Raw genomic sequence first — 113,884 nt, 5'->3', positions numbered from 1 at the left:
GCGCGCACGCCCAAGGTGGCGATCTTCCTGATCTACCAGCCGCGCGGCATGGCCGGTTCGGTGCTCGCCACCTGCCAGCATCTGGCGCGCCACGGCTACGCGGTGATGCTGGTAGCGAACTCGCCGGTCTCCGCGCAGGACCAGCAAACCCTGGGTCCCTACGTCTGGCGGTTCGTCGAACGGCCCAACTTCGGTTACGACTTCGGCGGCTACCGCGACGGCATCCGGCTGCTGTGGCACTGGTCGGTATCACCGGAGCAACTCATCATCCTCAACGACAGCGTGTGGTTTCCGCTGGCGCAGAACGAGTCCATGATCGACGCCATGGAGGCTTCCAGCGCCGGCTTCCTCGGTGCGCTGCGCTACGTCGAGCCTGGGCAGCCCGAGGGCGAGCATGCGGGCATTTTTCTCTCCTACTTCTTCCTGCTCAAGCGGCCTGTTCTGACCGCCGACGTCTTTCTGGACTACTGGAACCGCTACGTCTCGACCAGCAACAAGTACCTCACCGTGCGCCGTGGTGAGCGGGGTTTTTCACGGACCTTGTTTGCGGCGCAGGTGCCTTCCGAAGGCATTTATTCGCGCGAGCGCATGCTGGCGCTGCTGGCCACGCAGGGCGACGACGCGCTTGCCAAGACGCTGGACTACGGTGCCTACACCGATGGCAACCTGCAGCGCGAGAGCGAGGAACTGCTGCGCGCCTCACCGCGCGACGCGGCCTGGCGCGAGCGGGTGATGGCTCACATCGGTGCGGCCAGCGCCCGGCGCAACTTCCACTCCACCTTCTGCTACGCCACCATCGGCCTGATGGGCGTACCCCTGCTCAAGAAGAACCGAGGTGAGCTGCAGGTCCGCATGCGGCGGCAGTACGTGCGCGCCGTGCTGGCCGGTGACCTGCCCCGACCAGACGAGGCGACCTTCGCCGAAATCCGTGCCAGTGTCGATTAGGGTGCCAGCAGGGCGTTGACCGGCCGCAGGTCTTCGGGCAGCAGCTTGCCGCTGGCCTGGCGCAGGCGCAGGCTGCTGAGCAGCACGTTGTAGCGCGCCTGGGCCAGGTCGCGCTTGGTCTGGAAGAGCTGACTTTGCGCGTTCAGCACGTCGATGTTGATGCGCACGCCCACCTGGTAGCCCAGGCGGTTCGCATCCAGCGCGCTCTGGCTGGAGGCTTCGGCAGCTTCCAGCGCCTTGACCTGGCTCTGGCCCGACACCACGCCCAGGAAGGCGCTGCGGGTATTGAGGTCCACGCCGCGGCGCGCCGCCTCCAGGTCGGTGCGGGCCTTCTCTTCGAGCGAGAGGGTTTCCTTCACACGGTTCTGGATGGCGAAGCCCGCGAACAGCGGCATGTTGAGCTGCACACCCACGCTGGCGTTGTTGGTGCGCACATTGCCCGGTATGGTGGCCACCGAAGACGGGGCGCGGCTGATGTTGTATTGAGCGACCAGATCGACCGTGGGCTTGTGCCCTGCTTCGGCCTTGCTGGTTTCCAGCCGGGCGATCTCCAGCGCGCGCTGTGCCTGCAGGATGGTGGGGTGGGTCTCATCGGCCAGGTTGACCCAGGACTGCGGATCGGCAGGCACCAGATCGGGCAACGCAACCGGCGCGGCCAAGGGGCGCGGCGTCACGCCGCTGCGCCCCACCAACTGGTCCAGCGCCAGCTTCTTCACGCGCAGGTTGTTCTCCGCCGCGATCTCCTGTGCCAGCACCAGGTCGTACTGGGCCTGTGCCTCGCGCGAGTCGGTCACGGTGGCGGTGCCCACCTCGAAGTTGCGCTTGGCGGCGGCGAGCTGCTCGGCCACGGCGGCCTTCTGCGCCTGCACGAAGGTGAGGGTGTCCTGCGCGGCAAGCACGTCAAAGTACGCCTGCGAGGTGCGCACGATCAGGTCCTGCTCGGCCTGGGTGAGCTGGGCGCGGGCCACGTCGATGGAGAGCTGGGCCTGTTCATCGGCCAGTTTGTTGGCTGGGCGGTACAGCGGCTGGCTGGCCGAGATGCCGGTGCTCTGCGTATCGGTGGTGGCGTCCAGTGCGTTGTTGCTGCTGTCGCGGCGAGCCCAACTGGCCGCGGCGGCCAGCCCCACCTGGGGCAGCAGGCCGGCGCGGGCCTGGGCCGCACGTGCCAGATCGGCGTCGTACTTGGAGAGCGCCGACAGGTAGGTGGCATCGAACCCGCGCGCGGCCTCGTACAGCTCCACCAGGCTCTGCGCCTGCGCACCACCGGCGGCGCCCAGGGCGATCAGCGCAGCCAGTGCCGAGCGCCGCAGCGCCGGCCATCTGCCGTGGCGGGTGGGGGTGAGCGGGGCAATCGGGGCGGTCATGAGAGGTCCTTTGAAACGGGCGATGCAAAACGGGCGGCGTGGTGGCTCAGTACACGGGAATGCCGGGGTCGACCTGATGCGACCAGGCATGAATGCCGCCTTCGATGTTGACCACGGTGGTGAAGCCGTTCTGCAGCAGAAACTGCGCCACCTGGGCGCTGCGGCCGCCGTGGTGGCACAGGCAGGCGATGGGGCGTTGCCGGTCCAGTTCCGGGTAGCGCGCGGGCACGCTGCGCATGGGCATGGCCAGCAGTTCGAAGCCGTCGGGCTTGACCGAGGCGGTCTGCAGTTCCCAGGGTTCGCGTACGTCGAGCACCACCGGCGGTTCGCCGGCGGCGTTCTGGCGCAGCCAGTCCTGGAGTTGGGCGGGGGTGATGTGTTGCATGGGGCAATGGGCCTGTCAGAAACGGAAACCCGAAGGCTCGGGAAAGTTCCGAAGGCGCGGAGCCACGGTGTCCCAGGGTTGGGCGGTCTGGAACGAGGCCTCGCCCGTGCGGGTGACGATGGTGGCGCGCATCATGGGCTCACTGCCCACGATGGCCGCGAGCCGTCCGCCCGGTGCCAGCAGGCTGAGCAGGACCGGCGGGATCTCGGCAACCGAGCCACTGAGCACGATGGCGTTGAACGGGCCCAGCGCCGTGCAGGCGGCGAAGCCGTTGGCGGCCGCGTCGGCCTCGCGCACATCCACGTTGTGGATGCCGGCGGCCTGCAGGTTCTGGCGCGCCCGCAGGGCCAGCGCCGGGTCGATTTCCAGCGTCACCACGCTGTGGGCGAGGCTGGCCAGCAGCGCGGCCATGTAGCCGCTGCCTGCGCCGACCTCCAGCACCTTGTCCGATGCCTGCAGCGCCAGATCCTGCAGCAGCCGCGCCTCCACCTTGGGGGCCAGCATCACCTGGCCTTCCACCGCTGGCTGCGTCAGCGGCAGTTCCATGTCGGCGAAGGCCAACGAGCGGTGGGCGGCTGGCACGAAGGCTTCGCGCCGCACCTGGCCCAGCAGTTCGAGCACTCGGCCGTCGAGCACCTCCCAGGGGCGGATCTGCTGCTCGATCATGTTGAAGCGTGCGTGGTCCAGACGGGCCTGTTCAGGGGTGTTGGTAGAGGTCATTTTTATACTCCTTGGGGTATGTTAGCCGAAGTTGCCCGATTTTACCGAGCGGCCTCTGCCGCCTCCGGCTGCGAGGGGGGGAGACCGAGAAGGCGCCGCACCCAGGCAGCGAAATCGTCCATGTAGCAATAGACCACGGGCACCACCACCAGCGTGAGCAGGGACGAGGTGATGACACCGCCAATGACGGCCTGGCCCATGGGCGCGCGTTGCTCGGAGCCTTCGGTCAGTGCGAAGGCCAGCGGCACCATCCCGAACACCATGGCCAGGGTGGTCATGAGAATGGGGCGCAGCCGCACCCGTGCCGCCATCAGCAGGGCCGACTCGCGGTCCATGGGCGGTGCGCCGGCCCGGCCTTCGCGGGCGCGGATGGCGAAGTCCACCAGCAGGATGGCGTTCTTGGTGACCAAGCCCATGAGCAGCACGATGCCAATGACCGAGAACATGCTCATGGTCGAGCCGAACATCAGCAGCGTCAGCACCACGCCGATCAAGGTGAGCGGCAGCGATGTCATGAGCGTGAGCGGTTGCAGGAAACTCTGGAACTGGCTGGCCAGGATCATGTAGATGAAGATGATGGCCAGCGCAAGCGCGGAGAGCGCGTAGCCGAACGACTCCTGCATGTTCTTCGTCGATCCGCTGAATTCGTAGCGGTAGCCAGGCGGCAGGGCGATCCCGTCGAGAACCTGCCGGATCTCGGCCGACACCTCGCCCGCCGAACGGCCATAGACGTTGGCACTGATGGAGACCTCGCGGTTGAGATTGCGGCGGTTGATCTGGTTGGGCCCGGTTGCGCTGACGACGTCGGCCACCTGGCCCAGGCGCACGACGCGCGCGGTACCGTCGGCAGCACTGCCGACCATGAAGGGCAGGCGTTCCAGGTCGCTGGCGCGCTCGCGCCGTTCGGGTGCCAGGCGCACATTCACGTCGTAGCTCTGGCCGTCCGCCGCGCGCCAGTTGCCCACCGTGGTGCCGGCCACCAGTGTGCGCAGGCTGGCTCCCACCGAGGCCACGTTCAGGCCAGCGTCGGACGCCAGGTCGCGCTTGAGCTTCACATCCACCGTGGGCTTGTTGGGCTTGACGCTGGCGTCCAGGTCCACCAGCCCGACGATCGGGCGGACGCGCTCCATCACCGTTTGCGTGAGGCGTTCGAGCTCCGCCAGGTCGTCACCCTGCAGCGAGAACTCCACCTGCTTGTTGCCTCCTACGGCGTCCAGCAGGCCGGCATGGGTCACGGTGATGCCGGGCACGCTGCGCAGGCGGTCGCGCAGCACCGCGGACATGGCGTCGGCGCTGAGCGTGCGGTCCTTGCGGTCCACCAGGCGCACATAGATGCTGGCGTACATGCTGCCCTGCGCGTTGCCGGTGTTGATGGTGGAGAGCGTGTAGCTCACTTCGGGGAACTCGCGCAGGATGGCCTCTACCTGCCGCGTCTTGGCCTCGGTGGCCTGAATGGACGAACCCACCGGCGTGTAGAAACTCAGCGAGGTCTCGGAAAAATCAGCCTTGGGCACGAACTCAGTGCCCAGCACCGGCACGATGAACAGGCTGCCCACGAAAGTGGCCAGCGCCAGGCCCAGCGTGGCCAGTTTGTGCTTCAGGGACCAGCGCAGCGTGTTCTGGTAGGTCTCAGCCAGGTCGTCCTGGACACGGTCGAACCAGCCGGTCACACGGCCTATGGTTTTGTCGTAGAGCGTCCTGGGCGCGGCGTGCTGTCCGTGCTTCTCGATTTCCGGGTCATGCCAGACCGACGACAGCATGGGGTCCAGCGTGAAGCTCACGAACATGGAAATCAGCACGGCCGCGACCATGGTGATACCGAACTCGTGGAAGAACTTGCCGATGATGCCGCCCATGAAGCCGATGGGCAGGAACACCGCGACGATCGACAGCGTGGTGGCGAGCACCGCCAGCCCGATTTCCTGGGTGCCGTCCATGGCGGCGTTGAACGGTGTCTTGCCCATCTGCACATGGCGCACGATGTTTTCTCGCACCACGATGGCGTCGTCGATCAGCAGACCCACCGACAGCGTGAGCGCCATCAGGGTGATCATGTTGATGGTGAAGCCGAACAGGTTCATGAAGAAGAAGGTGCCGATCAGGGCGATCGGCAGGGTCAGCCCGGTGATGACGGTGGAGCGCCAGGAGTTCAGGAACAGGAAGACGATGAGCACGGTGAGCGCCGCGCCCTCGATCAGCGTGCGGCGCACGTTGTCCACAGAAACGCGGATCGGCCGCGAACCATCGGCGATCTGTTCCAGGCGAACGCCGGGTGGCAGTTCCGGGGCGATTGCGGCGATGGCGGCCTTGAGGCCGTCGGTCACGGCAATGGTGTTCTCATCCTGCGCCTTTTGCACCTGCAGCAGCAGCGTGCGTTGGCCGTTGTAGAGCGCCAGGCTTTCCACTTCCTGGGTGCCGTCGCTCACCTTGGCCACCTGGCCCAGGCGTACTGGCTGGCCGCCACGGCGCGCGACGATGATGCTTTCGAAGTCGGCCGGGTTGCGCAGGCGCGAGAGGACTTGCACCACGCGTTCGGCTTCGCCGGTCTTGAGCGTGCCCACCGGCAGGTCCTGGTTCTCGCTGCGCACGGCCGCATTGACCTGCTCCGTCGTCACGCCCAGCGCTTCCATGGCCGAAGGATCGAGGTCGATGTTGATGGTGCGCTGCGTGCCTCCCACCAGAGTGACCGAACCCACGCCACGCACATTCTCCAGCCGCTTCTTGAGCACCTGATCGGCCCAGGTGGTGAGCTCGACCGCGCTGGGCGCCTTGCCGTCCACGGCCTGGGGAATCACGGCGACCGACCAGATCGAGCGGCTGGCCGGGTCGAAGCGCAGCACGCGCGGCTCCTCCACCTCGTCACGGAACGCCGGGCGCAGGATGGCGATCTTCTCGCGCACGTCCTCGGCCGCCTTGCGGCCGTCCACCGTGAGCTGGAACTCGATGATCACCACCGACTGGCCTTCGTAGCTGCGCGAGGTCAGTGCGTTGACACCCGCGATCGCGTTGACCGATTCCTCCACCTTCTTGGTGACTTCCGATTCCACGATTTCCGGCGAGGCGCCGGGGTAGGCCGTGGTGACCACGACGACAGGGAAGTCGATGTTGGGGAACTGATCGACCTGCAGGCGCTGGAACGAGAACACGCCGAGCACGACGAAAGCCAGCATCACCATGGTCGCGAAGACCGGGTTGCGCAGCGATACCTGGGTGAACCACATGGTGCGTTCCGCCGCTCGCTGTTCAGTTCGTGGCCAGCCGAACGGCCGTGCCCTCGCGGATCATGCCGGCCTGTGCGCTGAGCACCTGCGTACCTTCGGCCAGCCCGGGAACCTCGCGCATGGGTTCGCCGTTGCGCAGGCCGCTGGCACCGCCGTTGATGGTGAGGTGAGCGACGGTGCCGTCGCGGACCACTTGCACATAGGGTTGCGGCTTGTCGTTGCGAACAGCCGAGGCAGGCACCGCGGTCGCGCGCGCCGTGCCGGTCATGAGTTGGCCTTGCGCAAAAAGGCCTTGGCGCATACCCGCTGCAGCCGGCACGCGCAGGTACACCAGCACGCTGCGGCTACCCGCCTGCACGCTGGGGTTGATGCGCGAGACGCTCGCCTGCACGGGCTCCGCCAGACCTTCCACGCGCAGCGTGGCCGGTTGACCGACACGCACCGCCACCGCATCGGCGGGCGCAATGGCGGCTTCCATCTCGAAAGCGGACAGGTCCACCACGTCGAACACGCGCGTGTCCACGCCCACCCGTTCGCCGTTCTGCACCAGCCGGGCCGAGATGTGTCCGCTCAGCGGCGCACGCAGCGTGGTATCCGCCAGGCCCTTCTGCGCGATGTCCAGCGCGGCCAGCGCGGCGCGGTGGTTGGCTTGCGCGGCAGCAAGGTTGTTGCTCGACGTCTCCAGCGCGGTGGCGGAGATGAAGCCCTGGCGCACCAGCGCCTGGTTGTTGTCCAGCGTGCGCTGCGCGATGCTCACCTGGGCCAGAGCGGATTCGGCTTGCTGGGCAGCCTGGCGGACCCGTGCCTGTGCTTCGGTGCTGTCGATGCGGGCGAGCACCTCGCCGGCCGCCACCGGGTCGCCCTCGCGCTTGTGCAGGCCCTGGATCTCGCCTGCCACGCGGGCCTTCACCGCCGCGGTCTGCAGCGCTTCGACGGAGCCTGAGATGGCCACCGCCTGTTGCAGTTCCAGGGCTTCGGCCCGCACCACGTCACCCGCTCCCAGGGTGTAGACCGGTGCTTTCTGCATGGACTCGGCCGCCGCACGCGCCGCGGTGGCCTGCGCCTTGCGCTTGTCCAGTGCGCGCACCAGGCCGATCGCGATGCCCAGTACCAGCAGCGCCAGCAGAAGCCATTTGATCCAGGTGGGACGCGGGCGGTTGGGGCTCATGGGAAGGGCGGTTGAAGATCTGGGTTGTCAGGGGGTCTGTCCGGGCACGAGCATGCCGTCCAGCAGCAGGTCGACCTGGCTGTCGATGAAACCGATGGGGTCGATCTGCTGGGAGGCCGGGGCGCAGGGCGCCATGGAGTGTTTCCACATCAGCAGAAAGATCATGGGCGCGATCAGGCTGTAGACCGCGTAGTCGAGCTGCATGGGGCGGAACTCGCCTCGGTCGATGCCGCGCTGAAGAATGCGGCGCAGCAGGTCGTGGCCGGGGGCGATCACCTCCTGCTGGTAGAAGGCTGCGATCTCGGGGAACATGCCGGCCTCGCTCATCACCAGCTTGGTGATGCCGGAGGCGGCGGTCATGCCGATGCGTTCCCACCAGACGTGCAGGCTGTAGCGCACCAGTTCGGCGCTGTTGCCGCTGAAGCCTTGCAGTTCCAGATTCCATTCCGCAAAGCGACCAGCGATGTTCTCGCGCACCACGGCCTTGAACAGCTCTTCCTTGCTGGGGAAGTACAGGAACAGCGTGCCCTTGGAAACGCCGGCGCGCGCCGCTACCTCTTCGACGCGGGTGGAGGCGAAACCCTTCTCGACAAAAAGCGCCAGCGCAGCGTCCAGCAGTTCGCCCGGACGGGCCTCCTTGCGGCGCGTGCGGCGCTGGCGCGGCTCGGCGCCGTTGTCGGGCGCCGTGAGAGGCGTGACGGGGGTGGGTGGGGCAGACATGGGGTTTAATGACCGACGGGTTATTAATATAACCCATACCCCTGGCTGCTTCGTGTCGCCCCGGTAAAGACAAGGCAAACGGTGGCGCGGCCCAGGCCGCGCACCGGGCTCAGTTGCCGAACGCCGCGATGCCGGTGATGGCGCGCCCGAGGATGAGGGCGTGGATGTCGTGCGTGCCCTCGTAGGTGTTGACCACTTCCAGGTTCACCAGGTGGCGCGCCACGCCGAATTCGTCGGAGATGCCGTTGCCGCCCATCATGTCGCGTGCCACGCGTGCGATGTCCAGCGCCTTGCCACAGCTGTTGCGCTTGAGGATGGAGGTGATTTCCACGGCGGCGGTGCCCTCGTCCTTCATGCGGCCCAGGCGCAGGCAGCCTTGCAGGCCCAGGCTGATCTCCGTGAGCATGTCGGCCAGCTTTTTCTGCACCAGTTGGTTGGCCGCCAGCGGCCGGCCGAACTGCTGGCGGTCCAGCACGTACTGGCGGGCGCGGAAATAGCAGTCCTCGGCGGCGCCCAGCGCACCCCAGGCGATGCCGTAGCGTGCGCTGTTGAGGCAGGTGAAGGGCCCTTTGAGGCCACGCACCTCGGGGAAGGCGTTCTCTTCCGGCACGAAGACCTCGTCCATCACGATTTCGCCGGTGATCGAGGCGCGCAAGCCCACCTTGCCGTGCACGGCGGGGGCCGAGAGGCCTTTCCAGCCCTTTTCCAGGATGAAGCCGCGAATCTGTCCGCCGTCGTCCTTGGCCCAGACCACGAACACATCGGCGATCGGGCTGTTCGTGATCCACATCTTGGCGCCAGACAGCTTGTAGCCACCGTCCACCGCCTTGGCGCGTGTGACCATGCTGCCGGGGTCGGACCCGTGGTTGGGTTCCGTGAGCCCGAAGCAGCCGATCCATTCGCCGGTGGCCAGTTTCGGCAGGTACTTCTGCTTCTGCGCCTCGGTGCCGAATTCGTTGATCGGCACCATGACCAGCGAACTCTGCACGCTCATCATCGAGCGGTAGCCGGAGTCGACGCGTTCCACTTCGCGCGCCACCAGGCCGTAGCAGACATAGTTCAGGCCGGCGCCGCCATAGGCCTCAGGAATGGTGGGGCCCAGCAGGCCGAGCTCCCCCATCTCGCGGAAGATGCTGGCATCGGTCTTCTCGTGCCGGAAGGCCTCCTGCACACGGGGCAGCAGGCGCTCATGGCAGTAGGCCCGTGCGGCGTCCATCACCTGGCGCTCGTCTTCGCCGAGCTGGGCAGAAAGGTGGAAGGGGTCTTCCCAGCTGAAGCTGGCTTTGGCCTTTTGGGGGGAAAGCATGGCGGTTGTCTCCGAGATGAAAGGACGGGGGATCGGGCGATTGTCGGCGGCCCATGAATACTTGTCTAATATTGACAATGTATTCATCAATCCAAAATACATATCTATGGAGTTCCGTCACCTGCGTTATTTCCTGATGCTGGCCGAGGAACTGCATTTCGGCCGCGCCGCGCAGCGCCTGGCCATCACGCAGCCGCCCCTGTCGCTCAACATCCAGCAACTGGAGGCCTCGGTGGGCGCGCAACTGTTCGTGCGCAACAGCCGGGGCGTGCAGCTCACCGCGGCCGGCCAGGCCTTCGTGCCGGCCGCGCGTGCCCTGCTCGAGCAGGCCGGTGAGGCCGCCCGCGAGGCGCGCGAGGTGGCTCAGGGCGTTCTGGGCAGTCTGCAGATTGGATTCGCCGGGACGGTGCTCTACAGCGGGCTGCCGCAGATGCTCAAGGGTTTTGCCCAGCAGCATCCCCGCCTGAGGCTGACGCTGCGCGAACTCAGTTCCAGCGACCAGCTCATCGACCTGATGCACGAGCGGCTGGACGTGGGCTTCGTGCACACCACGCGCGTACCCGCCGGGTTCTCCCAGATCCTGGTCTCGCGCCAGCCCTTCGTGGCCTGCCTGCCGGCCGCTCATGCGCTGGCCCGGCGCAAACGGCTGGTGCTGACGGCCTTGCAGGGTGAACCGTTCGCCATGATTTCGCGCACCGTTTCCCCGGACTACCACGAGCGCATCCTCGGGCTGTGCGCGGATGCGGGTTTTTCGCCTGAGATCCGGTTCGACCTGCGCCATTGGCTCAGCGTGGTCTCCATGGTCTCTCAGGGTCTGGCGGTCGCTCTGGTGCCCGCTGCCTTGCGGCAGGCTGGCCTGCCAGGCGCGGTGTTCGTGCCATTGGAGGCGCAGACCTCGTCCTACGAGACGCACTGCCTGTGGAAGACCGACAGGGACCAGGCGGCACTGGCTGCATTCCTCGGTGTCGTGCGGGCCTTTGCATTGCCGCTAGAGTGAGTGTTTTCCCGAGAGAGGATGCCAACATGGGCGACAAACAGGTGCTGGTCCTCGGTGGCGGCTGCTTCTGGTGCACCGAGGCGGTGTACAAGGAAGTGCGTGGCGTGACCGACGTCGAGTCGGGCTACAGCAACGGCCAGCCGAAGCAACCCAGCTACGAGATGGTGTGCACGGGCACGACCGGGCACAACGAGGTGGTGCGGCTGGAGTACGACCCTGCGCAGATCAGCACGCGCGAGATTCTGGAGATCTTTTTCGTGGTGCACGACCCGACCACGCTCAACCGCCAGGGCAACGACGTAGGCACGCAGTACCGCAGCGGCATCTACTTCACCACGCCGGAACAGGCGCAGGTGGCCAGGGAGCTGGTGGAAGAACTCAACCGGGACGGTGTCTACGGCCGGCCGGTCGTGACCGAGGTACTGCCCCTGGACAACTACTGGCCCGCCGAGGCCTACCACCAGGACTTCTTCGAGCGCAATCCGTTCCAGGGCTATTGCATGGCGGTGGCGGCACCCAAGGTGGCCAAGTTCCGCAAGACCTTTGCGCGGTTGTCCAAAGGCTAGGAGCCTGGGCGGACTGCGGCGCTTCGGCGTTGCAGCAGGGGCCAGCAGACGATGATGGCCAGGCCGCCGAGCACCAGCGCAGCGGCACCCAGCTTCCAGGCGGGCAGAGCCTCCCCCAGCGTGATGGCCGATGTCCCGATGCCGAACACGGGCACCAGCAGAGCCCAGGGCGTCACGGTGGCCGCAGGGTGGCGCGAGAGCAGCCAGTTCCAGGCACCGTAGCCGAACAGGGTATTGCCCAGCGCCTGCCAGACCACGCTGGCCCAGACGCGGGCGTTGGCATGCTGCAGGCCGCTCAGCATGGCCTGCGGGCCTTCGACCCACAATGAAATCGCCAGCAACGGCGGCACCGCGAAGAGGCTGCTCCAGATGGTGAAGTGCAGCATGTTGACCGGCCCCAGGGATTTGACCACCAGATTGGCGCAGGCCCAGAAGAACGCGGCTGTGAGGACCAGCGCCATGCCCAGCAGCGTGACGGTGGCGTCCACGTTGGCGGCGATCAGGCCCAGGCCTGCCAAGGCCAGCAGCAGTCCGGCGACTTGGTAGCCGCGCACGCGCTCACCCATGAGCAGAAGGGATAGGCCGATGGTGAAAAACACCTGCGATTGCAGCACCAGGGAGGCCATGCCGGGCGAGATGTCGTGCCGCATGGCCAGGTAGAGCAGGCCGAACTGCCCGGCCCCGAGCAGGACGCCGAAAGCGGCCAGTTTGCGCCAGGGTGCCGTGGGGCGCGGCAGGAAGAGCGCCGGCAGGGCCGACAAGGCCATGCGCAGCGCGACCATGAGAAACGGCGGCAGCCCATCGAGACCCCAGCGGATCACCACGAAGTTCGTGCCCCAGACAAACACCACCGAGAAGGCGAGCAGGAGATGGGTGGTGGGCAATCGGGGCTCCGGGGACAGGGGCTGGCAGTATAGCCAGCCCTTTCCGCGGTCGCGCTCAGCGCGCCAGCACCGCGGCCGTCAGCGCGCGGGTGTTGAAGCGCATCATGTCGATGTAGGTCGATGCCTCGCCGCCGGGCGCGGACAGCGAATCCGAGTACAGGGCGCCCGAGGGCCTGGTGCCGGTCTCGCGCGCGATCTGCTCGATCAGCCGGGGGTCGGAAATGCTCTCCACGAACAAGGCACGGATCTGTTCTTGGCGGATCTGGCGCACCAGCTGCGCCACGCCCTTGGCCGAGGCTTCGCTCTCCGTGCTGACGCCCTGGGGGGCGAGGAAGCGCACGCCGTGGTCGCGGGCGTAGTAGCCAAAGGCATCGTGCGAGGTGATGACCTTGCGCTGTTCCGCCGGCACAGCGGACCAGGCGGCGCGGATCTCGCTGTCCAGCGCATCGAGCCGCGACAGGTAGGCCTGGGCGTTGCGGTCGTAGCTGTCGCAGCCGGCCGCGTCGGCGCGGCACAGGCCCTGGGCGATGTTTTTCACATACACCTTCACGTTGGCCACGCTCTGCCACGCGTGGGGGTCGGTCTCGCCGTGCGTGTGGCCATGGTCCTTCCTGCCGTGGTCACGGCCATGGTCTTCGTCGTGGGCTTCCTTCAGTGGCTGTATGCCTTTGCTGACCACCACTTGCTGGCCCTTGTAGGTGGCCGTCCGGAGCAGGCGATCCATCCACCCTTCGAAGCCCAGCCCATTGGCGAACACCACCCTGGCCTGCCCGACCACCCGGGCCTGGGCGGGCGTGGGTTGAAACACATGGGCATCGCTGCCCGGGCCGACCAGCACGTCGACCTGCACCCGGTCCCCACCGACCTGTTGCACGAGGTCACCCAGGATGCTGAAGCTGGCCACGGTCTTGATGGGCGTGCTTCCCTGGGCATGCAGCGGCGCTGCGATGGCGGCGACACCGAGTGCGAAGGCGGCCAGCAGATGGCGCCGGGCGCTTCGCGTGGGACGGATGCGGGTGGGTGTTTGGTTCATGGTGATGTCCTTTCGGTTCAGGCTTGGAGATGGGAGGAGGAGGGACGCTGATGGCGCAACAGGCCGTGCGGCGCCAGCCCCATGGAGAACAGGTAGAAGACGCCCAGGCTGAGCACGATGACCGGGCTGGTCGGCCAGTCCGCGTGGTAGGACAGCAGCAGCCCAGCGAAGCAGGCCAGCAGCGCCAGGCCTGTGGACAGGCCCAGCAGGGGCCGCAGTCCGCGGACCCACAGGCGCGCGGTGGCCGCGGGCAGCACCATCAACCCGACCGCCATCAGCGTGCCCAGGGCGTGGAAGCCGGCCACGAGGTTGATGACCAGCAGCGCGAGAAAGCCATAGTGGGCGACCGCGCTCCAGCGGCTGCGGCCGCGCAGGAAGCCCGGGTCCAGGCATTCGAGGACCAGAGGCCGGCGGATCACCGCCATCGCCACGCATGTGACCGCGGCGATGCCACCCAGCAGCGCGAGCGCGGCATCGTCCAGCGCGAGCACCGTGCCGAACAACACATGCAACAGGTCCACACTGTTGCCCCGCGTGGAAACGATCAACACGCCGAGGGCCAGAGACAGCAGGTAGAAGGCCGACAGGCTGGTGTCTTCCCGCAGCACCGTGTGGCGTGCGATGAGACCCGAGCCGATCGCCACCACCAGCCCGGCGGCGATGCCGCCCACCGTCATGGCTCCCAGTGAGAGGCCTGAGACGAGATAGCCGATGGCCGCACCGGGCAGGATGGCGTGGGCCATGGCGTCGCCCATCAGGCTCATGCGCCGCAGCATCAGGAACACGCCGACCGGGGCGGCGCTGACGCTGAGCAGAACGCAGCCCAGCAGGGCGTTGCGCATGAAACCAAATTCCATGAAGGGACCCAGCAGGGGCAACGACCATGCCCAGGTGGCGTCGCCGTTCATGGGGCGGCCTCTGCGGTACACGCCGCTGCCGCGGGCGGCTGGCACAACAGGGCATGGTCGTCGAAGGGCTCCTGCAGGCGCAGCGCGCGTTGCCAGTGCGCTTCGGTCAGTACCTCGGCCGTGGCACCCCAGGCCACGGGCTCGCGTGCCAGCAACAGGGTTTGCGGGAAATGGTCGCGCACCTGCCCCAGGTCGTGCAGCACCGCCACCACGGTGCGGCCCTGCGCATGCCAGCGGTGCAGCAGATGGAGCAGGTCCTGCGTGGTGCGAGCGTCGATGGCCGCGAACGGCTCGTCCAGCAGCATCACCGGGGTGTCTTGCAGGATCAGGCGTGCGAACAGCGCGCGCTGCATCTGCCCGCCGGACAGCGTGTCGATACCGCGCTTCTCGAACCCCGTCAGCCCGACGGCCGCCAACGCCTCCTGCACCGCTTGGCGGTGCGCATGCCCGATGCGGCCCAGGGCGCCTACCCGGTGCCACAGGCCCAGTGCCACCATGTCACGCACGGAGATGGGGAAACTGGAGTCCAGTTCCGATTGCTGGGGCAGCCAGGCCACCTGGTCCACGCGCGGCCCCCGCATCCAGCCTCCCAGCGGCCGGAGTCGGCCGGCCATGGCCTTGAGCAACGTGGACTTGCCAGCCCCATTGGGGCCGGTCACCGCCACCAGCGCGCCCGGCGCAATGGCCATGGACAGGTGGTGCACGGCGGGATGGCGTTCGTAGCCCAGAGTGAGGTCGTGCAGGACGATGGCCGTTGAGGCCGAGGACAGGTCTGGCGGGGTGGACACGGCAGAAGGCAGCTAATATATTGCAACCGAATTGCGATAGCGACGATATTAACGCAACTTTGTTGCAATAATGAGGGCCGCCATGTCCAAACATCCGTCTCGAGACCCTGCCACCGTTCCGCATGACATCCAGGTGCGCCTGGAGGCGGCCGGATTGCGCCGCACCTTGGCCACGCGCGCCGTGCTGGGACTGTTTCTGGCCAGGCCCGCAGGCGGCTTGTCGCATGCCCAAGCCATGACCGCGCTCACGGCACGCGGGCTGGACATCAACCGTGTCACGCTCTACCGCTTGCTGGACCGGCTGGCCGCCTGCGGCGTCTTGCGGCGAGAGGCCGATGCGCAGCGGACGTGGCGCTTTTCTTTGGCATCGACGCCCATGCAGGCGCGGCCGGCGGACGAGGCTGTGCCGCTGTTCGAGTGCGATGCCTGTCACCGACAGATACCCCTGACCGACGCCGGAGAAACCACGCGTACCGTGGCCCAAGACCTGTTTCGCTCCCTGGCCCAGATGGGGCACAGGGGTGTCCGTGTGGACCTGGCCATCCATGGCACTTGCGCCACTTGCGTGCCACCGGGCGATGCGGCCGGGCCAGCCGCATGATCGAATCGCTGGGGTTGGCGTATGCCTACGCCGGGGCTGCCCCGCTGCGGCTGCCCGATGTGGCGGTGCGCCAGGGAAGCACCTTGCTGCTGCGCGGGCACTCCGGCAGCGGTAAGTCGACCTGGCTGGCGCTTGCTGCGGGCTTGCTCACGCCGACGGCTGGTGACATCGCAGTGGCGGGGCAGGTGCCCGCACGACTGTCCGCCAGCGCGCGGGATGCCTGGCGCGCGCGCCACGTGGGTTTTTTGCCCCAGAGGCTGCACCTGAGCGAGGCGCTGACGGTGGCGGACAACCTGGGGCTGGTGTATTTCGCGGCGGGGCTGCCCAGAGACCGCGCCGCCGTGGCCCGCGCGCTGGATGCGCTCGGAGTCGGGCACCTGGCCACAGGCAAACCCTCTCAACTCTCGGTGGGGCAGGCCCAGCGCGTGGCACTGGCCCGCGCGGTGCTGCTTCGACCGCAGGTGATCCTGGCCGATGAACCCAGTGCCAGCCTGGACGACGAGGCCTGCGCACGCTCCATGCGCTTGCTCGTGCAGAGTGCCTCGGATCTGGATGCCACGCTGGTGATCGCCACGCACGACGCCCGCCTGCTGAACGCCTTGCCCCAGGCCAGGGTGCTCTCGCTCTCGGTGCCGCAGGAGCCGGTGCCATGAATGTGGCGTCCCTGTCCTGGCGCTACCTCTGGTCTCGGCCCCTGACCACTGCGCTCAATCTGCTGCTGCTGACCCTGGGGTTGGCGTCCATGGCGCTGGTACTGATCGCCCGCGACCAGGTAGAGCGGGCCTTCGAGCGAGATCTCGCGGGCATCGACGCGGTGGTCGGCGCCAAGGGCAGTCCGATGCAACTGATCCTGGCCGGGGTGTTTCACATCGACGTGCCGCCCGGCAACATCCCGCTGGCGCAGGCCGAGGCGTTGGCGCGCCACCCGCAGGTGGCGCAAATGATCCCCCTGAGCCTGGGAGACAACCTGGCCGGCTACCGCATCGTCGGCACCACGCTCGACTACCCCGCGCACTACGCCGCTGTGCTGGCGGGCGGGGCCTGGTGGCGGCAGCCGCTGGAGGCGGTGCTCGGCGCGCAGGTGGCCGCGCGGACCAGCCTGCAGGTGGGGCAGGCCTTCGAGGGTGCCCATGGACTGGTGGCCGGTGGTGCGGCGCATGGCCAGACACCCTACGCCGTCGTCGGCGTGCTCGCTCCCTGCGGCTGCGTGCTGGATCGCCTGGTCCTCACGGCCACCGAATCGGTCTGGCGCGTGCACGATGACATGCATGCAGCCGACGGTATGAATGAAGCCGAGCGCGCCGAACTCGATGCGGCGCTGCAGGACGAACGCGACATCACGCTGGCTCTGATCCGTTACCGCACACCCATGGCGGCGTTGAGCTTTCCCCGCTTCGTCAATGAAACCACCTCCATGCAGGCGGCTGCGCCGGCGCTGGAGATCACGCGCTTGCTGGGCATGGTGGGCGTGGGCACGCAGGTGCTGCAGGGTTTGACGGCGGTGTTGCTGGTGGTTGCGGGCTTGTCCGTCTTCATTGCCCTCTGGGGCGCCGTCCGCGAGCGCCGCAGCGACCTGGCCATGCTGCGCATGCTGGGCGCACCGCCAAGGCGTGTCGCCGCGCTGCTGTTGTGCGAGGCGCTCTGGCTGGCGCTGATGGCCTCTTTGCTGGGGCTGCTCGCCGCGCATGCGCTCGCAGCCCTGCTGGGCGACATGCTCATGGTCCGCCATTCGCTGGCCATTTCCGCCTGGCGCTGGGTACCCGCCGAAGGCTGGGTGCCCGTGCTCGCTCTGGGGGTGGCGACTGTCGCGGCCCTGCTGCCCACCTTCAGCGCCTACCGGTTCGATGTGACTTCTCTTCTCAACAATTCAAGGTGAACACCATGATTCCGAAAAACCTGCTCTTCATCGCTTGCGCAAGCCTGCTCGCCAGCGCCGCACTGGCGCAACACACCGACCAGGAGACGCGCGAAGACATTGCACGCCACCGCGCCATGGCCGCCGCCCACGAAGGCGCTGCCAAGTGCCTGGAGGCCGGCAAAGGCGAGAAGGTCTGCCTGCAGGAACTCCAGGCCGCTTGCAAGGGTCTTGCGTTGGGCAAATACTGCGGCATGCGCCATGCACATTGATACACCGCCCTTTCCCATGCGTTTCACATGACCACGCCCCATCCGCTTGTCCTGCTGCTCGGCCTGGCCTTCGTGGGTGGGGCGGCGGCGCAGCCGCTGAGTTCGCCTGTGCCGCCAGGAACAACGACCTCCCCTGGGACGGTGCATCCGCAAGGGCAGGGGGCGGGCGTGCACAGCCCTCTGAGTCCTTTCGCACCCCTGCCCAGGCGCGGCGACGTGGTGGCCTGGTCCACGCTCACCGATGTCACGACCCGGGTCGACAAGAAGCGCATCGTGCCGGTCTATCCCGATGCGGTGACCGCGCTGAACCAGAAGACGCTGCGCCTGCAGGGGTTCATGATGCCGCTGGAGCCAGGGGAAAACCAACGGCATTTCCTGCTCGCATCGGTGCCGCTGACCTGTTCTTTCTGCACGCCCGGTGGTCCGGAAAGCATGGTGGAAGTGCGCACGGCCAAGCCGGTGAAATACAAGCTGGAAGCCGTGGTGGTCGAAGGCACGTTCCATGTGCTGGAGAACGATCCTTACGGTCTCTACTACCGCATGACAGGCGCGGTGGGCGTACCCTGACTTGGGTACCATCGTTGGGTGAACCTCGCCACCCACCCCGTCGTTGCATCCCTCACGCCGGTCTTCCTGCTCATCGCTGCCGGCTTTCTCGCCGGGCGGCTGCAGTGGATCCGCGACGGCGCCATCAAGGACCTCTCCAACCTGGTTTTCCTGCTGCTGATCCCGGCACTCCTGTTTCGCACCATGAGCGCGGTGCACTTCGAGGAATTGGACCTGCGGCCGGTTGGCGCCTACTTTCTGGCCGCGCTCACGCTGCTCGGCGTGTCGATCGCCTGGCGGGGGTTCAACCGCAGCAGCGTGGTGCTGGCGCTGGCCGGAACCTTCTCCAACATGGTGATGATCGGCATCACGCTGGTGGAACTGGCCTATGGCAAGGCCGGGCTGGTGACCTTGCTCACCCTGGTCTCGGTGCATGCGCTCATCCTGCTGACCGTTGGCTCGGTGGTGCTCGAACTGGCCGTGGCCCGCGAAGTGCGCCAGGGTGGTCAGCGTTCGCCGCACGTGCTGGCCACCGCCTGGTCGGCTTTCAAGGGGGCTTTGCTGCACCCGATCCCCTTGCCCATTGTCAGCGGCCTGCTGTTCGCCCAGACCGGCTGGGCCCTGCCCGCCGTGGTGGACAGGCCGCTGCAATTGCTGGGCAGCGCGTTCGGTCCGATCGCGCTGGTGCTGGTGGGTGTGACACTGGCCCGCACCCCCATGGCGGGCCACCTGCGCCAGGCGCTGTGGGTCACCGTCTCCAAGAACGTGGCCCTGCCCGTGCTGGTGTGGGCCTGTGCCTGGGCCATGGGCATTTCCGGTCTGCCCCTGACGGTGATGGTGGTGGCAGCCGCGTTGCCGATCGGCGCCAACGTGTTTCTGTTTGCCCAGCGTTACGAAGTGGCGCAGGAGATCACCACCGCCAGCATGGGCCTCTCCACCCTGCTGGCTTTGCTCACGCTGAGCTTTTTCATGATGCTGCGGTGAGCCGCGCTCATTGGCTGATCTTGCGCGCTTCCTCGACCTGGTACTCGAAATAGCGCTGGAACCCGAAAGCCAGGCTGCCCATGAAGGCGATCGTGCCCAGGAGCAGGGCCGCAACCAGCGCGCCTATGGTCAGCCAGTTCGTGGCGCCCGCACGGGCATCGGCCGGGAGGCTGGGGTTGAACTGGCGGTTCCACTTCTCGCGGTCGGTCAGCGCGTAGACGATGCCGGTCAGGCAACTCGCCGCCACAGTCATGCCCAGCAGCGGTATCAGCACCCAGGAGAGCTTGTCGTCCTGGCCGTACAGCAGCACACGGTCCACCCCCCACCAGCCCAGTGCCGCCGGAATCGGGTGGAGCCAGCCCACCCAGTCGCCCAGACCGCGCAGGTAAAAGCGGTGAAGCCCGAGCATGCCGCCCAGCAGCGCCAGCCAGACCGCCAGCGTCTTGTTCCGGGTCCGGCCGCTCATGCCGCGGGATTCCGTTCGTCGGGCGGCAGCGTGTCGCCGGCGCCCAGGCTTTTCTGCATGAGCACGATGTCCAGCCAGCGGCCGAACTTCCAGCCACAGGACTGCACCACCCCCACCATCTCGAAGCCCAGCGCGCGGTGCACCCCGATGGAGCCGGCGTTGGCGCTGTCTCCAATCACCGCCATCACCTTGCGCGTGCCTGCGCGCTCCAGCGCCGCCAGCAACTCAGCCAGCAAAGCGCGGCCCAGGCCCTGGCGATGGGCCTCGGGATCGAGATAGATGGAGTCCTCCACCGAAAACCGGTAGGCCGGGCGCGGTTTGAACCAGTTGCCGTAGGCATAACCCAGGACCTTTCCATCCTCCTCCGCCACTAGCCAGGGCAGACCCTTGCCGAGAACGTCGGCACGGCGGGTCGCCATTTCGGTCACGGTGGGGGGCGAGGTTTCGAAAGTGCCCGTGCCATGCAGCACGTGGTGGCTGTAGATGCGGGCGATGGCGTCGAGATCTTCGTCTCGGCTGGGGCGGATCAGTGGCATGGTCTGAGGGGAAACGTTGTCAGAAGGCTTGAGTGGCACTGAACGGGCTATAATCGCGGGTTTCGTGGCGTTTCGCTGGCCGGGTGGTCAGTCGTGTGTCTCAAGCGCTGCGATTGAAGTGGGTTGAAAAACCCAGTGAAGTACCGTTGAACGGTACCTCTCCACCCGAAGGATAAATCATGGTCGTCATCCGACTCTCCCGCGGCGGTGCCAAAGCCCGTCCGTTCTACAACATCGTGGTTGCCGACAAGCGCAACCGCCGCGATGGCCGCTTCATCGAGCGCATCGGCTTCTACAACCCGCTGGCTCGCGGTGGCGAAGAAACCCTGCGCATCGCCACCGACCGCCTGACCTACTGGACCGGCGTGGGCGCGACCCCGTCCGATACCGTGGCCCGCCTGGTCAAGCAAAGCGCTGCCAAGGCCACCACGGCCTGAGCCTGTCGCCTCGACAGTGACCTCCCCCGCGTCCGGCGCCTTGCAGGCGTCGCTCCTGCCCGATGATGCTGTCGAGCTGGGGCGCATCCAGGACGCGTGGGGCATCAAGGGCTGGGTCCGCATCCTGCCCTACAGCGCCGACACCGAAGCGCTGTTCGTTTCCTCCCGTTGGTACCTGCAGCCGCCCGAAGGTCGCTTCGCGCGCGGTTTCTCCGCGTTCTCCGGCTGTGTCGAGGTGCAGATCGCCGAGATCAAGGCCCATGCCGACGGCCTCGTGGCCCGTTTTGACGGGGTGCCGGACCGCAATGCCGCCGAGGCGCTCAAGGGTGCCCGCATCAGCCTGCCGCGCAGCGCCTTTCCGGAAACCCCGGAAGGCGAGTACTACTGGGTCGATCTGATCGGCCTGGACGTGGTGAACCGCGAAGGTCTTCACCTCGGCGTGGTGCGCGACCTGATGCCAACCGGTCCGACCTCGGTGCTGGTGCTGGAATATGCCGAAACGGTGGAGGGCGCCGAGCGAACCGCCGAGCGCATGATCCCGTTTGTCGCGGCCTATGTGGACAATGTGGACCGGGCGGGACGCAAGATCCTGGTCGACTGGCAGCCCGACTACTGAGCGAACGCCGTCCGCACCGAGGACCCATTGTGCGCTTCGACGTCATCACCCTGTTCCCCGAACTCTTCGCGCCTTTCCTGACGCACGGCATCACTCGTCGAGCCTTCGAGTCCGGACTCGTGGACGTGCACCTGTGGAATCCGCGCGATTTCGCCGAGGGCAATTACCGGCGTGTGGACGACCGCCCGTTTGGCGGTGGTCCTGGCATGGTGATGATGGCCGAGCCCCTGTGGCAGTGCCTTCGGGCGGTGCGCGAGGCACGGGCCGAACCCGGTGCCGCCCGGGCACCGGTGGTGCTGTTCTCCCCGATGGGCCAGACGCTGGACCACGCCGGCGTGGAACGCTGGTCCGCCAGCCAGGGGGGCGTGCTGGTCTGCGGCCGCTACGAGGGCATTGACCAGCGCTTCATCGATGCCTGTGTCGATGTGCAGATCAGTCTGGGCGACTTCGTTCTCTCGGGTGGGGAAATTCCCGCCATGGCCCTGCTGGACGCGGTTGCCCGTCTGCAGCCTGGGGTGCTGAGCGATGAAGGCAGCCACCAGCAGGACAGCTTCAACCCGGCGCTGGACGGGCTGCTCGACAGTCCACACCACACGCGCCCCGAGGTCTGGCAGGGACCGCAGGGCCCGGTGCCTGTGCCAGAGGTGCTGCTGGGCGGACACCACGAGCGCATCGCGCGCTACCGGCGCGAACAGAGCCTACGGCTGACCGCCCAGCGTCGCCCCGAACTGCTGGCCCGGGCTCGGGAACAGGGTTGCCTGGGAGCCGCGGACCTGGCTTTCCTCCGTTCCCAGGGCTTGCTATAATCCAAGGCTTTTCGATCCTCTGACCGGCCGCCGCGACCGGGCCAGCCCCTGAGTTGTGCAGCCTGTCTGCGCAGATTCAGACAGGCGCCTTTGCCGGATTCGCGGCCTTTAGTGCAGCGCGGTCATGACCGAATGACAGGAAACCATGAACCTCATCCAGACCCTTGAGCAGGAAGAAATTGCTCGCCTTGGCAAAGTGATCCCGCCGTTCGCCCCTGGCGACACCGTGATCGTCAGCGTGAACGTGATCGAAGGTACGCGCAAGCGCGTGCAGGCCTATGAGGGCGTGGTCGTGGCCCGCCGCAACCGTGGCCTGAACTCCAGCTTCATCGTGCGCAAGATTTCCAGCGGTGAAGGTGTTGAGCGTACTTTCCCGCTGTACAGCCCGTTGATCGCCAAGATCGAAGTCAAGCGCCGTGGTGCGGTCCGTCGTGCCAAGCTGTACTACCTGCGTGAGCGCAGCGGCAAGTCCGCGCGCATCAAGGAAAAGCTGGGCTCCTGAGACCCGTGCGCCGTCGGAAAAGCCGCTCCATCGAGCGGCTTTTTTGCGTCTGGCCTATGCTTGCCGTCCCATGACCCAGCCGCTACCCCTTTTTGACCCTCGTCTTGTTCCTGTGGTCCCGGACGCCTCGGGCGAGGTACTGGCGCCGGCCCGTGCGCAACGCCTGACCCCTTCTGGCCTGCGCGAGTTGTTTGCGAATCCGCCGACGTGGAAGCCCGAACTGCACCGTGAGCGCAAGTTCGGCGACCGTGTACCGGCACACGCCGCCGTGCTGCTGCCCCTGGTGATGCGCGATGAACTCACGCTCATTCTCACGCAGCGCACCACGCGCCTGTCCACCCATTCGGGGCAGATCGCGCTGCCCGGAGGCAAGCTGGACCCCGAAGATGCCGATGCCACGGCGGCGGCGCTGCGCGAAGCGCATGAGGAAATCGGGCTGATGCCGGAGCGCGTGGAGGTGCTGGGCACGCTGCCGGAGTACGTGACGGGGACGGCGTTCATCGTCACGCCCGTGGTGGGGCTGGTACAGCCTGGCTTCGTGCTGGCGCCCAACCCGCACGAGGTGGACGATGTGTTCGAGGTGCCGTTGACTTACCTGATGGACCCAGCCCACCACCGCCGCCACGTGCTGGACATGGAAGGCGTGGTGAGGGAGTGGTACTCCATGCCCTACCTCGATGGGCATCACGAGCGGTACATCTGGGGTGCCACCGCAGGCATGCTGCGCAACTTCTACCGCCTGCTCATTGCCTGAGCGGGATTTCCCCGGACCGGAGGCCATGGGCGCGCCACTATGATGGCGCCATGAGCTTCTTCGCCATCCTCATCGCGTTGCTGCTGGAGCAGGCGCGCCCACTGGCCTACGACAACCCGGTGCATGCCGGCCTCAGGGCCTGGGCTCGGATGGTGCGGCGCAACCTGGACGCGGGGCAATCGTCCCATGGCTGGGTGGCCTGGCTGCTCGCGGTGGGGGTGCCGTCGCTGGTGGCCGGATTGGTCTACTGGGGGTTGTGGCAATTCAGCACAGTGCTGGCATTCGCCTGGGTCGTGGCGATTCTGTATGTCACTCTGGGGTTTCGGCAGTTCAGCCACCACTTCAGCGAAATCCGCCAGGCGCTGGAGGAGGGCAACGATCTGTTGGCCCGCGAAAAGCTCGCGCAATGGTTGCGTGTCGATGCCTCCACGCTGCCGCGCAGCGAACTGCTGCGCCAGGTGATCGAGCACTCGGTGCTGGCGGCGCACCGCCATGTCTTTGGGGTGCTGGTGTGTTTCGTGGTGTTCTGGGCCTTGGGTCTCGGGCCTTCAGGCGCCGTCTTCTACCGCCTGGCGGAGTACATCTCTCGCAATTGGCGCGCGCGTCCCGACGGCACGCCCAGCATCGCGCTGCAGGTGGCGGCGGAAAGGGCCTGGCGCTGGATCGATCATGTGCCGGCCCGCATCACCGCGCTGGGGTTTGCCATCGTCGGCAATTTCGAGGAAGCGGTGGCGAGCTGGCGCGGTGATGCACCGCGTTTTGCGCCCGGCAGCGATGGCGTGGTGCTGGCGGCTACGTCCGGCGCGATCAACGTGCGCCTGGCGGCACAGCCCGACGCCCAGGCATTGCCGGGAGAGGGTGATCCCGGACATAGGCCAGAGCCGCAATTGGCCCACCTGAGCAGCGTGGTGGGGCTGGTGTGGCGCGCCGTGGTGCTGTGGATGCTGTTGCTCGCGCTGCTGACGCTGGCCGGGCTGTAGGCCTCAGTAACGGCGCTTGTTGGAGAGCTCCTCGAACAGCTCGCGGTAGATGCGGTAGCGGTTGTCGCTGATGGTGCCGTTCATGCCAGGAGGGGATTGCACCTGCGCGATCACGCCGCAACCCGGCTCGTGCAGGTGGGTGCAATTGTAGAAGCGGCATTCGCCCAGGGCGGCTTGCAGATCCGGCATCAGGTGCGCCAGTTGCATGGGCTCGATGTGGTGGAGCCCGAATTCCTGGAACCCGGGGGAATCGATCAGTGCCGTCGCCCCGGCCTTGTCCACCCAGTACCAGGTGGTGCTGGTGGTGGTGTGCTTGCCCGAGTTGAGCGCGCGCGAGATCTCGCCGGTCTGTGCGCGGGCTTCGGGCACCAGGCGGTTGACCAGCGTGCTCTTGCCCACGCCGGATGGGCCGAGCACCAGGGTGGTCCTGCCGCGCAGCCGCGCTTGCAGTTCGACCAGGTCCGTAGGCACATCACCACCGTCCGCGGGCCTCAGGCACAGCGGCAGCACCTGGCAACCCATGCGCCGATAGGGCGCCAGACGTTCCCAAGCTCGGTCAAAGGCGGGTTTCAGATCGCTCTTGTTCAGCACAATGAGAGCGTCGATGTGTTCCGCCTGGGCCGCGATCAGCGCGCGGCTGAGTTGGCTTTCCGAGAATTCCGGGTCGGCCGCCACCAGCACGAGCACCTGATCCAGGTTGGCGGCGAAGGATTTGGTTCGCATTTCGTCCTGCCGGTAGAACAGGTTGCGCCTGGCCTCCACGCGTTCGATGCTGCCTTCGTCACCCGTGGTTTGCCATCCCACCCGGTCACCCACCACCACCGCGTTCTTCTTGCCGCGCGGATGGCACAGGCACCGTTCGCCATTCGGGCTTTCCACGAGGCAATGGCGACCGTGGGCGGCCACCACCAGTCCGGGCAGCAGATCGGTCATCAGGCCTTTTGCAGCGCGTCCACCGCAGCCGCGCAATGGAAGTCACTGACCGAAATGCCGCCGACGTCGTGGGTGTTGAAACGCACGGTGCATTGACCGTAGCTCACAGAGAGGTCAGGGTGGTGGTCTTCCCTGTGCGCGATCCAGGCCAGTGCGTTGACAAAGGCCATGGTCTCGTGGAAGTTGGGGAAACGGTAACTCTTTTCCAACGAGCCTTCGATGAGCTTCCAGCCCTGTGCGGCGTCCCCATTGAGTTGGGTGAGCTGGGTCACGATTTCGGTGGCGGAGAGGGCGCGGCGGTTCTGATGGATGGGGTTCATGGCGGAGCAGGGCGGTCGGCGTTTCAGGAGGTGCGCAGCCGTGAGAGGCGCTCGCTGGCAGGTGGGTGCGAATAGTAGAAGCGGGCGTAGACAGGGTCGGGTGTCAATGTGCTTGCATTGTCTTTGTAAAGCTTGAGCAGCGCACTGGCCAGATCGTCGCCGCTGGTCTGGGCAACGGCGAAGGCGTCCGCCTCGAACTCGTGCCGGCGCGACAACTGGGCCATCAGAGGGGAGAGGAAGTAGGTGAACAGCGGCACCACCATGAGGAAGAGCAGCAAAGCCAGCGCGTCGTTGGGCGTGTCCATGGACGGCGTGACCCCCAGCCCACTGAAGAACCAGGCCTGGCTGCTCACCCAGCCCAGCAGCGCAAAGCCTCCCAGGCTGAGCGCGAACAGCAGCACGATGCGTTGCAGGATGTGACGCCGCTTGTAGTGGCCCAGTTCGTGGGCCAGCACCGCGTCGATCTCCCCGGGGTTGAGTTGCTGCAGCAAGGTGTCGAAGAAGACCACACGCTTGGCCGCACCAAAGCCCGTGAAGTACGCATTGGCATGCGCGCTGCGCCGGCTGCCATCCATCACGAACAGGCCTTTGGCCGAGAAACCGCAGCGTTGCATGAGCGCGTTTACGCGTGCGCGCACGGTCTCGTCCGCCAGCGGCTCGAACTTGTTGAACAAGGGCGCGATCACGGTAGGGTAGAGCACCAGCGCGAGCAGGTTGAACATCATCCAGGCACCCCATGCCCAGAGCCACCAGGCGGGGCCTGCCGTGCCCATGAGCCAGAGCACCAAGGCCGCGATCGGCAGTCCGATGACCGCGCCCACCAGCGCGCCCTTGAGGAGGTCGCTCAGCCAGAGGGAGAGGGTCATTTTGTTGAATCCGAAGCGTTCTTCCAGGCGGAAAGTGGCGTACCAGCCCAACGGCAGGGAAATCAGGCTGCCCAGCAGTGCAAAGGCCGCCAGCAGGGCCAGTTGCTGGACCATGCCGGGGCCCAACGCTTCGAGCAAGGTCCGGTTGAGCCAGTCCAGGCCGCCCAGCAGCGTCCAGCCCAGCAGCACGGCGGCCTCGACAGCCATCTCCAACAGGCCCAGCCTCGATTTGGCGATGGTGTAGTCGGCGGCTTTCTGGTGTGCCGCGAGGGTGATGGTGTCGCTGAAGGCGGGCGGTACCTTCTCGCGGTGGCGTGCCACGTGCCGGATCTGCCGGCTGGTCAGTACCGTGCGCACGACCAGACCCAGTACCAGCAAGGCGCAGAAGACGAGGGTGAATGCAAAGGAGGCGTTGTCCATGCCCCGGAGTCTAGGGCCTGGTGGCGGATCGGCGAAAATCGCGGCCATGACTTCCGAAGCTTCCACCACCCCGGTGTCCGACGACGCCCTCCCCACCCTGACCAAGAGCGACCAGAACCTGGTCTGGATCGATTGCGAGATGAGCGGTCTCGACCCCGAGAAGGAGCGCCTGCTCGAGATTGCCGTCATCGTCACGGGCCCGCAACTGACGCCGCGTGTGGAGGGGCCCGTGCTGGTCGTCCATCAGAGCGACGCGGTGCTCGATGCCATGGACAACTGGAACAAGGGCACGCACGGCAGGAGCGGCCTGATCGACAAGGTCAAGGCCAGCACCGTGTCTGAAGCGCAGGCCGAGGCCACGCTGCTGGAGTTCATCAGCCGGTACGTCCCCCGGAACGCGTCCCCGATGTGCGGCAACACCATCAGCCAGGACCGCCGCTTCCTGGTGAAGTACATGCCCCGGCTGGAAGCCTACTTCCACTACCGGTGCCTGGACGTGAGTACGCTCAAGGAGCTGGCGCGGCGTTGGAGGCCCGAGGTCTTCGAGGCTTTCAAGAAGCACCAGAAGCACACGGCACTGGCCGATGTGCATGAGTCCATTGACGAACTCGAGCACTACCGCGCCCATTTCCTGCGCTGAAGGTGGCCTCCGGGCAAACATGCCGCATGTCAGAATCGTGACATTCATTCGCCATTCACATGACAAAAAAGTCCCGCTCCCGTTTCATCGCGCGTAACCAGGAAGTGCTGCAACTGGCGGCCGCGGTGCTTTTTCTGATCCTGGTGGGTGTCTATGCCTCGCTGACCGGTGCTTCCACGACCGGTCTGAACACCACGGCCGTGTGGTTGCTGATCGTGGCCGCCGCCGTGGGGGCCTATATGGCCATGAACATCGGCGCCAACGATGTGGCCAACAACATGGGGCCTGCCGTGGGTTCCGGGGCCATGACCATGGGCTGGGCCATTCTGGTGGCCGCTACGTTCGAGGCCCTGGGGGCCATCGTGGCCGGGGGAGATGTGGTGGGCACCATCAAGGGAAACATCATTGATTCCGCGCGCATCGCGGACCCCACGCAGTTCGCTTGGGTCATGTTCGCGGCGCTGCTGGCCGGTGCGCTTTGGCTGAACCTGGCCACGGCACTGGGTGCCCCGGTGTCCACCACGCATTCCATCATCGGCGCGGTGATGGGTGCAGGCATCGCGGCGGGTGGCTGGGGCCTGGTGAACTGGGAGACCATTGGTGCCATCGTGATCAGCTGGGTGATCTCGCCGCTGGCGGGTGGCGCCATGGCCGCAGCGTTTCTTTACCTGATCAAACGCAGCGTGACGTATCGCAGCGACAAGACGGAGGCCGCCAGCCGGGTGGTGCCCATCCTGATCGCCATGATGGTCTGGGCCTACACCGCCTACATGCTGCTCAAGGGGCTGGGCCAACTGGTGAAAGTGGGCCTGCCGGTAGCGGCACTCGTGGCCACGGTCGTCTCCGTGGTGGTATGGGTGCTCATCCGCAAGCCTATCGCGCGCATGGCCATGAGACAGGAAAACAGCAAGGACGGCGTGAACCGCCTGTTCACCTGGCCACTGGTCTGTTCTGCGGCGCTGCTGAGCTTCGCGCATGGCGCCAACGACGTGGCCAACGCCATTGGCCCGCTGGCGGCGATCTACGAGGCGGTCAAGGAGGGCGCGATCGCCACCAAGGCCGGAACGCCGCTGTGGATCATGGTGCTGGGCGCACTCGGGCTTTCCGTCGGCCTGGCCCTGTATGGCGCGCGGTTGATCCGCACGGTGGGCAAGGAGATCACCGAGCTGGACAACATGCGTGCGTACGCCATCGCCATGTCGGCCACGCTCACCGTGATCGTGGCCTCCCATTTTGGTATGCCGGTGTCTACCACCCACATTTCCATCGGCGCTGTCTTCGGCGTGGGCTTCCTTCGAGAATTGCTCAAGGTGAACTACGCCAAGATGGAGTCCGTGGTGCGGGCGGGCCACCAGGGAATGGACCGGGAGGAGGTCGAGGCTTATCTGCAGCGCTTTGAAGTGGCCGAGGTCAGCGAAAAGAAGCGCATGCTGGCCGATATGAAGCGGCGCGCCAAGCAGCGCGAAGCCGCCGAAGGCGCTGTCTTCGCCAAGAAGGAGCAGAAGGCCTTCAAGAAGGCCTACAAAAAGGAAATCGTCAAGCGTTCTGTCGTGATGCGCATCGTGGCGGCCTGGATCGTGACCGTGCCGGCCACCGCGCTGCTGGCGGCCATCCTGTTCCAGATCGTGGCTGCCGTTCTTCGTTGAGCTGCGCGACGCTAGGGTTTTCCCGAAAACTGTGCGACAATCGCTGGCTTCGCAGGCAACTGCGAAGTTTTGTGCATCTGCCTCACACACAAGGCCCCGCCGGATTCCCGTTCCAGCTTTTCTCAAGTTGGCCACGCCGGCAATCGAAAGGGCCATCGCTCCCGCAGTCACCGATCCCTCGGCTTGACTCAGGCGCGTCGTCCGTTGCGTGGTTGATGTTGTGTAACCACGAACGGATCAAGTACCCAGGAGTTGCCACCACCCCGTGGCCCAGGCTCCCGGTAACTTTTTTCGATCAAGACCTTTGATCTATGGCGCCCACAAGGCGCCCGCATAAACATGAGCGACTCTTTTGAAGACCGTGGCGCCTTCGCGCCCGAACTCCCGTCCATCGACATGGACACCAGCCCTTCCGCACCTGCCGAGCCCAATGGTTTTGAGCGCCTGGGACTGGCACGCGAACTGGTGCAGGCCTGCGCGGACTTGGGCTATGTGCAGCCCACCCCGGTGCAGGACAGAGTGGTGCCCAAAGCCATGTTGGCGACGGGCGAGCAGCGCTACGAGGACCTGATGGTCTCCAGTCAGACTGGCAGTGGCAAGACGGCTGCATTCCTTCTGCCCGTGTTGCACACCCTGTTGCAACAGCGTGCCGAATCCCAAGCCAAGGAACGCGAGCAGCGCGAGCGTGCGGCGGCCGAGGCTCTGGCGCGCGGCGAGGCCCCGCCCAAGCTGCCCAAGCGCAAGGATCCGACCAACCCGCGCAACTTCAAAGCAGCGACACCCGGCGCTCTCATCCTGTGCCCCACGCGAGAGCTCGCACAGCAGGTAGCGAATGACGCCATCGATCTGGTTCGCCACTGCCGCGGCTTGCGCATTGCCAACGTGGTCGGTGGCATGCCGTACCAATTGCAGATCGCGCGCCTGCAGAATGCCGATCTCGTGGTGGCTACGCCGGGCCGTCTGCTCGATCTGCAGCGCTCCCAGCAGCTCAAGCTCGATCAGGTGCAGTTCCTGGTGGTGGACGAGGCCGACCGCATGCTCGACCTGGGTTTCTCTGACGACTTGGCCGAAATCAATGCCCTGACCAGCCAGCGCGGCCAGACCATGATGTTCTCGGCCACCTTCGCGCCGCGCATCCAGCAACTCGGCATGCGCGTGATGCACGACGACGGCAAGCATGTGCAGAAGGTGCAGATCGATTCCCCGCAAGAGCAGCACGCCAATATCACACAGGTGCTGTTCTGGGCCGATCATGCCGACCACAAGCGCAAGCTGTTGGACCACTGGCTGCGCGACACCTCCATCAATCAGGCCGTGGTCTTCTGCAGCACGCAGATCGAATGCGATGGCCTGGCCAACGATCTGCAGCAGGCGGGCTTTGCCGCGGTTGCCCTGCACGGTGCGCTGAGCCAGGGCATGCGCAACCGCCGTCTGATGGCGCTGCGCAATGGCCAGGTGCAGATCCTCGTGGCCACCGACGTGGCCGCGCGTGGTATCGACGTGCCCACCATCACCCACGTGTTCAATTTCGGCCTGCCCATGAAGGCCGAGGACTACACGCACCGCATCGGCCGCACCGGTCGCGCGGGACGTGATGGCCTGGCCGTCACGTTCGCGGAATTCCGTGACCGCCGCCGCATCGCCGACATCGAGGGCTACACGCGCCAGCGCATTCGCGTCGATACCGTGCCGGGCCTGGAACCACGCCAGCGCCCGCCGCAGCCGGAGCACAGCTTTGGGCGCGGCCGTCCAGGCGGAGGCCGCGGTGGTGCCGACCGCTTCTCCGGTGATCGCCGCAATGCAGCCCCGCGTGGCGAATTCCGCCACGAGCCGCAGCGGCCCGGCGCGGCTGGCCGCGGTTTTGCTGAACGGAGCGCACCCGACCGTCGCGCACCCCGTGGTAACGCAGGCGGCTTCGCCAGCTTTGGCCGCAGCGACAAGGGCTTTGAGTCACGCGGTGGTGCTGCAAGGCCCGCCCAGGGCCGGCGCGGTCCGCGCTGATCTGTATCGCCAGAAAAAAGGCCCGCAGCTTGAACAGCTACGGGCCTTTTTGATTTGGCTGGTGGAGACGAGGAGGATCGAACTCCCGACCTTCGCATTGCGAACGCGACGCTCTCCCAGCTGAGCTACGTCCCCATGGGGCGCAATGGTAGCAAAGAATGCTTCAGGCCATGCCGTTGCGGCTGGCGAGTTCGACAAAAAGCGCGGAGTGATCGAGGTCGGCCAGGCCATGGTCGGCGGCTTGCGCGAAGAGACTCTCGAAGAGTTGCGTGACCGGGGCCTCAAAGCCGATTTCACCGGCGGTGGCCAGTGCGTTGCGCATGTCCTTGAGTTGCACCGAGACGGCACCGCGTTTGGTGAAATCGCGCTCGATCATGCGCTGGCCGTGCACCTGCAGGATGCGGCTGTCGGCGAAGCCGCCTGTGATCGCCTCCTTGACCCGGGCCATGTCCGCGCCGCCCTTCTCACACAACAGCAGCGCCTCGGCGACCGCGCCGATCGTAATACCCACGATCATCTGATTGGCCAGTTTGGCCAATTGACCGGCGCCGGTGGGCCCCACGTACGTGGGGCGGCCCAGCAATTCCAGCACCGGTCGCACACGCTCGAAATCGGCCTGCCTGCCGCCGACCATGATGGCCAGTTGTCCCTGTTCCGCACCCAGGGTGCCGCCCGACACCGGGGCGTCGAGGTGTTGCACGCCCAGCGCCGCGAGGCGGGCCGCGTGGTCACGTGCCTGGCGCGGCTGGATCGAGGACATGTCCACGACCAGCGCATGGGGCTGCAGGTGCTCGGCGGCACCTTGTCTAAAGAGCACGTCTTCCACCACTTCCCCGCTTTCCAGCAATGTGATCACGACCTCGGCCTGGGCGCATGCGTCGCCGGGGCTGTCCGCCACACGGGCTCCGAAGGGCTGCAAGCGCTCGGCCTTGATGCGGGACCGGTTCCAGGCGCTGACGTCGCAACCCGCTTCGCACAGCCGGCGGCCGATGGGCAGTCCCATCATGCCGACGCCGAGCACGGCGATGCGGATGGGGGTCGACAAGGGGTGATGGGCAGTGGGCGTGTTCACGTCGGCTTCCGTTGAAAGTCAAAAAATTGTAGAAGTCTGGCGGGTCTGGCGCCGGCCCGGGTGAAATAGGCCGTCTTCGCGCTGTGCCGATGGGGATGCCGCCGAGGGCACCCCATGACACAATGCCGCTCCATGAGCAAGTCTGAGCAATTTGACCCTGTCTGGCTGGACCGCGAATACAACAACCGCGCTCGTGTTCCTGCGCATGCCGTGCACCTGGAGCGCTGGGCGCGGGACTCGGCCCTCGCGCGTCAGCGCCTGCCGGCGCTGCTCGATGTCCGGTACGGTCATGGCCATGGGGAGTCGCTGGACATCTTTCCGGCAGTCCGTTCGCCCGGAGCGTCGCTGGCGCCCGTGCTGGTCTTCATCCATGGTGGCTGGTGGCGCAGCCTGGACAAGGCCGACCACTCCTTCGTCGCCCCGCCGTTCGTCGCGGCGGGTGCTTGCGTGGTGGTGCCGAACTACGCGCTGTGTCCAGCCGTGACCATTCCCGACATCACGCTGCAGATGGTGCATGCCCTGGCGTGGGTGCACCGGCACATCGCCGCGCATGGAGGCGATCCCGACCGCATCACCGTGGCCGGCCATTCGGCTGGCGGGCATCTCTCGGCCATGATGCTGGCGTGCGAATGGACCCGGGTCGGGGATGACCTGCCCCCGTCGCTGGTGAAGAACGCGATGTCGATCTCTGGTTTGCATGATCTGGAGCCGGTGCGGCACACGCCGTTCCTGCAGGACGCGTTGAGGCTCACCCCCGCCCAGGTGGGCATGGCCAGCCCCGCCTACCTGCCGCCACCCGCCATGCGGGAGGGTCGGGGCCGGCTGTATGCGCTGGCTGGTGGCCAGGAAAGCAGCGAGTTCCTGCGCCAGAACCAGCTTATCCAGGATGCCTGGGGTCCGCGCGTGGTGCCGGTGTGCGCGGCGCTGGACGGGCTGGACCATTTCAGCATCGTCGAGGCCTTCGCGCAGCCAGGGCATCGGCTCCACGCCATGGCGCGCGAACTGCTCGACGCCTGAGTTCGCAGCGCCGTCTGTCTTACATCAGCAGGTGCTCGCCGGCGTTGTCGCCGCCGAGGATCACGTAGTTCACCTTGCGGATGTCCATCAGCTTCGTTCCCCCGGCGTAGCTGATGGAGCTCTGAACGTCCTGTTCCATTTCCACCAGCGTGTTGGCCAGCGGGCCCTTGATGGGTTCCAGGATGCGCTTGCCTTCAACGTGCTTGTACTCGCCTTTGTTGAAGTCGCTGGCGGAGCCGTAGTACTCTTTGTAGAGTTCGCCATCGACTTCCACCGTCTTGCCCGGTGATTCCTCGTGGCCCGCAAACAGCGAGCCGATCATGACCATGGTGGCGCCGAAGCGGATGCTCTTGGCGATATCACCATGGCTGCGGATGCCACCGTCCGCGATGATGGGCTTGGTCGCCACGCGGGCGCACCACTTGAGCGCCGAGAGTTGCCAGCCACCGGTACCGAAGCCGGTCTTGAGCTTGGTGATGCACACCTTGCCTGGGCCGACGCCCACCTTGGTCGCATCGGCACCCCAGTTCTCCAGGTCGATCACGGCCTCTGGCGTGGCCACGTTGCCCGCGATCACAAAGGACGAGGGCAACTTTCGCTTGAGGTAGGCAATCATGTTCTTCACGCTGTCGGCATGGCCGTGGGCAATGTCGATGGTGATGTATTCCGGTACCAGGCCTTCGGCCGCCAATTGGTCGACTGTGGCGTAGTCTGGCGCCTTCACACCCAGGGAGATGGAGGCGTAGACACCGGCTGCGCGCATGTCGCGCACCAGCTTCACGTTGTCCAGGTCGAAGCGGTGCATGACATAGAAGTAACCGTTCTTTGCCAGCCAGATGCAGATGGACTCGTCCACCACCGTCTTCATGTTGGCCGGCACCACCGGCAGGCGGAAACGCCGTGCGCCCAGCTCAACGCCGGCGTCGCATTCGGACCGGCTGTCCACGCGGCACTTGCGCGGCAACAGCAGGACGTTGTCGTAGTCGAAAATTTCCATGGAAAACCAAGCTCCGAAAAACTGTTGTGGAACAGGTGAGCGCTTGGCTTGAGCCGGTCTTTGTGGTCCTTGGTATGTGGTGGCCACAAAAAACCGGGCGCAAGAATCTTGGGCCCGGTGCCTGATTCTACCCGTGGCCTTGTCCTTGGGGACATGGGCTGACCGATATGAAGGGCATACGGATCCTGGCATGTTCCCGTGCACCGCGGCGCAGTTTCTACAATCGGCCTCATGCCGTCAGAAGAATCCTCGCAAGCCGCCCTGTTCGGCTCCCCGCTGCTGGCGGGCCTCAATGCCGAACAGGCCGCCGCTGTCACGCTCCCAGCCGAACATGCGCTTATCCTCGCCGGAGCCGGTTCGGGCAAGACCCGTGTGCTGACCACACGCATTGCCTGGTTGCTGCAGACCGGGCAGGTGGGGCCTGGTGGCATCCTGGCCGTGACATTCACGAACAAGGCTGCCCGGGAGATGATGACCCGGCTTTCGGCGATGCTGCCTGTGAATGTGCGCGGCATGTGGATTGGCACTTTTCACGGCCTGTGCAACCGCTTTCTGCGCGCCCACCACAAGCTGGCCAACCTGCCGCAGACCTTTCAGATCCTGGACACGCAGGACCAGCTCTCCGCCATCAAGAGGCTGTGCCGACAGTTCAATGTGGACGATGAACGCTTCCCGCCCAAGCAACTGCAGTACTTCATCAGCGGTTGCAAGGAGGACGGCCAACGTCCTGCCGACGTGGTGGCCCGCGACGAAGAGACCCGCAGGAAAGTGGAGCTGTACGCCCTCTACGAGGAGCAATGCCAACGCGAAGGGGTGGTGGATTTCGGCGAGCTGATGCTGCGCAGCTACGAAGTCCTGCGCGACAACGATCCGGTGCGCGAGCACTACCAACGGCGTTTCCGCCATATCCTGATCGACGAGTTCCAGGACACCAATCGACTGCAGTACGCCTGGCTCAAGCTGTTCAGCGCTCCGCCGCTGGAAGGACTGCCAGGATCGGGCAACGCGGTCTTCGCCGTGGGGGACGACGACCAGAGCATCTATGCGTTCCGGGGTGCTCGCGTGGGCAACATGGCCGACTTCGTGCGTGAGTTCCAGGTGCGCCACCAGATCAAGCTCGAACAGAACTACCGCAGCGTGAGCAACATCCTGGAATCGGCCAACGAGCTCATCAGCCGCAACACGCGCCGCCTTGGCAAGAACCTGCGCACCGATGCGGGGGCAGGGGAACCTGTGCGGGTGTACGAAGCCACCAGCGACCTTGCCGAGGCGCAATGGGTGGTGGATGAGATGAAGCAGCTCGTGCGCGAGGACATGCCGCGCAGCGAAATGGCCATCCTCTACCGCAGCAACGCACAGAGCCGGGTGCTGGAGACCGCGCTGTTCAACGCGGGGCTGCCGTACCGCGTGTATGGCGGTCTGCGCTTCTTCGAGCGAGCGGAGATCAAGCATGCGCTGGCCTATCTGCGCTTGCTGGAGAACCCCAACGACGACACCAGTTTCCTGCGCGTGGTGAACTTCCCGCCGCGGGGCATCGGTGCCCGCAGCGTTGAACAGCTGCAGGACGTGGCGCGTGCGTCCGGCTGTTCACTGCACGATGCCGTGAGTGCCGTGACCGGGCGCGCAGGGGCTGCCATCGGCGCCTTTGTCGCGAAGCTGGACGTGATGCGCGAGCAGACCCAGGGCATGAGCCTGCGCGAAATCGTGGAGCTGGTGCTGGAGCACAGTGGGCTGGTCGAGCACTACCGTGCCGAGCGCGAGGGGCAGGACCGGGTGGAGAACCTGGAGGAACTGGTCAATGCGGCGGAGAGCTTCGTTTCGCTGGAAGGCTTTGGCCGCGAGGCCGTTGCGCTGACCCAGAGCCCGGCGAGCCAGGGCCTGGACCCCGCCGCGGAGCTGGAGCGTGTGGACGCCGATACCGGAGAGACACTCAGCCCGCTGGTGGCTTTTCTGACCCATGCCGCGCTGGAATCCGGCGACAACCAGGCGCAGGCCGGCCAGGACGCGGTGCAGCTCATGACCGTGCACGCGGCCAAGGGACTGGAGTTCGACTGCGTTTTCATTGCTGGCCTGGAAGAGGGGCTGTTTCCGCACGAGAACTCGATGAGCGACCGGGACGGGCTGGAGGAGGAACGCCGCCTGATGTACGTCGCCATCACCCGCGCGCGCAAGCGGCTCTACCTCAGCCACTCGCAGACGCGCATGCTGCATGGCCAGACACGCTACAACCTGCGCAGCCGCTTCTTCGACGAACTGCCCGCGGTCTGCCTGAAGTGGCTGACGCCGCAGCAACCGGCCTGGCAGGAAGGGCGGCGCGGTGTCGGTGCACCTGTGGCCGCGCTGCAGCCCGCGTGGTCGCCGGGCTTTCGCGAACGGACGGCCGGCCCGGCGCCCGAGCCCGACAGGGGCACCGACGTGCGCGCCGGCATGGCGGTTTTCCACAACAAGTTCGGCGAAGGCAAGGTACTCGCCGTCGAGGGAGCCGGTGCCGATGCGCGCGCGCAGGTCAGCTTCACGCGCCACGGCACCAAGTGGCTGGCGCTCAGCGTGGCCAAGCTCACGCCGATCTAGAGCGCTCGCGCCCTGCGCTGCCGGGCGGGCGCCTCGGGTACCCGGTTCATCAGGTGCCGATCAGGCCGCCATCGTCCTTGGTGATGACGATGGTGGCCGAGCGAGGCCGTTGGCCTGCGCCGTACCCCGCACTGGCAGGCCATTGGCTCTCGTACTTCGACGGGTCGCGCACATCCGCCATCTTGGTGTTTTCGCCCGCGTGCTGGATGTTGACGAACAGGGCGCGGCCATCGGGCGTTTCGGTGATGCCGGTGATCTCGGCGCCCTTCGGTCCGACCAGGAAGCGCTTGAGCGTGGCAGGTGTTTGCGTCCGGCCCACGTGCGTGGTTACCTGCCGGCTGCCATGCGTCAGCGTGCGGCTCTCGCCGTCGCCGCGTTGACCCGGCAGGGCCGCGAGCAGCATGCAGTTGGTCTTGTCGGTGTAGGCGCCGTCGTCGGTCTCTATCCAGCAGATGCCGGTGGCTTTGCTGAACACCAGGCCATCGGGAGAGGACAGGTCGTTCTCGTCGGTGAGGTTGGAGAGGTTCACGCTGGAGCGGTCCGCGTCCGCTTCGGCCGCAAAGAGGTAGATGTCCCAGCGGAAAGTGTCTGCGGCCGGCGTGGCCTCGGCCAGCCGCATGATGTGGCCGTGCACGTTGCCTTTTTGCTCCTTGCCGGCCTTGAGGTCGGTGTAGGCGCGCGGGTTGGCCGCGTCGGTGGTGGAGGGCGTGCGTGCGCTGTTGTTGGTGAGCGTGATGTAGACCTCGCCGTTGCGCGGATTGACGCCCGCCCATTCCGGCCTGTCCATGCGCGTGGCACCGACGGCATCGGCGGCCAGGCGGGTGAAGACGGCCACATCGGCTTCGTCCTTGAACTCGAAGTAGGAACTGCCCGCGATCACCGGGTTGTCCATGGAGAGCTTGAGCCATTCGCCGCTGCCGTCGTTCTTGAAGCGCGCCACGTAGAGGGTGCCTTTGTCGAGGTATTTGTCACCCGCGGCCAACCGGTTGGCTGGACGTGCATCGGCCGGATCCCATGGGGCGGCCGACACGAACTTGTAGATGTATTCGCCGCGCGCGTCATCGCCCATGTAGGCCACCACCGGCTCGCCGGCCCGCGGGCGCGCGAAGGTGGCGTTCTCGTGGCCCATGCGGCCCAGCGCCGTGCGCTTGCGCAGCACGCTGTTGCGGTCGTAGGGGTCGAGCTCGACGATGTAGCCGAACGTGTTCATCTCGTTGCGGTAGTCGTCGCGGGCGCCCGCGCCCTTGGCGCTGATGTTCCAGCGCGCGTAGGTGTCGGCGTCGCCACCGCTTTCCCAGCCATGGCGGCTGGGTGCGCCCGCCTTGCGGCCATAGCGGTTCAGGGCCTGGACCTGTTTGTCTTTCTTGCGGGTGTCGTCGTCACGGGCGTCGCGGAAGAAGTAGCCGAACCAGTTTTCCTCTCCCGAGACCAGGGTGCCCCACGGCGTGCGGCCCGTGCCGCAGTTGTTGAGGGTGCCACGGCTTTGTGTGCCGTCGGCGCTGAAACGGGTCACCAGGTGTTCGCTGCCGCGCGCCGGCCCATGGATGGCCGCTGGCGACTGGGTGGTGATGCGGCGGTTGAACGCGGAGCCGGGCTTGACGGCCCACTGGCGGCCATCGGTCTGCACCTCCACGACGGAAATGCCATGGATCATCAACTCCTTGTCGATCTCGGCTGCAGGGCGCGGCAGCGTGGCCGTGCCGCCGTCGGCATGCAGGAAGAAGGAACTGAGCTTCTCGTCGGTGGTGGCTTCGTGGTTCATGGCCAGCAGGCCACGCGAGGCGAACGTGTCTGAAGCCTGGCCGGCCGCGTCCAGGCCAAACCACTCGATGCCGTCGTGGTGGTCACCCGCACGGTTGGCGAAATCGGTGTCGCTGCCGTCGTTGCGAAACGCCGGCGTGGCCGCCGTGAGCGGATCGCCCAGGGCATAGAGCACGCGTGCGCTGTAGCCGGCGGGTACGGTAACGCGGTCGGCCATGCTTTTGGCCACGGGCGCGAATCCCAACCGATCGACCGGCGTGGACACACCCGCACTGGTGGCGCAGCCGCCGAGCGCGGCAGCGCCGGCAACGCCAACGCCGCCGCGCAGCAGGCCGCGGCGACTCAGGCGGGCCTGCAGCACTTCGTCGAAGTCGGGATGCGTGCTCGGGTTGGAATCCTCGTGATTGAAGAGGTCGCCGGGGCGGTTCGTGTGGGAGCTCATGAAATCCTCGTGGGGAATGGGGCGGACAGGGTTTGGCATGCATGGTGGGACACCTGCATGAAATTCATGTGACGTTTAAAAGTCCGTTTCGTGTCAGGAGAGCCTGGCCCATGCGCAGTCGCTGGCCCTCGGTGATGTCCGCGCAGATGTCGATCCCGGGCGGAGCGAACACCAGGATGGTCGATCCATGCTCGAACCAGCCCATCTCATCCCCTTTGCCATAGCGTGCCTCGCAGGCCAACTGGTTGGGGCCGCGGTACCGCAGGTTCAGCGCCACGTCCAACGCGCGAAGGCGCAGGCTGGCCACCAGAATGGCGGCCACGGGCACCAGCAGCAGAGGCATGCCATCGTCGAGCCGCAGGTGCAGCGCGGCGCGCTCGTTCTTGCAGAAAAGCCGTTCTATGCGCGCCAATGCGATGGGATTGACGTTCCAGGTGTCGCCGCTGAAGTAGGTGACGTGCTCCAGAATGAGTTCCGCCGGCGCATGGAAGCGGTGGTACATGGCCGAAGTCAGCCGCAGCGTGGCAAAGCTGCCACCGCGCAGGCGATCGACCGTGGCTCGCGCCCGTGCGTCGTCGCCGAGCAGGTCGGCCAGCGCGTAGGGGTAGCCTTTGGCCTGGAACACCATGGCGTCGGGGTCCAGCCCGATGCGGCCAACCGCTCCCACGATGGCGTCGCATGGACTGGCCAGAACCTCGGGCCGTGGGTCGATGGTCCGTGCGCCGGGCCGCAGCTCGCGCACGAAGCAGTCGTGCAGGCTGTCGAAAGAGGCCTTCCTGGCATCGCTCAGGTCGATGTCGGTGAAGGTCCGCCAGACGGTCATGGAGGCATGGCGCACCCAGGGGTGGCGCAGGCGGCTGAACCAGCCCATGAAGCGCGTGAGCGCGGCGCGTGGCACGCGGTTGGTGAGCAGGAAGTTGAGGTCCTCGTTGAGCGCGAGGCGGCGCAGGAAATGCAGTTTTTTCATGCTTCAGTCATGTGCGCGTCCTACAACCGACACATTCGTTGTCGTCGAAGGAGCGTGTTCCCTATGGTTGATCTTTCTGTGGCCTGGCCGCTGGGCTCGCTGGCCCTGGCGCTGCCCTATCTGCGTCAGCGCCTGCAGTTGTCTCGGGCCAAGCACCGCTCGCTGGCGGGCCATTCGCGCATGGCCAAGCGGCTGGCCCGCTGGCTGCCGGGCTATGCCTATGACGCGCGGAGCTTCTTCGATGCAGACGGTGCTCCGCCCGAAGTGGCCAGCATCCGCCGTGCGTCGTTCGACACGCTGTCCGCCGGTTTCTCGCAGCGCTATGCGAAAAGCCTGGCGATGACGGCCGAAGTCCGGCCTGGCCTGGCCGACCTGCAATTCACGGGCCGTTACCGCGTGCCCTTCCAGTTCAGTCCGATCGTGCAAGCGCGATTGCCGGTCGGCACGTTCCTCGCCAGCGCCGAAGGCGTGGAGCTCACGGACCTGGACGGCAATCGCTTCATGGATCTCACCGGGTCCTATGGCGTGAATGTGTTCGGCGTTGACTTCTACAAGGACTGCATGGAAGAGGGCGCACGCATCGGTCAGGCGCTGGGCCCTGTGCTGGGCGCCTACCACCCGTGCGTGGTGGACAACGTGGCGCGGCTGCGGGCCCTCTCGGGCCATGAGCAGGTGTCTTTCCACATGTCCGGAACCGAGGCCGTGATGCAGGCCGTTCGACTGGCGCGCTACCACACACGGCGGCGCCATGTGGTGCGCTTCTGCGGTGCCTACCATGGCTGGTGGGAAGACGTGCAGCCCGGCCCCGGCAATCCGATGCCCCCTCGCGAGACCTACACGCTCAAGGAGATGGACGACGCCAGCCTGCGCGTGCTGCGCAGCCGGCGCGACATCGCCTGCGTGCTCATCAATCCTTTGCAGGCACTGCACCCCAATCGCAACGCGCCGGGTGACTCCACGCTGGTGGATGGCAGCCGCCGTGCGGGCTTTGACCGCGCAGCCTATACCGCCTGGCTTCAGCGGCTGCGCGAAGTCTGTTCCGAGCGCGGCATCGTGCTGATCTTCGACGAGGTCTTCCTGGGCTTTCGCCTGGCGCCTGGTGGCGCGCAGGCCTACTTCGGCGTGCAGGCGGACATGGTCACGTACGGCAAGACGCTGGCCGGCGGCTTCCCGGTCGGCGTGGTTTGCGGGCGGTCTGACCTCATGCAGCGCTACCGCGCTCAGCGGCCCGCGGATGTCTGCTTCGCACGCGGCACCTTCAACGCCCATCCTTACGTGATGGGCGGCATGAACGCCTTCTTGCGCCGGTTGGACACCCCGCAGGTACAGGCGATGTACGCCAACCAGGACGCGCTGTGGGACGACAGGGCGCGGCGTTTCAACACCGCCATGGCCGAGCTGAATCTGCCGGTGCGGGCGGCCCACCTGCAGAGCATCTGGACCCTCAGCTACACGCAGCCTGGACGCTATCACTGGATGTACCAGTACTTCCTGCGCTGGCATGGCGTGGCCCTGAGCTGGGTGGGCACTGGTCGCCTGATCTTCGGTCTGCACTGGCGTGAACAGGACTTTGACGAGATGCTGCGGCGCTGCGTGGCGGCAGCGCAGGATATGAAGGCCCAGGGCTGGTGGTGGCAAGGTCCTGGGCTCACGCACCGGTCGATCCGCCACCGGGTGCTGCGCGAGATGCTGAGCCGGCTCGGGTCTTGATGACCGGGTGCGCCGCGCTCAGCCGCGGCGCGCCACGCCGGGATCGATCAACTGTCCGCGCAGCAGGTACAGCGGTGCGCGGTGGTAAAGCAGGATGTCGTGAAAGGGGTCGGTGAGCACCTTGGTCATCCAGACCAGGCCGGTCTTCACGTCGGCAATGAAGAACAGGTGCACGGTGCGGAACAGCAGGCCGCCCACGCCCAGTGCCAGCCAAAGGGTGCCCACCTGGCGGATGTACGGCACCTGTTGCGGATCGAACAGGCCAAAGAGACCTGGCGCGATCGCCACCAGAAGGGGGGCCGCCGCCCACAGCGCCATCAGCACCACCTTGCGGCGCAGGTTGTAGCCGACCTTGATCGCTTCCTTGTGTTCGTGCGTGGCCTGGTTCACGTGGTCATAGCCCTTGGGCTCGAAGAAGAAGTGGCCGGCTTGCCGGCTCGTCATGGACACCAGCCAGGCGATCAGCGCGGCCAGCACCGGGTCGGTCCACAGCAGCGCATACGCCACCACAAAGCTGATGGCACTGACCAGATGCAGTGTCTGGTTGATGCGGCTGTGGTGGTAGTAGCGGTGGTCGTCCCAGCGCTGGGTGTCCAGGTTCTTGAGAAAGTCGTTCACGGTGCCTCCGTCATGGGGTGGGTGTCAAACGGCTGACATGTTGGTTGGCCGATGTGAAAACCCGGTGACAAGGCCCGCTGTCATCAGCCTGTTGCATGGCCTTCTGAAGATGAGCACATGACCCACGTGCCGTCTGACCAGATCGTGGTCGAGGAGTACCCGCCCTCGCGCCCCTCCTTGCGCCTGTCGGTGGTGACAGAAACCTGGCCGCCCGAGATCAATGGCGTGTCGCTCACGCTGGCGCGCCTGGTGCAGGGCCTGTGTGCGCGCAACCATCAGGTGCAACTGGTGCGGCCCCGGCAGACTCGGATCGACCAGGCGCTGAGCGAAGCCGGCTTCCAGGAAGTGCTGATGCGCGGCATGCCGATCCCGCGCTACCCACAGCTCAAGCTGGGACTGCCGGCCAAGCGCGCGCTGGTGCAGGCCTGGACGCTGCAGCGGCCGGACCTGGTGCACATTGCCACCGAGGGCCCTCTGGGCTGGTCGGCGCTGCAGGCCGCGCGCCGCCTTCGCCTGCCGGTCACGTCGGACTTCCGGACCAATTTCCACGCCTACAGCCAGCACTACGGCGTGGGTTGGCTGCGCAAGCCCATCATGGCCTACCTGCGCCGCTTCCACAACCTCACACGCTTGACCATGGTGCCCACGCAGCGTCTGCGTGCCGAACTGCAGGCTGCAGGTTTTGAGCATGTGCGTGTGGTGGCGCGCGGTGTGGACACTGCGTTGTTCAGTCCGGAGCGCCGCAACGAAGGCCTGCGTGCCCAATGGGGGGCGACGCCCCGCAGCCTGGTCTTGCTGACGGTGGGACGGCTGGCGCCAGAGAAGAACCTGGATCTTGCGGTGCAGGCCTTTCACGCGATGCGTGCGCACCATGGCGATGTGAAGATGGTGTTTGTCGGCGACGGGCCGCAGCGGGAGGCGCTGCACGCACGTTGTCCCGAAGCCGTGTTTGCCGGTACGCAGCGGCACGAGGCGCTGGCGACCCACTACGCGTCGGCCGATCTCTTTCTGCAGCCCAGTGTCACCGAGACCTTTGGCAATGTGACCATTGAAGCGTTGGCCAGTGGCTTGCCCGTGCTGGCTTTTGACAGCGCGGCAGCGTCGGACTGGGTGTATCCGGAAGAGAACGGGTGGCTGGTGCCGCTGGGCGACGCGACAGCCTTTCCCGCCCTGGCGGCAGAGCTCGCGCGTGCGCCGCAACGCATCGCGCAGGCTGCGAGCCAGGCCCGCGCGCGCGTGGCGGAACTCGACTGGCATCGGATCGAACGGGAGGTGGAAGGTCTCTTCTTCCAGATCCTGGGCAGTCTGGCGGCGCAGGCCTTGCTGGCCGAAGAGCCCGACGCGCGTCCCGCGTGAATCCTTGATGACAGGCGCGGATGGCAAAGCGCCATGCCGGGTCTTGTGGCGCTTCATGGTCTCGTCACGCTGGCTGCGGACACTGCGCCTGCCATCAACCCTGGAGCAAGCATGTCCCACGACCACGACGAGATCCACAACGAATCCCCCAACGAGCACTTCCAGCAGGTGCTGGAGCGCGGTACGCGCTCAACCCTCACGCGCCGTCACCTCATTCGCGGCGGTGTCGGCCTGGCCGCGCTGTCGTCGATTCCCTTTCTGGCCGGTTGTGGAGGCGGCGGTGACGAAACCCCTGCGCCAACCCCTACTCCCGCGACGCCCACCGAGAAAAGTCTGGGCTTCGACGCGGTGGACAAGAGCTTGCTGGACAACGTGGTGCTGCCCGCTGGCTACACCTATTCCGTGTTGCACGCCACGGGTGACCGGCTGGTCTCCAGCATCCCTGCGTACAGCAACCTCGGTACCGAGACCGACGAATGGACCATGCGTGTGGGCGATCACCACGACGGCATGGACCTGTTCTACATCGATGGCAGCGGCCGCTACAGCAGCAGCGATACGGGTCGTGCCGTTCTGGTGGTCAACCACGAAAGCTCTGCCGATGCCCACTTCTTTCACCCCAGCGGCCAGACTTCCGGCGGAGTCTCCGGCAAGAAGTTCAGCCAGTTCGACAGTTGGGACCTGGGCGTGCGCCCCGAACTCGAGGTGCTCAAGGAGATCAACCACCACGGCGTGTCCGTGGTCGAGGTGGGCAAGGACAGCGGCGGCAAGTGGACCTACAAGATCGACTCGCTGTACAACCGGCGCATCACGGGCCAATCGCCCATGCGCATCACCGGCCCTGCGGCGCATCTGGCCGACATCCGCAGCTTCATGGTGACCCGTTACGACACCACCGGAGCCACCTCACGCGGTACGCTCAACAACTGCGGCCACGGCAAGACGCCGTGGGGCACCTACCTGGCCTGCGAGGAAAACTGGGCGGCCTATTTCTTCATGCCAAACGGTTCGGTCGATGTGGACGCCCGGACCAAGACCTCGCGCCAGCGCTACGGCGTGATGCGTGCGCCCAACACCGCGGCCACCGCCGGTTCGCAAGGCTGGTCGAACACCGCGACCGCCGGCACCGACGACCGCTTCGGTCGCTGGAACGTGTCAGCGCCGGGAGCGTCCGCCGCCCAGGACTTCCGCAATGAACCCAACACCTTCGGCTTCATCGTGGAGATCGATCCGCTGGCCAGCGGCACGCCGGCCAAGCGCGTGGCCATGGGACGTTTCGCGCACGAGGCCGCCGTGTGCGGTCTGCCGGTGGAAGGCCAGCCCCTGGCTTTCTACATGGGCTGCGATTCGCGCAACGAGTACATCTACAAGTTCGTTTCCAGTGCGGTCTGGAGCGCGGCGGACGTGGGCGGTGGCCTGGCCGCAGGCGACAAGTACCTCAACGAAGGCAAGCTCTACGTCGCCAGATTCAACGACAACGGTACCGGTGAGTGGCTGGAACTCAACAGCGCCCATCCCCTGATCGCCGGCTACGCGACCTACACCTTCGCGAACCAGGCCGATGTGCTGATCAATGCCCGTCACGCGGCCGACGCCGTGGGCGCGACCAAGATGGACCGGCCGGAGTGGGGTGCGGTGAATCCGGCCAACGGAGAGATCTACTTCACCCTGACCAACAGCAACGCGGCCAGCCGTCCCGTGGCCGGTACCAACGCGGCCAATCCGCGCTCCTACGCCGACAACGACGGCCGCGCGCAGACCGGCAACCCCAACGGGCACATCATCCGGTTCAAGGAGACGGCCGGTGCGTCCAGCGCGACGGGCTTCACCTGGGACATCTTCCTCTTCGGTGCCGAAGAGGACGCGAGCACCGACATCAATCTCTCGGGGCTGACGGCGAAGAATGCGTTCTCCTCGCCCGATGGCCTGTGGTTCAGCAAAGCCAGCGGCATCTGCTGGATCCAGACCGATGATGGCGCCTACACCGACGAGACCAATTGCATGCTGCTCGCGGCCATCCCGGGTTCTGTCGGCGACGGGCGCGCGATCACCGTCAACAACAGCCTGGGGGGCGCCACCGGTACGCAAGCCACCTTCATCGGCGCCGCGATGGGCGAAACCCGCCTGCGCCGCTTCCTGGTGGCACCCAAGGGCTCAGAGGTGACCGGCATCACGGAGACGGCCGACGGCAAGGCGATCTTCGTGAACATCCAGCACCCAGGGGAGAACACCCCGGCACTGGGGGCGGCGGCCAGCTTCACATTCCAGAGCCAGTGGCCGGGCAACCAGGGCCATGCACCGGCGGGGCGCCCCCGTTCGGCCACCATCGTGATCACCCGCACGGACGGGGGCGTGATCGGCCTTTGACGCACCTTGGCGGCTGGCCGCAGGGAAGGCCGGCGCACGCAGGTGTGCCGGCCTTCTTGTTTTCCCTGGTCTGGTTCAGCGGTCGCCTGTCTGGGCCGTGGTGTCTTCCGTGACGAAGCTGTCGCGGAAGGTGAAATAGATCGACGCATGGAACATCGATGCCAGCAGCAGCACGATCGGGTAGAGCACCATGCCAGCAAACTGTGAGCCACCGGCGATACCGCCGATCAGGCTCATCACCAGGCCCACCAGCATGAACACGCCCACCCAGCCCAGAAAATAGAACAGCATGGCCCACTTGTTGGACCAGCAGGCCATGACGCTGAAGAACAGGCTCTTGAGCGGACTCACGCGGTGCCAGTGCACCAGTGCCGGCGCGTGCCAGAAGGCCATGAACAGCGGGATGTACAGCACCATCGCCACCCACAGGCCGGTGTCGGCGAACAACGCGCGCACCATCTCGGGAGACACCTCGCCGCTGGGCAGGTCGGCGGGCGGTGGGGGTACCTCCGGGCCCAACAGGGCGGAAAGGCCCAGCACCAGCATCAGGCCCCCCGCGTAGAGCGCACCCAGGATCAGCATGTTGCGCGTCTGTTCGGCCCCCGAACGGAACGCCAGCACCAGCAGGGAGGGCATGGGAAAACGCCCTTGCGACGCCTCGCGGCTGGCCGCCATCAGGCCCAGGGTGGCCGCGGGCACCAGACCAAGCGAGACGAAGGTGCCCAGCAGCGGCACCAGGGAGATCACCGAGACGGCGGCCATGAACATGAAGAACAGTCCCGCCAGCGCCAGCGGCTGGCGAAAGAAGGTCTTCATGCCCAGGCGCACCCACTGCAGGCCGGTGCGTGCGGGAACAATGTGGAGTTTCATGCGGGCAGGCAGGTGTCTTCGCGCAACAGGGCCGAGAGGGCCTGTGTATCGCGCACGCGCGCGCGCAGCACGCGCTCGAAATGGGTGGGGTCGTGAGCCTGCAGCAAGGCCGCTTCGCGGGGCAGGTGCAGGTCCCACAGTCTCGACAGCCAGAAACGCAGCGCACCAGCGCGCAACAACGCGGGGAACAGGTGGCGCTCGGCCGCCGTCAGCGGTCGCACCGCCTGGTAGGCCGCCAGCATTGCCAGGGAGCGGGGCAGGTCCAGCGAACCGTCGTGCGCGCGGTCGTGCAGCACGCACCAGTCGTTGAGGCAGACCGCGAGATCGAACAGGAAGGTGTCGCTGCCGGCGAAGTAGAAATCGAAGAAGCCGGTGAGTTGGCCGTCCTCGAACATCACGTTGTCGCGGAACAGGTCGGCATGAATGGGGCCGCGCGGCAGCGCGGCGTAGGCAGGGCCCGCCGCCACATGGTTCTGGAAGGCCAGTTCGGCTCGGATGAGGCCGGCCTGCTCGGTGTCCAGGAACGGCAGCACCACGGGCACCGTCTCGTTCCACCACGCCAGGCCGCGCAGATTGGGCTGGCTCAGTGGGAAGTCACGTCCGGCCAGGTGCATGCGCGCCAGCATGCCGCCCACCGCTTCACAGTGGGGCACCTCAGGTTGCAGCTCGCTGCGTCCGCGCAGCTTGTCCACCACGGCCGCCGGCTTGCCCTGCAGGGTGTGAACCAGCGCACCTTGCGCATTGGCCGCCGGCTCGGGCACGGGGATGCCCTTGCCCGCGAGGTGCTTCATGTAGTGCAGGTAGAAGGGCAACTGCTCGAAGCCCAGGCGCTCGAAGAGGGTGAGCACATGCTCCAGGGTGGCGCCATCGCGCTCACTGGTGACGAAATAGTTGGTGTTTTCGATGCCGCCCTGTATGCCTTGCAGCCGGGTGAGTTCACCCAGGCCCAGGTTGCGCAGGAGTTCGGCGGCGTCATTGAAGGCCACTTCGGTGTAGACGGCCATGGGGTCGTTCGGGAGAGGTCAGAAGCTCAGCACGCGCCAGCTGCTGCGGCCGGCGTTGCCGGTGCGCTGGCCGCCGACGTCGCCGGTGGCGGAGGAGGAGGGGTCGGTGTTGATCTGGTAGGCCGGTGCACCGTTCTTGGGTTGCACTGCGATGCTCTGCGTCTGCCCGCCCACACGCAGTTCGTCGATGCGTGTGAGCGCGTCCTCGTGCGTGATGCGTTCGATGCGGTCACGTGGCGAGGTCGCCTGGGGCGCGGATTCCGCCGGGGCGGTCTGCTGAGCCAGCGCCGGCGCGGCCAGCAGCACACCCAGGGCCAGGGCGCTCAGCGGGAGAAGGGTTCGGGTGCTCATGCCCCATTGTAGGCAATGGCCGGCCTGTACCGGTGGTTTTGAATTCCCCCACAATCGCGCCATGTCCGACGCCCAATCCCCCGACGTTCCCGCCAGCCAGACCTTGTTGCTGGTCGATGGCTCCAGCTACCTCTACCGTGCCTTCCACGCCATGCCCGATCTGCGGGCGGTGCCCGGTGATTCCACAAGCCCGGCCACGGGCGCCATCCGCGGCATGGTGAACATGATGGAGAAGCTGCGCAAGGACTACCCGTTTCTCTACGGCGCCTGCGTGTTCGATGCCAAGGGGCCGACTTTCCGCGATGAGATCTATCCGGCGTACAAGCAGCAGCGTGCACCCATGCCCGACGACCTGCGTGCACAGATCGCACCCATCCACGAGGTGGTGCGCCTGCTGGGGTGGACGGTGCTTGACGTGCCCGGTGTGGAGGCCGATGACGTGATCGGCACACTGGCCGTGACGGCGGCGCGCCAGGGCATGCGTGTGGTTGTCTCCAGCGGCGACAAGGACCTGGCCCAGTTGGTGGACGAACACATCACGATCATCGACACGATGAACGGCAAGCTGCGCGATCTGGCCGGGGTGGAGGCCGAATTCGGCGTACCGGCGCGCCTGATGGTGGATTTCCAGACCCTGGTTGGCGACCAGATCGACAACGTGCCCGGTGTGGAAAAGGTCGGCCCCAAGACGGCGGCCAAGTGGCTGCAGGAGTACGGTTCGCTTGACGCCCTGGTGGCGCGCGCATCGGAGGTCAAGGGGGTGGCGGGCGAGAACCTGCGCAAGGCGTTGGACTGGTTGCCCACCGGACGCCAACTGCTCACCATCAAGACCGACTGCGACCTCAACGGCTTCGTGCCCGGCCTGCCGTCGCTGGAGTCCATTCGCATCGGTGAGCCCCGACAGGAGGCGCTCCAGTCTTTCTACACCACGTATGGCTTCAAGGGGCTGGCGGCCAAGGCGGCGGCTGCGGCCCCCGCGGCGGGGAGCGATGAGCCGGGGCTGTTCGACGAGCCGGGCGAGCCCGCGCAAACCGTCCGCAACGAGCTTGCCTACGACACCATCCTGACCTGGGAGGCTCTGGACCAATGGCTCGAACGCCTTCGCGCGGCCGACCTGGTGGCACTGGATACCGAGACCACCTCGCTCGATGAGATGCGGGCCGAGATCGTGGGCATTTCCTTCAGCGTCCAACCCGGCGAGGCGGCCTATGTGCCGTTGCGCCACAGCGGCCCCGATGCACCCGAGCAACTGCCGTTCGACGACGTGCTGGCACGGCTCAAGCCCTGGCTGGAAGACCCGAAGCACCTCAAGCTGGGCCAGCACGTCAAGTACGACCGCCACGTGTTTGCCAACCACGGCATCGAGGTCCAGGGCTATGCGCACGACACCCTGCTGCAAAGCTATGTGCTGGAGGTGCACAAACCCCATGGACTGGCCAGCCTGGCCGAACGGCACCTGGGCCGCAAGGGCATCAACTACGAGGACCTCTGCGGCAAGGGCGCGCACCAGATCCCGTTCGCCCAGGTCGACGTGGCCAAGGCCGCCGAGTACTCCTGTGAGGACAGTGACCAGACGCTGGACGTTCACCGAGTGCTCTGGCCCCGCCTGCAGGCCGACGAGCGCTTGCGCTTCATCTACGAACTGGAAATGGCTTGCAGCGAGGTGCTCTACCGCGTGGAACGCAATGGTGTGCTGATCGACGCACAGACCCTCGCCACGCAAAGCCACGAACTCGGGCAGCGCATCGTTGCCCTGGAGCAGGAGGCCTATGCCATCGCTGGCCAGCCCTTCAATCTCTCCAGCCCCAAACAACTGGGGGAGATATTCTTCGACAAGCTGGGCCTGCCGGTGGTCAAGAAGACCGCTACCGGCGCACGCAGCACCGACGAGGAGGTGCTGGAGAAACTGGCCGAGGACTACCCGCTGCCGGCCAAGATCCTTGAACACCGCAGTCTCTCCAAGCTCAAGGGGACGTACACCGACAAGCTGGCCCAACTGGCGCTGCCGCGCACCGGCCGGGTGCACACCCACTACGCGCAGGCCGTGGCCGTGACGGGGCGTCTGTCCAGCAACGACCCCAATCTGCAGAACATCCCCATCCGCACGCCCGAGGGGCGGCGTGTGCGCGAGGCTTTCGTCGCGCCGCCCGGTTACCTGATCGCCAGCGCCGACTATTCGCAGATCGAACTGCGCATCATGGCCCACATCAGCGGTGACGAGGCGTTGCTGCGCGCCTTTCATGAGGGGCAGGACGTGCACCGCGCGACCGCTGCCGAGGTGTTCGGCGTTGAACCGGCCCAGGTGAGCAGCGAACAGCGCCGCTACGCCAAGGTCATCAACTTCGGCTTGATCTACGGCATGAGTGCCTTCGGTCTGGCCAAGGCACTGGGCATCGACAACACCGCGGCCAAGAACTACATCACCCGCTATTTCGAGCGCTTCGAAGGGGTGCGGCGCTACATGGACGACACCCGCGAGAGCGCCCGGGAAAAGGGCTACGTGGAGACCGTCTTCGGGCGCCGCCTCTACCTGCCGGAGATCAAGAGCCCCAACGGTCCGCGGCGCAGCGGCGCCGAGCGGGCCGCCATCAACGCGCCCATGCAAGGCACGGCGGCCGACCTGATCAAGCTGAGCATGGTGGCGGTGCAAAAGGCCCTGGATGAGCAGCGCCGGCGCACCCGCATGATCATGCAGGTGCACGACGAACTGGTGTTCGAGGTGCCCGAAGGAGAGGTCGACTGGCTGCGGACCGAGGTTCCGGCGCTGATGGCGGGCGTGGCGGCACTGCGCGTGCCACTGGTCGCCGAGGTCGGCGTCGGCCCGAACTGGGACAAGGCGCATTGAGCCACAGCCCCTCGGGGAAAAGGTGAACTTCGTGCGTTCCACGGAGTCTTTGGCTTTTTAACCCACCCAAAAGGAGACAAGACGATGCTCGAAGATCGGCACACCCAGGACCTGGAAGCACTGCTGCCCGGCCAGACCACCGAGGACGGCGCCACCCGCCGTACCGCCCTCAAGGCCGCGCTGGGCGTGGGCTATGCCGTCGCCGCGGCACCACTGATGGCGCAGACCGCCATCAAGACCCCTTCCGATGGCCTGACGGTGGGGGAGGTCATGATCGATGTGAACGGCTTCAAGATGCCTGCCTACCGCGCCGCTCCGGCTGGCAAGACCGGCCTGCCGGTGGTGCTGGTGCTGTCCGAAATCTTTGGTGTGCACGAGTACATCGCCGACACCACCCGCCGCTTTGCCAAGGCGGGCTACCTGGCCATTGCGCCCGAACTGTTTGTACGCCAAGGCGATGCCCAGGGCTATGGCGAGATGGCGAAACTCATCTCCGAGGTGATTTCCAAGGTGCCCGATGCGCAGGTGCTGGGTGATCTGGATGCCACGGTGAAGTGGGCGGCGGCCAACGGAGGCGATACCAGCAAGCTGGGCATCACCGGCTTCTGCTGGGGTGGTCGCCAGGTCTGGCTTTATGCCGCGCACAACCCGGCGGTGAAGGCTGGCGTGGCCTGGTACGGGCGTCTGGTGGGTGATGCAACCGAGTTCACCCCCCGCCAGCCGGTGGACGTGGCCGCAAAGCTGCACGGTCCGGTGCTTGGTCTGTATGGCGCGGCGGACACCGGCATCCCGCTGGACACGGTTGATAAGATGAAGGCTGCGCTGGCGGCTGGCAATGCGGCGGCGAAGGCGTCGACCTTCGTGGTGTATCCCGATGCGCCGCATGCCTTCCACGCCGACTACCGGCCGAGTTTCCGCAAGGAGCCGGCGGAAGATGGTTGGAAGCGGGCCCTGGCATGGTTCAAGCAACACGGTGTGGCCTGAGGCCTTTGTGCACCGTCCTGGGGCCGCCGAGAGCGGCCCTTTTTGTGTCTGAAGCACCGCTGAGTCTGGCCGTACCGAACGAACAACATGACCCTGATTGCGATCCTGATTGGAACTGTGGCTGCCGGTGTGGGCAGCGTGTGGCTGGCCGCGCTGCTGGGTTTTGCCATGCTGGCGCGGTTTACCCAGCACATGCTCAGCCTGGCGGCCGGTGCGCTGATGGCCACCGCCTTCATGCACCTGCTGCCCGAGGCCTTCGAGAGCGAGGCCAGCGCGCACGAGCTTTTTGCCCTGTTGCTGGGCGGACTGGTGTTCTTCTTCCTGCTGGACAAGGCCGAACTCTGGCACCACGGGCATGAGCACCGGCACGACGAGGCGCACGACCACGACCATGCCCAGGCCCATGGACACGACCACGGACATCACCATGGTCACCACCACCATGGCCCGCGGTCCGGTGGTTGGGCCGTGCTGGCCGGCGACAGCGTGCATGCCTTTGGCGACGGCATCCTGATCGCCTCCGCGTTCATGGCGGATCTGCGGCTGGGCGTGGTGGCCGCACTGGCGGTGCTGGCCCACGAGGTACCGCACCACATGGGCGATCTGGTGGTGCTGCGCCAGACGTCGGGCAACTCGCGCGCGGCGGCGCTGGTGAAGGTCTCGCTCGCGGGCACCGTCACCGCGCTGGGCGGCCTGGTCGGCTATTTCCTGCTGACCCGTCTGCAGGACTACCTGCCGTATTTCCTGGTGGCGGCCTCCAGCAGCTTCGTGTACGTGGCGCTGGCCGACCTCATTCCGCAACTGCAAAAGCGCCTGGGCCTGCGGGCCACCGTGGCCCAGGTGGCCTGGCTGCTGGGTGGCATAGGCCTGGTGACCGTCGTGAGCGGCCTGGCCCACTGGCACTGAGGCATTCGCCCTGGCATGGGCACTTCGCCCATGCCCTATACACCGGGGACAGCGTGTGAACAGACCCTAGCCGAGCCAGAAGCTGAAGGTGGCGCCCTCGCCGGGCTGGCTCTCACCCGTGATGGAGCCACCGTGGCGCTCGATGATCCGCCGCACCGTGGCCAGGCCAATTCCCGTGCCTTCGAACTCACTGGGCATGTGCAGACGCTGGAAGGGCTTGAAGAGCTTGTCGGCGTACGCCACGTTGAAGCCCACACCGTTGTCGCGGATGAAAAAGCGCTCAGGCTGGTCGCCCTGTGCTTCCAGACGGCCCCATTCGATTTCACTCACCTCGCGCGTGCGGCTGTATTTGACCGCATTGGCAAACAGATTCTCCAGTGCAATGCGTGTCAGGCGCGGGTCGCAATGGGCCCACAGCCCAGGGGTCAGTCGCAGGCGGATATCGCGTGCCGGATGCCTCTGGCGCTCCTGTTTGAAGACCTGCTCGGCCATCGCGCTGAGGTCCAGCAGTTGCCGGTCCAGTTTGCCCTGGCTCACGCGCGCGAGCGCCAGCAGATCGTTGATGAGCGTCCCCATGCGAGCGGTGGCCTGCAGCACGCGTTCCAGCAACTGCCGCTCGTCTGCCTGCAGGCGCTCGCCGGCGGATTCGTGCAGCAGTTGGGTGAACCCGTCGATGGCCCGCAGCGGTGACTTCAGGTCGTGCGAGACCGAGTAGGCGAAGGAGTCCAGCTCCGCGTTGAGGGTCTGCAGGTCGGCGGTGCGCTCGCGCACACGCTGTTCCAGCGTTTCATTGAACTGCTGGATTTCCCGGTCGCGGCGCAGCCGCACCAACTCGGCGTTCGCGCGGCTGGCAAAGATGGCGATCAGGGCCTGGGTGCCCTGGCCGATCTCCACCTCCCGGCCCCAGAGCGCGAAGATCACGCCGATCGGCGTACCGTCGGCATCGCGCAGCGCCTTGCCCAGGTAGGCCTGGCAACCCGAGGCGATCAGGCTGGTGGCCTGCGGAAACTGCTCCGCAAGACCGCTGGCACACACCAGCATGTCCTGCTGCATCAGCGTCTGGCCACAAGGAGTGCCCTGCGGGTTGAAGCTGAAGTTGGAGGCCGCGCTGCCGTGCTGTTCGATGGCCAGCGTGCGCACGCGGCCATCTTCACGGCATTCGCCAATCACCACCATGTCCGCTTCCACCGCTTCGCCCAGGTGGCGCGTGAGTGCGCCGAAGAAGGCCTCTCCGGTTTCCGCCGCGACACCGCGCGCCACGTTCAGCAGCAGGGCCTCGCGCCGCTTTTCATCGCTGATGTTGACGGTGCACGAGAGGATGCAGCGCTCGCCGTCCACCTCCACCAGCTCCGCCCACACGCGGGTGTCCACCAGATGCCCATCCTTGTGCCGCATGCGCGTCTCGTAGCCATCGATGCGGCCCTCGCGCAGCAGCTTGGCGACGAAGACCTCCCGGTCTTGCTGCGTCAGCCAGGCGCCGATTTCCACCGATGTCTTGCCCTTGTGCTCTTCGGGCGAGAGTCCCTGGGCTTTGTCTTGTGCCCGATTGACCTCGATGAAAGATCCGTCCGCCAGCCGGGTCAGCGTCATGTTCAGCGGACTGAAGTTGAAGGCCTTGGAGAATCGCTCCTCCGAACGGCGCAGGCGCTCCAGCACCTCGTTCTGCGCGCTGACGTCGGCGATGGTTGTGATGATGAGCCTGTCTTCGCGGTCGTCGCCCATCTCGCTGGAGATCAGGGCATCGAAGACACTGCCGTCGGCGCGCAGACCCTGGGCCGGGTATTGCTCGGCTCGCCGCGCGGTGAACAGGTAGGCCATGAAGGTCTCGCGCTCTTGGGGCCGCGCCCACAGAAACGCGTCCTGGCGGCCCAGGACCTGCGCGCGCTGGTAGCCGTAGCACCGCTCGAAAGCCGGGTTGACGTCCAGGATCATGCCCGAGCGTGCCGACTGCGCCACCATGGGAATGGGGTTGGTGCGGAAGATGCGGGCGAAACGCTCCAGGTTGCGATCGCGTTCCTGCTCCGTCTTCTTGCGGCGCTCCAGTTCCGCCATCTGGCTGCGGTGCGCGTCGCGTGTGCGCATGCGGCTGTGGTAGACCATGATGGCCACCACCAGCAGCGTGGCGGAGTAGATGATCCACACCCGCACGCCGACCTCGAAGTACGGCCTTCCCGGCAGCAGGCCTTGTACTTCGGCCCAGGTGAGCAGTCCCAGCACCGCCACGGTGGCGATCAGCGTCACGAGCAGCGCGGTGCGTTCGAGAAAGATGCCCGCGCCGACCACCGCGCCCACGAACAGAAAACCCACCGCGGTGCGCACCGATCCATACGTCAGCACCGAGAAGATGGCGGTGAGCAGAAGGCCCGCGACGATGATGTGGGCCACCAGGCGCAGGTAGCCCTTGCGCACCAGCAGGTGGCAACTGCCCGCGATCAAGGCCAGGATGGCGGATACCCAAGCCTCGCGCTGGCCTGGCGGGGCCAGCAGCAGGTCTGCCACAGCCACGAACACGGCGGCCACGCCGATCAGCATCGTGAGCAGCAGCATGGTTGCCTTGCTGCTGCGGTGGCCGGTGATGTCGTGGTTGGAGGTCTCCTGCGGAGTCAGGCGGCTGGGCATGGGGCTGGCGAGGACCTGGGCCGGGGTTGGCGAAAGGAGGTCCTGTTGGAAATATCGGCTTTCTGCAGGCGCTCTTGAGGCGGGTTGGCCAGCGACCTCAGCGGGGGCGTGAAAGACATGCTGTCCTTCAAGGTCAGCCTTGTGCGCGAGGCGTTCCGGGGGTATTGCTCCATTCGCTCCAGCTGCCCGGGTACAGCCGGGCGCGACCCAGTCCGGCGAGTTCCATGGCGATCAGGTTGGGGATCGCACTCACGCCGCTGCCGCAGTGGTGAACGACGCTGGCGGGGTCGCGACCCGCCAGCAGGCGGTGAAACTCGGCGCGCAATTCGTCCACCGGCCGGAATCGGCCATCGGGGGTCACGTTCAGGCCGAACGGGCGATTCAGGGCCCCCGGAATGTGGCCGGCCACCGGGTCCAATGGCTCGGTTTCGCCGCGGAAGCGGGCAGGTGCCCGCGCATCGATCAAGGTCAACCCGGGTCGGCCCAGCGTGTCCAGGATGTCCTGGGTGGAGGCGGTGTGGGCCAGCGGTGGACGCAACTCGAAGCGGGTCGTGGCGGGGGCGCTTGCAGGGCCCTGCGCAATGGCGCCGCCGGCCGCTTTCCAGGCGGGCAGCCCGCCATCGAGCACCGCCACGGCCTCGTGGCCGCTCCACTTGAGCATCCACCAGAGGCGTCCGCAGTAGTTGGCCCCCTGGCGGTCCAGCACCACCACCTGCGCATCGTTGGACACGCCCAGGTCGCCCAGGCGCCGTGCGAAGGTCTCGCGCGATGGCAAGGGGTGACGCCCCCCGCTGGCACGGTCTGCGCCGGTCTTGTCGCTCAGGTGCCGGTCCAGATGGACGTAGAGCGAGCCGGGGATGTGCTCGGCCTCGAACTGCGCCTGGCCGGCGTCGGCGTTCATGAGGTCAAAACTGCAGTCGAGCACGCTCAAGGGTCGGCCGCTGTCCATCAGTTGCCGCAGCTCGGCGGCGGAAATCAGGGTGGTGTACATGTCCGCATTGTGCGGCAGAGCGGTATTCAGTGCTCTTCTGCCGGGGCATTGGGTACGGCGCGTGCGCGCAGCACCGAAGCCGCGACACCGCTGGCCACGATCAGGAGCATGCCGAGCCAGCCGACCAACGGGATGTGCTCGCCAAACAGCAGCAGGCTGTAGAGCGCGGCGAACACGATGCCGGTGTAGTGCAGGCTTGCCGCGACCATGGTGGCGCCACGCGAGTAGGCGCGTGTCAGGCAGAGCTGGCCCAGCACCGCCAACAGGCCGATGGGCAGCAGCCACAGCGCCGAGGGCCAGTGCCAGTCGCTGATGCCCGTGAAGGCCATACCCATCCCGCCCACCAGCGTGGCACAGAGCGAAAAATAGAACACCACGCGGCTCTCCGGTTCGCCCGCGCGCGAAAGCGCCGCCACCTGGAGATAGGCCAGGGCCGCGAACACCCCTGACAGCAGGCCCACGAACGCGCCCACCACCTGGTCTTCGTTCAGGGACGGCCGCAGCATCAGCGCCACGCCAGCAAAGCCGGTGATCACCGTGAGAAAGAGCGGGCCTTGCTGACGGATGGGCGCGTTGCGGCCTTGCATGAGCAGCGCGCCACCCAGCAGAAAGGTCGCGATCCAGACGCTGCTCATGTAGTTCAGCGTCATGGCGGTGGGCAGGGGCAGGTGGGCGATGGCGTAGAACCAGGTGGTCAGCGAAATCACGCCCACCACGCCGCGCCAGGCATGCATCATGGGGACGCTGGTGCGCAGGGAGATGCCTTGCATGCGCGCCATGCCCATGAGGAAGACCATGCCCAACAGGCCGCGGTAGAACACGACCTCGAAGCTGTTGAAGTACGCCGCGGCGTACTTGATGCACACCGCCATGGAGGCGAAGAGCAGCGATGCCAGGACAACCCACCAGGCCTGCATGTTCAGGCTCCCGGGGCCAAGGTGGGGCGGACTGGCAAGCGAATGGGCCGCTCCTTCAGTCTTCGAGCGTGGGGGCACCGGCCATGTGCCGGCGGTACCACTCGTGGAAGTGCTGCATGCCGTCTTCCATCGGGCTCTGGTAGGGCCCCACCTCGTTGTCGCCACGCGCCAGCAGCGCCTTGCGCCCCGCATCCATGCGTTCAGCGATCTCGTCGTCCTCGATGCAGGTCTCCATGTAGGCCGCGCGCTGCGCCTCCACGAACTCGCGCTCGAAGGCGGCGATTTCCTCCGGGTAGTAGAACTCCACCATGTTGAGCGTCTTGTCCACGCTGATCGGGTGCAGCGTGGAGACCGTCAGCACATGCGGGTACCACTCCACCATGATGTGCGGGTAGTAGGTCAGCCAGATCGCGCCATGTTCGGGCACCTGGCCCTGGCGGTATTGCATGAGCTGCTCGTGCCAGCGCTGATAGACCGGGCTGCCAGCCTTGCCAAGCAGGTTGGCTGCGCCCACGGTCTGGACCGAGTACCCGGGCTTGAACTCCCAGCGAAGGTCCTCGCAGGTGACGAAGCCACCCAGACCCGGGTGGAAAGGCGCCACGTGGTAATCCTCCAGGTAGACCTCGATGAAGGTCTTCCAGTTGTAGTTGCACTCGTGCAGTTCCACGTGGTCGAGCACCATGCCCTCGAAGTCGAGCGCGGCGCGCGGCCCCATGTCGGCGAGGTCGGCGGTGACGTCGCGGCCGTTGTCCTCGAACAGCAGGCCATTCCATTCACGCAGCGGGTAGTTGCGCAGGTTCAGGCAGGGGTCTTGCTCGAAATGGGGCGCGCCGAGCAACTGGCCGGCCTGCTCGCCATGCACGCCGCTGTAGGTCCAGCGGTGCAGGGGGCAGACGATGTTGCCGCCCGCGCTGCCGCTGCGGGTCTCCATCAGGTTGCCTCGTCCGCGCAGCATCTGGGCCTGGCGGTGGCGGCAGACGTTGGAGACCAGTTCGATGCCGCTGGCGGTGTGCACCAGGGCCCTGCCGCCGTTTTCCTGCGGCAGTGCGTGGTAGTCCCCCTGCTGGGGTACCGAGAGTGAGTGCCCCACATACCGGGGCCCGCGCTGGAAGAGTGTTTCCTTTTCGCGCTGGAACAGCGCCTCGCTGAAGTAGCTGGAAACCGGAAGTTGGCTTGCGGCCTGCTGCAGTTGAAGACTTAAATCAGACATCGTGGTCCTGACCTAGAGACTCCCCCTATGAAGGGGCAGGGTAAGCGCTGTGCTCGTCAGACGAATTCGCGCGGGGTGGGTGAAGTGGTGCGTCCCTCCGGGCCACGGGGCCCGTCAGTATGAGAAGAGGAAAAAAGAGGGCGGATTGTACCCCGGGGGTGAACGGGGCGTCCTGGGCATAAAATGGCGCTTGCAAGCGGCGTGCCCGAACCCTTTCGGGGTGCCCGAGGCACCGCCGCCCGCCGGCCTCCACGGCCCACGACGACAGAATCCTATGACCACATCCCCAGCCCCCCGCTCCGCGCGTGCGCCGGCCAGCTACGAGGCAGCCCTTGCGGAACTCGAGAAGCTGGTGGCGCAGCTCGATGGCGGCCAGCTTCCCCTGGACCAGTTGCTCACCCACTACCAGCGGGGCGCCGAACTGCTGGCCTTCTGCCGTGCCCGGCTGGACGCGGTGGAGCAACAGATCAAGGTGCTCGAAGGCAACGAGCTCAAACCCCTGGACGGTTCCCCGTGAGCGCGGTGCTGTCGGACCAGGGTGCGTTTGTCGCCTGGCGGCAGGCCCGACAGGATGCGGTGGAAGCCGCGCTCTCGGAATGGGTTTCTGCCGACGCGCCGGCCGGGCTGGGCGACGCCATGCGCTACGCCGTGCTCGATGGCGGCAAGCGGCTGCGCCCTTTGCTGGTGCTGGCCGCGAGCGAGGCCGTGGCGGGCTCTGCCGAGGCGGCCATGCGTGCCGCGTGTGCGGTTGAACTCATCCACGCCTATTCGCTGGTGCACGACGACATGCCTTGCATGGACAACGACGTGCTGCGCCGGGGCAAGCCCACGGTGCACGTGCGGTACGGCGAGGCCCAGGCCCTGCTGGCCGGCGATGCCTTGCAGGCCCTGGCCTTCGAGTTGCTGGTGCCGGACGATGGCAGCGTGGGGCCGGCCATGGCCGCTCAGCTGTGTCGCCAGATGGCCCGGGCTGCCGGCGCGAACGGCATGGCCGGCGGTCAGGCCGTGGACCTGGCCAGCGTGGGCCACGTGCTGGACCAGCCCGCGCTCGAGGCCATGCACCGCAAGAAGACAGGTGCCCTGCTGCAGGCCAGTGTGCTCATGGGCGCGGCCACCGGCCAGGCCGATCGCGACGTCCTGGTTCATCTGGCGCGCTACGGGGCCAGCCTCGGCCTGGCGTTCCAGGTGGTGGACGACGTGCTCGATGTCACTGCCGACTCGGCCACGCTGGGCAAGACGGCAGGCAAGGACGCCGCCGCCGACAAGCCGACCTTCGTGTCCCTGCTGGGCCTGGAAGCGGCCCAGGCCTATGCCGACTCCGTGATCGATGAGGCGCACCAGGCCCTTGACCACAGCGGCCTGCCCGATGCCGGCATCCTGCACGCGCTGGCCGACTGGGTGGGCCGGCGTGCCTATTGACGATCCCAAAAGACGACCCCAAGACCCCTCGCGCGGCACCACAACATCCCATGACCCTGCCCATGAGCTCTCTGCTGTCCACCATCGAGTCGCCGCAGGACCTGCGCCGCCTCAGCCGAGCCCAGCTGCCGCCGCTGGCCGATGAATTGCGCAGCTTTCTGCTGGACAGTGTGGCGCGCACCGGTGGGCACCTCAGTTCCAACCTCGGCACGGTGGAGCTCACCGTGGCGCTGCACTACGTCTTCAACACGCCGGAGGACCGGCTGGTCTGGGACGTGGGCCACCAGACCTACCCGCACAAGATCCTTACCGGCCGGCGCGACCGCATGGATACGCTGCGCCAACTCGGTGGCATCAGCGGCTTCCCGCGCCGTGACGAGAGCGAGTTCGATACCTTCGGCACCGCGCATTCCTCCACCAGCATTTCCGCCGCGCTGGGCATGGCGCTGGCCGCCAAGCTCAAGGGCGAGGGGCGCCGTTCGGTGGCCATCATCGGCGACGGCGCCATGACCGCGGGCATGGCGTTCGAGGCGCTGAACAACGCGGGCGTGGCCGATGGCCGTCTGCTGGTGGTGCTCAACGACAACGACATGTCGATCTCGCCGCCGGTGGGCGCGCTCAACCGCTACCTCGCACAGCTCATGAGCGGCCAGTTCTATGCCGCCGCCAAGAGCGTGGGCAAACAGGTGCTCAAGGGGGCGCCACCCCTGTTCGAGCTGGCCAAGCGGCTCGAAGAGCACGCCAAGGGCATGGTGGTCCCGGCGACGTTGTTCGAGAAGTTCGGTTTCAACTACATCGGTCCCATTGACGGGCACGATCTGGATTCGCTGATTCCCACGCTGGAGAACATCCGGCACTTGCTCGATTCCGACAGCGGGCCGCAGTTCCTGCACGTGGTCACCAAGAAGGGGCAAGGCTACAAACTGGCCGAGGCCGACCCGGTGGCTTACCACGGACCGGGCAAGTTCGACCCCGCTGTCGGACTGACCAAACCGGCCACGCCACCCAAGACCACCTTCACCCAGGTGTTCGGCAACTGGCTGTGCGACATGGCAGCGGCTGACCCGCGCCTCATCGGCATCACGCCCGCGATGCGCGAGGGCTCGGGCATGGTCGAGTTCGAACGCCGTTTCCCGGCGCGCTATTTCGACGTGGGCATTGCCGAGCAGCACGCGGTGACCTTTGCCGCCGGCCTCGCCTGCGAAGGACTCAAGCCGGTGGTGGCGATCTACTCGACCTTCCTGCAGCGAGCCTACGACCAACTGATCCATGACGTTGCCCTGCAGAACCTGCCGGTGGTGTTCGCACTGGACCGAGCCGGCCTGGTGGGGGCCGACGGCGCAACACACGCAGGCGCCTACGACATTGCGTTTCTGCGCTGTATTCCGAACATGGCGGTGGCCTGCCCTGCCGATGAGGCCGAGTGCCGGCAACTGCTCAGCACCGCATTTGCGCAAAACCACCCGGTGGCGGTGCGCTACCCGCGCGGTGCCGGTGTGGGCGCGGCGCAGCCGCCTGGCCTCGAAGGCTTGCCCTACGGTCGCGGCGAACTGCGGCGTCAGGGGCGTGGCGTGGCCATTCTTGCTTTCGGCACGCTGCTGTACCCGGCCCTGGCGGCAGGTGAAAAGCTGGGGGCCAGCGTGGCGAACATGCGCTGGGCCAAGCCGCTGGATCTGGACCTGTTGCGCGAACTGGCCCGCACGCACGAGGCCATCGTGACGGTGGAGGAGGGCTGCATCCAGGGCGGTGCGGGCTCGGTCGTGCTGGAGGCGCTGCAGGCCGAAGGCGTCACGCTGCCGGTGCTTCAGCTGGGCCTGCCCGACGAGTTCATCGAACATGGCGACCCGGCAAAGCTGCTGGCCTTGCAGGGGCTGGATGCGCAAGGCATCGAGGCCTCGGTCCGCACGCGTTTCGGCGCGCTTCTGCAGCAGGTGCCGACATCCCTCAAAGCCGTAGGCTGAACGGATCACGCACCTGCGCGTGCACCAAAACAGGGGCAGGCTGGCACGAGGCTGTCAGAAAGCTTGCAAGAGGCTGAACGCCTTGCACCAGCGAGGCGTTTTTCGAGGGAAAACCCCCGAATCCCCCCTCAGGTCCGTTTCTACAATGGCCTCTGACCCCTTCGGTCTGCGGCCCTGTCCCTGTGCATGGGCCGCTTGTGTATCCATACCCAACTTCGGAGTCAATCAACATGGATCGTCGTTCCCTCATCAAGCACACCGGCATCGCAGGCGTGCTGGCCGCAGGCGTGGCACCTGCCGTGCATGCCCAGGCCACCATCCGCTGGCGCCTGGCCTCCAGTTTCCCCAAAGCCCTCGACACCATCTATGGCGCGGGTGAGGTGTTCGCCAAGAAGGTGGGCGAGATGTCGGGTGGCAAGTTCACCATCTCGGTGCACCCGGGCGGCGAGCTGATGCCTGCTTTCGGCGTGGTGGACGGCGTCCAGGAAGGCACCGTGGAGTGCTGCCACACCGTGCCTTACTACTTCTTCGGCAAGGACCCGACCTTCGCGATCGGCGCGGCCATTCCCTTCGGCCTGAACAGCCGCCAGATGAGCGCCTGGATGTTCGAGGGCAACGGCCTCAAGCTGATGCGCGAGTTCTACGCCAACTACAACATCATCAACTTCCCCAACGGCAACACCGGCGCCCAGATGGGCGGTTGGTTCCGCAAGGAGCTCAAGACCCTCAACGACATGAAGGGCCTGAAGTTCCGCATCGGCGGCTTCGCCGGCAAGATCGTCGAGCGCCTGGGCGCGGTGCCCCAGAACATTCCTGGTGGCGAGATCTACCAGGCGCTGGAGAAGGGCACCATCGACGCGGCCGAGTGGGTGGGCCCCTACGACGACCAGAAGCTGGGTTTCTACAAGGTGGCACCCTACTACGTGTACCCCGGCTGGTGGGAAGGCGGCCCGCAGGTGGACGTGTTCATCAACCGCAAGGCCTATGACAGCCTGTCTGCCGAGAACAAGGCCATCGTCGAAGCCGCATCGGCCTTCGCCCACGTGGACATGCAGGCCAAGTACGATGCCCGCAACCCGGTGGCGCTCAAGCAGCTGGTGGCCAACAAGGCCAAGCTGGTGCCGTTCCCCAAGGCCATCATGGACGCAGCCTTCAAGGCCTCCATGGAGGTTTACAACGAGTTGAACAACACCAACCCGGCCTGGAAGAAGGTCTACACCGACTACGCCAACTTCCGCCGCGACCAGAACCTCTGGTTCCGTTTCACGGAAGCGCGTTTCGACAGCTACATGCAGTCCGCCAAGCTGTAAGGCGCTTCGCCTGCGCAGCGCAGCACCAAGCCCCGCCTCGGCGGGGCTTTTTGCAACAGCCCGGTCTGTTGAGGCTGTTTAGACTTCCAGGTTCTCTTTCAACTCCCTTCGGGTAGTTCCATGCCGCTCCTACTACAGATATCTCGCCTGATCGACGCCGTGAACGACCTGATCGGCAAGCTGGCCATGTGGCTGATCCTGGCGACCACGCTGATCAGCGCCGGCAACGCCATTGTTCGCAAAGTGTTCAACACCAGTTCCAACGGCCTGCTGGAAATCCAGTGGTATCTCTTCGCCGCCGCCTTCATGCTCGGTGGTGGCTACGCCTTCCTGCGCAACGCCCACGTGCGCATCGACTTCCTCTCCAGCAAGTTCAGCCCGCGCATGCGCCACTGGGTCGACATCGTGGGCATCGTGGTCTTTCTGCTGCCGCTGTGCTACATGATGGCCTCCCTGGGCTGGCCCTTGTTCGAGCGTGCGTGGGATACGGGCGAAATGTCTTCCAACGCGGGTGGCCTGATCCGCTGGCCGGTGTATGGCCTGATTCCCCTGGGCTTTGCCGTTCTGTTTGCGCAAGGCGTTTCAGAACTGATCAAGCGCGTGGCCTTCCTCACCGGGCATGGACCGGACTTGCTGAGCCATGAAGGGCCCAGCGAAGTGGAGCAGCTTGCTGAAGAACTGGCCCATTCGGACAAGGCCCGCCAGGCGGGAGTCGCATCATGATGGAACTGGTGGCAAACAACTTTGTGCCCGTGATGTTCGCGGGCCTGCTGGTCTTCCTGCTCATGGGTTTTCCGGTGGCGTTCTCCCTGGCGGCCACCGGTCTGTTCTTCGGCCTGATCGGCATGGAGGCGGGGCTTTTCCCGTCCAACCTGTTCCAGGCGCTGCCGCTGCGCGTGTTCGGCATCATGCAGAACGACACGCTGCTGGCCATTCCCTTCTTCACACTGATGGGCATCATCCTGGAGCGCAGCCGCATGGCGGAGGACCTGCTCTCCACCGTGGCCCAGGTGTTCGGTCCGGTGCGCGGCGGCCTGGCCGTCGCCGTGATCCTGGTGGGCGCACTGCTGGCGGCCACCACCGGCGTCGTGGCCGCCGCCGTGATCTCCATGGGGCTGATCTCGCTGCCCATCATGCTGCGCTACGGCTACAACCGCTCCATCGCGACCGGCACCATCACCGCATCGGGTACCCTGGCCCAGGCCATTCCGCCTTCGCTGGTGCTCATCGTGCTGGCCGATCAATTGGGTCGGTCCGTGGGCGACATGTACGCCGGCGCGCTGATCCCCGGCCTGCTGCTCGTGGGGCTCTACATCGCATTCGTCGCAGGAGTCGCCATCGTGCGGCCCAAGTGGGTGCCCGCCCTGCCGGCAGAAGCCCGCATCTACAACGAGCCCGATGGCTCCAGCGGACACCGTTCCCTGCTCGTGCTGCTGCTCATCTGCGCCGCCGCCAGCGTGGTCTGGTCGCGGATGCACGAGAGCATCATGAACCCGCTGATCGGCCGCGAGGTCCCTGCGCCGGGAGACGAGACCCTGATCATGTCGATCACGATCGGCTCGCTGCTGGCCCTGGTGCTGGCGCTGATCAACCGCATTGCGCGGCTGGGCCTGCTCTCCCGCCTGGCCGAACAGGTCACGTTCGTGCTGATTCCGCCGCTGGTGCTGATCTTCCTGGTGCTCGGCACGATCTTCCTGGGCATTGCCACGCCCACGGAAGGCGGTGCCATGGGTGCGCTGGGCGCGCTCATCATGGCCGCCTCGCGACGCAGCCTGTCGTGCAGCCTGCTCAAGCAGGCGCTGGAGAACACCACCAAGCTGTCCATCTTCGTGCTGTTCATCCTGATCGGCTCGACGGTGTTCAGCTTCACCTTCAACGCCGCCGATGGCCATGTCTGGGTCGAGCACCTGTTCGACAAGCTGCCGGGCGGACCCATGGGGTTCCTGCTGTTCGTGAACCTGCTGGTGTTCGTGCTCGGCATGTTCATCGATTTCTTCGAGATCGCCTTCATCGTGGTGCCGCTGCTGGCGCCGGTGGCGGACAAGCTCGGCATCGACCTGATCTGGTTTGGTGTGATCCTCGCGATGAACCTGCAGACCTCGTTCCTCACGCCGCCTTTCGGCTTTGCGCTGTTCTACCTGCGCAGCGTCGCGGCGCGCAGCGACTACACCGACGCGGTGACCGGGCAGCGCATCCCCGCAGTGAGCACGGCGCAGATCTACAAGGGGTCCATCGCCTTCATCATCCTGCAGCTCATCATGGTCGCTGTGGTGGTGCTCAACCCGGGTCTGGTGACTGGCAACCTGGAGGCCAAAGTCCATGTGGACGACGCCGAGGTAAGCGACATGCTGCGCAACATGCCGGGTCTGGACACACCTTCGTCGCATGAAGACGAGGAGAAGGCCGAGGAGGAAGAGGCCGAGGGTGCCGAAATGCCCGAACCGGAAGCCTCGGAGCCGGCAGACGACCCCGCCAAGGCCCTTGAAGAGAGCCTCAAGAAACCCTGACGATATGGCCCACGGGCCGGAGTGAACACATGCAGATCGACGTGAAGGTGCTGGACCCGCGCATGGCGGGCCAGTTGCCCGCCTACGCCACCGCGGGCAGCGCGGGACTGGACCTGCGCGCCTGCCTGGACGTGCCGCTCACGCTCGCGCCCAACGCCTGGCAACTGGTGCCCACGGGCCTGGCCATCCACCTCGCGGACCCTGGCTACGCCGCCATGATCCTGCCGCGCTCCGGACTGGGCCACAAGCACGGCATCGTGCTCGGCAATCTGGTGGGGCTGATCGACAGCGACTACCAGGGCCAGCTCATGGTGAGCGCCTGGAACCGCAGCGACGTGCCCTTCACCATCGAACCCATGGAGCGCATTGCGCAGATGGTGATCGTGCCGGTGGTGCAGGCGCGGTTCAACGTGGTGGACGACTTCGCCGCGGCGAGCGAACGGGGCGCCGGAGGTTACGGCTCCACGGGGCGCGGCTGATCCGGCCGTTCCCGCACCCGGTTCTGGCTTTAATGAAGGGTGCGTGAACCGGGCGCCTGCGGCCCGTCGTCGGGTTCCTCGCCATCCTGCGGCCCGACTTCCATGCGGAAGAAGCCGGTGCCCAGCGTGCCGCGTCCGACCTCGCTCTCCTCGGCCTCGCGCACGGCATGCACCTTGAGCGCGATGCGCAGGGCGATTCCGGCCAGCGGATGGTTGCCGTCCAGCACCACATGTTCCGGGTAGATGTCGCTCACGAAATAGAGGCGATCCCTGGGTGCGCTGGGGTTGCAGCCTGCCGGCAGGCCCTCGAAACCCATGCCTTCTTCGAGGTTCTCGGGAAAGAGGTTGCGGGGCTCCAGGAACAGCAACCGGTCGTCGTAGTCGCCGAAGGCGTCCATGGGTTCGAGCTGCAGCTCGACCGTGTCGCCCGCCGAATGGTTGAGCAGCGCTTCTTCGATCTTGGCCAGCAAGTCGTTGCCGCCGACCAGGAACTCCACCGGCTCGTCCAGCACATCGAGTTCCTCGCCCAAGGTGTCCTTGAGGGTCCAGGTCAGCGCGACCACGCATTGTTGGTTGATTTTCATCCGACAATTGTCCCATGACCCTCACCATGGAATCCAGCGCCACGGCTCTGCCCACCGCCTTGCTGGGCGGCCTCTCCCCCGACGCCTTCATGCGCCGGCATTGGCAGAAGAAACCCTTGCTCATCCGGGGCGCCATCCCGGGCTTTGTTCCTCTGGTCTCACGCCCGGAGCTGTTTGCGTTGGCGGCGCGGGAAACGGTGGAGTCCCGGCTCATCGTGCGCAAGCCGGCCGGCTGGGATTTGCGCCACGGCCCGTTCAACCGTCTGCCCCCTCTGAAGCGCCCGGCCTGGACACTGCTGGTGCAGGGGGTGGACCAGCATCTGCAGGCGGCCCATGAACTGTTGCAGCGCTTTCGCTTCGTGCCCGACGCGCGGCTGGACGATCTCATGATCTCCTGGGCCAGTGACGGCGGTGGGGTGGGACCGCATTTCGACAGCTACGACGTCTTCCTGCTGCAGGCCAGCGGGCAGCGGCTCTGGCGCATCGGCCGCCAGACCGACCTGTCGTTGCAGCCGGACGTGCCGCTGAAAATCCTGCGCCATTTCGAGCCCGAGGAAGAACACCTGCTGGGCCCGGGCGACATGCTGTACCTGCCGCCCCGCTGGGCGCACGACGGCGTTGCCGTGGGTGGCGACTGCACCACCTATTCGATCGGTTTTCGCGCGCCGCAAAGAGGAGGCCTGGCTGGTGAACTGTTGCAGCGCATGGCCGATGACCTGGAGGACGAGACGCTCTACCGCGACCCACGGCAAGCGGCCACCGACCACCCCGCCGCCATGCCCGTGGCGCTGCAGGATTTCGCGCGGGACGCGCTGCAGCGCCTGCTGGCCGACCCACGCTCGCTCGCTTGCGCACTGGGCGAGGTGATGACCGAACCCAAGCCGCAGGTCTGGTTCGACGAGGCGCAAGGCGATTGGCGGCCCGGCGCTGTGCGGCTGGATCGGCGAACCCGCATGATGTACGACGAGCACCATGTGTTCATCAATGGCGAGAGCCTGCGCGCGGGCGGGGCCGACGCCCGTCTCATGCGCACCCTGGCCGACCGCCGCAACCTGTCGGCGCGCGAGGTCGCTCGCGCCAGCGCAGACGCTCAGGCGGTGCTGCGGGACTGGTTCGAAGCGGGCTGGCTGCGGCGCGCAGACGATTGAACCCAAACGGTGGAGGTGCTTCATGGAACCGCAGGACCCGGATGCCCCACCGCCGCCGCTGCCTGAGGGTCGACGGGAAGGCCGCGCCCAGTTCAGCGACCTGGTGCGTCAGGCTTTCGCCACCGCAGCCACCGAAGGCTGGAAGCACATCGTGGTGTGCGACGGTGATTTCGCCGACTGGCCATTGGGTGAGCGCGAGGTGGTGGCTTCGCTGAACGCCTGGGCGAAACAGGGGCGCACCCTGCACATGATCGCCCGCCAATACCGCACCTTGCGCGAGCAGCAACCTCGCTTCGTGCAATGGCGCGTCACCTGGGGGCACCTGTTCGAGGCGCGTGTCTGCGCCGGCGCTTCGGTGGATGAACTGCCCAGCCTGCTGTGGTCACCGGGCTGGACAATGGAGCGGCTGGATGCCGTGCGCGGTGTCTGCGTCGCCAGCCGCGATCCATCGCGCCGTGTGGCGCTGCAGGAAAACCTGGAGGGCTGGTGGATCAAGGGGACGCCGGGTTTCCCGGCGTCCGTGCTCGGTCTCTGAACGCCCCGGCTTACTTCAGGTCGTCGGCCAGCAACTGGGCGATGCGTTGGGCACTCGCCGATCCGTCGGGCTTGCCCTGGCTGTCCAGCACCGAGACCGTGGTCTTGTTGGCGGCATCGCTCTTGACCACCACGCGGTAGCGTGCTGCGCTGGCTTCGGGTGTGGACGAGCCGAACAGGCGGCTGAAGAAGCCGGGCTTGGCGGCCGTGACCGGTTCGACGTAGCGCACGAAGTACGTGCCCTGGCTGCGGTCGCGGTCCTCGACCGTGAAGCCGGTGCGGTCCAGCGACAGGCCGACGCGGCGCCAGGCGCGATCGAAGTTGTCGTCGAACTGCACCACGGGCGCGTTGTTGACCATGGTCACGCGTGCGGCCGCCTGTGCGGGCGCGGTGGCGGTCACCGCCTTGGCCTGGGCTTCGCTCACGCCCAGTTTGACCATGAGGCGGCGCAGGAACTCGGTTTCCAGTTCGACATCGGCCGGGCGCGGCTGCCATACCGTCTGGTCCTTCTGCGTGGTGGAGTAGACCTCGACCATGCCGCGGTGGCTGATGTAGATCTCGGTGCCACCCGACGGCGTGCGCTCCAGGCGGGTGCGGAACTTGTCGCGTTCGCCGGTTGAATAGAGGCTGTCGAAGAGCTTGCCGATGGTGGAGCGGATGATGTCCTGCGGCAGCTTGGCGCGGTTTTCTGCCCAGTCGGTTTCCATGATGCCCAGGGCTTCCTGGTCGACGTCGAGCAGGAAGCCGTTCTCCTGCCAGAAATCGCGGATCGGGCTCCAGAGCTTGTCGGCCGGACGGTCCACCACCAGCCAGCGCTGCGTGCCTGCGCGCTCGATGCGCACGTCACCCACGGTGACCGCGGCGGTGCCCGCTGCGGTCGCTGCGGGCTGGGCGGTCTGGTAGCCGCTGGCCGTGACGACCGAACCCGGCACGTTGTAACGCGAGTCGCGGCTGAGCTGGGTCAGGTCCGGCGGCACGTCCAGCGTGCTGCCGCGCGCCGCGCTCTTGTAGTCGATCTTGTCTTCCTGGAAGACGGAGCAGCCCGACACCACCAGGGCGGCTGCGGCCACCAGGCTGAGGCGGCCCGCCAAGTGGCGCGAAGAAGGTTGCGGTTTCAGGGAACGGAAGGACATGGAGCAGGCTCGCTAGGAACGGTGAGAGGGCGCGGTCAGGACAGAAGGCCGCTTTGGCGCAAGGCACCTTCGACCACGGGCACCAGTTGGCGCGACATCGGCGTCATGGGCAGGCGCATGGTTTCCTGGCACAGGCCCATGCGCGACATGGCCCACTTCAGCGGAATCGGGTTGGCTTCTACGAAGAGCTGCTTGTGCACCGGCAGCAGGCGCAGCTGGATGTCCATGGCCCGGCGGGCATCGCCCGCGATGGCCGCCACGCAGAGTTCGTGCATGAGGCGCGGCGCGATGTTGGCCGTCACGCTCACGTTGCCCTGGCCGCCGCAGAGCATCAGGGCCACGGCGGTGGGATCGTCGCCCGAATAGATGGCGAAGCCCTTGGGGGCTTCCCGGATCAGCCATTGGGCGCGCTCGATATGGCCGGTGGCTTCCTTGATGCCGACGATGCCGGGCACCTGCGCCAGGCGCAGCACGGTGTCGTGCTGCAGGTCGGCCACGGTGCGGCCAGGCACGTTGTAGAGCACGATCGGCAGGTCGCCTACGGCCTCGGCGATGGCCTTGAAATGCTGGTACTGGCCTTCCTGGGTGGGCTTGTTGTAGTAGGGCACCACCTGGAGCTGGCAGTCGGCGCCGACGCTGCGCGCGAACTTGGCCAGCTCGATCGCCTCGGCCGTGGAGTTGGCGCCGCAGCCCGCCATGATGGGCACGCGCCTGTCGCCGTGGGTGCGGGCCTGTTCCACGGCGACCCGGATGATCTCGCAGTGTTCCTCCACCGTGACGGTGGGTGACTCGCCCGTGGTGCCCACCACGCCGATGCAGTCGGTGCCTTCGGTGATGTGCCAGTCGATCAGTTTGCGCAGGGTGGGGTAGTCCACGCTGCCGTCTTCCTGCATGGGCGTGACCAGGGCGACGATGCTGCCGGTGATGGTTGTCATGTTGAGGAGTCCAAGGTTGGCGCCAAGTCCGTCAGCCGACGGGCCCCTGGCGCGCGAATCACGCATTCTACTCAGCGGTACCGAGCGGATACCGCTGGGGGGAGCCGGGCGGGACAGGACGTTTTCGGACCGCCGCGATGCGCTGGACGAAGCGCTCCGGGTGGTCGCAGAAGCCGTCTTCATAGGCCACCACATGCAGACCCTCGCAGGCGTGCAGGAGTTCACCGTGGTGCAGCAGGAAATCCGGCCGCGAGGGCTTGCCCACGCTCTCGTTGCCTTCGGCGAAGGTCTCGTAGATCAGCACGCCGCCCTCGGCCACGGCCGCCACGATGGAGGGCAGCAGGGGGCGCCAGAGGTAGTTCGTCACGACCACGGCACCGAAGGTTTCGCCTTCGAAGGGCCAGGGTCCGTTCTCGATGTCGACCTGCAGCACGCGTCCGAGTGCGCGCACCGCCTCGATGGCCTGCGGCGAGCGGTCCACGCCCGTGACGGTGTGCCCGCGCTGTGCGAACCAGCGCATGTGCCGGCCATGCCCGCAGGCCACGTCCAGCACGCTGGCATTGGCGGGCAGGAGGTGCGACCAGCGCCGCACCCAGGCCGAAGGGGCTTCAGTACCGTGCATGCAGACAGATGCCCGGAGCCTTCAAAAGCAGCTCCAGAGCTGGTCGGCCAGGCTGACCAGAAAGTCCGGGCGCTGGTAGAGCGCCAGCGTGGCCAGCAGGCCCAGGGCCACGGCAGCCCAGGCCAGGGCGCGGGCGGCGGCACGGTTCACGCCGCGGCTCCCACGCGCTGCGGCGCGCGTGCGATAGGCGTTTCGCGCACAGGCAGGTTCACCAGGCCAGCGAACACGCCCAGGGCAATGGCCATGTACCAGACGATGTCGTAGCTGCCGGTGTGGTCGTACAGCACACCGCCCAGCCAGACGCCCAGGAAGCTGCCGATCTGGTGGCTGAAGAAGACGAAGCCGCTGAGCATGGACATGTGCGCCACGCCAAAGATCTGCGCCAGCACCGCGTTCGTCGGCGGCACGGTGGAGAGCCACAGCACGCCCATGACGGCGGCGAAGATGTACACGCTCATCGGGGTCAGTGGCGCGGCGAGGAAGATGGCAATCACGACCGCGCGCGCGAAGTAGATGAAGGCCAGGATGTGGCGCTTGGCCAGGCGCTGGCCGAGCGCGCCCGCCGCGTAGGTGCCCACCACGTTGAACAGCCCGATGAGGGCCAGCGCATAGCTGGCTACCTGCGGCGACAGGCCGTGGTCCTTGAGGTAGCTGGGCATGTGCACGCCGATGAAGACCACCTGGAAGCCGCAGACGAAGTAGCCCGCCATCAGCAACTGGAAGCTGCGGTAGCGGAAGGCTTCGCGCAGCGCCTGGGCGACAGTCTGTTCGCGTGCCTGCGCCTGCGCACTGGCGAAGCCCGGCTCGCGCAGGCCCAGCGCCAGCGGCACGATCAGCAGCACCACCACGCCCAGGAACAGCAGCGCCTGCTGCCAGCCCAGTCCGCTGATCAGCAGGCCTTCGACCGGCACCATCAGGAACTGGCCGAAGGAGCCGGCGGCGGCGGCCACGCCCATGGCCCATGAACGCCGCTCGGCCGGGATCTGGCGCCCGATCACGCCGTAGATCACCGCATAGGTGGTGCCGGCCTGGGCCGCACCGATGAGCACGCCGGTGGTGAGGGCGAAGCCCAGCGGGGTGGTGCTCAAGGCCATGCCCGCCATGCCCAGGGCGTAGAGGAGGGCGCCACCGGCCAGCACGCGGAAAGCGCCGAAACGGTCGGCCGCCATGCCGGCGAAGATGCCGAACAGGCCCCAGGAGAGGTTCTGGATCGCCAGTGCGAAGGAGAAGGTCTCGCGCGACCAGCCCTGGGCCTGGGTAATGGGCTGAAGCCACAGGCCGAAGCCATGGCGAACGCCCATGGACAGGGTGACGATGAGGGCGCCGCAGGCCAGCACCTGCAGGGCGGACAGGCGTGGGGCTGGGGAGGTGGTGGCAGAGGACATCCGGGAAATGTAGCGAAGAAGGCAGAGGCTTGCGCGCGTGGGCCCTTGACATCGGACGCCGGGATTGATGATTCGGACGCATGGATGGTCCGATCGGCATGAGGTCTGTATTTGCATACAGTGGTTGGGGGCTGGCGCGCATACAATCCGCCCCCATGGCGACCCAAACACCCAACGAATACTCCGAAGGCTCGATCCGCGTCCTCAAGGGGCTGGAGCCGGTCAAGCAGCGTCCGGGTATGTACACCCGGACGGACAACCCGCTGCACATCATCCAGGAAGTGCTCGACAACGCGGCCGACGAGGCCCTGGCTGGGCACGGCAAGAAGATCAAGGTGACGCTGCACACCGACGGTTCCGTCAGCGTCGAAGACGATGGGCGGGGCATTCCCTTTGGCCTGCACCCGGAGGAAAAAGCGCCGGTGGTGGAACTGGTGTTCACGCGCCTGCACGCGGGCGGCAAGTTCGACAAGGGCAAGGGCGGGGCCTACAGCTTCTCTGGTGGGCTGCACGGTGTTGGCGTCTCGGTCACCAATGCGCTGTCCACGCGCCTGGAGGTGAGCAGCTTCCGCGAAGGCCAGGTGGCCCGCATCGCCTTCAAGGCCGGTGACGTGGCCGAACCGCTGGCGGTGGCGCCGCGCGGCGAGACCGACCGGCGGCAGGGCACCACAGTGCGCGCCTGGCCCGACGCGAAGTACTTCGAGTCGGCGGCACTGCCCATGGGCGAGCTCACCCACCTGTTGCGCAGCAAGGCGGTGCTGATGCCCGGCGTGAGCGTCACGCTGGCCAACGAAAAGACGAAGGAAACCCAGACCTGGCTCTACAAGGGCGGCCTGCGCGACTACCTGCAGCAGACCCTGCCGGCCGACCCGGTGATCCCGCTTTTCGAAGGGGAGGGTTATGCCGATGCCGGGCACGACAGCTTCGCCGAGGGCGAAGGGGCCGCCTGGTGCGTGGCTTTCACCGAAGACGGCCAGCCGGTGCGCGAGAGCTACGTCAACCTGATTCCCACCAGCGCCGGGGGCACGCACGACAGCGGCCTGCGCGACGGCCTGTTCCAGGCGGTCAAGAGCTTCATCGAGCTGCATGCGCTGCTGCCCAAGGGGGTGAAGCTGCTGCCCGAGGATGTGTTCGCGCGCGCTTCCTACGTGCTGTCGGCCAAGGTGCTCGACCCGCAGTTCCAGGGCCAGATCAAGGAACGCCTGAACTCGCGCGACGCCGTGCGCCTGGTCGGCAGCTTCGTGCGGCCGGCGCTCGAACTCTGGTTGAACCAGCACGTGGACTACGGCAGGAAGCTGGCCGAGTTGGCCATCAAGGCGGCGCAGACCCGCCAGCGCGCCGGCCAGAAGGTCGAGAAGCGCAAGGGCTCGGGAGTGGCCGTGCTGCCCGGCAAGCTGACCGACTGCGAGAGCCGCGACCTGTCGCACAACGAGGTGTTCCTCGTGGAAGGCGACTCCGCCGGCGGCAGCGCCAAGATGGGCCGCGACAAGGAATGCCAGGCCGTGCTGCCGCTGCGCGGCAAGGTGCTCAACACCTGGGAGGTCGAGCGCGACCGCCTGTTCGCCAACACCGAGATCCACGACATCGCGGTCGCCATCGGTGTCGATCCGCATGGCCCTGGCGATGCGCCGGACCTCAGCGGACTGCGCTACGGCAAGATCTGCATCCTCTCCGACGCCGATGTCGATGGCTCGCACATCCAGGTGCTGTTGCTGACGCTGTTCTTCCGCCACTTCCCCAGGCTCATCGAGGCGGGCCACGTGTACGTGGCGCGCCCGCCGCTGTTCCGCGTGGACATTCCTGCGCGTGGCAAGAAGCCCGCAGCCAAGCAGTACGCGCTGGACGAGGGTGAACTGCACGCCATTCTGGACAAGGCCGCCAAGGAAGGCGTGCCGCGCGAGAAATGCCAGATCAGCCGCTTCAAGGGCCTGGGCGAGATGAGCGCCGAGCAGCTCTGGGACACCACCCTCAACCCCGACACCCGCCGCCTCATGCCCGTCACCCTGGGCGGGCTGGATTTTGCCGCCACCGAAGCCCTGATCACCAAACTCATGGGCAAGGGCGAAGCCGGCTCGCGCCGCGACCTGATGGAACGCCACGGTGACTCCGTGGAAGTGGATATCTGATGTCTGAACTGAACAACCCCGAACTGCCGCTGTCCCCCGCCGAACCCGAGGACGGGCTGGGCAGCTACGCCCAGCGCGCCTACCTTGAATACGCGCTCTCCGTCGTCAAGGGCCGCGCCCTGCCGGACGCCTGCGACGGCCAGAAGCCCGTGCAACGCCGCATCCTCTACAGCATGGAGCGCATGGGGCTGGGCTACTCCGGCAACACGGCGGCGCGCCCGGTCAAGAGCGCGCGCGTGGTGGGCGATGTGCTGGGCCGTTTCCATCCGCATGGCGACCAGGCCGCCTACGACGCGCTGGTGCGCATGGCGCAGGACTTTGCGCAGCGCTACCCATTGATCGACGGGCAGGGCAATTTCGGCAGCCGCGACGGCGACGGCGCAGCCGCGATGCGCTACACCGAAGCGCGACTGGCCAAGATCACCACGTTGCTGCTGGACGAGATCGACGAGGGTACGGTGGACTTCGTGCCCAACTACGACGGCTCCACCGAGGAGCCCAGGCAATTGCCGGCGCGGTTGCCTTTCAGCCTGCTCAACGGCGCCAGCGGCATCGCGGTGGGGCTGGCCACCGAGATTCCCAGCCACAACCTGCGCGAAGTGGCCGATGCCTGCGTGGCGATGGTGAAGAACCCGAAGCTGACCGACGAGGACCTCTTCGCCCTGCTGCCCGGGCCGGACTATCCCGGTGGTGGCCAGATCATCAGTCCGGCGAGCGACATTGCCGACGCCTACCGCACGGGGCGTGGCAGCCTCAAGGTGCGCGCGCGCTGGAAGATCGAGGATCTCGCACGGGGCCAATGGCAGCTCGTGGTCCAGGAACTGCCGCCCGGCGTGAGCGCGCAGAAAGTGCTGGAGGAAATCGAGGAACTGACCAACCCCAAGGTCAAGGCGGGCAAGAAGGCGCTCACGCAGGACCAGACGCAGCTCAAGGCCAGCATCCTGGCGGTGCTCGACGGTGTGCGCGATGAGTCCAGCAAGGACGCGCCGGTGCGCGTGGTGTTCGAACCCAAGAGCAGTCGCATCGAACAACAGGAACTCATCACCGCGCTGCTGGCGCACACCAGCCTGGAAACCTCCGCGCCGATCAACCTGACCATGGTGGGCCTGGATGGCCGGCCGACGCAGAAATCTCTGCGGCAGATGCTGGCCGAATGGATCGAGTTCCGCCAGGGCACCATCACCCGCCGCTCGCAGCACCGCCTGAACAAGGTGCTGGACCGCATCCACATCCTCGAAGGGCGGCAGCTTGTGCTGCTCAACATCGACGAGGTGATCGCCATCATCCGGCAGAGCGACGAACCCAAGGCCGCGCTGATCGAACGCTTCCGCCTGAGCGACCGGCAGGCCGAGGACATCCTGGAGATCCGTCTGCGGCAACTGGCGCGGCTGGAGGCCATCAAGATCGAGCAGGAACTCAAGAACCTGCGCGAAGAGCAGGGCCGGCTCGAGGACATCCTGGCCAACCCTGGCAGCCTCAGGCGCCTCATGGTCAAGGAGATCGAGGCCGACGCCAAGACCTTCGCAGACGAGCGCCGCACCCTGATCCAGGCTGAGAAGAAGGCTGTGGCCGAAATCAAGGTGGTGGACGAGCCGGTGACGGTGGTGATTTCCAGCAAGGGCTGGGCGCGTGCGCGCACCGGCCACGGCCACGATGCGGGCAGCTTCGCCTTCAAGGCCGGCGACGGCCTGTACGGCACCTTCGAATGCCGCACCGTGGACACGCTGATCGTGATCGGCAGCAACGGCCGTGTCTATTCGGTGCCGGTCGCCAACCTGCCCGGAGCGCGCGGGGATGGCCAGCCCATCACCACGCTGATCGACCTGGAAAGTGGCACGCAGCCCTTGCACTACTTCGCGGGCCCGGCCCAGGCCGCGCTGCTGCTGAGCAGCAGTGGCGGGTACGGTTTCCTGGCGACGGTGGAGAACATGAGCTCGCGCCAGCGCGGCGGCAAGACTTTCATGAACCTGGGTGAGGGCGAAACGCCCTGCGCGCCCTCGCACGCGGCGTTTTCTTCCGGCGGCCAGCCGCTGGCGCCGGCCACGCACGTGTGCTGCGCCTCCACCGGCGGACGCATCCTGACCTTCGAGATCGGTGAACTCAAGCTGATGGAAAAGGGGGGGCGTGGATTGATGCTGATCGATCTCGAACCCAAGGATGCCCTGGCCGGCGCTGCGGCCTACACGCGCAGCGTGAAGATCGAAGGCCTGGGCCGTGGCGGCAAGGAGCGCGATGAAACGCTGGAGATCCGCAGCCTGAACAACGCGCGCGCGGCGCGCGGGCGCAAGGGCAAGGCGGCGGACCTGGGCTTCAAGCCCGCTCGCGTCACACGCGTGGAGTAAGCGGCATGGGCAACGGAGACATCGGAGGCCTGGTGCTGGCCGGCCTGGTGGCGCTGCTGGCCTTTGGCATCTCCCGTTTCGTCATGCGGCGCATCACCCAGCGGCGCCAGGACGCCGCGCAGGCAGAGGCGAAAGCCCAGGAGAGCCGGCAGGTGCGCAGGGCCAGGGAGCGCCGCCAGAAATGAGATGCGGCGGCCCCGGTGCGCCCGCAGACCCTGCCGCCGGGAGGTTTACGCAAAACTACGAACAGCCAGAATCGCTGCGGCGTTCTAGACTGCGTGCTTCCGTAAAAAAACGAAGGAAAGCGCCGTCGCGTCGGGGCTTTCCCACCGTGGAGCAACGATGGAATTTCTGAGTACCGCCGATTTCTGGATCGGCCTGGTGAAGATCATCTGGATCAACATCATCCTCTCCGGCGACAACGCCGTGGTCATCGCCCTGGCGGCCCGCTCGCTACCTCCTGAACAGCAGAGAAAGGCCATCGTGTTCGGCTCCGGCGCGGCCGTGGTGCTGCGCATCGTGCTGACGGTGGTGGCCGCCAAGCTGATGGAACTGTCGTTCCTGCAGGTCATTGGCGGCGTGCTGCTGCTGTGGATCGGCTACCAGTTGTTGACCGACCAGGAGGACGGCGATGGCGAGCACAAGGGCACAGGCACGATGTGGGCGGCCATCCGCACCATCCTGATCGCCGACCTGGTGATGAGCCTGGACAACGTGATTGCGGTGGCCGCGACGGCGCACGGCAATATGGTCCTGCTGATCCTGGGCCTGGCCATCAGCATTCCGCTGGTGATCTTCGGCTCCACGCTGATCATCAAGCTCATGGGCCGCTTCCCGGTCATCGTGACGCTGGGGGCCGCCCTGATCGGCTGGGTCGGTGGCGAGACCATCGTCAACGACAACCTGATGCACGGCTACACCATGGCGCACCCCTGGGTGCACTATGCCGCTGCGGCGGCAGGCGTGGTGCTGGTGGTCGGCATGGGCAAGCTCATGCAGGCCCGCTCGGCGAGCCGGAAAGAGGTCGCGGGCGAGGCCTGAGACCTCGGGTGCCCTCGGCCACTGCCTGTGGCTGCCGGGTTGCCTTGCGGCCACCCGGACGGCGGGTCAGGCCAGTTCCGCGATCAGCTCGATTTCCACGCAGGCCCCCATGGGCAGTTGCGCCACGCCAAAGGCGCTGCGGGCATGCGCGCCCACCGGACCGAACACCTCGCCGATGAGTTCGCTGCAGCCGTTGGTGACGAGATGCTGCTCGGTGTAGGTGGGGGTGGAGTTGACCAGGCTGAGCACCTTCACGATGCGCTTGACGTCGTCCAGGCTCTTGCCAGCCGCCTGGCAGGCCGCGGCCAGGGTGCCCATGAGGTCGATGGCCACCGCGCGGGCCGCGGCCTTGCCTTCGTCGGTGGCCATGGTCAGGCCGAGCTGGCCCACCCAGGGTTTGCCTTCGCGCCGGGCGATGTGGCCGCTGAGAAAAATCAGCTTGCCGGTCTGCACAAAAGGCACGTAGGCGGCTGCGGGCACGGCGACGGGCGGCAGGGTGATGCCCAGGCTGGTGAGCTTGTCTTGGATGGTCATGGAAGGGCTCCTGGAATTGAGCCGGCCATTCTATCGGCGGGGAGGTCTGCGCCCAGCCTGCTTCAGGCAGGTTCCGGTGCCATCAGCCCGGCGAATTCGTCCGGTGGCGCCACCGTGACTTCCACCGTGAGCTGGTGGTGCGTGCCGCCCTGGATCACGCCGCGCATGGGCGAGACGTCGCCGAAGTCGCGGCCGGTGGCCAGGGTCACGTAGTCCTCGCCCGGGCTGCCCCAGCCGCAGCGGTTGTTGGTCGGGTCGAAGTCGAACCAGGCGCCAGGCGAGGCGCTGTCCTCCGCCGGGGCCGGCACATAGACCGAGACCCACGCGTGCGAGGCGTCGGCGCCGATGAGGCGCGGCTTGCCGGGTGGCGGTCGGGTGAGCAGGTAGCCGCTCACATAGCGTGCGGGCAGGCCCAGGCTGCGCAGGCTGGCGATCATGATGTGGGCAAAGTCCTGGCACACCCCTTTGCGCTGTGCCAGCGCCCTGAGCGCGGGGGTGTTGACCTCGGTGCTGTCGGCCTCGTAGGTGAATTCACCGTGGATGCGCTCCATCAGGTCGCGCACCGCCAGCAGCATCGGAGCCCCCGGCTGGAAAGAGGGGCGCGCGAACTCGGCGAAACGGTCGTCGCGGGGCACATAGGGCGAGGCGAAGAGGAACTCGCTGGCGGCATCGAACGGTGCCTGCGCGCGGTAACGGAAGTGCTCGCGCACGCGCTCCCAGCCCATGCCGCGCCAGGGCGGGCCCTCGGGCAGGCGCTGGGGCGCCTGTGTCTGCACCAGGCTGTCGGCTTCCACGGTGAGCCGGGTGTGCGAGGACTGCAGCGAGAAGAAGGTGCGCGCGTTGCCGAACACGTCGACCGCATCGCTGCGCGCCGCGGGTTCGGGGTCCAGGCGCAGTTCGTGGGACAGCAGTTGCTGGCACGCCGTGTCCCTTGGCTGCAGGTGCAACATGTGTTGCGCCATGTCGATGGGACTCTGGTAGCGGTAGCGCGTGCGGTGAAGGATCCTGAGCAGCACCTCAGCCTCCCAGGCTCTGGTTGCGCTGATCGGCGTGGCTGAAGTGCAGCCGGGTGATCTCGTTGGACAGGTCCACCGCGGAGGCTTCGCAGTCGTCGAGCAGTTCCGCGAGTGCGCGCCAGGTGCGCAGGCCTTCGGGGCTGCGTTGCCAGTTGCTCAGATCGGCCAGCACCCAGGTGTCCGGGTTGGGCAGGGCGCGCGCCAGCGCCGCGTCCTCGGGCGTGGCGCTGTGGGCCAGCTTGGCCAGGCGGGAGCGCAGGGTTTGCACCACCCAGGCCAGGGAGCGGGGGTTGTCCCGGTCCATGACCAGCAGGTCGACCAGCGCCACCATGTCGCGGCGCTGCTGGTACTGGGCATGGAAGGTGATGGTGCTGTCGAACAGGGCGACCACGGCCTCGAAGCCCGCGGCATCGTGCAGGCAGCGGTGTTCCAGCGCTAGGGCCAGCGCGCGGGAGAGCATGATCAGCCGCTCGATGTGTCGGCCCATGGAGAGCATGCGCCAGCCGTCGTCACGCACCATGCGGTCGGTTTGCGAGCCGGTGATGGCCGCCAGCAGTTCGCTGGCGTGCTGCAGGGCCGACAGGGCCTCGGCCGTCGCGTACTCGGCATCGGTGGACAAGGCCTCGCCGTCGCGGGCGAAGCCGGCTTCCACGCGCTCGATCAGGTTCCAGTGCTCCTGCGACAGCCGCTCCCGCACCTGGGCTGCCGCGTTCTTGAGCGCGCGCAGGTTGAAACCCACGCTCAGCGTCTGCGTTTCCTGCGGGGCGTCCGGCCGGGGTGAGAGCGAGGCGATCAGGCTGCGTGCGAACACGCGCGGCGACAGCGTGGCCGCCGGCACGTCCGGCAGCACCAGGGCGTTTTCACGCGCGGTGTCCGACAGCCAGGCCATCAGCGGGCGCGAGCTGGGCTCCTCGCCGCCGAGGTGGTCGAGCACGATCTGCGCGAGGCGGATGGTGTTCTCGGCGCGTTCGGTGTAGCGGCCGAGCCAGAACAGGTTCTCGGCGGCGCGGCTGGTCACGGGCTGTTTCTGTTGCGCCAGGGCCAGCGTGCTGGGCGCGGCCTGCAGCAGGCTGGTGTGGTCCACCGGACCGTCGGTCAGCACCCAGCAGTCCGCGCTGCTGCCGCCGCGCTGCATGGCCGCGATCAGTTCACCGCGCGGCGCCAGCCGGACCAGGCCGCCGGGCAGCACGCGCCAGGAGCCGGGCCCATCGGCCAGCGCAAACACGCGCAGCATCACCGAGCGGGGGATCAGCCGGCCGCCGGTCCAGGTCGGTGTCTGCGACAGCGGCAGCCAGGACTGCACGGTGTAGTCGTCCGGGTGGCGCGCCATGCGGCCCGACCATTCGTCCAGGGCGCGCTCGTCCAGGCTCTGGCCCATGACGGTTTCCAGTCCCGAGCGCGGGTAGGTGGGCTTGATCACGCTGCCTTTGAGCAAGGGCAGCACCTCGCGCAGCGCGGCATCCTCGCCGCACCACCAGGTGGCCAGCGAGGGCAGGTGCAGTTCCTCACCTAGCAGGTGGCGGCTGATGGCCGGCAGGAAGCCCAGCAGCGCGCTCGACTCCAGCGGTGCCGAGCCGGGCGCGTTGGCCAGCAGTACGTTGCCCGCGCGCAGCACCTGCAGCAGGCCAGGCACACCCAGGCGCGACTCGGCGCGCAGCTCCAGCGGGTCCAGCCACTCGTCGTCCAGGCGCTTGATCAGCGCATGCACCGGCTCCAGACCGCTGAGTGTCTTGAGGAAGAGGCGCTGGTCGCGCACTGTCAGGTCGCTGCCCTCCACCAGGGTCAGGCCCAGGTAGCGGGCCAGGTAGGCGTGTTCGAAATAGGTCTCGTTGTACGGCCCGGGCGTGAGCAGCGCGATGCGTGCGTTCTCGCCCTCGGGCGCCATGCGCTTGATGCCATCCATCAGCGCGCGGTAGCTGGCGGCCAGGCGCTGCACCTTCATGCCGGAAAAAGCCTTGGGGAACTGGCGAGAAATCGCGATGCGGTTTTCCAGCAGGTAGCCCAGGCCCGAGGGCGCCTGCGTGCGCTGGCCCACCACCCACCAGCGGCCATCGGGACCGTGGGCGAGGTCGAAGCCCACGATGTGCAGCCAGGTGTCGCCCGGCGGGCGCATGCCCTGCATGGCGCGCAGGTAGCCCGGGTGGCCCTGCACCAGCGCCGCTGGCAGCAGGGCACGCTGCAGCAGTTCGCGCGGGCCATAGAGGTCGGCCATCATCGCGTTGAGCAGCCGGGTGCGCTGCAGCACGCCGGCCTCGATCTGTGCCCAGTCCTGCGGTCCGATCAGCTTGGGGAACAGGTCCAGGGCCCAGGGCCGCTCCAGTCCACGCGCGGCATCGGCATAGACGTTGTAGGTGACGCCGTTGTCGCGGATCTGGCGCTGCAGGTTCTCGTGACGGCGGTCCAGGTCGGCGAACCCGTCGGCGCCGATGTGTTCGAAGAAACTGGCCCAGGGCGCGGCCAGCGTGGGTGCGTCAGGAGCCCCTGCGGCCCGCAGTTCGTCGCGGTGGCCGGCATCTGCCGGCACCGAAAGCGACAACGCCAGATCGGCCGGCGATGTGGGGCGCAGCCCCGAGAACAGGGATTCGGTGGGGTCGGGATTCACTGGCACCGAGTATGCCCGTGCGGGCGCTCCGGGCGCGGAGCCACCGGTGTCAGCCTGTTGCATCCTTCACACAGCCCGGACGTACCCCGGGCTCATGTCCGCAGGTCCAGGGTGAAGGGGAACTCGCGGCTGCTGGCCGCCGGCTCCACCACCATGCGCCCGGGCGTGTGGCCCATCTGGAAGAAGCGCGAGAGCCGGCGGCTTTCGGCCTCGTAGGCGTTGACGGGGAAGGTGTCGTAGTTGCGGCCACCGGGGTGGGCCACGTGGTACTGGCAGCCGCCCAACGAGCGCTGCAGCCAGTTGTCGACGATGTCGAAGGTCAGCGGCGCGTGAGCGGGTATCGACGGGTGCAGGGCCGACGGCGGGCTCCAGGCCTTGTAGCGCACGCCGGCGACGTACTCCGACACCGTGCCGGTGCTCTGCAGCGGCACGGCGCGCCCGTTGCAGGTGACCACGTAGCGGCTCTGGTTGAGGCCCTTCACCCGGACCTCCAGCCGTTCCAGCGAGGAGTCCACGTAACGCACCGTGCCGCCGATCGCGCCTTCCTCGCCCATCACGTGCCAGGGTTCGAGGGCGCTGCGCAGGGTGAGTTCGATGCCGCGCGCGGCCACCTCGCCCACCAGCGGGAAGCGGAACTCGAAGTGCGGCTCGAACCAGGCCATGTCGAAGCGGTAGCCGCAGAGTGCCATGTCGGCGAGCACGTCCTCGAAGTCCATGCGCACGAAGGTCGGCAGCAGGAAGCGGTCGTGCAGCTCGGTGCCCCAGCGCGTGAGCGGTCCTTGCCAGGGCTGTTGCCAGAAGCGCGCGATCATGGCGCGCAGCAGCAATTGCTGCGCGATGCTCATGCGCGCATGCGGTGGCATCTCGAAGGCGCGCAGCTCAAGCAGGCCCAGTCGGCCGGTGGGGCCGTCGGGCGAGTACAGCTTGTCGATGCAGAACTCGCTGCGGTGGGTGTTGCCGGTGACGTCAATGAGGATGTTGCGCAGCGTGCGGTCCACCAGCCAGGGCGGCATCTGTGGGCCGTGTATCTGGCGGTTCTGCTCGATCTGCGAGAGCGCGATCTCCAGTTCGTACAACTGGTCGTTGCGGGCCTCGTCCACGCGCGGGGCCTGGCTGGTCGGGCCGATGAACAGGCCGCTGAACAGGTAGGACAGGGAAGGGTGGTTGTGCCAGTAGGCCAGCAGGCTGCCCAGCAGCTCGGGTTTGCGCAGGAAGGGTGAATCGGCCGGCGTGGCGCCACCGAGCACGAAGTGGTTGCCACCGCCGGTACCGGTGTGGCGGCCATCGGTCATGAACTTCTCTGCGCACAGCCGGGTCTGGTGCGCGGCCTCATAGAGGAATTCGGTGTGTTCCACCAGCTCGCCCCAGTTGTGGGCGGGGTGGATGTTGACCTCGATCACACCCGGATCGGGCGTGACCTGCAGCATCTTCAGGCGGGGGTCGCGGGGCGGGGGGTAGCCTTCGAGCACGATGGACATGCCCAGCTTTTCCGCCGTGGTCTCCACCGCGGCCAGCAGGTCCAGGTAGTCCTCCAGGTGCGCCAGCGGCGGCATGAACACGTAGAGATGGCTGGTCTTGCCGCCGCCGGCCTTCTCGGCCTTGGGGCCGTTCGCTCGGTGCGGGTCGCGTGCCTCCACGCACAGCGCGGTGCGCGTGAGCCAGGCGGCCGATTCGCCGCGCTGCGGAAAGCGCGCGGACAGCGCCTGTGCAGGCGCGGCGCCAGGGCCGGGCTGGCCTGGGCGCAGGCCCCCCTCCACGGTTTCGCTGTCGGGGTCGAAGTCCATGCCCTGCAGGGAGACGGTGCCGCCTTCGGCAAAGCCGCCCCCCACCTGGTGCGGAGCCACCTGGTGGCGGGTGGCTGCCCCGCGTGGCAGCGGGTCGCGTGCGGTGTGCGGGTCCTGTTCGATGTGGTAGGGGTAGTCGCTCGCGGAGACCCAGGGCAGCGAGTCCAGCGGCAGGCGGTAGCCCATGGGCGAATCACCGGGAACCAGGTACATGCGCTCGTCGCGGAAGAACCAGGGGCCGGTGGACCACACCGTGCCCGACAGGCGCGGGTAGCTGCTCTTGCCCTGGCTGGAGAGCATGCCGCTGGGCCCGGCCGCCTGCAGCGGCAACACGTAGCCCACGGTGGCGTCCAGTCCCTGGCTGAAGACGCGGCGCAGGCGCGCGCGCTCGAGTTCGTCGTCCAGCCGGCTGTCGAAGGGGTCCACGTTCACCGGCAGGCGGCGTTCGCGCCAGAGGTAGTACCAGGTGTCCTCGTAGCCCGGCGTGATGTACTGGGTGGACAGGCCGAGGCGGCGTGCCAGCGCCTGCGTGAAGCGGCGGGCGTCGTCGCTGGTGTAGTGGGCCTCGTCGCGCTCGTCGGCCAGCAGCGCCGGGTTGTGCCAGATGGTCTCGCCGTCGGCGCGCCAGAACATGGACAGCGCCCAGCGCGGCAACTGCTCGCCCGGGTACCACTTGCCCTGACCCATGTGCACGAAGCCGCCCGCGCCGTACTGCTCGCGCAGCCGGCCCAGCAACTCGGTGGCGTAGCCGCGCTTGGTAGGGCCCAGGGCGTCGGTGTTCCACTCCGGCGCGTCGCGGTCGCTGGTGGCCACGTAGGTGGGTTCGCCGCCCATGGTCAGGCGCACGTCGTGCCGCTCCAGGTCCGCATCCACCTTCTCGCCCAGCGCCAGCACGCCGGCCCACTGGTCATCGGTGTAGGGCTTGGTCACGCGCGGCGACTCGTAGATGCGCGTCACGCTCATGTGGTGGCTGAACTCCACCTCGCTCTTGTCCACGGCACCTTCCACCGGGGCAGCGCTGGACGGCTGCGGCGTGCAGGCCAGGGGAATGTGCCCCTCGCCCGCCAGCAGGCCCGAGGTCGGGTCCAGCCCGATCCAGCCCGCGCCGGGCAGGAAGACCTCGCACCAGGCGTGCAGGTCGGTGAAGTCGCTCTCCGGGCCATTCGGTCCGTCCACCGACTTGACGTCGGGCGTGAGTTGGATCAGGTAGCCCGAGACGAAGCGTGCGGCCAGTCCCATGTGGCGCAGCATCTGCACCAGCAACCAGCCGCTGTCGCGGCAGGAGCCGCTCTTGAGCTGCAGGGTCTCCTCCGGCGCCTGCACGCCGGGTTCCATGCGGATGGTGTAGGCAATGTCCTGCTGCAGCCGCTGGTTGATGCTCACCAGGAAATCGATGGTGCGCTGTTCGCGGCGGTCCACCTGCGCGAGATAGGCCTTGAGCAGCGGCGTCAGCGGTGCGGTGGCCAGGTAGGGCGCGAGTTCCTGCTTCTGTGCCGCGTCGTAGTCGAAGGGGAAGTTCTCCGCCGAGGGTTCGAGGAAGAAGTCGAACGGGTTGTAGACCGCCATTTCCACCACCAGGTCGATGGTGACCTTGAACTCGGTGGTGGGCTCCGGGAACACCAGGCGTGCCTGGTAGTTGGCGAACGGATCCTGCTGCCAGTTGATGAAGTGGTTGGCGGGTTCGACGCGCTGCGAGTACGAAAGCACCTTGGTGCGGCTGTGCGGCGCCGGTCGCAGGCGGATCACCTGAGGCCCCAGTTTGACCAGCCGGTCGTACCTGTAGTGGGTGATGTGGCTCAGGGCAACGTGGATGGCCATGCAATGCTTTCGGTGCGTACGTCAGGGGAACTACCACTTGGGGACCGCGCGCCCGCGGGGGGCTGCGACGGCTGCCTGCCATCCTAGCAAGTCTCGCGCCAGAGAAGAATGACGGTGCCGCTGCAGAAGCGTGTCGCCCTGGGTCGGCGAACGGCAGAACGCGGCCTCCCTTGCTCGGATAATGGCGGCGTGGCCTGCCTGCGGCAGCGCGGCGGGCCACGCGAAGCCGTTGATGGGAGCGACACGAGACGATGGGTCCGCGGGCAAGGCCATTGCCGGCGTGGCTTGCAGGCCTCCTGGCAAGCCTTGCGCCAGACAAGAACAACAACGGGCCGCACAGCGGCCGACCAGGCGCGCGGTTCACGGGTACTTTGGTGGGTGGGGTGTCGGGCGTGGCGCTGCAACTGCAGCAGGCCGCACTGAGCCCGCTCGGCGTTTACTTGGCGCTGCTGGGCCTGGCGCTTGTGCCGTGGGTGATGGCCTGGGGGTGGCGTTCTGGCCGGGCGGGGTGGCCCTGGGCTCGCCACGGGATGGTGCTTGCCCTGCTGGCGGGCGTGCTGGCCGGGTTCGGTTACGCCGGCTTGCGCGGGGCTCTGCTCGCGCGCGGCGCACTGGATCCCGCGTTGCAAGGGCATGACATCGAGCTCACGGGGCGCATTGCATCGCTGCCTCAGCAAGGCCCGCAGGGCGAGCGTTTCGACTTCCAGGTGGATACCGCACAGCTGCGCGGTGAGCCGGTGCGCTTGCCACCGCTCCTGCAATTGAGCTGGTACGGCGGGTTGGACGCCTCGGGCGATGGCGGCGGCGTGCTGGCGGCGCGCAGCCCAGGCCTGCGCGCGGGTGAGCGCTGGCGCTTCACCGCACGCTTGCGCAGTCCGCACGGCCATGCCAATCCGCATGGCTTCGACCGTGAGCTCTGGTTCTGGGAGCGCGGCATCCAGGCCACCGGCTACGTGCGCAGCGGCCCGCGCGACCCCGCGCCGCAGCGGCTGGGCGCGAGCCCTTGGTATTCGCTGGACGCGGCGCGCCAGGCGGTGAGCGAGCGCATCGATATCCGTCTGGCGGAGCACCCGCGCAGTGCCGGTGTCATTGCCGCGCTGGTGGTCGGCGAGCAGTCGGCCATCGAGCGCGCCGACTGGGATCTGTTTCGCACCACCGGCGTGGCGCATCTCATGAGCATCTCGGGCCTGCATGTGACCATGTTTGCCTGGCTCGCCACCGTGCTGCTGACGGCCATGTGGGGGCGGCTGGCGCATCGGTGGCCACCCGCCGTGCATGCGGTACCGACACAGTGGGTGGCCGGTGCAGGGGGCGTGGCGCTGGCGGCGGCGTACGCGGTGTTCTCGGGCTGGGGCGTGCCCTCGCAGCGCACGTTGATCATGCTCGCGGTCGTGGTCGGCTTGCGGTTCGGGGTGCGGCGCTGGCCCTGGCCCGTGGTGTGGCTGCTGGCCATGGTGGCCGTCCTGGCCCTGGATCCCTGGGCCTTGCTGCAGCCTGGTTTCTGGCTGAGTTTCGTCGCGGTGGGCGTCCTGTTCGCCACCGACCCGGGTAGCCATGCGAGCAGCCCGGCGCCGCGGGGCGGGCTGCCGCGTGTGGCGCGGGCTTTGGTGTCGCTGGTGCGTGAGCAGGGCGTCGTCACGGTGGCGCTGGCGCCGCTCACGCTGGTGCTCTTTGGCCAGTTCTCGCTGGTGGGGCTGCTGGCCAATCTGGTCGCGATTCCGCTGGTCACTCTGTGGATCACGCCGCTGGCCATGTTGGGCGTGCTGCTGCCGCCGGTGTGGGACGCCGCGGCCTGGGCGGTGCAGGCCATGTCCCTGGGGCTGGCCTGGCTGGCGCAGTGGCCCTGGGCCGCCATCGTCCGGCCCGTGGCACCCTGGCCGCTCGCGCTGGCCGCGGTGGTGGGTGGGGTGCTGCTGGTGTCGCGCCTGCCGTGGAGCCTGCGCCTGGCCGGACTGACCCTGGTCTGGCCGGCGCTGCTGTACCTGCCGCCGCGCCCGGCCGCTGGGGAGTTCGAGCTGATCGCGCTCGACGTGGGGCAGGGCAGCGCCGTGCTGCTGCGCACGGCAGGCCACAGCCTGCTCTACGACACCGGTCCGCGTTATGGACCCCAGAACGACGCCGCAGATGCGGGTGACCGCGTGGTGCTGCCGCTGCTGCGCGCCCTGGGCGAGACACTGGACGCGGTGGTGGTCAGCCACCGTGACAGCGACCACGCTGGCGGTGCGGCCTCGGTCCAGGCCGCCCAGCCCCATGCGCGCTGGCTGTCCTCGTACGACGCCGAACCCGGGCGCCGTTGCGTCGCGGGCCAGCGCTGGCACTGGGATGGCGTGGACTTCGAAGTGCTGCACCCCCAGCCTGTTCACTATGGCGAGGGCGGCGCGCCGCGCCTCTCCAGCAACGCCATGTCGTGCGTGCTGCATGTCTCCAACGGGCGACACAGCGCCTGGCTCGGCGGAGACATCGACGCGGCACAGGAGGTGCGCCTGGCGCTGGCCCGGCCCGGTTTGCGCGCCACGGTCATGCTGGCGCCGCACCACGGCAGCCAGACTTCCAGCAGCCCCGTGCTGCTCAACACCCTTGCGCCGCGCTGGGTGATCGTGCAGTCCGGCTACCGCAACCGATTCGGCCATCCGGCTGAATCGGTGCTGGAACGCTACCGCCAGCGGGGCATTCCCTGGGTGGCTTCGCCGGAGTGTGGTGCGGCCACGTGGCGCAGCGACCAACCCGATGCCATCGCCTGCCAGCGCGAGATGGTTCGCCGCTATTGGCACGCGTTGGCGGCACATGGGGAGTGACATTTCTCTCACGCCCGCCGCTTTCACCGTTGCAAAAGGTCTACGGAACACCGAGCCTGTATGGGCTCAAAGGTTTTCATGCTCGAATGCGGAAGCATTTCAAGGACCGATCCAGAGGAGCAGGAATTTCATGAGTCAAAGAGCGCATAAGGCGTGCGGAGCGTCGTTGTTTCTTCTTGTGTTGGCGGGCTGCGCCAGTCCACCGGCGGAGCAGGCCCTGTTTGGCAATCCTTTCCCTTTGATCGAGATGGTTCAGGCCGGGCAGGTGGCGCCCAATGAGCGCCTGCTGGCGAGCAACCTGCCTGGCGACACGGCGAACACCATTACCCCGCTTTGTGCGCTCATCGGCACCGTGGCCGGCGCGTCGGCCGTGAATACCCTGCTGAACCGTGGCGCGGACGTCAACATGCCCTGCAGTGCCCGATCGGACGGGTTGCCGCTGGACATCGTGATGGACACCGCCGCGCTGCGCGGGGCCATTGACAGCCCTTTCCGGGTGAACAAGCAGTACCGGCCAGAACATATTCCCACCTACCTGGGCTATGCCGAGCGCTTGGTGGGCATGGGTGGGCGGTCGAGGACCGGCCCCATGACGATGGCCGACGTCAAGCAGCGGATCCGCGAGAGCATCGAGGCTTCGGACCGGATGATTCCCGGCCAGATCCAAAGCTACAACGAAATCGTCGAATCCCGGAATGCCTTGCTCAAAGGCGTCGGCGTGGTGGCAGGAACCATGGTCGCGGCCAAGGTCCTGAGCGACAGGCCTTCCATGGCTTCGGCGGCCCAGTCCGCCAGTCGACTGAACCCTGGGCTTGCCAGCGCGGCCCCTGGGCCTGTCCCACAGTCAGGACCCGCGGTGCCGTCTCGAACGGACAGCCCCGCGCAGGTCGGCTCCACCGCGGCGGCTCCAGCGGCCATGGGCCGGCCCAGGCTCAGCGGGGAGCTGTCGTACGTGGTGGGGGCCAGGCTGCAGCGGTCCGACCCCAAGGGCGGCCTGGAGGTGGTGCAGATTTTCGAGCGGAACGTGCCCACTGTGCGGTTCGTGTCCGCGCCGGTGCTCAACGCGGCGGAGCGCAGCCAGATCGGTTCGGGCCAACTGGTCGTTGGCGCCTATGAAAGACACCTTGCGTCGCGCTACAACCTGTGCACGAATGGGGCGACGCCGGGCTGCTACCAGCTCTACATCCGCCATGCCCATTGGCAAAGTGCCGGTGACGATCTGAAAAGTGGCTTTGGCGACGAAAGAAGGGCCAGGGAGAGCCTGAAAAGCCAGTTGCAGGACACCCGCGCCAGAAACATCGACTCGGATGCGTTCCGGTTCGCGGGCACCTTCAGCGAGGCGCCTTAGCTTGAGGAACCCGGGCTCGCGCGGGTTCTTCCCGATGGAAGGCCGTTGAAGGAGGCGGCAGCCATCGGCCCTGGCCCGGTCCTTGCTATGCTGTGGGCAGGAGAAAAAGCCCATGAGCAGACCGATGTTTGACGAAATGAACGCCTCGCCCAGCGAGGTCAGGGCCCACTACCAGAACTATGCGCGCTGGCTGGCTCAGCAGCCCGACGATGTGATGGCCGCCCGGCGGGAGGAGGCGGAGATGATCTTCCGCCGCGTCGGCATCACCTTCGCGGTGTACGGCGCCAAGGACGAGGACGGCTCCGGCACCGAGCGGCTCATTCCCTTCGACCTGATTCCCCGCATCATCCCCGCCGACGAATGGCGGAGCATGGAAGAAGGCCTGGTCCAGCGCGTGACGGCGCTCAACCGCTTCATCCACGACGTCTACCACGAACAGGACATCATCAAGGCCGGCATCATCCCGGCCGACCAGATCTTCCAGAATGCGCAGTTCCGCCCGGAGATGATGGGTGTGGACGTGCCGAACCAGATCTACTCGCACATCTCCGGCATCGACATCGTGCGCGCGCCCAACAGCGACGGGGTGGGCGAGTACTACGTGCTGGAGGACAACCTGCGCGTGCCCAGCGGCGTGAGCTACATGCTGGAAGACCGCAAGATGATGATGCGCCTGTTCCCCGAACTCTTCGGCGAGAACCGCGTGGCCCCGGTCGCCCACTACCCCGACCTGTTGCTGGAAACCCTGCGCGCGGTCAGCCCCGCCACCACGGCCGAGCCGACCGTGGTGGTGCTGACTCCCGGCATGTACAACAGCGCCTATTTCGAGCACGCCTTCCTGGCGCAGCAGATGGGCGTGGAACTGGTCGAAGGGCAGGACCTGTTCGTCAAGGACAACTTTGTCTACATGCGCACCACGCGCGGCCCCAAGCGCGTGGACGTGATCTACCGGCGCGTGGACGACGACTTCCTGGATCCGCTGGTGTTCCGCCCCACGTCCACGCTGGGCTGCGCCGGCCTGCTGGGCGTGTACCGCAGCGGCAACGTGGCGATCTGCAACGCGGTGGGCACGGGCGTGGCGGACGACAAGTCCATCTACCCCTACGTGCCCAAGATGATCGAGCACTACCTGGGGCAGAAACCGATCCTCAACAACGTGCCCACCTACATGGGCCGCGACCCCGAGGACCTCAAGTACATGCTGGCCCACCTCAAGGACCTGGTGGTCAAGGAGGTGCATGGTGCCGGCGGCTACGGCATGCTGGTCGGCCCGGCCTCCACCAAGGCCGAGATCGAGGACTTCCGCAAGGCCGTGGTCGCCAACCCCGGTGGCTACATCGCCCAGCCCACGCTCTCGCTCTCCACCTGTCCCACCTATGTCCAGAGCGGCGTCGCGCCGCGCCACATCGACCTGCGGCCCTTCGTGCTGTCCGGCAAGGAGGTCCAGATGGTGCCCGGCGGCCTCACGCGGGTGGCGCTCAAGGAAGGCTCGCTGGTCGTCAACTCGTCACAGGGCGGCGGTACCAAGGACACCTGGATTCTCGAAGACTGAGGGACAAGACCATGCTTTCGCGCACCGCCGACCACCTTTTCTGGATGTCCCGCTACACCGAGCGCGCGGAGAACACCGCCCGCATGCTCGACGTCAATTACCAGACCTCCCTGCTGCCGCAGTCCGCCGCAGTGGCCCAGGTGGGCTGGGAAGGCCTGCTGCTCATCAGCGAGCTGATGTACACCTACACGCAGAAGTACGGCAAGGAGATCACGCCGCGCAATGTGCTGGACTTCATGGTGCGCGACGAGTCCAACCCGTCCAGCATCTTTGCCTGCCTCAAGGCCGCGCGCGAGAACGCGCGCGCCGTGCGCGGCGCGCTCACCACCGAGTTCTGGGAAACGCAGAACCAGACTTGGCTGGAGCTCAACCGCATGCTCAAGAGCAAGAATTTCGAGCGCGACCCGGGCGAGTTCTTCGAATGGGTCAAGTTCCGCTCGCACCTCTCGCGTGGCGTGGCCATTGGCACCATGCTCCAGGACGAAGCTTTCCACTTCTACCGCATGGGCACTTTCCTGGAGCGCGCCGACAACACGGCGCGCCTGCTGGATGTGAAGTTCCACGCCGTGCACAGCGACTTCTTCGGCGCTGCCAGCGAGCTGGACCAGGAGTACGACTTCTACCACTGGAGCGCGATCCTGCGCAGCGTCAGCGGCTTCGAGGTCTACCGCAAGGTCTACCGCGACGTGATCACGCCCGAGCGCGTGGCCGAACTGCTGATCCTGCGCGCCGACATGCCGCGCAGCCTGGCCGCCAGCCTGAACGAAGTGGTGAACAACCTGACCGTGGTGGCCAACGAACACTCGGGCGAGACGCTGCGCCGCGCCGGCAAGCTGCGTGCCGATCTGCAGTTCGCCCGCATCGACGAAATCCTCTCCACCGGCCTGCACGCGTTCCTCACGCAGTTCCTGGACCGCGTGAACGAACTCGGCGTGCGCATCAGCCAGGACTTCCTGGTGCCGTCGAACTGAAGTCAGCGCGAGGCGGCGCTGAGCACGCCGCTGGCAAAGCGCATCAGCGCATCGTCCGCCGCCCGGCCAGGGGCCTTGCGGTCAGGCAGCACGGTCACCGGGCGGCATTGCAGCAGGACGATGTTGTCTCCGCGAGGCAGCTCGCGGTCCAGGGCGAACTCGATGTCCTGTGGCGCTCCGTGCAGGCGTTCCAGGCGTTTGCCCACCTTGGCCAGAGCGGTCAGTTCGGCGTCGTCCATGCACAGCAGGGCGCGGCGTTCGTCGTCCACCGGCGTGGCCTGCTGGCCGCTGAGGTATTCGATGTGCTTGTCGCCCAGCACCCGCTCGATCACATGGCCCTCCACCTTGGCCACCACGAAGCGGTCCGGCGTGACGTCGCCACCGACCACGCCCAGCCCCAGCCCATAGGACGCCTCGATGACGATGCGCGAGCGGTCGCCGGTGACGGGGCTGACGGTGAACATCACACCCGCGGCGCGCGCATGGACGGTCTTCTGCACCACCACGCCCATGTCCACCGCCAGCGGATCGATGCCGTTCTTCCAGGCATAGGTCAGGGCGCGCGCCGAGAACGCGCTGGCCCAGCAGCGCCGCAGGTGCCGCTCCACTTCGGCGATGCCGCGCAGGCCGACGAAGGTCTCGTACTCGCCCGCGAAGCTGGCGCCGGCCGAGTCCTCCGCCGTGGCGCTGGAGCGCACGGCGACGGACACGTCGGTCATCTGCAGCGCCTGGCACAGGCTGGCATAGCTCTGGGCCAGGGGAGCCATCAAGCCGTCGGGCAGCGGGACTTCGTCGAACCACGCCTCCACCTCGCGGGCGCAGGCCTCCAGGGCGCCCAGGGCCTCCCGGTCGACACGGCCCAGCGCCTGCGCCAGCCGCTGGTCCAGACCGGTGTGGCGCAGGTAGGCCTCGTAGGCCTGCGTGGTCACGGCAAAGCCTGGCGCCACGGGTATGCCGGCCTGGGCCATGGTCGCCAGGCCGTGGGCCTTGCCGCCCACCAGGCGCTTGTCCAGCGCCTGGGCGTGCTCGAATGCTGTGGTGATGGTGTTCATCGACGTTCCTGTCGTGGTGCGCGCGGTGGCCTGGGTCATGCGTCCATCAGCATGACCGTGCCCTTGTACCCGTCGATGCGGACCCGCTGCCCGCTCTCCAGGCGGGCCGTGGCAAAGCCGGTGCTGACCACCGCAGGCATGCCGTATTCGCGGCAGACGATGGCCGCGTGGCTCATCATGCCGCCGATGTCCGTGACCACGCCTGAAATGGTGGAGAACGCCGACGCCCAGGACGGCGCGGTGATCGCCGCGACCAGGATCTCGCCCGGCTGCAACTGGCTCAGCTCGTCCTCGTGCCGGATCACGCGCACCACGCCTTCCACCACGCCGGGAGAAGCAGGAATGCCTTGCAGCCGGCTGCTTGCGCCTTCGCCCGACTGGCTCAGCCATTCCTGCACCCGCTCGGTGGTGACGCCATAGTTCATGATGGCAAAGGGGTCGGTCACTTCGCTGGGCGGCATGCCATAGGCCGGTGCGGCGGTTGTCGAGCGCAGCGCCGCCATGATCTTGCGCCGCGCCGCGATCTCTCCACGCCAGTGCTGCACGCCGCGCGCGGGCACGCCGATGGCCCAGGACTCCACCATGTCGAACAGGGCCTGGTCGAGCTCGAAGCGGTTGAGGTGGTAGAGGTCGCTCTCCTGCTGGAAGAAGCCCGCCTTCACGAACACGCCCGCCAGGTCGCGCACCTTTTCCCAGAACACCGAGTGCGTCCAGTGCTCGACGTAGATGTTGTGCTCCTCGATGTACGGGAAGACATTGCGCGAGAGCGCCAGGGCCTCGTCGAACGGTCCCACTTCCTCGGGCGCGAGCAGCGCGCGGTACTCGGCGGCGATCTCGTCCCGGTCCTCGTGAAGTTTGGCGATCGGCCGGTCGATGTCCTCGCCTGCGCGCAGCAGCTCGATGTAGCGCGCAATGCCCTGCAGCGGGATCGAGAGGTTCTGGTTCCAGGTTTCCTGGTCGTGCAGGAAGCCGTACTCCGCGAAGTAGTTGAACCAGGGGTCGCGCACTGCGTGGAAGGCTTCCACCCAGCGCACGCCGGCCGGCGTGGCGCGCAGGCCGGCGAGCATGTCGTCGGCATCTCCGCGCACCGTCAGCCCCGCGTCCACCTGGAGTTCCACCGCCAGCTTGGCCAGGCGGCGCAACTCATCGTCGGGCCTGAAGGCGATGCCTTCCACGCCGGCCACCATGCGGGCGATGGTCTGGTCCTGGATCTCGGGGAAGGCGCGCTTGCAGAGATCGAAGAACACCAGGTAGGCGCCATAGCCCAGGCCCAGCATCTCGAAGTGGTACTGCCAGACCAGGAAGAAGTCGTTGACGAGCCGGTGGTAGTTTTCCACCAGGTCCCAGGACACCGAGCGACCCTTGCCTTCCGTGACCACCTCGATCGGCTCGATCTCCGGCAGCGGCTCGAAGCGCAGTGCCTTCATGCGCCGCACCACCACCGTCATCTTCTCTTTCCATTGGGCGTACAGGTGGTCCCAGTTCTTGTAGTAGTGGCCCGCGCGCTCCTGGAAGATGCCCAGGCGGCGCTCGATCTCGGCCGGGTCGGTGACCGGCATGGGGCAGATGTAGACATAGCCGTTGACCATGCGCACGTCCAGGCCCAGCGCCGCGGGCAGCACGATGCTGCGCGCGCCGTTCACGCCGCAGCCGTAGTACACGGCCTCGGCGCCGATGCTGTCGAACGGATGTACCGCGCGCGACCAGTGCATGGAGTCGGCGAACCAGAACCGCTGGTCTTCCGAGGGGCGGCCTTCAGGTTGCGAGGTGAGGAAATAGGGGTACATGCGTTCCCAGCCCTCGGCGCCGGCCGGGGCCTTGGCTTCGTGGAAGAACGCGAAACGCTTGGATCGGTCTGTCATGGTCTTGTCTCCTGTCGGTCAGGCCTGCACGGCCTTCAGTTGTTGAACCAGTTCGCCCACGTCACGCCCGACCCAATCGGGCCTGTGCGCGGGCGGCAGATGGGGCAGTTGTTCCATCGAGGTACCGCCACTCATCACCAACACGCCCAGCGCACCCATCTGGTGGGCGAGCTGGACCTCGATCGATGCCATGTCGCCGACGACGACCAGGCGGCGGCCAGCGCCGCCCAGGCGCCTGCGCAGCACCTCGCCGATGGCCTGCGATGGCTTGCCGCAGACCTGGGCGCGCACGCCGGTCACGGCGCTGATGGCCATGGCGATGGCCGACGACGAGGCCACGGACCGTTTCACGCCGCCATGGAACCACGGCGTGTCCACGGACACATAGAGCGGCGCGCCGTGGTCCGCGATCGACAGGCAGGCGCCGTTCAGGTGGGCGGACTGGAAACTGTCTGCGGCACCCACCACCACCACGTCGGCATCGGTGTCCCGAGGGTCCGCCAGCACCAGGCCACGCTCGCTCACCGCCTCGCGCAGGCCTTCGTCGCCCACCACCAGCACGCGCGCGCCGGGGTGGTGGGTGGCGATGTGGTCGGCCGCCGCGGTGGCCGCGGTCATCATGTCCTCGTCGGCCACGTCCAGGCCGATCGCCCGCAGGTGGGCAGCGTAGGTGCGCACCGGCCGTTGCGAGGCGTTGGTGCAGACCACGACGTCCTTGCCGTGGCGGCGCAGCCAGCCGAGCAGCTCGGCCGCGCCTTCGATGGCGCTGCCGCCGGAGCCGCCAGCCTGGCTGGTGCGCACCAGGCAGCCATCCACGTCGAGCATCCAGCCATCGGCCTGCACCAGCGCGGGCACGACGCTGGCAAACGACGCGGGGGGTGTCCAGGGAGTGGGTTTCATGGGGTCGTTCATGGGGTCGGATTCCTCAGTGCGGCTTGCCCTGGCGGCTGCCGCTCAGGGCCCAGGTGGTGCTGCCCTGGGTGATGGCGATGGACAGTGGGCGCTGGCGGTCACCCAGGGCGCGGGCCAGGTCGGCCAGACCCGCGGGTTGGCCCGTTGCCTGCAGGCGCTGCGCCCGCCCGCGCTCGCTCACCATGGCGTCTACCTGCCCGGCAGGCATGAGTGCGCGCAGGAGCAGGTCTTCGTCGCTGAGGCCGCTGCCCAGGCGAGCGCGCAGCGCGTCCAGGCTGGGCGGCTCTGCGGGGTCGGCTGGCCGGGCCCTGGCACGTGGTGACTGGCGGGCGCGGTCCAGCAAGGCGCCGTCGACCGGACCCGGCATCTCGCCCCAGTCGCCCAGCAGCATGTCCACCACTTCGTCACTGACCTGGCGGTAGCGTTCACCCGCGATCACATTGAGGGCGGCCTGGGTGACGATGTACTGCGCGAAGGGTGTGACCACGATGGGCCAGCCCAGATCGGCGCGCACCTGCACGGCCTCCTCGATGACGGCGGGCATGAGGTCGGCGCGGCCCATTTCCGCCAACTGCCGCCGGGTGGTGCTGAGCACCCCGCCCGGCAGCGTGTGGCGGTAGTAAGACTCGTCGTAGGCCATGGGCCTGCCCTCGGGCAGACCGCGCAGCGTGGCCTCGCGCCGCAGCGCGTCGCTGGCCCGCTGCATGGCGTCCAGGTCCACGTCCACGCGGTGGCCGCGTGCGCGCAGATTGGCCACCAGTTGCAGACCCGATGCATGGGAGGCGCCGTCGGCCAGCGGGGGCAGCGCGCAGTGCAGGTGGTTCACGCCCATGTCGGCCGCGCACAGCAGCGTCAGCGGTGCCAGGCCGGTGTTGCAGTGGGTGTGGAGTTCCTGGATGGCCTTGTGCCGCAGGCCTGAGCGCAGCGTGGGCAGCAAGGTGCGCAGGCGCTCCGGCGTCAGCAGACCCGCGGGGTCCTTGATGTAGATGCTGTCGATGGCTTCGCAGCCGTCGAACTGCGCCAGCTTCTCGGCGAAGTAGGCGTCGGTGTGCACCGGACTGACGGTGTAGCAGAGACCTCCAACCACCTCTTCGAAGCCGGCCCGTTTGGCCATGCGCGCGGTCTCCATGGCCGATGCCATGTCGTGCATCGGATCGATGACCCACATGCGGGTCACGCCGTGGCGGCGCAGCAGGTCGAACGCCAGCTGGAACAGGTTGGCCGGGGTGCGCGAGAAGCTGATGAACCGCTTGCCGGTGGTGAGGAAGCCGAGCCGCGTGTCCGGTGCCGCCTGGCGCATGGCGTCGATGCGCGCCCAGGGATCTTCCTGGTGGTAGCGGACAGCCGTGGCCAGCAGCGTGCTGGTGGCGATTTCGGCCGCGTGGTAGCCCACGGTGTTCATCAGCGGGGCCATGCGCCGCACGGTGGACGTGCGCACGCCCACCGCCCCCCACAGACTCTGGTTGCCGTCCCGCAGGGAGACATCGATCAGGCGCACGTCGGTCATGGCATGTCTCCCGCCATCAGCGCAGGCAAGGCGTCTTCCAGCCAGCGGGTGCTGGCGGTGTTGTGCACCACCTCGGGTGCATTCAGCAGGGCGCGCAGCAGCGGCAGATTGGTCGTCGGGCCCTGCAGGTCCAACCGCGCCAGGGCCTTTCGCAGCCGCGCCAATGCCGCGTCGCGGTCCGCCCCGTACGCAATGACCTTGGCCATCAGCGCGTCGTAGTACGGCGGGAAGAGATAGCCTTCGTACAGGTGCGTGTCCCAGCGAACGCCGCCCAGCGCCGGGGGGCGCCAGCGCACCAGGCGGCCCGGTGACGGCCGCAGCGATTGCGAGGGGTCCTGTGCGGTGAGGCGCAGCTCCACCGCATGGCCGTCCAGATGCACGTCTTCCTGGCGCACGCTCAGCGGTTCTCCGAAGGCCACCAGGAGTTGCTCGCGCACGAGGTCGATGCCGGTGACGGCTTCGGTCACGGGGTGCTCGACCTGCACGCGAGGATTCACCTCAAGGAAACACAGCGCGTCGCGTTCCACGTCGTAGAGAAACTCCACCGTGCCCAGGCTCACATAGCCGATCTCATCGGCGATGCGCAAGGCATGCGCGTGCAACCGTTCTCGCGCCTGTGGCGTCAGGGCGGTGCACGGCGCCTCCTCGATCATCTTCTGGTAGCGGTACTGCACCGAGCACTCGCGCTCCCCCAGGTGGATTCGGTGGCCGTGCGTGTCGCCCAGTATCTGCACCTCGACGTGCTTGGCGTTGCGAACGAAACGTTCCACGAAGACGGTGCCATCGCCGAACGACGCCGCAGCCTCCGACGAGGCCAGTTCCCATGCGGCCTCGAACTCGCTCGCGTCGTCGACCCGTTTCATGCCGCGGCCGCCGCCGCCAAAGGCCGCCTTCACCAGAACCGGGTAGCCGATGCGCTGCGCGACGGCCAATCCTTCCGCGCGGGTGGCGGTGGGGCCGCCGGGCGATACCGGGACGCCGGCCGACTCCGCCACGCGCCGCGCGCTGAGCTTGTCACCCAGTGTCTCCAGGTGCTCGGGCTTCGGGCCGACGAAGGTCAGGCCGTTCTGCGCGCACAGCCGCGCGAAGTCCGCGCGCTCGGACAGGAAGCCGTAGCCTGGGTGCACCGCCGTGCAACCGGTCTCCACCGCGGCATGCACCACAGTGTCCAGCGACAGGTAGCTCTGCGATGCGCGGGCCGGCCCCAGCACCACGGTGCGGCTGGCGCGGCGCGCGGCCAGCGTGTCCTGGTCGGCCTGCGAAACACCCAGCACCGTGGGCACGCCCAGGCGGTCGCAGGCCTCGATCACGCGCAGCGCGATCTCGCCGCGGTTGGCCACGAAGACTTGCTGCGCCGCCATCAGGCGTTCCCGGCCTGGATGCTGAACAGCGGCTGGCCGAACTCCACCAGGTCCCCGTTGCTGGCGTGCACGGCGAGCACCACGCCGCTGCAGCCGGCGTGCACCGAGTTCATGAGCTTCATTACCTCGACGATGCACAACACCGTGTCGGGCTCCACGCGGTCGCCCACTTTCACGAACGGCGCTTCACCGGGCTTGGGTGCGGCGTAGAAGGTACCCAGCAGCGGAGCCGTCACCCGCTGCGCGCCGGGCGGCAAGGGAGCGGCCGCTGCCGCTGCCGGGGCGGCCGGCGCCGTCCGGGATGCCCTGGCGGGCGCTGCCGCGGGTACGGCGGTTGGCGGGGCCGTGGTGCCCGTCGCGTTGGCGGGCTCGTCGCCGCGCCGAACGACGATGCGCACCTCGCCCTTTTCATAGCGGAACTCGGTGAAGTCCGCTTCCTTCAGCAATGTCACCAGCGAGGCCAGTTCGGCAAAGTCAATGTCCATGGAGGTCTCTTGTGGTTCGTCAGGGCGCGTTGTCTGCGCCGGGGACGAATGATTTCGGAAATGGGAAACGGCTTCTGTCAGTGGAACGACAGTTGAACCCCGGGAAAGTACCGACCGCACACGGGCGGTGGTCGCGCCGCGTCAGCTCACGCGGTCCTGCAGGGCCTGCATGTCCAGGATGGTGATGGCGCCGTACTCCAGCTCCAGCAGTCCTGCGCGCTTGAGCTCCACCAGGGCCACGTTGCAGCGCTGCCGCGAGACGGTGGCCAGGTTGGCCAGCTCTTCCTGCGAGATGAAGAGGTGGTTGAGCCCGAGCGGATTGAGCAGCGGGTGAACGAGACCCCAGAGTGCCCGCGCCACCAGCCGGTCCGCATCCAGCAGCCGGTGTGCGGCCATGTTGCCCATGAACCAGTGCAGGCGCTCGTTGATCTGCTGCAGCAGGAACTCGGCGAACGCGGGCTCGTGGTGGCGCAGCCACTCGAAGGTCTCGTACGGCAGCATCGCCACGCGGCTGTGGCGCAGGGCCACGATGTCCGAACTGCGCGGCTTGCCACGCAGCAGCGTGCCCTCGCCGAACCAACTGCCCACCGACTGGCCACCGAGTGTGACCGTGCGTCCATCGACGGCGTTGATCGACCACTTCAGAAGGCCTTCCATCACGCCGAACCAGTGATGCTGCATCTCGCCGTGGTGTCCCAGCGTCTCGCCGGTGGACAGCGCGCGTTCCATGATGTCGGCGCGCACCTGGCGCTGTCCGGCCTCGCTCATCCGGTTGAACCAGATCGAGCCGGAGAGCAGGTCGTCCATCGAAAGCTCGACGGAGCGGACGTGGAGCGCGCGGGTCATGGCGGAGGAGGGGCGGGTGGGCGGGCCTCATGCGGTGGCATGGGACTGCAGCCCCTCAGCATACCGAACAAAGAAATGCAGGCTGGCCGGGTTCTGCATGGCGTCGGGGCTGGCCACCTTGTCGGGTGGCGCGCCCAGCAGCAGGCGGCGCACCGGCACTTCCATCTTCTTGCCGCTGAGCGTGCGTGGGATGTCGTCCACCTGCACGACCGCATCCGGCACATGCCGGGCCGACGCCTTGGTGCGGATCTGCTGCAGGATGCGCTGACGCAGGGCATCGTCCAGCGACGCACCGGGCGCGAGTTGGACGAACAGGGGCATGAAGGAAGGCCTGCCCAGGTACTCCAGGTCGACCACGAGGCTGTCGCGCACCTGCTCGATCTCTTCGACCACGCGGTAGATCTCCGCCGTGCCCATGCGGATGCCCAACCGGTTGATCGTGCTGTCCGATCGTCCGTAGATCACACACGTGCCGCGTTCGGTGAAGCGGATCCAGTCGCCGTGGCGCCAGACACCTGGGTACATCTCGAAGTAGCTCTCGTGATAGCGCCGCATGCCATCGTCGTTCCAGAACCGCACCGGCATGGAGGGCATGGGCTGGGTGACGACAAGCTCACCCACTTCGCCCGTCACCGGTTGGCCGGCGTCGTCGAAGGCCTGGGCATCCACGCCCAGTTCGCGGCACTGGATCTCGCCCGCGTGCACCGGCAACGTGGGGGCGCAGGCCACGAAGCCCGAGGCGATGTCGGTGCCGCCGCTGATCGATGCCAGCCACACATCCGGCTTGACCGCCTCGTAGACCCAGCGGTAGGCATCCAGTGAAAGGGGCGACCCGGTGGAGTTGATCGCGCGCAGCGAGGCCAGGGACGCGAAGTCCCTCGGGCGCAGACCCTCCTTCATGCTGTTCATCAGGTAGGCCGCGCCACAACCCAGGAGACTCACGCGCTGTTCGTCGACGAAGCGCCAGAGCGCCTGGGGATCGGGCCATGCAGGGTGGCCGTCGTAGAGCACGATGGATGCGCCTGTGAGCAAGGCACCCACCTGCAGGTTCCAGACGATCCAGCCGGTGCTGCCAAGGAACAGAAGGCGGTCTCCCGGACGCAGGTCGTGCTGCAGTGCCATGGTCTTGAGGTGCGTGAGCACGATGCCACCGTGCCCGTGCACCATGGCCTTGGGCAGCCCCGTGGTGCCGGACGAATACACGATCCACAGCGGGTGATCGAACGGCAGGCGGGTGTACTGGGGCGGCGCGGCCGTCGCCAGGCAATCGGCCCAGGCGGCGCGGTCGCGCCACGCCATGGACCGGCCCTGCGGCAGCGGCCCGGGAACATGCACCACCTTGCGCACGCTGGGCAAGGCGGCCAGCAGCTCGTCCACCTGAGGGATGCGCTCGTGGTACTTGCCTCCGTAGGCATGGCTGTCCACCGCGAACAGCACCACCGGTTCGATCTGCCGCAGGCGGTCCAGCACGACGGATGTGCCCATGTCCGGCGCGCAACTCGACCAGATGGCACCAATGCTCGCGCAGGCCAGGAAGGCCACCACGGTCTCGACGCGGTTGGGCATGTAGCTGGCCACCCGGTCGCCAGGCAGAACACCCTGCGCGCGCAGCCAGGCCGCCAGCGCGGCGGTGCTGTCCTTGAGTTCGCGCCACGAAACCTCCTGCGCGGGTGCGCTTTCCGAGCGTGCGATCAAGGCTGGCCGTGCGTCCGTGGCCATGCGGAAAACGTGCTCGGCGTAGTTCAGGCGGGTGCGCGGGAACCAGCGCGTGCCTGGCATCGCAGGGTGCTCGATGGCCGGCGTGCGATCGCCTTCGGCCTGCACGTCGAAGTAGTCCCAGACCGCATTCCAGAAGCGGTCCAGATCGCTGACCGACCAGCGCCACAGGCTGTCGTAGTCGGTGGTGGTCACATGCCGTTCCCGCGCCAGCCAGCGCTGGAAGTCCGTCAGCCGGGTGGCGGCGACCGCTTCGGCCGTCGGCGCCCACAGCAGTTCGCCAAAACCCTCTTCCTGCCTTGATGCCTTCATGGTGTCCCGTCGCTTTCGGTGAAGCCCCGCAGGGCTGGCGACATTCTTGTGAAGCGGGCGCAAGCAGACAGTCCGCGTGACGACGTTTGACCCCAGGGTTAACCCTGGCATGCCATCAGAGGCCTTGGCGATTCAGCGTCTGCACCATCTGTTCGAACAGCGCGTCCACCGCCGGCAGGCCGCGCGAGGCCTGGCTGCGGTACACCGCCACCTCCATGTGAGAGAGCGGCGGCAGGCCATGCCGCTCACCCAGGATGGGCAGGTGCGCCGGCACGCTGCAGCGGGTGAGCACCGCCACCGCCAGCCCGCTTTCCACCGCCGCCAGTTGCCCGGCCAGGCTGGAGCTGTTGTAGACCAGCCGATGGCTGCGGCGCTGGGCGTGGAGCGCGGCCATGGTGAAACGCCGGGCCAGGCTCGCGGGCTCATACACCGCCAGCGGCAGCGGATCGCGCCGCCAGGCCTCGAACGCCGCGGCACCCACCCACACCAGCGGCTCGTGGAACAGCAGGGTGCCGCGCGAAGGTTTGTCGCGCGAGACCAGGGCGATGTCGATCTCGCCGCGTTGCACCTTGGGGATGAGCGCGGTGGACTGCTCGCACAGCAGCTCGATCTCCACGCCCGCATGGCGACTGGCGTAGCTGCGCAGCACCGGCGTGAGGTAGGTGGCGGCGTAGTCGTCCGGCACGCCCAGCTTCACCTGGCCGGAGAGCACGGGGCCGTGCAGGGCCTCCAGCGTTTCGCCATGCAACGCCAACAGGCGGCGTGCGTAGCCCAGCAACTCGCCGCCCACCGGCGTGATCTCCAGGTGCCGGGGACCGCGCAGCAGCACCGGCCGCCCCACGGCGTCTTCCAGCTTCTTGAGCTGCATGCTGACAGCCGACTGCGAGCGGTGCAGCAGCGGGGCGGCGGCCGACAGCGACCCGCTGTCGACCACGGTGACGAAGGCGCGCAGCCAGTCGAGCTGCAGGTCTGCATGGTTCATGGTATGCACATCTATCCGTTTTTCGAATAGATGGGTTTTGGATTATCCGCTGTACGGATGCGCATGAGCGACCGATCATGCCGGCCATGTCCCAAGCCAGCACCACCACCACGCCTTCTCTCGCCTTGCCGGATGCCTCGGCGCGCGGTGGCACCGGCCTCATGGTGGCCGGTGGCCTGTTGCTGGGCACATTGGGCGTGTTTCTGGAAGAGGCGGGCCAGGCACCGCTGATGGCGGTCTGGTTCCGCTGCGCCTTCGGCCTGCTCGCGCTCACGCTGTGGTTTGCCGTCACCCGCCGCTGGGGCGAGCTTCGCTTGGCGGGGCGCTCATTGCTGGCCGCGGTGAGCGCGGGTGTGCTGGCCGTCGTCAACTGGGTGCTGTTCTTCGAAGCGATCGCGCGCACGTCCATCAGCGTGGCCACGGTGGTCGTGCACGTGCAGCCGTTCCTGGTGATGGCCTTTGGCGCCTGGTGGGCCCGCGAACGGGTCACGCGCCTGCAGGCGGCTTCGGTGGTGGCGGCGCTGCTGGGCCTGGCGCTCGCCTCTGGCTGGGTGGACGGCGCCCTGGGTGGCGTAGCCCGATCCTCCGCGTATGCCTGGGGCATCGCCCTGGCGCTGCTCAATGCCGTGGGCTACGCCGCGCTCACCCTGATCGCCAACCGCGCGCGCGGCGTGAGCCCGCTCGCGCTCTCCTGGTGGCAGTGCGCCGTGGGCGCGGTGGTGCTGCTGGTCTGGCCGCTCTCGCAAGGCTGGCCGGCCTGGGGGGCCGCATGGGGCTGGCTCATCGGCCTGGGGGTCATCCACACCGGCCTGGCGTACGTGGTGCTGTACGCCGGCGTGTCGCGCCTGAGCGCCGGGCGGGTGGCGGTGCTGGTGTTCGTCTACCCGGCCAGTGCCGTGGCGGTGGACTGGCTGGTGTACGGCCGCGCCCTGAGCCCCGGGCAATTGGCCGGCGTGGTGCTGATGCTGGTGGCGCTGGTCGTCGCGGGTGCGGAAAAGTCCACGCTTGGGCGAGGCTGAGGGGCGCCGGGCGTCATCGCCGGGTCAAGAAAAAGCGCTTGCCCGCCTGCAAAAGTCACGCTCGGGCTTGCCGGCAACATCCATCCGCAGGCCCAAGGACCTATGCTGGCGGGCGTTGGGACGTGGCGGTTCGCGACCACGCAGCAAGATTTCACCGGAGGCGACATCGATGGCCAGCGATCTGGATACGGTCAGGGTGCTCAGGGCCCTTTTCAACGACATGCCGCGCGCGCCGCAGGGGCTGTCGCCTGAAGAGACGGTGGCCTGGATCCAGCGCTCCATGAACGACCACGAAGGTGGCGAGATGGCGCTCATGATCGAGCACATCACCCGCAACGCCATGCTCGACATCGTGCTGCGTTTGAGGGAGGACGGCTACCTCAAGGAGGACGCCGCCTTCGACAAGACCGTGAGCCTGATCTCCACGCCCGAAGGCCGCAAGACCTTCATGGACCGCTGCATCACCGCGCAGAAGAGCGCCGATGCGACCTCGCGCCTCATTCACCGCGCCAAGCGCGCCTGGACCGATCCCCTGCCGCTCTTCAGCTCAGACCCGGGTCAACTGCAGCGCTTCGTGCGAGGTGAGCTCAGCGGTCCGGGCCCTCTGTTCGCCGAGTTCATGGCGCGGGAGGATGTGCGCGAGATCGGTGTCTTCGCGCAGGCACCGGACGGCATCCACGAGTTCTCCTGGGGCTTCATCGCTGAGGACCAGGGCGTCTGGAGCATCTACATCGCCGACGTCTGGCGCCAGGGCACGGTGGGCAGCTTCGACCGTTTCCTGATGGCCTGGCAGCAACTGGCCTGTGCTCCGGTGGACGACCTCGGCGGCCTGTTGCCCCCGCTGCCCGAGGGCCTGCAGGTGGAGGACGGCATCGAGACCTTCAGTGGCCTGAGCCTGCGCGCGGCCTGCGGCGACACCACCCAGCCTTCGGATTTGCGGCAATGGATCGGCGAATTCCTCATAGACCGCATGCTGCCCGTCATGGCCGCGCGGGTGGTGGACGCCCACTACGACTTTCCGCTGGGCGTACAGGCGCACTGAAAGGTGCTGCGCGCGCGGGCCATCTGGCCTGGTGGGCGCTGAGGAGCGAAACCAGGGCCTCCCTGTCTTTCGCCGGTGTTGGCCGAGCGTACGCCGGTTCCGCGCAGACAAGGTCTCGTCATTCTCCCGAAGTTGCTGGCGAGGCGGTTTTCATACTGGGTGCTCCTTTTTTTCCAGGAGCCTTCCATGATTCTGAAAACGCTGCGGCATGCCCTGTTCCTGTTCTTGGCCAATGTTTTCGCCCTGGGGGTGGCCCAGGCATCGCCGCAACAGGTGGACAGCCAGGAGGAACTGGCCCGGGTGGCGGATGTCTTTCGGCCTTCGCGCTATCTGGTCTATGCCGACCGTGACCCGCTTTTTTACTTCTTCCGAGAGCAGGGCAAGTTCGGACCACTGGGGCCTCATGGTGAATTCAAGGTGCCGCGGGAGGTGATCACCATACAGACGCCGCCAGCAGGGCAGGTGTTCGTGTATGAGCAGAACGAGAACCGCTTCCGCCTTGGGCATCCGTCGAAGGCGGAGTTGATTCCTGCGAGCTTCAAGGCCCGGACAACGCGCGAGCAGGAGCAGTACGAAGAGGCGCTGGCGCGCCTGCAGGAGCCGCAGGCCCAGGCGTCGATGTCGCGGCGCATCGAGGCGCTGTATGCCGTCGTGCGCACCGCTTTTCGCGCCGGACACCACAACGACGTTGTGCGCTACGGGCAGGAGGCCTTGCGGCTTTGGGAAGACGCCGGTCTGTTGAGCCGATTCATCGGCGACGTGGGGCGTGAGCTGCATGCCATTCACATCCATATGGGCCTCGTTGCGCTGCAGCGCGGTGACGTGGCGGGCGCCAGCGGGCACCTCAAGGCATCGGGACGAGGGCCGACCGCAGCCACGCTGAAAACCTTTGGGCCAAATATGGGGCTGGCGGCTGCTCTGCTGGCGGCGGGCCAGCGGCAGGTGGTGCAGGAATACCTGAGCGACTGCGCGACGTTCTGGTACAGACGGGAACTGCTCACCCGCTGGCAGCAAGACATCGCTGAAGGTCGGGTGCCGGATTTTCGTGGCTACGAGTCCACGGGCCTCTGAATTTTCACCAACGTTGCGATCGGTGGGCGACGGCCTCGCTGCTTGACGCGGAATACCGCTCATTTGAGGGGACGAAAAAGGGCGGTTGGTGACATGGCGGCCAACGGGGTCCACGGTTGCCTAGATTTCCCTTCATCTATTTGCCTTTCAGGAGCGACCATCATGAGCGACGCATCCGATGCCAGCAACACCAATGCCTCCAAAGCCGGTGACGACGTGATCGACCTGGGCGAACTGGGCCAACTCATCAAGGGGGTCCAGGTCGAAGGCAAGTGGTACTACGTGCTGGACGTGAACCGCGATGGGGCGCACGGCGTGGGCGACAGCACGACGCACGACGCGCTGGACGCGGTGTTCCGCTACAACGCCGCCGGGCAGGTGGAGACGGAGGCCAACGCGGTGGGGTTGGTGGGCGACACCGACGACACCTTCCGCTACGCCACGCTGGGCGGCCTCAGGCTGGCCCTCCCCACCCAGGGCGTCAACGTCACCATGCCCAACCGGGGCTGGGCCAACCTGGCGGGCACGGCCGTGGCCAGCGCGCAGACAACGAACAGCCGCTACGACGACCTGCTGGCGATCTGGGACGCCTACAACGGCAACGGCCAGGACGTCACCAACGTTGCCGGTGTACCGGCCGGGTGGCTCACGAGCGCGTACTGGTCCGCCACGACCAACGGCAGTTCAGCACAGCATGCAATGGTCGACCTGGGATGGGGCACCGTCTACGGCATCTCCAGCGCGAAGTCGGTGAGCTTCGCCGAAGGGGGCAACGGCACGGCGTACCAGACCAAGGCCAGCGATGGCGACCTGACCTCGAAGCTGAGCTACCGCCTGGGCGGCACCGATGCCGCGCTCTTCAACATCGATGCGAACTCCGGGGCGGTGAGCTTCAAGGCGGTGCCCAACTTCCAGCGCCCGATGGACAGCGGCAAGAACAACGTCTACGACATCACCGTCACGGCCAGCGATGGCGTGAAATCCTCGGCCGCGCAGGCCGTGGCGATCACGGTGACGGACATTGCCCGCCCCCTGGCGGGTGACAAGGTGATCTCGCTGGGAGACTTCGGCAACCTCATCAATGGGGTCAATGTGGAGGGCAAGTGGTACTACGTGGTGGACTTCAACAAGAACGGCGTCCACGACGGCGGGGACTACTTCAACCAGGACGCCTTGCGGCGCGACTACTTCCGGTTCACCGAAAGTGGATACGACATGGGATCTCAGTCGACCCCTTCGCAATACTCGAAATGGGCCACCATCAATGGCGTGAAGCTTGCGTTGCCAGAACGGCCATTCTCGTGGTACCAGGCGGCGGGCACTGCGATCAACGACCCGAGCCAGATCAACCCCACCTACGACGACCTCCAGGCCATATGGGACGCCTTCAACGGGTCTTCCACGGGCATGAACCTGCATGGTGCCCCCCCGGGATGGCTCGCGGGCCGCTACACCAGTTCGTCAACCAGTTTGATCGAGTTCATGATAGGTGCCCCTGTTCTCCGGTACCACCACGATTTCGCCATGGACGGGGGGTCCAATGTGTACAGCGTGGTGGGCGCCGAGCAAAGCCGGTTGGTGGCCGTGGAGGTGCTTGGGTTCGTGATGTGACGTTCCCGTGCCTTGAACAGCGGATCAGCGCTGCTGCCCGGCGTCCGGAGTGGCGGCCTCCGGGCGGCCGACCAGCGCCTCCACCGCCTGCCCCAGCTCGATCACGGCCAGCGCGTAGTAGCTGCTCCAGTTGTAGCGCGTGACGACGTAGAAGTTCTCGGTGCCGGCGATGTAGGTGGAGGGCGCACCCGCGTTCTCCAGTTCCACCAGCGCCAGCTTGCCGGTGTGTTGCAGGGCCGGGCCTTCCAGTACGGCGCCCCTGGTGGCGAAGCTCTCCGCGCTGAAACTGGGCAGGATGTCGGGTGCGCGCAGCGTGTCCAGGTCTTCGCGGCTCTGGCCGGGCGCGAAGCTCACCGGGTAGTGGGTGGGCACGCCGGTCTGCCAGCCGAAGGCCTTGAAGTAGTTGGCCACCGAGCCGATCACGTCGGCCTGGCTGTCGAACAGGTCGACCTTGCCGTCGCCATCGAAATCGATGGCGTACTTCACCCAGCTGCTGGGCATGAACTGTGGCCAGCCCATGGCGCCCGCATAGCTGCCCAGCAGGCTCAGCGGGTCGGTGCCGGTGCGTTCGGTGAGGCTGAGAAACTGTTCGAGTTCGCCTCGGAAGAACTCGGTGCGCGCGGCCGCGCGGGGATGCGTGGCCGGGAAATCGAAGGCCAGTGTGGCCAGCGCGTCGATGACGCGGAAGGTGCCGGTGTGGCGGCCATAGAGCGACTCCACGCCGATCACGCCCACGATGAGGCTGGCGGGCACGCCGAACTCGCGCTCGGCCCGCGCCAGGGTGTCGCGGTTGGCCTCCCAGAAAAGTTGGCCGGCACGCAGGCGCACGGGCTCGATGAAGCGAGCCCGGTACGCGGCCCAGTTCTTGGGCGTGCCGCTGGGCGCGGGCTGCATGAGGCGGATGACTGTTGGCAGGCGCTGTGCCTGGCCGATCTGCTGGCGCACCCAGGCGGGGTCGAGGTTGCGGCGGCTGGCGAGGTCGGTGGCGAAAGCCATGGCGGGCTCGCTCTGAGCGTAGCTGAAGCCTTGCGATCTGGCGGAGACCTGTGGGGCTGGGCGTGTCTTGGCGGCACTGCCGCCTTGTGCCGATGAGACCGCAGGCAGGACGGCCAGGAGGGCGGTGGCGCCCAGAAGGGCCAAGGACATCATGCGGAGGAGGGGTGCTTGCCGGGCCATGCGAGTTGTCTGAACTCGCGCTGCAGGACCGCGAGGGTGAGGGGAGTGTCGGGCGATGGTCGGCCGTAGCGCAAGGCCTCGAGCCGCAGCAGCCATTGTGCAATGCCCGCGGCGGCCTCGCTCGTGGGCCAATGTTGCCGCACCTGGCGCGCGAGTTCTCGCGGCGGGGTGGTGTCGGTGCTGTCGAGCCCGCTGGTTTTCAGGCGTGCCTTTGCGCGACCCAGGAGGCGCAACCAGGGGTCGTGCTGCTGGCGCTCCCACAGCGTCCAGCCTGCGCCGGCGAGGCTGGCGAGGACCAGGAAGCCCAGCAGCACGGTGATGAGGTCGGTCCAGCGGGGGGATGCGAAACCCAGGCGCTTGAGCAGGTCGATCTGGTGGCCCTGCGTGTAGTTGAGGACCCACTGGTTCCAGCGGTTGTTGACGGCTTCCCAGGCCGCGCGCACCTGCGTGGCAAAGGTCGGGTTGAGGTTGCGGATGGCGCCCGCGATCGCGCCTTCCGGCGCACTCAGGCGTTCCAGCGACCCCACGCGGCCGGGCGCCACGGCGGCCGTGGGGTCCACGCGCACCCAGCCACGCCCCTGCAGCCAGACCTCGGCCCAGGCGTGGGCGTCGCGCTGGCGCACGGTCCAGAAACCGTCGACGCCGTTGAGCTCTCCCCCCTGGTAGCCGGTGACGATGCGCGCGGGAATGTCCAGCGCACGCATGAGGATGACGAAGCTGCTGGCGATGTGTTCGCAGAAGCCCTCGCGCCGGTCGAACCAGAATTCGTCGGCGGTGTGCTGACCGTAGACACCCGGGTCCAGCGCGTAGCGGTAGCCGCCGGTGCGCAGGCGCTCCAGAGCGGCCTCCACCAGCGCGGGGTGGGCCTGGTGGCCGGGGCCGTACTGGCGGCGCATGTCCTGCGCCAGTGACAAGGTGCGCGGGTTGAAGCCCGGCGGCAGTTCGATGTGGTCCTGCAGCGCCACCTCCGGCTCCAGCGGGCCGTGCCGGAACGCCAGGTAGCTCTCGGCGCGGTAGCGCAGCAGCGTGCTCACCGGGCGGTTGGTCAGCCATTGCAGTTCCCGCGTCATGCGGGTGCGCATGCCTTCGGGCAGTTCCGGTGCCTGCGGGGTGGCCTCCAGCACGAACAGCCAGGGGCGGCGGCTGGGCTCCATGGTCACCTCGTAGCGCACCGGCTCGCCGGTCACCGCCAGATTGGGCGGCAGGGCCATGGTCTCTGGGAAACCCGAGCGCAGAGGGCGCCATTCGGCACCGTCGAAATCGCTGAACACCGGGCCGCGGAAGTAGAGCAGGCCCTGTGGCGGTGGCATTGCGCCGTCGAACTTCACGCGCAGGGCGATGGCATCGTCCAGCACCACCTTGGCGATCTGGCCCACGCGCATGCTGTTGCTCAATCCGCTGCGCCCGGCGGCATCGTCACCGGGTGTGCCCCACAGAGGGGAGAGCCGGGGGAACAGCAGGAAGAGCACCAGCATGATGGGCGCACCCAGCAGGGCCATGCGGGCGGCAATGCCCGCGGCTTCGCCCAGCGAGGGCCGGCCCACCGGCATGTGGGCGTTGACCAGCGCGGTGAGCAGCGCCAGGAGTGCAACCAGGATGCCCGCGGCCGTGAGCAGGGTCTGCGAATAGAAGAAGTGGGTGAGCAGCAGGAAGAAGCCGAGGAAGAAGATGACGAAGGCGTCGCGCCGCGCGCGCATTTCCAGGGTCTTGAGCGCCAGCAAGACCACGATCAGGGTGACGCCGGCATCCCGCCCGAGGATGGTGCGGTGTGTGGCCCAGGTGGCGCCCAGCAGCAGGGCCAGCAGACCCACGCGCCAGGCCCAGCCCGGCAGCGGCCGGCCGCGCAGCGTGAGCACGGTGCGCCAGACCAGGACGGTGGCGGTGAGCAGCGTGCACCACCAGGGTATGTGGGCGGCTTGCAGGAACACCACCCAGCCGATCACCGCGAGCAGGAAGAGGGTGTCGCGCGATTCCCGGGGCAGGCGGGATCCCCAGCCGCTCAAGCCTCCTTCAGGATGGGCGCGCGAAGCGCGGCGGGCGGAGGTCAGCATAGGGCCAGCGCCTCCATGCAGCGTGCGCGGTGCGCCGGCCCTTGCGCGGGTGCGATTTCGCGTCCGGGCAGGCGCAGGCCGAAGTCCAGTCCCATGCGGTCGGCCATGATGACCCAGGCGGTGAGGCGGGAGAGCCGGGCCTCGAAGTCCGTGGCGCCACAGCGGGCGTGGTCCAGCCAGAGCTGCTGGCGTTGGCTGGACAGCGCTTCCCTGCTGACCAGTTCGTCGCGGCCGCTGGCAAAAGCCTGCGCGGCTTTTTTCCAGACCACCGCCTTCATCGGGTCGCCTCGCTGGTAGCTGCGCACGCCATCGAATTCGCCCGTGCTCTGGACGCGCGCACTGCCGGAGCTGCCGGGCTCGGGTTCACCCGCGGGCAGTGCTGGAGGCTGGTGTTCGGGTTCGGGGTAGACCAGCACCGTGGCAGCCGGACGCCACAGCGTCCAGACACGGAAGGTGCCGAGCGGAAACAGGGTGAGCGCGGTCAGTGCGGGCAGGGCGTGCAGGCCCCGTCGGGCGGTGGGCCAGGCCACCTGCAGTTGCACGCTGCCCTGGGCGGGCACGTCGGTCCAGGCCAGGGCCGTCATCTGCAGGCCACCGTCCCCCACCACGCCCATGCCGATGCCATGGCGTGCGCTCGCTCGCTCGCTGGTCAGCCGCACGTCCAGTTGCACGGCCTGCCCTGCGTGCACTGGTGTTGGAGGTGGCAGGTGCAGGGTCAGGCCGCGCAGATTGGCATGGCATACGTGCATGCCCACGGCGGCCGTGCCCGCCAGCAGGAAGGTCAGCAGGTAGCCGAGATTGAGCTGGTAGTTGATGCTGGCCACCAGCAGGAGCAGCAGGGTGAAGGCCAGCATCCAGCCCGCGCGGGTCGGCAGGATGTAGACGTTGCGCTGTGTCAGCAGCGTGACGTCGCGCCGTGGCAACCGCGACGCGAACCAGTGGCGCACGCGGGCGCGAACATGGGCCAGCGGGCTGCGCAACGGGTGGGGCAGGGGTTGCGCCAGGTCCATGGCGGTGGATCTTCTTTCTCAGGCCAGCGGCACCGACTGCACCATGGCACGGACCTGTTCCACCGCGCCGCGACCGGCATCTCCGACCGGGATCAGCCGGTGCCCGATCGACTGCGGCAGGATGGCCTGCACGTCGTCGGGCGCCACGTAGTCGCGCCCGCTGAGCAGGGCCTGCGCCTTGGCAGCGCGGATCACCGCGATACCGGCCCGCGGACTCAGGCCCTGCAGGAACCACTGGCCGGAGCGGGTTGCGGCGATCAGGTCCTGGACATAGTCGAGCAGGGCGTCCGATGCATGCACCTGCAGCACCTGCTGTTGCGCGTCGAGCAGGTCCTGGGGCGACATGAGCTGGTCCATCGAGGCCACCAGGTCACGCCGGTCCTGGCCGGTCAGCAGGCCGCGTTCGGCGGCGCGGTCCGGATAACCCAGCGAGATACGCATCAGGAAACGGTCGAGCTGCGACTCGGGCAAGGCATAGGTGCCGAGCTGGTCGTGCGGATTCTGCGTGGCGATGACGAAGAACGGCACCGGCAGCGCGCGCGTCTCGCCCTCGGCCGTCACCTGCTTTTCCTCCATGGCCTCGAGCAGTGCGCTCTGGGTCTTGGGACTGGCGCGGTTGATCTCGTCGGCCAGCAGCACCTGCGCGAAGATCGGGCCGGGATGGAACACGAAACTCTCCGTGCCGCGTTCGTAGATCGATACGCCCGACAGATCGCTGGGCATCAGGTCGGAGGTGAACTGCACGCGCGAGAAATGCAGGCCGAAGCTGCGGGCCAGCGCATGGGCCAGCGTGGTCTTGCCGACGCCGGGCACGTCCTCGATCAGCAGGTGACCGCCGGCCAGCAGGCAGGCCACGCAGTCCTGGATCTGGGTCGATTTGCCGACGATGACCGTGTTAAGCTGACGCAGTACCCGTTCCAGTTTTTCTTGTGGATGCATGGCATGACGTTACCCGAAAATCGCGACCGCGCTGCGACGCCATGAGCAAGACCGGATACTTCACTCATCCGTCTTGTCGGCAGCATGAGATGGGACGCGGGCATCCCGAATGCCCGGAGCGGCTCGACGCGATCGAGGACCGGCTGCTGATCTCGGGACTGGACGTCGCCCTCGATCGACGCGAAGCGCCCGCCGCGCCGCTGGCCGACATCGAGCTGGCCCA

At 67.1% G+C, this 113,884-nt stretch carries 98 protein-coding genes, 1 tRNA gene and 1 pseudogene (1 of these 100 cut by a window edge); 48 read left to right on the top strand and 52 right to left on the bottom strand.

All coding sequences use genetic code 11. The annotated features are described in order from the left end of the window. A protein-coding gene (locus tag KIT53_RS08525; protein WP_297750585.1) for a rhamnan synthesis F family protein crosses the window boundary here: on the top strand, positions 1-945 show its 3' portion. Its footprint begins 147 nt before the window's first position; only the last 945 of its 1,092 coding nucleotides appear in the window; its start codon lies off the left edge, out of view; its stop codon occupies positions 943-945. Here the strand turns inward: KIT53_RS08525 and KIT53_RS08520 are convergent. The 7 genes from KIT53_RS08520 to KIT53_RS08490 all read right to left on the bottom strand — a co-directional run bounded on the left by KIT53_RS08520 (position 942) and on the right by KIT53_RS08490 (position 9,829). Further along, entirely contained in the window at positions 942-2,309 is a 1,368-nt protein-coding gene (locus KIT53_RS08520) for a TolC family outer membrane protein (protein WP_297750582.1), read from the bottom strand. The two genes, KIT53_RS08525 and KIT53_RS08520, sit on opposite strands and share 4 nt — an antisense overlap. Positions 2,310-2,355: 46 nt before the next feature. Continuing rightward, positions 2,356-2,694, bottom strand: a complete 339-nt coding sequence (locus KIT53_RS08515; protein ID WP_297750579.1) for a rhodanese-like domain-containing protein — start codon at positions 2,692-2,694, stop codon at positions 2,356-2,358. 15 nt (positions 2,695-2,709) lie between these two features. Continuing rightward, positions 2,710-3,414: a protein-L-isoaspartate O-methyltransferase gene (locus KIT53_RS08510; protein WP_297750576.1), complete on the bottom strand. Its 705-nt coding sequence runs from the start codon at positions 3,412-3,414 to the stop codon at positions 2,710-2,712. Positions 3,415-3,455: 41 nt separating this feature from the next. Next, positions 3,456-6,635, bottom strand: coding sequence for an efflux RND transporter permease subunit (locus KIT53_RS08505; protein WP_297750574.1), 3,180 nt, complete (start codon positions 6,633-6,635; stop codon positions 3,456-3,458). A 22-nt stretch (positions 6,636-6,657) separates the two neighbouring features. Next, positions 6,658-7,803 carry an efflux RND transporter periplasmic adaptor subunit gene (locus tag KIT53_RS08500; RefSeq protein ID WP_297750571.1) on the bottom strand — a complete coding sequence of 382 codons (1,146 nt, stop codon included), beginning with the start codon at positions 7,801-7,803 and terminating at the stop codon, positions 6,658-6,660. 27 nt (positions 7,804-7,830) lie between these two features. Then, positions 7,831-8,523, bottom strand: a complete 693-nt coding sequence (locus KIT53_RS08495) for a TetR/AcrR family transcriptional regulator (RefSeq protein WP_297750568.1) — start codon at positions 8,521-8,523, stop codon at positions 7,831-7,833. Between the two features lie 109 nt (positions 8,524-8,632). Further along, the gene (locus tag KIT53_RS08490) at positions 8,633-9,829 is read right to left on the bottom strand and encodes an acyl-CoA dehydrogenase (protein WP_297750565.1); all 1,197 of its coding nucleotides are present in this window, start codon (positions 9,827-9,829) and stop codon (positions 8,633-8,635) included. A 106-nt stretch (positions 9,830-9,935) separates the two neighbouring features. Between KIT53_RS08490 and KIT53_RS08485 the strand changes: the two genes are divergently transcribed. Together KIT53_RS08485 and msrA are read left to right on the top strand one after the other, a co-directional pair. Further along, complete coding sequence (locus KIT53_RS08485; protein ID WP_297750562.1) at positions 9,936-10,826, top strand: LysR family transcriptional regulator; 891 nt, start codon at positions 9,936-9,938, stop codon at positions 10,824-10,826. A 26-nt stretch (positions 10,827-10,852) separates the two neighbouring features. Then, positions 10,853-11,392 (top strand): peptide-methionine (S)-S-oxide reductase MsrA, encoded by a 540-nt coding sequence (gene msrA / locus KIT53_RS08480; protein WP_297750559.1) that lies wholly within the window; start codon positions 10,853-10,855, stop codon positions 11,390-11,392. Here msrA and KIT53_RS08475 read toward each other — a convergent pair. The 4 genes from KIT53_RS08475 to aztA are packed head-to-tail and all read right to left on the bottom strand — an operon-like array spanning position 11,389 to position 15,005. Next, positions 11,389-12,276, bottom strand: a complete 888-nt coding sequence (locus KIT53_RS08475; protein WP_297750556.1) for an EamA family transporter — start codon at positions 12,274-12,276, stop codon at positions 11,389-11,391. The two genes, msrA and KIT53_RS08475, sit on opposite strands and share 4 nt — an antisense overlap. A 55-nt stretch (positions 12,277-12,331) precedes the next feature. After that, positions 12,332-13,309 carry a metal ABC transporter substrate-binding protein gene (locus KIT53_RS08470; protein WP_297750553.1) on the bottom strand — a complete coding sequence of 326 codons (978 nt, stop codon included), beginning with the start codon at positions 13,307-13,309 and terminating at the stop codon, positions 12,332-12,334. 17 nt (positions 13,310-13,326) lie between these two features. After that, a complete protein-coding gene (locus KIT53_RS08465; RefSeq protein WP_297750550.1) occupies positions 13,327-14,217 on the bottom strand; it encodes a metal ABC transporter permease in 891 nt (296 codons plus the stop codon). After that, positions 14,214-15,005 (bottom strand): zinc ABC transporter ATP-binding protein AztA, encoded by a 792-nt coding sequence (gene aztA / locus KIT53_RS08460; protein WP_297750547.1) that lies wholly within the window; start codon positions 15,003-15,005, stop codon positions 14,214-14,216. Before aztA ends, KIT53_RS08465 begins: the two co-directional genes overlap by 4 nt. 82 nt (positions 15,006-15,087) lie before the next feature. Between aztA and KIT53_RS08455 the strand changes: the two genes are divergently transcribed. The 6 genes from KIT53_RS08455 to KIT53_RS08430 are packed head-to-tail and all read left to right on the top strand — an operon-like array spanning position 15,088 to position 19,263. Beyond that, positions 15,088-15,606, top strand: coding sequence for a Fur family transcriptional regulator (locus tag KIT53_RS08455; RefSeq protein ID WP_297750543.1), 519 nt, complete (start codon positions 15,088-15,090; stop codon positions 15,604-15,606). Further along, a complete protein-coding gene (locus KIT53_RS08450; protein ID WP_297750540.1) occupies positions 15,603-16,259 on the top strand; it encodes an ATP-binding cassette domain-containing protein in 657 nt (218 codons plus the stop codon). Before KIT53_RS08455 ends, KIT53_RS08450 begins: the two co-directional genes overlap by 4 nt. Further along, positions 16,256-17,482: an ABC transporter permease gene (locus KIT53_RS08445; protein ID WP_297750536.1), complete on the top strand. Its 1,227-nt coding sequence runs from the start codon at positions 16,256-16,258 to the stop codon at positions 17,480-17,482. The genes KIT53_RS08450 and KIT53_RS08445 overlap by 4 nt, the downstream gene beginning before the upstream one ends. Before the next feature lie 5 nt (positions 17,483-17,487). Further along, the gene (locus KIT53_RS08440) at positions 17,488-17,733 is read left to right on the top strand and encodes a hypothetical protein (RefSeq protein WP_297750534.1); all 246 of its coding nucleotides are present in this window, start codon (positions 17,488-17,490) and stop codon (positions 17,731-17,733) included. Between the two features lie 27 nt (positions 17,734-17,760). Continuing rightward, positions 17,761-18,300: a DUF3299 domain-containing protein gene (locus tag KIT53_RS08435; protein WP_297750531.1), complete on the top strand. Its 540-nt coding sequence runs from the start codon at positions 17,761-17,763 to the stop codon at positions 18,298-18,300. Positions 18,301-18,318: 18 nt separating this feature from the next. Beyond that, positions 18,319-19,263 carry an AEC family transporter gene (locus KIT53_RS08430; RefSeq protein WP_297750528.1) on the top strand — a complete coding sequence of 315 codons (945 nt, stop codon included), beginning with the start codon at positions 18,319-18,321 and terminating at the stop codon, positions 19,261-19,263. Between the two features lie 7 nt (positions 19,264-19,270). Here KIT53_RS08430 and KIT53_RS08425 read toward each other — a convergent pair whose 3' ends face one another. Together KIT53_RS08425 and KIT53_RS08420 are read right to left on the bottom strand one after the other, a co-directional pair. After that, positions 19,271-19,729 carry an NINE protein gene (locus KIT53_RS08425; protein WP_297750526.1) on the bottom strand — a complete coding sequence of 153 codons (459 nt, stop codon included), beginning with the start codon at positions 19,727-19,729 and terminating at the stop codon, positions 19,271-19,273. Further along, positions 19,726-20,265 carry a GNAT family N-acetyltransferase gene (locus tag KIT53_RS08420; protein ID WP_297750523.1) on the bottom strand — a complete coding sequence of 180 codons (540 nt, stop codon included), beginning with the start codon at positions 20,263-20,265 and terminating at the stop codon, positions 19,726-19,728. The genes KIT53_RS08425 and KIT53_RS08420 overlap by 4 nt, the downstream gene beginning before the upstream one ends. A 179-nt stretch (positions 20,266-20,444) precedes the next feature. On the opposite strand from KIT53_RS08420, the gene rpsP reads away from it, so the two are divergent. The 6 genes from rpsP to KIT53_RS08390 all read left to right on the top strand — a co-directional run bounded on the left by rpsP (position 20,445) and on the right by KIT53_RS08390 (position 24,360). Then, the gene (rpsP, locus tag KIT53_RS08415; protein ID WP_297750520.1) at positions 20,445-20,702 is read left to right on the top strand and encodes a 30S ribosomal protein S16; all 258 of its coding nucleotides are present in this window, start codon (positions 20,445-20,447) and stop codon (positions 20,700-20,702) included. A gap of 16 nt (positions 20,703-20,718) precedes the next feature. Then, positions 20,719-21,318: a ribosome maturation factor RimM gene (rimM, locus tag KIT53_RS08410; protein WP_297750517.1), complete on the top strand. Its 600-nt coding sequence runs from the start codon at positions 20,719-20,721 to the stop codon at positions 21,316-21,318. A gap of 29 nt (positions 21,319-21,347) precedes the next feature. Next, positions 21,348-22,124, top strand: a complete 777-nt coding sequence (gene trmD, locus KIT53_RS08405) for a tRNA (guanosine(37)-N1)-methyltransferase TrmD (RefSeq protein WP_297750514.1) — start codon at positions 21,348-21,350, stop codon at positions 22,122-22,124. 145 nt (positions 22,125-22,269) lie between these two features. After that, positions 22,270-22,626 carry a 50S ribosomal protein L19 gene (gene rplS, locus KIT53_RS08400; protein ID WP_297750511.1) on the top strand — a complete coding sequence of 119 codons (357 nt, stop codon included), beginning with the start codon at positions 22,270-22,272 and terminating at the stop codon, positions 22,624-22,626. Between the two features lie 70 nt (positions 22,627-22,696). Next, complete coding sequence (locus KIT53_RS08395; protein ID WP_297750508.1) at positions 22,697-23,380, top strand: CoA pyrophosphatase; 684 nt, start codon at positions 22,697-22,699, stop codon at positions 23,378-23,380. A gap of 50 nt (positions 23,381-23,430) precedes the next feature. Then, positions 23,431-24,360, top strand: a complete 930-nt coding sequence (locus tag KIT53_RS08390) for a CobD/CbiB family protein (RefSeq protein ID WP_297750505.1) — start codon at positions 23,431-23,433, stop codon at positions 24,358-24,360. Between the two features lie 3 nt (positions 24,361-24,363). Here the strand turns inward: KIT53_RS08390 and rsgA are convergent, their stop codons facing one another. The 3 genes from rsgA to KIT53_RS08375 are packed head-to-tail and all read right to left on the bottom strand — an operon-like array spanning position 24,364 to position 26,899. Continuing rightward, a complete protein-coding gene (gene rsgA / locus KIT53_RS08385; RefSeq protein WP_297750501.1) occupies positions 24,364-25,293 on the bottom strand; it encodes a ribosome small subunit-dependent GTPase A in 930 nt (309 codons plus the stop codon). Beyond that, positions 25,293-25,613 carry a 4a-hydroxytetrahydrobiopterin dehydratase gene (locus tag KIT53_RS08380; RefSeq protein ID WP_297750498.1) on the bottom strand — a complete coding sequence of 107 codons (321 nt, stop codon included), beginning with the start codon at positions 25,611-25,613 and terminating at the stop codon, positions 25,293-25,295. Before KIT53_RS08380 ends, rsgA begins: the two co-directional genes overlap by 1 nt. 23 nt (positions 25,614-25,636) lie before the next feature. Next, entirely contained in the window at positions 25,637-26,899 is a 1,263-nt protein-coding gene (locus tag KIT53_RS08375; RefSeq protein ID WP_297750495.1) for a M48 family metallopeptidase, read from the bottom strand. Positions 26,900-26,945: 46 nt separating this feature from the next. On the opposite strand from KIT53_RS08375, the gene orn reads away from it, so the two are divergent. The 3 genes from orn to KIT53_RS08360 all read left to right on the top strand — a co-directional run bounded on the left by orn (position 26,946) and on the right by KIT53_RS08360 (position 31,186). After that, positions 26,946-27,539 carry an oligoribonuclease gene (gene orn / locus KIT53_RS08370; protein ID WP_297750492.1) on the top strand — a complete coding sequence of 198 codons (594 nt, stop codon included), beginning with the start codon at positions 26,946-26,948 and terminating at the stop codon, positions 27,537-27,539. Positions 27,540-27,598: 59 nt separating this feature from the next. Continuing rightward, the gene (locus KIT53_RS08365) at positions 27,599-29,185 is read left to right on the top strand and encodes an inorganic phosphate transporter (protein WP_297750488.1); all 1,587 of its coding nucleotides are present in this window, start codon (positions 27,599-27,601) and stop codon (positions 29,183-29,185) included. A 339-nt stretch (positions 29,186-29,524) separates the two neighbouring features. Continuing rightward, a complete protein-coding gene (locus KIT53_RS08360; RefSeq protein WP_297750485.1) occupies positions 29,525-31,186 on the top strand; it encodes a DEAD/DEAH box helicase in 1,662 nt (553 codons plus the stop codon). A 59-nt stretch (positions 31,187-31,245) separates the two neighbouring features. Here the strand turns inward: KIT53_RS08360 and KIT53_RS08355 are convergent. Further along, positions 31,246-31,321: transfer RNA gene (locus KIT53_RS08355), tRNA-Ala, on the bottom strand. Positions 31,322-31,349: 28 nt separating this feature from the next. Then, on the bottom strand, positions 31,350-32,258 hold the full coding sequence (locus tag KIT53_RS08350) for an NAD(P)-dependent oxidoreductase (RefSeq protein ID WP_297750482.1): 909 nt from the start codon (positions 32,256-32,258) through the stop codon (positions 31,350-31,352). A 132-nt stretch (positions 32,259-32,390) separates the two neighbouring features. On the opposite strand from KIT53_RS08350, the gene KIT53_RS08345 reads away from it, so the two are divergent. Next, complete coding sequence (locus tag KIT53_RS08345) at positions 32,391-33,275, top strand: alpha/beta hydrolase (protein ID WP_297750478.1); 885 nt, start codon at positions 32,391-32,393, stop codon at positions 33,273-33,275. Positions 33,276-33,294: 19 nt separating this feature from the next. On the opposite strand, the gene KIT53_RS08340 is transcribed toward KIT53_RS08345, so the two are convergent. Continuing rightward, positions 33,295-34,272, bottom strand: coding sequence for a GMP reductase (locus tag KIT53_RS08340; protein WP_297750475.1), 978 nt, complete (start codon positions 34,270-34,272; stop codon positions 33,295-33,297). Positions 34,273-34,503: 231 nt separating this feature from the next. Here KIT53_RS08340 and KIT53_RS08335 point away from each other — a divergent pair, with 231 nt between their 5' ends. Beyond that, a complete protein-coding gene (locus KIT53_RS08335; RefSeq protein WP_297750472.1) occupies positions 34,504-36,843 on the top strand; it encodes a UvrD-helicase domain-containing protein in 2,340 nt (779 codons plus the stop codon). Between the two features lie 49 nt (positions 36,844-36,892). Here the strand turns inward: KIT53_RS08335 and KIT53_RS08330 are convergent, their stop codons facing one another. Continuing rightward, on the bottom strand, positions 36,893-39,046 hold the full coding sequence (locus tag KIT53_RS08330) for a PhoX family phosphatase (protein WP_297750469.1): 2,154 nt from the start codon (positions 39,044-39,046) through the stop codon (positions 36,893-36,895). Between the two features lie 64 nt (positions 39,047-39,110). Further along, on the bottom strand, positions 39,111-40,013 hold the full coding sequence (gene asd, locus KIT53_RS08325) for an archaetidylserine decarboxylase (protein WP_297750465.1): 903 nt from the start codon (positions 40,011-40,013) through the stop codon (positions 39,111-39,113). A 63-nt stretch (positions 40,014-40,076) separates the two neighbouring features. Here asd and KIT53_RS08320 point away from each other — a divergent pair, with 63 nt between their 5' ends. Then, positions 40,077-41,723 (top strand): aminotransferase class III-fold pyridoxal phosphate-dependent enzyme, encoded by a 1,647-nt coding sequence (locus KIT53_RS08320; protein ID WP_297750462.1) that lies wholly within the window; start codon positions 40,077-40,079, stop codon positions 41,721-41,723. Positions 41,724-41,741: 18 nt separating this feature from the next. Here the strand turns inward: KIT53_RS08320 and KIT53_RS08315 are convergent, their stop codons facing one another. Continuing rightward, complete coding sequence (locus KIT53_RS08315; protein WP_297750459.1) at positions 41,742-42,341, bottom strand: hypothetical protein; 600 nt, start codon at positions 42,339-42,341, stop codon at positions 41,742-41,744. A 117-nt stretch (positions 42,342-42,458) separates the two neighbouring features. Here KIT53_RS08315 and KIT53_RS08310 point away from each other — a divergent pair, with 117 nt between their 5' ends. Next, positions 42,459-43,697, top strand: coding sequence for a glycosyltransferase family 1 protein (locus tag KIT53_RS08310; protein ID WP_297750456.1), 1,239 nt, complete (start codon positions 42,459-42,461; stop codon positions 43,695-43,697). 111 nt (positions 43,698-43,808) lie between these two features. Continuing rightward, positions 43,809-46,064 carry an alkaline phosphatase PhoX gene (locus KIT53_RS08305; protein WP_297750453.1) on the top strand — a complete coding sequence of 752 codons (2,256 nt, stop codon included), beginning with the start codon at positions 43,809-43,811 and terminating at the stop codon, positions 46,062-46,064. A gap of 75 nt (positions 46,065-46,139) precedes the next feature. On the opposite strand, the gene KIT53_RS08300 is transcribed toward KIT53_RS08305, so the two are convergent. The 3 genes from KIT53_RS08300 to KIT53_RS08290 are packed head-to-tail and all read right to left on the bottom strand — an operon-like array spanning position 46,140 to position 48,289. Next, entirely contained in the window at positions 46,140-46,934 is a 795-nt protein-coding gene (locus KIT53_RS08300; protein ID WP_297750450.1) for a BPSS1780 family membrane protein, read from the bottom strand. Then, positions 46,931-47,938 (bottom strand): homoserine kinase, encoded by a 1,008-nt coding sequence (locus KIT53_RS08295; protein WP_297750447.1) that lies wholly within the window; start codon positions 47,936-47,938, stop codon positions 46,931-46,933. The genes KIT53_RS08300 and KIT53_RS08295 overlap by 4 nt, the downstream gene beginning before the upstream one ends. An 18-nt stretch (positions 47,939-47,956) precedes the next feature. Beyond that, positions 47,957-48,289, bottom strand: coding sequence for a hypothetical protein (locus KIT53_RS08290; RefSeq protein WP_297750444.1), 333 nt, complete (start codon positions 48,287-48,289; stop codon positions 47,957-47,959). Positions 48,290-48,350: 61 nt separating this feature from the next. Here KIT53_RS08290 and polA point away from each other — a divergent pair, with 61 nt between their 5' ends. The 3 genes from polA (at position 48,351) to KIT53_RS08275 (ending at position 53,024) form a co-directional block, all read left to right on the top strand. Beyond that, complete coding sequence (gene polA / locus KIT53_RS08285; RefSeq protein WP_297750441.1) at positions 48,351-51,134, top strand: DNA polymerase I; 2,784 nt, start codon at positions 48,351-48,353, stop codon at positions 51,132-51,134. 84 nt (positions 51,135-51,218) lie between these two features. Further along, positions 51,219-52,118, top strand: coding sequence for a dienelactone hydrolase family protein (locus KIT53_RS08280; RefSeq protein WP_297750437.1), 900 nt, complete (start codon positions 51,219-51,221; stop codon positions 52,116-52,118). Positions 52,119-52,205: 87 nt separating this feature from the next. Continuing rightward, complete coding sequence (locus KIT53_RS08275; RefSeq protein ID WP_297750435.1) at positions 52,206-53,024, top strand: ZIP family metal transporter; 819 nt, start codon at positions 52,206-52,208, stop codon at positions 53,022-53,024. A gap of 66 nt (positions 53,025-53,090) precedes the next feature. Here KIT53_RS08275 and KIT53_RS08270 read toward each other — a convergent pair whose 3' ends face one another. From KIT53_RS08270 to KIT53_RS08255, 4 genes are all read right to left on the bottom strand, one after another. Then, on the bottom strand, positions 53,091-55,643 hold the full coding sequence (locus KIT53_RS08270) for a PAS domain S-box protein (RefSeq protein ID WP_297750432.1): 2,553 nt from the start codon (positions 55,641-55,643) through the stop codon (positions 53,091-53,093). A gap of 133 nt (positions 55,644-55,776) precedes the next feature. Continuing rightward, positions 55,777-56,634, bottom strand: coding sequence for a sulfurtransferase (locus KIT53_RS08265; RefSeq protein ID WP_297750429.1), 858 nt, complete (start codon positions 56,632-56,634; stop codon positions 55,777-55,779). 26 nt (positions 56,635-56,660) lie between these two features. Then, positions 56,661-57,551, bottom strand: a complete 891-nt coding sequence (locus KIT53_RS08260) for a DMT family transporter (protein WP_297750426.1) — start codon at positions 57,549-57,551, stop codon at positions 56,661-56,663. A 55-nt stretch (positions 57,552-57,606) separates the two neighbouring features. Continuing rightward, a complete protein-coding gene (locus KIT53_RS08255; protein ID WP_297750422.1) occupies positions 57,607-58,761 on the bottom strand; it encodes an aromatic ring-hydroxylating dioxygenase subunit alpha in 1,155 nt (384 codons plus the stop codon). Between the two features lie 274 nt (positions 58,762-59,035). Here KIT53_RS08255 and KIT53_RS08250 point away from each other — a divergent pair, with 274 nt between their 5' ends. The 7 genes from KIT53_RS08250 (at position 59,036) to dut (ending at position 66,437) form a co-directional block, all read left to right on the top strand. After that, positions 59,036-59,278, top strand: a complete 243-nt coding sequence (locus tag KIT53_RS08250) for an exodeoxyribonuclease VII small subunit (RefSeq protein WP_297750418.1) — start codon at positions 59,036-59,038, stop codon at positions 59,276-59,278. 5 nt (positions 59,279-59,283) lie between these two features. Further along, a complete protein-coding gene (locus tag KIT53_RS08245; protein ID WP_297750790.1) occupies positions 59,284-60,180 on the top strand; it encodes a polyprenyl synthetase family protein in 897 nt (298 codons plus the stop codon). Between the two features lie 62 nt (positions 60,181-60,242). Next, the gene (gene dxs / locus KIT53_RS08240; protein ID WP_297750415.1) at positions 60,243-62,141 is read left to right on the top strand and encodes a 1-deoxy-D-xylulose-5-phosphate synthase; all 1,899 of its coding nucleotides are present in this window, start codon (positions 60,243-60,245) and stop codon (positions 62,139-62,141) included. Between the two features lie 230 nt (positions 62,142-62,371). Then, positions 62,372-63,451, top strand: coding sequence for a TRAP transporter substrate-binding protein (locus KIT53_RS08235; protein WP_297750412.1), 1,080 nt, complete (start codon positions 62,372-62,374; stop codon positions 63,449-63,451). A 120-nt stretch (positions 63,452-63,571) separates the two neighbouring features. Further along, on the top strand, positions 63,572-64,174 hold the full coding sequence (locus KIT53_RS08230; protein ID WP_297750410.1) for a TRAP transporter small permease subunit: 603 nt from the start codon (positions 63,572-63,574) through the stop codon (positions 64,172-64,174). Next, complete coding sequence (locus KIT53_RS08225; RefSeq protein ID WP_297750787.1) at positions 64,174-65,958, top strand: TRAP transporter large permease subunit; 1,785 nt, start codon at positions 64,174-64,176, stop codon at positions 65,956-65,958. The genes KIT53_RS08230 and KIT53_RS08225 overlap by 1 nt, the downstream gene beginning before the upstream one ends. A 29-nt stretch (positions 65,959-65,987) precedes the next feature. Then, a complete protein-coding gene (gene dut, locus KIT53_RS08220) occupies positions 65,988-66,437 on the top strand; it encodes a dUTP diphosphatase (protein ID WP_297750407.1) in 450 nt (149 codons plus the stop codon). 29 nt (positions 66,438-66,466) lie between these two features. Here the strand turns inward: dut and KIT53_RS08215 are convergent, their stop codons facing one another. After that, positions 66,467-67,021, bottom strand: a complete 555-nt coding sequence (locus tag KIT53_RS08215) for a peptidylprolyl isomerase (RefSeq protein ID WP_297750404.1) — start codon at positions 67,019-67,021, stop codon at positions 66,467-66,469. 14 nt (positions 67,022-67,035) lie between these two features. Between KIT53_RS08215 and KIT53_RS08210 the strand changes: the two genes are divergently transcribed. Together KIT53_RS08210 and KIT53_RS08205 are read left to right on the top strand one after the other, a co-directional pair. Further along, a complete protein-coding gene (locus KIT53_RS08210) occupies positions 67,036-68,169 on the top strand; it encodes a cupin domain-containing protein (protein ID WP_297750401.1) in 1,134 nt (377 codons plus the stop codon). Positions 68,170-68,191: 22 nt separating this feature from the next. Further along, complete coding sequence (locus KIT53_RS08205) at positions 68,192-68,704, top strand: hypothetical protein (RefSeq protein WP_297750398.1); 513 nt, start codon at positions 68,192-68,194, stop codon at positions 68,702-68,704. 10 nt (positions 68,705-68,714) lie between these two features. Here KIT53_RS08205 and bamC read toward each other — a convergent pair whose 3' ends face one another. The 5 genes from bamC to KIT53_RS08180 form a co-directional block, all read right to left on the bottom strand. Beyond that, entirely contained in the window at positions 68,715-69,836 is a 1,122-nt protein-coding gene (gene bamC, locus KIT53_RS08200) for an outer membrane protein assembly factor BamC (protein ID WP_297750395.1), read from the bottom strand. Positions 69,837-69,871: 35 nt separating this feature from the next. Next, entirely contained in the window at positions 69,872-70,771 is a 900-nt protein-coding gene (gene dapA / locus KIT53_RS08195; protein WP_297750392.1) for a 4-hydroxy-tetrahydrodipicolinate synthase, read from the bottom strand. A 67-nt stretch (positions 70,772-70,838) separates the two neighbouring features. Next, positions 70,839-71,393 carry a class I SAM-dependent methyltransferase gene (locus KIT53_RS08190; RefSeq protein WP_297750389.1) on the bottom strand — a complete coding sequence of 185 codons (555 nt, stop codon included), beginning with the start codon at positions 71,391-71,393 and terminating at the stop codon, positions 70,839-70,841. A 21-nt stretch (positions 71,394-71,414) separates the two neighbouring features. Then, complete coding sequence (locus KIT53_RS08185; protein WP_297750386.1) at positions 71,415-71,543, bottom strand: hypothetical protein; 129 nt, start codon at positions 71,541-71,543, stop codon at positions 71,415-71,417. Further along, on the bottom strand, positions 71,540-72,778 hold the full coding sequence (locus KIT53_RS08180; RefSeq protein ID WP_297750384.1) for an MFS transporter: 1,239 nt from the start codon (positions 72,776-72,778) through the stop codon (positions 71,540-71,542). The genes KIT53_RS08185 and KIT53_RS08180 overlap by 4 nt, the downstream gene beginning before the upstream one ends. 155 nt (positions 72,779-72,933) lie before the next feature. Here KIT53_RS08180 and KIT53_RS08175 point away from each other — a divergent pair, with 155 nt between their 5' ends. From KIT53_RS08175 to KIT53_RS08160, 4 genes are all read left to right on the top strand, one after another. Continuing rightward, positions 72,934-74,904 carry a DNA topoisomerase IV subunit B gene (locus KIT53_RS08175; RefSeq protein WP_297750381.1) on the top strand — a complete coding sequence of 657 codons (1,971 nt, stop codon included), beginning with the start codon at positions 72,934-72,936 and terminating at the stop codon, positions 74,902-74,904. After that, positions 74,904-77,246, top strand: coding sequence for a DNA topoisomerase IV subunit A (gene parC, locus KIT53_RS08170; protein WP_297750378.1), 2,343 nt, complete (start codon positions 74,904-74,906; stop codon positions 77,244-77,246). Before KIT53_RS08175 ends, parC begins: the two co-directional genes overlap by 1 nt. A 5-nt stretch (positions 77,247-77,251) precedes the next feature. Further along, positions 77,252-77,431 (top strand): hypothetical protein, encoded by a 180-nt coding sequence (locus KIT53_RS08165; protein WP_297750374.1) that lies wholly within the window; start codon positions 77,252-77,254, stop codon positions 77,429-77,431. Between the two features lie 157 nt (positions 77,432-77,588). Next, the gene (locus KIT53_RS08160; protein WP_297750371.1) at positions 77,589-78,287 is read left to right on the top strand and encodes a TerC family protein; all 699 of its coding nucleotides are present in this window, start codon (positions 77,589-77,591) and stop codon (positions 78,285-78,287) included. 66 nt (positions 78,288-78,353) lie between these two features. Here KIT53_RS08160 and KIT53_RS08155 read toward each other — a convergent pair whose 3' ends face one another. From KIT53_RS08155 to KIT53_RS08140, 4 genes are all read right to left on the bottom strand, one after another. Then, a complete protein-coding gene (locus KIT53_RS08155; RefSeq protein WP_297750368.1) occupies positions 78,354-78,821 on the bottom strand; it encodes a RidA family protein in 468 nt (155 codons plus the stop codon). Positions 78,822-78,883: 62 nt separating this feature from the next. Further along, positions 78,884-79,837 (bottom strand): transglutaminase family protein, encoded by a 954-nt coding sequence (locus KIT53_RS08150; protein WP_297750365.1) that lies wholly within the window; start codon positions 79,835-79,837, stop codon positions 78,884-78,886. Position 79,838: 1 nt separating this feature from the next. Further along, positions 79,839-82,439: a circularly permuted type 2 ATP-grasp protein gene (locus KIT53_RS08145; protein ID WP_297750362.1), complete on the bottom strand. Its 2,601-nt coding sequence runs from the start codon at positions 82,437-82,439 to the stop codon at positions 79,839-79,841. A 92-nt stretch (positions 82,440-82,531) separates the two neighbouring features. Further along, on the bottom strand, positions 82,532-86,041 hold the full coding sequence (locus KIT53_RS08140; protein WP_297750357.1) for a transglutaminase family protein: 3,510 nt from the start codon (positions 86,039-86,041) through the stop codon (positions 82,532-82,534). Between the two features lie 392 nt (positions 86,042-86,433). Here KIT53_RS08140 and KIT53_RS08135 point away from each other — a divergent pair, with 392 nt between their 5' ends. The 4 genes from KIT53_RS08135 (at position 86,434) to KIT53_RS08120 (ending at position 92,707) form a co-directional block, all read left to right on the top strand. Next, positions 86,434-88,836, top strand: a complete 2,403-nt coding sequence (locus tag KIT53_RS08135) for a DNA internalization-related competence protein ComEC/Rec2 (protein WP_297750355.1) — start codon at positions 86,434-86,436, stop codon at positions 88,834-88,836. Between the two features lie 238 nt (positions 88,837-89,074). Then, a complete protein-coding gene (locus tag KIT53_RS08130; protein WP_297750352.1) occupies positions 89,075-90,184 on the top strand; it encodes a hypothetical protein in 1,110 nt (369 codons plus the stop codon). Between the two features lie 112 nt (positions 90,185-90,296). Beyond that, a complete protein-coding gene (locus tag KIT53_RS08125) occupies positions 90,297-91,736 on the top strand; it encodes a circularly permuted type 2 ATP-grasp protein (RefSeq protein WP_297750350.1) in 1,440 nt (479 codons plus the stop codon). An 11-nt stretch (positions 91,737-91,747) separates the two neighbouring features. Next, complete coding sequence (locus KIT53_RS08120; RefSeq protein WP_297750348.1) at positions 91,748-92,707, top strand: alpha-E domain-containing protein; 960 nt, start codon at positions 91,748-91,750, stop codon at positions 92,705-92,707. Between the two features lie 2 nt (positions 92,708-92,709). Here the strand turns inward: KIT53_RS08120 and KIT53_RS08115 are convergent, their stop codons facing one another. From KIT53_RS08115 to KIT53_RS08075, 9 genes are all read right to left on the bottom strand, one after another. Next, complete coding sequence (locus tag KIT53_RS08115) at positions 92,710-93,798, bottom strand: PEP/pyruvate-binding domain-containing protein (protein WP_297750344.1); 1,089 nt, start codon at positions 93,796-93,798, stop codon at positions 92,710-92,712. Continuing rightward, positions 93,795-95,621 carry a PEP-utilizing enzyme gene (locus KIT53_RS08110; RefSeq protein WP_297750341.1) on the bottom strand — a complete coding sequence of 609 codons (1,827 nt, stop codon included), beginning with the start codon at positions 95,619-95,621 and terminating at the stop codon, positions 93,795-93,797. Before KIT53_RS08110 ends, KIT53_RS08115 begins: the two co-directional genes overlap by 4 nt. A gap of 18 nt (positions 95,622-95,639) precedes the next feature. Continuing rightward, a complete protein-coding gene (locus KIT53_RS08105) occupies positions 95,640-96,533 on the bottom strand; it encodes an HAD hydrolase-like protein (protein ID WP_297750336.1) in 894 nt (297 codons plus the stop codon). 13 nt (positions 96,534-96,546) lie between these two features. After that, entirely contained in the window at positions 96,547-98,040 is a 1,494-nt protein-coding gene (locus KIT53_RS08100; protein ID WP_297750334.1) for a hypothetical protein, read from the bottom strand. Next, positions 98,037-99,401 carry a biotin carboxylase N-terminal domain-containing protein gene (locus KIT53_RS08095; RefSeq protein ID WP_297750331.1) on the bottom strand — a complete coding sequence of 455 codons (1,365 nt, stop codon included), beginning with the start codon at positions 99,399-99,401 and terminating at the stop codon, positions 98,037-98,039. Before KIT53_RS08095 ends, KIT53_RS08100 begins: the two co-directional genes overlap by 4 nt. Then, positions 99,401-99,886: an acetyl-CoA carboxylase biotin carboxyl carrier protein gene (gene accB, locus KIT53_RS08090; protein WP_297750328.1), complete on the bottom strand. Its 486-nt coding sequence runs from the start codon at positions 99,884-99,886 to the stop codon at positions 99,401-99,403. Before accB ends, KIT53_RS08095 begins: the two co-directional genes overlap by 1 nt. Before the next feature lie 141 nt (positions 99,887-100,027). After that, positions 100,028-100,732 (bottom strand): Crp/Fnr family transcriptional regulator, encoded by a 705-nt coding sequence (locus KIT53_RS08085; protein ID WP_297750325.1) that lies wholly within the window; start codon positions 100,730-100,732, stop codon positions 100,028-100,030. Between the two features lie 27 nt (positions 100,733-100,759). Then, positions 100,760-102,760 (bottom strand): acetoacetate--CoA ligase, encoded by a 2,001-nt coding sequence (locus KIT53_RS08080; RefSeq protein ID WP_297750322.1) that lies wholly within the window; start codon positions 102,758-102,760, stop codon positions 100,760-100,762. A gap of 115 nt (positions 102,761-102,875) precedes the next feature. Continuing rightward, the gene (locus KIT53_RS08075; RefSeq protein ID WP_297750319.1) at positions 102,876-103,742 is read right to left on the bottom strand and encodes a LysR family transcriptional regulator; all 867 of its coding nucleotides are present in this window, start codon (positions 103,740-103,742) and stop codon (positions 102,876-102,878) included. A gap of 86 nt (positions 103,743-103,828) precedes the next feature. Between KIT53_RS08075 and KIT53_RS08070 the strand changes: the two genes are divergently transcribed. The 4 genes from KIT53_RS08070 to KIT53_RS08055 all read left to right on the top strand — a co-directional run bounded on the left by KIT53_RS08070 (position 103,829) and on the right by KIT53_RS08055 (position 108,485). Continuing rightward, positions 103,829-104,761, top strand: coding sequence for a DMT family transporter (locus KIT53_RS08070; RefSeq protein ID WP_297750316.1), 933 nt, complete (start codon positions 103,829-103,831; stop codon positions 104,759-104,761). A gap of 169 nt (positions 104,762-104,930) precedes the next feature. Then, entirely contained in the window at positions 104,931-105,803 is an 873-nt protein-coding gene (locus KIT53_RS08065; protein ID WP_297750313.1) for a hypothetical protein, read from the top strand. Positions 105,804-105,989: 186 nt separating this feature from the next. After that, positions 105,990-106,874 carry a hypothetical protein gene (locus KIT53_RS08060; protein WP_297750310.1) on the top strand — a complete coding sequence of 295 codons (885 nt, stop codon included), beginning with the start codon at positions 105,990-105,992 and terminating at the stop codon, positions 106,872-106,874. 162 nt (positions 106,875-107,036) lie between these two features. Further along, positions 107,037-108,485, top strand: coding sequence for a cadherin repeat domain-containing protein (locus KIT53_RS08055; protein WP_297750307.1), 1,449 nt, complete (start codon positions 107,037-107,039; stop codon positions 108,483-108,485). Positions 108,486-108,509: 24 nt separating this feature from the next. Here the strand turns inward: KIT53_RS08055 and mltB are convergent, their stop codons facing one another. The 4 genes from mltB to KIT53_RS08035 are packed head-to-tail and all read right to left on the bottom strand — an operon-like array spanning position 108,510 to position 113,661. Further along, positions 108,510-109,634, bottom strand: a complete 1,125-nt coding sequence (mltB, locus tag KIT53_RS08050; protein WP_297750304.1) for a lytic murein transglycosylase B — start codon at positions 109,632-109,634, stop codon at positions 108,510-108,512. Beyond that, entirely contained in the window at positions 109,631-111,712 is a 2,082-nt protein-coding gene (locus tag KIT53_RS08045) for a DUF3488 and transglutaminase-like domain-containing protein (RefSeq protein WP_297750300.1), read from the bottom strand. The genes mltB and KIT53_RS08045 overlap by 4 nt, the downstream gene beginning before the upstream one ends. Next, on the bottom strand, positions 111,706-112,722 hold the full coding sequence (locus KIT53_RS08040; protein ID WP_297750298.1) for a DUF58 domain-containing protein: 1,017 nt from the start codon (positions 112,720-112,722) through the stop codon (positions 111,706-111,708). Before KIT53_RS08040 ends, KIT53_RS08045 begins: the two co-directional genes overlap by 7 nt. Before the next feature lie 18 nt (positions 112,723-112,740). Further along, complete coding sequence (locus tag KIT53_RS08035; RefSeq protein ID WP_297750296.1) at positions 112,741-113,661, bottom strand: MoxR family ATPase; 921 nt, start codon at positions 113,659-113,661, stop codon at positions 112,741-112,743. Between the two features lie 41 nt (positions 113,662-113,702). Between KIT53_RS08035 and KIT53_RS08030 the strand changes: the two are divergent. Next, positions 113,703-113,884, top strand: a pseudogene (locus KIT53_RS08030) (histone deacetylase family protein); the annotation flags it as partial.

Origin of the sequence: Hydrogenophaga sp. (assembly GCF_026125785.1) — a bacterium.
Lineage (GTDB): Bacteria > Pseudomonadota > Gammaproteobacteria > Burkholderiales > Burkholderiaceae_C > Hydrogenophaga.
The sequence above is the reverse complement of the archived record's forward strand: the minus strand, read 5'-3'. Positions and strand labels throughout refer to the sequence as shown.

Bases quoted from the DNA above. Each gene is read 5' to 3' on its own strand.
- KIT53_RS08520 (WP_297750582.1), bottom strand. From the start codon at position 2,309: ATGACCGCCCCGATTGCCCCGCTCACCCCCACCCGCCACGGCAGATGG.
- KIT53_RS08515 (WP_297750579.1), bottom strand. From the start codon at position 2,694: ATGCAACACATCACCCCCGCCCAACTCCAGGACTGGCTGCGCCAGAAC.
- KIT53_RS08510 (WP_297750576.1), bottom strand. From the start codon at position 3,414: ATGACCTCTACCAACACCCCTGAACAGGCCCGTCTGGACCACGCACGC.
- KIT53_RS08505 (WP_297750574.1), bottom strand. From the start codon at position 6,635: ATGTGGTTCACCCAGGTATCGCTGCGCAACCCGGTCTTCGCGACCATG.
- KIT53_RS08500 (WP_297750571.1), bottom strand. From the start codon at position 7,803: ATGAGCCCCAACCGCCCGCGTCCCACCTGGATCAAATGGCTTCTGCTG.
- KIT53_RS08495 (WP_297750568.1), bottom strand. From the start codon at position 8,523: ATGTCTGCCCCACCCACCCCCGTCACGCCTCTCACGGCGCCCGACAAC.
- KIT53_RS08490 (WP_297750565.1), bottom strand. From the start codon at position 9,829: ATGCTTTCCCCCCAAAAGGCCAAAGCCAGCTTCAGCTGGGAAGACCCC.
- KIT53_RS08485 (WP_297750562.1), top strand. From the start codon at position 9,936: ATGGAGTTCCGTCACCTGCGTTATTTCCTGATGCTGGCCGAGGAACTG.
- msrA (WP_297750559.1), top strand. From the start codon at position 10,853: ATGGGCGACAAACAGGTGCTGGTCCTCGGTGGCGGCTGCTTCTGGTGC.
- KIT53_RS08470 (WP_297750553.1), bottom strand. From the start codon at position 13,309: ATGAACCAAACACCCACCCGCATCCGTCCCACGCGAAGCGCCCGGCGC.
- KIT53_RS08465 (WP_297750550.1), bottom strand. From the start codon at position 14,217: ATGAACGGCGACGCCACCTGGGCATGGTCGTTGCCCCTGCTGGGTCCC.
- KIT53_RS08455 (WP_297750543.1), top strand. From the start codon at position 15,088: ATGTCCAAACATCCGTCTCGAGACCCTGCCACCGTTCCGCATGACATC.
- KIT53_RS08450 (WP_297750540.1), top strand. From the start codon at position 15,603: ATGATCGAATCGCTGGGGTTGGCGTATGCCTACGCCGGGGCTGCCCCG.
- KIT53_RS08445 (WP_297750536.1), top strand. From the start codon at position 16,256: ATGAATGTGGCGTCCCTGTCCTGGCGCTACCTCTGGTCTCGGCCCCTG.
- KIT53_RS08440 (WP_297750534.1), top strand. From the start codon at position 17,488: ATGATTCCGAAAAACCTGCTCTTCATCGCTTGCGCAAGCCTGCTCGCC.
- KIT53_RS08435 (WP_297750531.1), top strand. From the start codon at position 17,761: ATGACCACGCCCCATCCGCTTGTCCTGCTGCTCGGCCTGGCCTTCGTG.
- KIT53_RS08425 (WP_297750526.1), bottom strand. From the start codon at position 19,729: ATGAGCGGCCGGACCCGGAACAAGACGCTGGCGGTCTGGCTGGCGCTG.
- KIT53_RS08420 (WP_297750523.1), bottom strand. From the start codon at position 20,265: ATGCCACTGATCCGCCCCAGCCGAGACGAAGATCTCGACGCCATCGCC.
- rpsP (WP_297750520.1), top strand. From the start codon at position 20,445: ATGGTCGTCATCCGACTCTCCCGCGGCGGTGCCAAAGCCCGTCCGTTC.
- rplS (WP_297750511.1), top strand. From the start codon at position 22,270: ATGAACCTCATCCAGACCCTTGAGCAGGAAGAAATTGCTCGCCTTGGC.
- KIT53_RS08395 (WP_297750508.1), top strand. From the start codon at position 22,697: ATGACCCAGCCGCTACCCCTTTTTGACCCTCGTCTTGTTCCTGTGGTC.
- KIT53_RS08390 (WP_297750505.1), top strand. From the start codon at position 23,431: ATGAGCTTCTTCGCCATCCTCATCGCGTTGCTGCTGGAGCAGGCGCGC.
- rsgA (WP_297750501.1), bottom strand. From the start codon at position 25,293: ATGACCGATCTGCTGCCCGGACTGGTGGTGGCCGCCCACGGTCGCCAT.
- KIT53_RS08380 (WP_297750498.1), bottom strand. From the start codon at position 25,613: ATGAACCCCATCCATCAGAACCGCCGCGCCCTCTCCGCCACCGAAATC.
- KIT53_RS08375 (WP_297750495.1), bottom strand. From the start codon at position 26,899: ATGGACAACGCCTCCTTTGCATTCACCCTCGTCTTCTGCGCCTTGCTG.
- orn (WP_297750492.1), top strand. From the start codon at position 26,946: ATGACTTCCGAAGCTTCCACCACCCCGGTGTCCGACGACGCCCTCCCC.
- KIT53_RS08365 (WP_297750488.1), top strand. From the start codon at position 27,599: ATGACAAAAAAGTCCCGCTCCCGTTTCATCGCGCGTAACCAGGAAGTG.
- KIT53_RS08360 (WP_297750485.1), top strand. From the start codon at position 29,525: ATGAGCGACTCTTTTGAAGACCGTGGCGCCTTCGCGCCCGAACTCCCG.
- KIT53_RS08345 (WP_297750478.1), top strand. From the start codon at position 32,391: ATGAGCAAGTCTGAGCAATTTGACCCTGTCTGGCTGGACCGCGAATAC.
- KIT53_RS08340 (WP_297750475.1), bottom strand. From the start codon at position 34,272: ATGGAAATTTTCGACTACGACAACGTCCTGCTGTTGCCGCGCAAGTGC.
- KIT53_RS08335 (WP_297750472.1), top strand. From the start codon at position 34,504: ATGCCGTCAGAAGAATCCTCGCAAGCCGCCCTGTTCGGCTCCCCGCTG.
- KIT53_RS08330 (WP_297750469.1), bottom strand. From the start codon at position 39,046: ATGAGCTCCCACACGAACCGCCCCGGCGACCTCTTCAATCACGAGGAT.
- asd (WP_297750465.1), bottom strand. From the start codon at position 40,013: ATGAAAAAACTGCATTTCCTGCGCCGCCTCGCGCTCAACGAGGACCTC.
- KIT53_RS08320 (WP_297750462.1), top strand. From the start codon at position 40,077: ATGGTTGATCTTTCTGTGGCCTGGCCGCTGGGCTCGCTGGCCCTGGCG.
- KIT53_RS08310 (WP_297750456.1), top strand. From the start codon at position 42,459: ATGACCCACGTGCCGTCTGACCAGATCGTGGTCGAGGAGTACCCGCCC.
- KIT53_RS08305 (WP_297750453.1), top strand. From the start codon at position 43,809: ATGTCCCACGACCACGACGAGATCCACAACGAATCCCCCAACGAGCAC.
- KIT53_RS08300 (WP_297750450.1), bottom strand. From the start codon at position 46,934: ATGAAACTCCACATTGTTCCCGCACGCACCGGCCTGCAGTGGGTGCGC.
- KIT53_RS08295 (WP_297750447.1), bottom strand. From the start codon at position 47,938: ATGGCCGTCTACACCGAAGTGGCCTTCAATGACGCCGCCGAACTCCTG.
- KIT53_RS08290 (WP_297750444.1), bottom strand. From the start codon at position 48,289: ATGAGCACCCGAACCCTTCTCCCGCTGAGCGCCCTGGCCCTGGGTGTG.
- polA (WP_297750441.1), top strand. From the start codon at position 48,351: ATGTCCGACGCCCAATCCCCCGACGTTCCCGCCAGCCAGACCTTGTTG.
- KIT53_RS08280 (WP_297750437.1), top strand. From the start codon at position 51,219: ATGCTCGAAGATCGGCACACCCAGGACCTGGAAGCACTGCTGCCCGGC.
- KIT53_RS08275 (WP_297750435.1), top strand. From the start codon at position 52,206: ATGACCCTGATTGCGATCCTGATTGGAACTGTGGCTGCCGGTGTGGGC.
- KIT53_RS08270 (WP_297750432.1), bottom strand. From the start codon at position 55,643: ATGCCCAGCCGCCTGACTCCGCAGGAGACCTCCAACCACGACATCACC.
- KIT53_RS08265 (WP_297750429.1), bottom strand. From the start codon at position 56,634: ATGTACACCACCCTGATTTCCGCCGCCGAGCTGCGGCAACTGATGGAC.
- KIT53_RS08260 (WP_297750426.1), bottom strand. From the start codon at position 57,551: ATGCAGGCCTGGTGGGTTGTCCTGGCATCGCTGCTCTTCGCCTCCATG.
- KIT53_RS08255 (WP_297750422.1), bottom strand. From the start codon at position 58,761: ATGTCTGATTTAAGTCTTCAACTGCAGCAGGCCGCAAGCCAACTTCCG.
- KIT53_RS08250 (WP_297750418.1), top strand. From the start codon at position 59,036: ATGACCACATCCCCAGCCCCCCGCTCCGCGCGTGCGCCGGCCAGCTAC.
- dxs (WP_297750415.1), top strand. From the start codon at position 60,243: ATGAGCTCTCTGCTGTCCACCATCGAGTCGCCGCAGGACCTGCGCCGC.
- KIT53_RS08235 (WP_297750412.1), top strand. From the start codon at position 62,372: ATGGATCGTCGTTCCCTCATCAAGCACACCGGCATCGCAGGCGTGCTG.
- KIT53_RS08230 (WP_297750410.1), top strand. From the start codon at position 63,572: ATGCCGCTCCTACTACAGATATCTCGCCTGATCGACGCCGTGAACGAC.
- KIT53_RS08225 (WP_297750787.1), top strand. From the start codon at position 64,174: ATGGAACTGGTGGCAAACAACTTTGTGCCCGTGATGTTCGCGGGCCTG.
- dut (WP_297750407.1), top strand. From the start codon at position 65,988: ATGCAGATCGACGTGAAGGTGCTGGACCCGCGCATGGCGGGCCAGTTG.
- KIT53_RS08215 (WP_297750404.1), bottom strand. From the start codon at position 67,021: ATGAAAATCAACCAACAATGCGTGGTCGCGCTGACCTGGACCCTCAAG.
- KIT53_RS08210 (WP_297750401.1), top strand. From the start codon at position 67,036: ATGACCCTCACCATGGAATCCAGCGCCACGGCTCTGCCCACCGCCTTG.
- KIT53_RS08205 (WP_297750398.1), top strand. From the start codon at position 68,192: ATGGAACCGCAGGACCCGGATGCCCCACCGCCGCCGCTGCCTGAGGGT.
- bamC (WP_297750395.1), bottom strand. From the start codon at position 69,836: ATGTCCTTCCGTTCCCTGAAACCGCAACCTTCTTCGCGCCACTTGGCG.
- dapA (WP_297750392.1), bottom strand. From the start codon at position 70,771: ATGACAACCATCACCGGCAGCATCGTCGCCCTGGTCACGCCCATGCAG.
- KIT53_RS08190 (WP_297750389.1), bottom strand. From the start codon at position 71,393: ATGCACGGTACTGAAGCCCCTTCGGCCTGGGTGCGGCGCTGGTCGCAC.
- KIT53_RS08180 (WP_297750384.1), bottom strand. From the start codon at position 72,778: ATGTCCTCTGCCACCACCTCCCCAGCCCCACGCCTGTCCGCCCTGCAG.
- KIT53_RS08175 (WP_297750381.1), top strand. From the start codon at position 72,934: ATGGCGACCCAAACACCCAACGAATACTCCGAAGGCTCGATCCGCGTC.
- parC (WP_297750378.1), top strand. From the start codon at position 74,904: ATGTCTGAACTGAACAACCCCGAACTGCCGCTGTCCCCCGCCGAACCC.
- KIT53_RS08165 (WP_297750374.1), top strand. From the start codon at position 77,252: ATGGGCAACGGAGACATCGGAGGCCTGGTGCTGGCCGGCCTGGTGGCG.
- KIT53_RS08160 (WP_297750371.1), top strand. From the start codon at position 77,589: ATGGAATTTCTGAGTACCGCCGATTTCTGGATCGGCCTGGTGAAGATC.
- KIT53_RS08155 (WP_297750368.1), bottom strand. From the start codon at position 78,821: ATGACCATCCAAGACAAGCTCACCAGCCTGGGCATCACCCTGCCGCCC.
- KIT53_RS08140 (WP_297750357.1), bottom strand. From the start codon at position 86,041: ATGGCCATCCACGTTGCCCTGAGCCACATCACCCACTACAGGTACGAC.
- KIT53_RS08125 (WP_297750350.1), top strand. From the start codon at position 90,297: ATGAGCAGACCGATGTTTGACGAAATGAACGCCTCGCCCAGCGAGGTC.
- KIT53_RS08120 (WP_297750348.1), top strand. From the start codon at position 91,748: ATGCTTTCGCGCACCGCCGACCACCTTTTCTGGATGTCCCGCTACACC.
- KIT53_RS08115 (WP_297750344.1), bottom strand. From the start codon at position 93,798: ATGACCCAGGCCACCGCGCGCACCACGACAGGAACGTCGATGAACACC.
- KIT53_RS08110 (WP_297750341.1), bottom strand. From the start codon at position 95,621: ATGACAGACCGATCCAAGCGTTTCGCGTTCTTCCACGAAGCCAAGGCC.
- KIT53_RS08105 (WP_297750336.1), bottom strand. From the start codon at position 96,533: ATGAACGACCCCATGAAACCCACTCCCTGGACACCCCCCGCGTCGTTT.
- KIT53_RS08100 (WP_297750334.1), bottom strand. From the start codon at position 98,040: ATGACCGACGTGCGCCTGATCGATGTCTCCCTGCGGGACGGCAACCAG.
- KIT53_RS08095 (WP_297750331.1), bottom strand. From the start codon at position 99,401: ATGGCGGCGCAGCAAGTCTTCGTGGCCAACCGCGGCGAGATCGCGCTG.
- accB (WP_297750328.1), bottom strand. From the start codon at position 99,886: ATGGACATTGACTTTGCCGAACTGGCCTCGCTGGTGACATTGCTGAAG.
- KIT53_RS08085 (WP_297750325.1), bottom strand. From the start codon at position 100,732: ATGACCCGCGCGCTCCACGTCCGCTCCGTCGAGCTTTCGATGGACGAC.
- KIT53_RS08080 (WP_297750322.1), bottom strand. From the start codon at position 102,760: ATGAAGGCATCAAGGCAGGAAGAGGGTTTTGGCGAACTGCTGTGGGCG.
- KIT53_RS08075 (WP_297750319.1), bottom strand. From the start codon at position 103,742: ATGAACCATGCAGACCTGCAGCTCGACTGGCTGCGCGCCTTCGTCACC.
- KIT53_RS08070 (WP_297750316.1), top strand. From the start codon at position 103,829: ATGTCCCAAGCCAGCACCACCACCACGCCTTCTCTCGCCTTGCCGGAT.
- KIT53_RS08065 (WP_297750313.1), top strand. From the start codon at position 104,931: ATGGCCAGCGATCTGGATACGGTCAGGGTGCTCAGGGCCCTTTTCAAC.
- KIT53_RS08060 (WP_297750310.1), top strand. From the start codon at position 105,990: ATGATTCTGAAAACGCTGCGGCATGCCCTGTTCCTGTTCTTGGCCAAT.
- KIT53_RS08055 (WP_297750307.1), top strand. From the start codon at position 107,037: ATGAGCGACGCATCCGATGCCAGCAACACCAATGCCTCCAAAGCCGGT.
- mltB (WP_297750304.1), bottom strand. From the start codon at position 109,634: ATGATGTCCTTGGCCCTTCTGGGCGCCACCGCCCTCCTGGCCGTCCTG.
- KIT53_RS08045 (WP_297750300.1), bottom strand. From the start codon at position 111,712: ATGCTGACCTCCGCCCGCCGCGCTTCGCGCGCCCATCCTGAAGGAGGC.
- KIT53_RS08040 (WP_297750298.1), bottom strand. From the start codon at position 112,722: ATGGACCTGGCGCAACCCCTGCCCCACCCGTTGCGCAGCCCGCTGGCC.
- KIT53_RS08035 (WP_297750296.1), bottom strand. From the start codon at position 113,661: ATGCATCCACAAGAAAAACTGGAACGGGTACTGCGTCAGCTTAACACG.